Origin of the sequence: Streptomyces sp. NPDC090108 (assembly GCF_044747185.1) — a bacterium.
Classification (GTDB): domain Bacteria; phylum Actinomycetota; class Actinomycetes; order Streptomycetales; family Streptomycetaceae; genus Streptomyces.
Genome location: NZ_JBIVDQ010000001.1, coordinates 911,909 through 1,023,852, shown reverse-complemented (window position 1 = coordinate 1,023,852; position 111,944 = coordinate 911,909). Strand labels below are relative to the sequence as shown.

The following is a 111,944-nucleotide window of genomic DNA, read 5'->3' as shown; positions in this document are numbered from 1 at the left end:
CACTCTCGGGGTAATCTCTTCGGCTCGATTGGCCAGGAGGCTGCCCCATATGGCAGACTGTCCGAGTTGCTCGGCCGAGTGTTGATGCTGCGCGCCTCCCGCCGGGAGGACCGGAAGCGAGTCCCACAGTACTCGTCGTCCTAACTGCCTCACGGCAGCACTGGGGCGGACGTACGGGAATCTTCCGGGAAGTGTGAGCGCAATACCGACCAGGCGCCCGGTGGGCCTTCCGCCCCCGGCCTGCGGTTCCGGAAGGGCCGTGTGCATTCCCGCTGGGATGTCCGAACAAGGGGCATCTGTGTCAGCGAGAGCGCGACACGCCCGACCGCGTGGGTCGGACAGAAGGCATCGGAACCACCGGGTTCCGGAGCGTTGAGAGACAGGACTACTGAGTAGCCATGGCGGGACAGAAGATCCGCATCCGGCTCAAGGCCTACGACCACGAGGTCATCGACTCCTCGGCGAAGAAGATCGTCGAGACGGTGACCCGCACTGGTGCGTCGGTCGCGGGCCCGGTGCCGCTGCCCACTGAGAAGAACGTGTACTGCGTCATCAAGTCGCCGCACAAGTACAAGGACTCGCGCGAGCACTTCGAGATGCGCACGCACAAGCGCCTGATCGACATTCTCGACCCGACCCCCAAGACCGTTGACTCTCTGATGCGACTCGACCTCCCGGCCGGTGTCGACATCGAGATCAAGCTCTAAGGGCTGGTGATCTGAGAATGGCTAAGCAGATCAAGGGCATCCTGGGCGAGAAGCTCGGCATGACGCAGGTGTGGGACGAGAACAACCGCGTTGTTCCCGTCACCGTCGTCAAGGCCGGCCCCAACGTCGTGACCCAGGTTCGTACGAACGATGTCGACGGCTACGAGTCCGTCCAGATCGCGTTCGGCGAGATCGACCCGCGCAAGGTGAACAAGCCCCTCAAGGGCCACTTCGCGAAGGCCGACGTCACCCCCCGTCGCCACCTCGTCGAGATCCGTACCGCTGACGCCAGCGAGTACACCCTCGGCCAGGAGATCACCGCTGAGGTGTTCGAGGCCGGCATCAAGGTCGACGTGACCGGCAAGAGCAAGGGCAAGGGCTTCGCCGGTGTCATGAAGCGCCACAACTTCAAGGGTGGCAAGGCGTCCCACGGTGCCCACCGTGTGCACCGCATGCCCGGTTCCATCGGTGGCTGTGCCACCCCCGGCCGTGTCTTCAAGGGCATGCGCATGGCGGGTCGCATGGGCAACGAGCGGGTCACCACCCAGAACCTGACCGTCCACGCCGTTGACGCGGAGAAGGGTCTGCTGCTCATCAAGGGCGCGGTTCCCGGTCCGAACGGCGGCCTCGTCCTGGTCCGCACCGCGGCCAAGGGGGCCTGAGGTAACCGATGAGCACTGTTGACATCCTTTCGCCTGCTGGCGACAAGGCCGGTTCCGTCGAGCTCCCCGCGGAGATCTTCGACGTCGAGAAGATCAGCATCCCGCTGATCCACCAGGTCGTCGTCGCGCAGCTGGCCGCTGCCCGCCAGGGCACGCACAAGACCAAGTCCCGTGGCGAGGTCCGTGGTGGTGGCCGCAAGCCTTACCGCCAGAAGGGCACCGGTCGCGCCCGCCAGGGTTCGACCCGCGCGCCGCAGTTCGCCGGTGGTGGCGTCGTGCACGGTCCCGTGCCGCGTGACTACTCGCAGCGGACCCCGAAGAAGATGAAGGCCGCGGCCCTGCGCCACGCCCTCACCGACCGGGCCCGCCACAACCGCATCCACGTCGTCTCCGGCGTGGTCGAGGGCGCGAACCCGTCCACGAAGGCCGCCAAGACGCTGTTCGGCAAGATCTCGGAGCGCAAGAACCTGCTCCTGGTCGTCGAGCGCGCCGAAGAGGCCGCGTGGCTGTCCGCCCGCAACCTGCCCCAGGTCCACATCCTGGAGCCGGGCCAGCTGAACACGTACGACGTTCTCGTCTCGGACGACGTGGTCTTCACCCAGGCCGCGCTCGAGTCCTTCGTGTCCGGCCCGAAGGCCAATGACACCGAAGGGAGCGAGGTCTGATGGCTATCCGTCACCCCGCTATCGCCTCGAAGGCCGCCAAGGCCGCCAAGGCCGCGCGCGTCGCCAAGGCGAAGCGTCACGCCACCGAGGGCAAGAACACGGTCGAGACCCCGCTGAGCAAGTCCTTCACGGACCCCCGTGACGTGCTGCTGAAGCCGGTCGTCTCGGAGAAGAGCTACGCGCTCCTCGACGAGGGCAAGTACACGTTCATCGTCGCCCCGGGCGCCAACAAGACCCAGATCAAGCAGGCCGTCCAGGCGGTCTTCTCGGTCAAGGTCACCGGGGTCAACACGATCAACCGCCAGGGCAAGCGCAAGCGCACGAAGACCGGTTTCGGTCAGCGTGCCGGCAGCAAGCGCGCGATCGTGACCCTCGCCGAGGGCGACCGTATCGACATCTTCGGCGGTCCGACCGCGTAAGCGGGTCGGATCGTCCGATATCGGACGAGGACTGAGAAATGGGAATCCGCAAGTACAAGCCGACTACGCCGGGCCGTCGTGGCGCCAGCGTCGCCGACTTCGTCGAGGTCACGCGGTCCACGCCGGAGAAGTCGCTGGTCCGTCCCCTGCACAGCAAGGGCGGCCGTAACAATGCCGGTCGTGTGACCGTTCGCCACCAGGGTGGCGGACACAAGCGCGCCTACCGAGTGATCGACTTCCGTCGTCACGACAAGGACGGCGTGCCGGCGAAGGTCGCGCACATCGAGTACGACCCCAACCGCACCGCGCGCATCGCGCTGCTGCACTACGCCGACGGCGAGAAGCGCTACATCCTCGCCCCGCGCAACCTGCAGCAGGGTGACCGCGTCGAGAACGGTCCCGGGGCCGACATCAAGCCGGGCAACAACCTGGCGCTCCGCAACATCCCGGTCGGTACCACGATCCACGCGATCGAGCTCCGTCCCGGTGGCGGTGCCAAGTTCGCCCGCTCCGCCGGTGCCTCCGTGCAGCTGCTCGCGAAGGAGGGCTCGATGGCCCACCTCCGCATGCCGTCCGGTGAGATCCGCCTGGTCGACGTCCGCTGCCGCGCCACCATCGGCGAGGTCGGCAACGCCGAGCAGAGCAACATCAACTGGGGTAAGGCCGGCCGTAAGCGGTGGCTGGGCGTTCGCCCGACCGTCCGTGGTGTCGTCATGAACCCGGTTGACCACCCGCACGGTGGTGGTGAGGGCCGGACGTCCGGTGGTCGCCACCCTGTGTCCCCGTGGGGCAAGAAGGAAGGCCGTACTCGTTCGCCCAAGAAGGCGTCGAACAAGTACATCGTCCGCCGCCGCAAGACGAACAAGAAGCGCTAAGGACGGGTTGAGATGCCTCGTAGTCTGAAGAAGGGGCCCTTCGTCGACGACCACCTGATCAAGAAGGTGGACGCACAGAACGAAGCCGGCACCAAGAACGTCATCAAGACCTGGTCCCGCCGCTCGATGATCATCCCGGCGATGCTCGGACACACCCTCGCGGTGCACAACGGCAAGACCCACATCCCGGTGTTCGTCACCGAGTCGATGGTCGGCCACAAGCTCGGCGAGTTCTCGCCGACCCGCACCTTCCGGGGCCACGTCAAGGAAGACCGGAAGTCGAAGCGCCGCTAGTAGCGGATCGCATTCAGACACGTAAGTAACTGAGAGGGACAACCATGGAAGCCAGGGCCCAGGCGCGGTACATCCGCGTTACGCCCATGAAGGCCCGCCGCGTGGTGGACCTTATCCGTGGCATGGATGCCACGGAGGCTCAGGCTGTTCTGCGATTCGCTCCGCAGGCAGCCTCCGTGCCGGTCGGCAAGGTGCTCGACAGCGCCATTGCCAACGCCGCGCACAACTACGACCACACCGACGCCGACAGCCTCTTCATTTCCGAGGCGTACGTCGACGAGGGCCCGACCCTGAAGCGGTTCCGTCCGCGCGCCCAGGGCCGCGCCTACCGGATCCGCAAGCGGACCAGCCACATCACCGTGGTCGTCAGCAGCAAGGAAGGAACCCGGTAATGGGCCAGAAGGTTAACCCGCATGGGTTCCGGCTCGGCATCACCACGGACTTCAAGTCCCGTTGGTACGCCGACAAGCTGTACAAGGACTACGTCAAGGAAGACGTCGCCATCCGGCGGATGCTGACGTCCGGCATGGAGCGCGCCGGCATCTCGAAGGTTGAGATCGAGCGCACCCGTGACCGCGTCCGCGTCGACATCCACACCGCTCGTCCGGGCATTGTCATCGGTCGCCGCGGCGCCGAGGCCGACAAGATCCGTGGCCAGCTGGAGAAGCTGACCGGCAAGCAGGTCCAGCTGAACATCCTCGAGGTCAAGAACCCCGAGACGGATGCTCAGCTCGTGGCCCAGGCCGTCGCCGAGCAGCTCTCCTCCCGCGTCTCCTTCCGTCGGGCCATGCGTAAGAGCATGCAGTCCGCCATGAAGGCCGGCGCCAAGGGCATCAAGATCCAGTGCGGTGGCCGCCTCGGTGGCGCCGAGATGTCCCGCTCGGAGTTCTACCGCGAGGGCCGTGTGCCCCTGCACACGCTCCGCGCGAACGTGGACTACGGCTTCTTCGAGGCCAAGACGACCTTCGGCCGCATCGGTGTGAAGGTCTGGATCTACAAGGGCGACGTCAAGAACATCGCCGAGGTCCGCGCCGAGAACGCTGCTGCCCGTGCCGGCAACCGCCCGGCCCGTGGCGGCGCCGACCGTCCGGCCCGTGGTGGCCGCGGTGGCGAGCGTGGCGGTCGCGGTCGTAAGCCGCAGCAGGCTGCCGGCGCCGAGGCCCCCAAGGCCGAGGCTCCCGCCGCCGCCGCTCCGGCTGAGAGCACCGGAACGGAGGCCTGACCGACATGCTGATCCCCCGTAGGGTCAAGCACCGCAAGCAGCACCACCCGAAGCGCCGCGGTCAGGCCAAGGGCGGTACGACGGTCGCGTTCGGCGAGTACGGCATTCAGGCCCTCACGCCGGCGTACGTGACCAACCGCCAGATCGAGGCGGCCCGTATCGCGATGACCCGCCACATCAAGCGTGGTGGCAAGGTCTGGATCAACATCTACCCGGACCGCCCGCTGACGAAGAAGCCTGCCGAGACCCGCATGGGTTCCGGTAAGGGTTCTCCGGAGTGGTGGATCGCGAACGTGCACCCGGGTCGGGTCATGTTCGAGCTGTCTTACCCCAACGAGAAGATTGCGCGTGAGGCCCTCACTCGTGCGGCCCACAAGCTGCCGATGAAGTGCCGGATCGTCAAGCGCGAGGCAGGTGAAGCGTGATGTCGGCCGGTACCAAGGCGTCCGAGCTGCGCGAGCTGGGCAACGAGGAGCTTCTTGCGAAGCTCCGCGAGGCCAAGGAAGAGCTGTTCAATCTCCGCTTCCAGGCGGCGACTGGTCAGCTCGAGAACCACGGCCGTCTGAAGGCGGTCCGCAAGGACATCGCGCGGATCTACACCCTGATGCGCGAGCGTGAGCTGGGCATCGAAACGGTGGAGAACGCCTGATGAGCGAGAAGAACGTGACTGAGAACGCAGAGGCCCGCGGCTTCCGCAAGACCCGCGAGGGTCTCGTCGTCAGCGACAAGATGGACAAGACCGTCGTCGTCGCTGTCGAGGACCGCGTCAAGCACGCGCTGTACGGCAAGGTCATCCGCCGTACGAACAAGCTCAAGGCGCACGACGAGCAGAACGCTGCGGGCGTCGGCGACCGTGTCCTCCTCATGGAGACCCGGCCGCTGTCCGCGACGAAGCGCTGGCGCGTCGTCGAGATCCTCGAGAAGGCCAAGTAAGAAATCCCCGTAAGGGGATTCCTTAAGCAAGGTTCCTGCGGGGCACCCCTCGCAGGACAGTTCCGCCAGGCTCCGGGGGCCGCTCAGCCGAGTGGCCCCCGGGGAACCGGCAGACAATCAGGAGATAGACGTGATCCAGCAGGAGTCGCGACTGCGTGTCGCCGACAACACTGGTGCGAAGGAGATCCTTTGCATCCGTGTGCTCGGTGGCTCCGGTCGCCGCTACGCGGGCATCGGTGACGTCATCGTCGCCACCGTCAAGGACGCGATCCCCGGCGGCAACGTGAAGAAGGGTGACGTCATCAAGGCCGTCATCGTTCGCACCGTCAAGGAGCGCCGTCGTCCGGACGGCTCGTACATCCGCTTCGACGAGAACGCCGCCGTCATTCTGAAGAACGACGGCGACCCTCGCGGCACCCGTATCTTCGGCCCCGTCGGCCGTGAGCTGCGCGAGAAGAAGTTCATGAAGATCATCTCGCTCGCGCCGGAGGTGCTGTAAGCATGAAGATCAAGAAGGGCGACCTGGTCCAGGTCATCACCGGTAAGGACAAGGGCAAGCAGGGCAAGGTCATTGCCGCTTTCCCGCGCGAGGAGCGCGTCCTGGTCGAGGGTGTCAACCGGGTCAAGAAGCACACCAAGGCCGGTCCGACCGCCAGCGGTTCCCAGGCCGGCGGCATCGTGACCACCGAGGCGCCGGTCCACGTCTCCAACGTCCAGCTGGTCGTTGAGAAGGACGGCAACAAGGTCGTCACGCGTGTCGGTTACCGCTTCGACGACGAGGGCAACAAGATCCGCGTTGCCAAGCGGACGGGTGAGGACATCTGATGGCTACCACCACTCCGCGCCTGAAGCAGAAGTACCGCGAGGAGATCGCGGGCAAGCTGCGTGACGAGTTCAAGTACGAGAACGTCATGCAGATCCCCGGCCTCGTCAAGATCGTGGTCAACATGGGTGTCGGCGACGCCGCCCGTGACTCGAAGCTCATGGACGGTGCCGTCCGTGACCTGACCACCATCACCGGTCAGAAGCCGGCCATCACCAAGGCCCGCAAGTCCATCGCGCAGTTCAAGCTGCGTGAGGGTCAGCCGATCGGTGCCCACGTCACGCTCCGTGGCGACCGCATGTGGGAGTTCCTGGACCGCACCCTGTCGCTCGCGCTGCCGCGCATCCGCGACTTCCGCGGCCTGTCCCCGAAGCAGTTCGACGGCCGTGGCAACTACACCTTCGGTCTCACGGAGCAGGTCATGTTCCACGAGATCGACCAGGACAAGATCGACCGCGTCCGGGGTATGGACATCACCGTGGTCACCACGGCGACCAACGACGCTGAGGGCCGTGCCCTTCTCCGTCACCTCGGCTTCCCGTTCAAGGAGGCGTAAGCGAGATGGCGAAGAAGGCTCTGATTGCCAAGGCTGCTCGTAAGCCCAAGTTCGGTGTGCGTGGCTACACCCGCTGCCAGCGCTGCGGCCGCCCGCACTCCGTGTACCGCAAGTTCGGCCTGTGCCGCGTCTGCCTTCGTGAGATGGCTCACCGTGGCGAGCTGCCGGGCGTGACCAAGAGCTCCTGGTAATCCCCTTCATCAGGGATTCCGGAAGCTCTCGGTAAGCATCTGGGTCGACAGGGCCCTTCTCCCCATGCCGTAGGCTTGTGGAGTTGGGCGCCTGTCGCGCCCGTACGACTTACTACGCCGTAGGTCCACCGCACCGCACCCGCCTCGTCTCGGATCGAGGAGAGGGATGGCGCACCAGGAAACCCCGGCGAGAGAGGCCGAAGGCCAATTCATGACCATGACTGATCCGATCGCAGACATGCTTACGCGTCTGCGTAACGCGAACTCGGCATACCACGACTCCGTGACGATGCCGGCGTCCAAGATCAAGTCGCACATCGCGGAGATCCTCCAGCAGGAGGGCTTCATCACGGGCTGGAAGGTCGAGGACGCCGAGGTCGGCAAGAACCTCGTCCTCGAGCTGAAGTTCGGCCCGAACCGTGAGCGCTCCATCGCGGGCATCAAGCGGATCTCCAAGCCCGGTCTCCGGGTTTACGCGAAGTCCACCAACCTGCCCAAGGTGCTGGGCGGCCTCGGCGTGGCGATCATCTCCACGTCGCACGGGCTCCTCACCGACAAGCAGGCCGGCAAGAAGGGCGTAGGCGGAGAAGTTCTCGCCTACGTCTGGTAACGGAAGGGAACGGAGGAAACAGCTATGTCGCGTATTGGCAAGCTCCCCATCACGGTTCCCGCCGGCGTGGACGTCACCATCGACGGCCGTACGGTCTCGGTCAAGGGCCCCAAGGGCACGCTGACCCACACCGTCGTCGCGCCGATCGACATCGTCAAGGCTGAGGACGGCACCCTCGCGGTGACCCGCCCCAACGACGAGCGTCAGAACAAGGCCCTCCACGGCCTGTCCCGCACGCTGGTGGCGAACATGATCACCGGCGTGACCCAGGGTTACGTGAAGAAGCTCGAGATCAGCGGTGTCGGTTACCGCGTTATGGCCAAGGGTTCGAACCTCGAGTTCGCGCTCGGCTACAGCCACCCGATCGTCATCGAGGCGCCCGAGGGCATCACCTTCAAGGTGGAGTCCCCGACCCGCTTCCAGGTCGAGGGCATCGACAAGCAGAAGGTCGGCGAGGTTGCGGCCAACATCCGCAAGCTGCGCAAGCCTGACCCGTACAAGGCCAAGGGCGTCAAGTACGAGGGCGAAGTTATCCGCCGCAAGGTCGGAAAGGCGGGTAAGTAAGCCATGGCATACGGACAGAAGATCCTCAAGGGCGACGCCTACAAGCGCGCCGCGATCAAGCGCCGCCACATCCGGATTCGCAAGAACATCTCCGGTACGGCGGAGCGTCCGCGTCTGGTCGTCACCCGCTCCAACCGCCACATCGTGGCGCAGGTGATCGACGACCTCAAGGGCCACACGCTGGCTTCCGCGTCCACTCTGGACGCGTCGGTCCGCGGCGGCGAGGGCGACAAGTCCGCGCAGGCCAAGCAGGTCGGCGCCCTGGTCGCCGAGCGTGCCAAGGCCGCCGGTGTCGAGGCTGTCGTGTTCGACCGTGGTGGCAACCAGTACGCCGGGCGCATCGCTGCCCTGGCGGACGCCGCCCGCGAAGCCGGACTGAAGTTCTGATCCGGTTCCGTAGCTAGCGGAAACAGAGAGAGGTAATTCCAATGGCTGGACCCCAGCGCCGCGGTGGCGGTGCCGGTGGCGGCGAGCGGCGGGACCGGAAGGGCCGTGACGGCGGCGCTGCTGCCGCCGAGAAGACCGCGTACGTTGAGCGCGTCGTCGCGATCAACCGCGTCGCCAAGGTTGTGAAGGGTGGTCGTCGCTTCAGCTTCACCGCGCTGGTCGTGGTGGGCGATGGTGACGGCACCGTCGGTGTCGGTTACGGCAAGGCCAAGGAGGTGCCGGCCGCCATCGCCAAGGGTGTTGAGGAGGCCAAGAAGCACTTCTTCAAGGTCCCCCGTATCCAGGGCACCATCCCTCACCCCATCCAGGGTGAGAAGGCTGCCGGCGTCGTGCTGCTCAAGCCCGCGTCCCCGGGTACCGGTGTTATCGCCGGTGGTCCGGTGCGCGCCGTGCTCGAGTGCGCCGGTATCCACGACATCCTGTCGAAGTCGCTCGGCTCCGACAACGCGATCAACATCGTGCACGCCACCGTGGCGGCCCTCAAGGGCCTGCAGCGTCCCGAGGAGGTCGCGGCCCGCCGTGGCCTGCCGCTCGAGGACGTCGCCCCCGCGGCTCTGCTGCGTGCGCGTGCCGGGGCTGGTGCGTAATGGCGCAGCTCAAGATCACGCAGGTCAAGTCGTACATCGGCAGCAAGCAGAACCACCGTGACACTCTGCGGTCGCTTGGTCTCAAGGGGATCAACACCGTGGTCGTCAAGGAGGACCGCCCCGAGTTCCGCGGCATGGTGCACACCGTCCGCCACCTCGTGACGGTTGAGGAGGTCTGATCATGGCGGAGAACAACCCGCTGAAGATCCACAACCTCCGTCCCGCCCCGGGCGCCAAGACCGCCAAGACCCGCGTGGGTCGTGGTGAGGCGTCCAAGGGTAAGACGGCCGGTCGTGGTACCAAGGGCACCAAGGCCCGTTACCAGGTTCCGGAGCGCTTCGAGGGTGGGCAGATGCCCCTCCACATGCGCCTCCCGAAGCTCAAGGGCTTCAAGAACCCCTTCAAGGTCGAGTTCCAGGTCGTGAACCTGGACAAGCTCGCCTCGCTGTACCCGGAGGGTGGCGAGGTCACCGTTGAGGACCTGGTCGCCAAGGGTGCGGTGCGCAAGAACAGCCTCGTCAAGGTCCTGGGCCAGGGCGAGATCACCGTGGCGCTGCAGGTGACGGTCGACGCCGTCTCCGGCTCCGCCAAGGAGAAGATCACCGCCGCCGGCGGCACGGTCACCGAGCTCGTCTGAAGCTCGGCCGTGCGCGGCTGATGTGACGACAGCGGCCGGGAACCTCCCACTGGGGGGTTCCCGGCCGCTGTGTTTTCCGTTCCCTTGACGATCCCCCGAAGGTCCCAAGGGGATGTACGGGGACGTTCTTGCACATGTGTTCGTATGACGAGTGAGGCACGCTATCCCGCAACACCCTCCGATGTGGGTAGGCTGGGTCGCTGGCGCCCAGCGTCGGCTTGGCATGCCGTAATCTCGTCCCTCAGGCCATCAACTCTTTTCGTCTACCTCACGCGCGCACACGCGGGGGTCGCAGGAGGCACCGTGCTCACCGCGTTCGCCCGGGCGTTCAGGACGCCCGACCTGCGCAAGAAGCTGCTCTTCACGCTGGGCATCATCGTGGTCTACCGGGTCGGTACCCACGTCCCGATCCCCGGCGTCAACTACAAGGCCGTCCAGACCTGCGTGAACGAGGCGTCCGGTAATCAGGGTCTCTTCGGTCTCGTCAACATGTTCAGCGGCGGCGCGCTGCTCCAGATCACGATCTTCGCGCTCGGCATCATGCCGTACATCACGGCCAGCATCATCCTTCAGCTGCTGACCGTGGTCATCCCGCGCCTGGAAGCCCTCAAGAAGGAGGGCCAGGCCGGCACGGCGAAGATCACGCAGTACACGCGTTACCTGACCGTGGCGCTCGCCATCCTGCAGGGCACCGGCCTGGTGGCCACCGCCCGCAGCGGCGCGCTCTTCAGCGGCTGCTCGGTCGCCACGAGCATCGTCCCGGACCAGGCGATCTTCACCACGATCACCATGGTCATCTGCATGACCGCCGGCACCGGCGTCGTGATGTGGCTCGGCGAGCTCATCACCGACCGCGGCATCGGCAACGGCATGTCGATCCTGATGTTCATCTCGATCGCCGCGACGTTCCCGTCCGCGCTGTGGGCCATCAAGAAGCAGGGCACCCTGGCCGGCGGCTGGATCGAGTTCGGCACCGTGATCCTGGTGGGTCTGGTGATGGTCGCGCTCGTCGTCTTCGTCGAGCAGGCCCAGCGCCGTATCCCGGTGCAGTACGCGAAGCGCATGATCGGGCGCCGTTCCTACGGCGGCACGTCCACGTACATCCCGCTCAAGGTGAACCAGGCCGGTGTCATCCCGGTCATCTTCGCCTCGTCGCTGCTGTACATCCCGGCGCTGGTGGCTCAGTTCTCCGGCGGCAACTCGGGCTGGAAGACCTGGGTCACCCAGAACCTGACCAAGGGCGACCACCCGGTCTACATCACGCTGTACTTCTTGCTCATCGTGTTCTTCGCGTTCTTCTACGTGGCGATCTCCTTCAACCCCGAGGAAGTCGCCGACAACATGAAGAAGTATGGTGGCTTCATCCCGGGCATCCGGGCTGGCCGACCGACCGCTGAGTACCTGAGCTACGTACTCAACCGGATCACCTGGCCGGGTTCGCTGTATCTGGGTCTGATCGCTCTCGTACCGACAATGGCGTTGGTCGGGTTCAACGCGTCGAACAACTTCCCGTTCGGCGGGACCAGCATCCTGATCATCGTGGGTGTGGGTCTCGAGACGGTGAAGCAGATCGAGAGCCAGCTCCAGCAGCGCAATTACGAAGGGTTCCTCCGCTGATGCGTATCGTCCTCGTCGGTCCTCCTGGTGCCGGTAAGGGAACGCAAGCCGTCCGCCTCGCCGAGCAGCTGACCATCCCGCACATCTCCACGGGTGACCTGTTCCGCGCGAACATCAGCCGGCAGACGGAGCTCGGCAAGCTCGCGAAGTCCTACATGGACGCCGGCAACCTCGTTCCCGACGAGGTCACCATCGCCATGGCCAAGGACCGCATGGAGCAGGGCGACGCCGAGAACGGCTTCCTGCTCGACGGCTTCCCGCGCAACGTCTCGCAGGCCGAGGCCCTGGACGCGCTGCTGCAGGACGAGGGCATCACGCTGGACGCGGTGCTGGACCTGGAGGTCCCGGAGGACGAGGTCGTCAAGCGGATCGCCGGCCGGCGCATCTGCCGCAACGACTCCTCCCACGTCTTCCACGTGACGTACAGCCCGGCCAAGCAGGCGGGCGTCTGCGACGTCTGCGGCGGCGAGCTGTACCAGCGTGACGACGACTCCGAGGAGACGGTCCGCACGCGGCTCGAGGTCTACCACACGCAGACCGAGCCGATCATCGACTACTACAAGGCGCAGGGCCTGGTCGTGACGATCTCCTCCCTGGGTCCGGTGGACGAGATCACGCAGCGGGCGCTGGCCGCCCTCAAGGGCGAGAACGCCGAGAGCAAGTAGATCGCGGTCACCACGGCCGCGGTGCCCTCCCCCCGGACTTCCTCCGGGGGACTTCGAGGGCGCCGCGGCCGTAGTGTTGTGCAGGTAACCCAGTCGACGTGACGAGTGACGGAGAGCGCAGGCCCCCCATGGTGCAGATCAAGACCCCCGAGCAGATCGCCAAGATGCGTGAGGCGGGGCTGGTCGTCGCCGCGATCCACGCGGCCACCCGGGAGGCCGCGGTGCCCGGGGCCAGCACCAAGGACCTGGACGAGGTGGCCCGCAAGGTGCTCGCCGAGCACGGCGCCAAGTCGAACTTCCTCGGCTACGGCGGCTTCCCCGCCACGATCTGCACCTCGGTCAACGAGGTCGTCGTGCACGGCATCCCCTCGGACGACGTCGTCCTCAAGAACGGGGACATCATCTCCATCGACTGCGGCGCCGTCGTCGACGGCTGGCACGGCGACGCGGCCTACACGGCCTTCGTCGGCTCCGGCCACGCCCCCGAGCTCGTCGAGCTCTCCCGGGTGACCGAGGAGTCGATGTGGGCCGGCATCGCGGCCATGAAGCTCGGCAACCGCCTGGTCGACATCTCGCGCGCCATCGAGACCTACATCCGCCGCCAGCCCAAGCCGGGCGGCGGCAAGTACGGCATCGTCGAGGACTACGGCGGCCACGGCATCGGCACCGAGATGCACATGGACCCGCACCTGCTGAACTACGTGGAGCGCCGCCGCGGCAAGGGCCCCAAGCTGGTCCCCGGCTTCTGCCTCGCGATCGAGCCCATGGTCTCCCTCGGCACCCCGCGCACCGAGGTCCTGGAGGACGACTGGACGGTCGTCTCCACCGACGGCACCTGGTCCTCCCACTGGGAGCACTCCGTCGCCCTCACCGAGCAGGGCCCGCTGGTCCTCACGGCTCCCGACGGCGGCAGGGCGAAGCTCGCCGAGTACGGCGTGACGGCCGCGCCGGACCCGCTGGCCTGACCCCCGGGCCGGACCCGGCCCCCGCTCCACATCACCGGCCCGGCCTGCGGAGTCCGACCCATGAGGTCAGGACCGCGGGCCCGGCCGCTTTCCCGGCCGGGCCCGCGCGGCCCCGCTCCGGCCGCTTCCGTACCCCTGTGCATAGGGATCGCCCCCATGGGGCAGACTTTCTCGATTCGTCTTTCCGGGTGCGCTGACGTAGACTGACTCGTCGGCTCTCGTGCACCCGCATGTCCGCATGCGCCCGTAAGGGAAAAGCATGGGAGTCGATCAAGGTAGTCGATTCGAAGGGCGAAGCGTGGCCAAGAAGCAAGGTGCCATCGAGATCGAGGGCACTGTCGTCGAGTCTCTTCCGAACGCCATGTTCAGGGTCGAGCTCCAGAACGGCCACCAGGTTCTGGCACACATCAGCGGCAAGATGCGTATGCACTACATCCGCATCCTCCCTGACGACCGGGTCGTGGTGGAGCTGTCTCCGTACGACCTGACGCGTGGCCGGATCGTCTACCGGTACAAGTAGATCTTGCCTTTGCCCCGTCTTCGCGGGGTGGTGGCACTGACCCGGAGAACCTCACTAATGAAGGTCAAGCCGAGCGTCAAGAAGATCTGCGACAAGTGCAGGGTGATCCGCCGTCACGGTCGGGTCATGGTCATCTGCGAGAACCCGCGCCACAAGCAGCGCCAGGGCTGACGCACGACCGAACCCTCTGCACCCGCAGAGATTCGCGCGACGCAAGCTGAATATGTTCATACGCAGGACCCGAGCCATCCAGCTCGACACCCCCGGTTCGGAGGCCGGGGACTCGGTTCGTACCTTGTACGGCGACCGGGAGCCGGTTCTGCGGAAGACCTCCGAAGATTCACCAGGAGCCATTGAATGGCACGCGTTTCCGGTGTTGACATCCCGCGCGAAAAGCGCGTGGAGGTCGCCCTCACCTACGTGTTCGGCATCGGCCGGACCCTCTCGCAGGAGACGCTGGCTGCGACCGGCGTCGACCCGAACACCCGCGTTCGTGATCTGACCGAAGAGCAGCTGGTCGCGATCCGCGAGTACGTGGACGCCAACATCAAGACCGAGGGTGACCTCCGTCGCGAGATCCAGGCCGACATCCGCCGCAAGGTCGAGATCGGTTGCTACCAGGGTCTCCGTCACCGTCGTGGTCTGCCCGTCCGCGGTCAGCGCACCAGCACCAACGCCCGCACCCGCAAGGGCCCGCGTCGCGCCATCGCCGGCAAGAAGAAGCCGGGCAAGAAGTAGTCCTCAGCGGACGCTTATCAGCGGTCTTCGCTGTAGGACCGACCACCTCCCTGTAGGAGTAAGTAGATGCCCCCCAAGGGTCGTCAGGGCGCTGCCAAGAAGGTGCGCCGCAAGGAAAAGAAGAACGTCGCTCACGGCCACGCGCACATCAAGAGCACGTTCAACAACACGATCGTCTCCATCACGGACCCGTCCGGCAACGTGATCTCCTGGGCCTCCGCCGGCCACGTCGGCTTCAAGGGCTCCCGGAAGTCCACGCCGTTCGCCGCGCAGATGGCCGCCGAGTCGGCTGCCCGCCGCGCTCAGGAGCACGGCATGCGCAAGGTCGACGTGTTCGTCAAGGGCCCGGGCTCCGGTCGTGAGACCGCGATCCGCTCCCTGCAGGCCACGGGCCTCGAGGTCGGCTCCATCCAGGACGTCACCCCGACCCCGCACAACGGCTGCCGCCCGCCGAAGCGCCGCCGCGTCTGACGCACGGCTGCTTCTGCAGAGTTCTGGTTCCGGGCGGTACGGCTCCGTGAGGGCTGTGCCGCCCGTACCCTTGCAGTAGAAGTCGGGCGTCAAATAGTGGGCGCCCCTGACTGAAGGATCTCAACATGCTGATCGCTCAGCGTCCCTCGCTGACCGAAGAGGTCGTCGACGAGTTCCGCTCCCGGTTCGTGATCGAGCCGCTGGAGCCGGGCTTCGGCTACACCCTCGGCAACTCCCTCCGCCGTACCCTCCTGTCGTCGATCCCCGGCGCTGCTGTCACCAGCATCCGCATCGACGGTGTCCTGCACGAGTTCACCACCGTGCCGGGCGTCAAGGAGGACGTGACCGACCTCATCCTCAACATCAAGCAGCTGGTCGTCTCCTCGGAGCACGACGAGCCGGTCGTGATGTACCTGCGCAAGCAGGGTCCGGGTCTGGTCACCGCCGCCGACATCGCGCCCCCGGCCGGTGTCGAGGTGCACAACCCCGACCTGGTCCTCGCCACGCTGAACGGCAAGGGCAAGCTGGAGATGGAGCTGACCGTCGAGCGCGGTCGCGGCTACGTCTCCGCCGTGCAGAACAAGCAGGTGGGCCAGGAGATCGGCCGTATCCCGGTCGACTCCATCTACAGCCCCGTGCTGAAGGTCACGTACAAGGTCGAGGCCACGCGTGTCGAGCAGCGCACCGACTTCGACAAGCTGATCGTCGACGTCGAGACGAAGCAGGCCATGCGCCCGCGCGACGCCATGGCGTCCGCCGGCAAGACCCTGGTCGAGCTGTTCGGTCTCGCCCGCGAGCTGAACATCGACGCCGAGGGCATCGACATGGGCCCGTCCCCCACGGACGCCGCCCTGGCCGCCGACCTCGCGCTGCCGATCGAGGAGCTGGAGCTCACGGTCCGCTCCTACAACTGCCTCAAGCGTGAGGGCATCCACTCCGTGGGTGAGCTCGTCGCGCGTTCCGAGGCCGACCTGCTGGACATCCGCAACTTCGGTGCGAAGTCCATCGACGAGGTCAAGGCGAAGCTGGCCGGCATGGGCCTGGCCCTCAAGGACAGCCCGCCCGGATTCGACCCGACCGCCGCTGCCGACGCGTTCGGTGCCGATGACGACGCTGACGCCGGTTTCGTGGAGACCGAGCAGTACTGATTCGGCTGCCGGTCCGCCGTGGCCGGTCGCGCAGTTCCCCGCGCCCCTCTGGGGCGCGGACACTCCGGGTGCCCGAAAGGGCGCCCGGATCTCCGACGGGCGACCGCCCGCTCGGATACTGACTCCGGTACCTGACACGGCCGGGGCAGACACCTAGGAGAAACACCATGCCGAAGCCCGCCAAGGGTGCCCGTCTGGGCGGCGGCGCCGCGCACGAGAAGCTGCTCCTCGCGAACCTCGCGAAGGCGCTCTTCGAGCACGGCCGCATCACCACCACCGAGGCCAAGGCCCGTCGCCTTCGCCCGTACGCCGAGCGTCTGATCACCAAGGCGAAGAAGGGTGACCTTCACAACCGCCGTCAGGTGCTCCAGGTCATCACGGACAAGGGCATCGTCCACACGCTCTTCACCGAGATCGGCCCGCGGTACGAGAACCGCCCCGGTGGTTACACCCGCATCACCAAGATCGGTAACCGTCGTGGCGACAACGCGCCCATGGCTGTCATCGAGCTGGTCGAGGCCCTGACGGTCGCCCAGCAGGCGACCGGTGAGGCCGAGGCCGCGACCAAGCGCGCGGTCAAGGAGACCGAGACCGCCGAGGCCGCTGCCGAGTAAGGCGTCTGCGACGCCTGAGGCTCTGTCTCAGTGAAGCGGGTCCGCCCTCCGGGGCGGGCCCGCTTTCGCGTTCTTCCGGAGGGCACCGCCCTGAGAGGATCTGTCTGTGAGTGACGAAGCACAGCCCGGTTACGTCCGTGTCCGCCTCGACCTGTCCTACGACGGCACCGACTTCCACGGGTGGGCCAAGCAGGCCGGCGGCAGGCGGACCGTGCAGGGCGAGATCGAGGACGCCCTGCGCACGGTGACCCGCTCGGGCGGGACGACGTACGAGCTGACCGTGGCCGGCCGGACGGACGCCGGGGTGCACGCGCGCGGCCAGGTCGCGCACGTCGACCTGCCCGCGGAGCTGTGGGCCGAGCACCAGGAGAAGCTGCTCAAGCGGCTCGCCGGGCGGCTCCCCAAGGACGTGCGTGTCTGGAGCCTGACCGAGGCGCCGTCCGGCTTCAACGCCCGCTTCTCCGCGGTCTGGCGGCGCTACGCCTACCGCGTCACCGACAACCCCGGCGGGGTCGACCCGCTGCTCCGCAACCATGTGCTGTGGCACGACTGGCCGCTCGACGTGGACGCGATGAACGAGGCCGCGCGGGCACTGCTGGGCGAGCACGACTTCGCCGCGTACTGCAAGAAGCGCGAGGGCGCGACCACCATCCGCACGCTCCAGGAGCTGAGCCTGGTGCGGGGCGAGGACGGGATCGTCACGGCGACGGTCCGCGCGGACGCCTTCTGCCACAACATGGTGCGGTCGCTGATCGGCGCGCTGCTGTTCGTGGGGGACGGCCACCGGGACCCGAAGTGGCCGGGCCAGGTGCTGGCCGCCGGGGTCCGGGACTCCGCGGTGCACGTCGTACGGCCGCACGGGCTGACCCTGGAGGAGGTCGGCTACCCCGCCGACGAGCTGCTCGCGGCGCGCAGCAAGGAGGCGCGCAACAAGCGGTCGCTGCCGGGGGCCGCGGGGTGCCAGGGCTGCTAGCCCTGCCCACGGTCCTTCTGCCGGCCCCCATCGCGGCCCGGCTCACAGCCCCACTCGCAGTCCGGCTCACGCATCCGCTCGCAGTCCGGCTCACGGGTCCGCGCGCAGCCCGGCTCACGGCCCGGCTCGCGGCTCCGTCGTCCGGAGATTGAGCGCATTTCCGGGCTTAACGGCCATGGCTGCTCAGCCGCCGCTTACGGCCCGCTTACCTCTCGGATAGCCTTTCACCATTCGGCCACATGTTTCACTCATGGCCGTGGGTGGGGTGTTCCGGACCGGTCGGTCCGTGGCCCACGAGCTGTGCGGGGGGCCGTCCTTTCGGACGTCCGTCACCGCGCTCGGCGCGGCCTTCGAGCCCGACTCCGACGGCATCCGCGACTCGCCCGCGTCCGACGCGGACCGCCGGGCCGCGGCGGGCCGGCAGTTGCGGGCGCCGGCCGGGCCGGGGCCCCGAGGGGAGAAGTGATCATGACCTGTGCGGACATACCCGTCACCGTGGTGATGCCGACGTACAACGAGGCGGCCAACCTGCCGCGCATGGCGGAGGCGGTGCTCGCGCTGCCGCTGGACGCGCTGCATCTGAAGATCGTCGACGACTCCAGCCCGGACGGCACCGGACGGATCGCCGAGGAGCTGGCCGAGAAGTTCAACGCCGACGGCCGACGGCGGATGAGCGTCCTGCACCGCACGGAGAAGGACGGGCTCGGCCGGGCCTACACCGCCGGCATGACCGCCGCGCTGGAGGAGGGCGCCGCCTACGTCGTCCAGATGGACGCCGACGGCAGCCACCCCGTCGAGGCCGTGCCGCGGATGCTGGAGGCGGCCGTGAGTTCCGGCGCCGGGCTGGTCGTGGGCAGCCGTTACGTCAAGGGCGGTTCGCTGGACGAGGACTGGGGCGCCCATCGCGTGCTGCTGTCCCGCTTCGCCAACCGCTACGCGCGGTTCATCCTCGGCACCGAGATCAACGACATCACGGCCGGCTTCAACCTCTGGTCGGCGGCGACGCTGCGGGACGTGAACCTCGCCACTCTCGACAGCGCCGGTTACAGCTTCCAGGTGGAGCTGAAGTACAAGGCCGTGCGCTCCGGGCACACCGCCGTGGAGGTCCCCATCCGGTTCGCCGAGCGGACCGAGGGTGTGTCGAAGATGACCCTGCGCACCCAGCTGGAGTCGGCGGTGCTGCCGATCCGGCTGCGTCTGCGCAGCCGGTAGGCACCGGGTGTCCGGGAGCAGCCTCCCGGATCAGCCCCTCAGCGGCTCGCGGCGGCCGAGGCCTGGGCCTCGCCGCGGCGCCTGATCTGGCGGAACGCGAATTCCGCCAGGTCGTCGCCGGCCTTGAACACCGCGGTGTCCTTGGTGGTGACGTCCTTGCCGTTGGTGAAGCCGGCGATGGTGAAGTAGGCGTAGCGGCCGTAGGTGTTCGTCGTGGAGCGGCAGATCGCGGAGTCGCAGAAGCCCTTGACGCCCTTGCCGGGCAGCGCCTGCACGATGCTCTTCTTGTCGGCCTGGCCCTTGGCCTTGGTCGCCTCGGCCTCGGTGTCGAAGACGCCGACGCCGACCGTGACGGCCACGCCGTCCTTCACGTAGCTCACCCGCATCAGGCGGGTGCAGCCGTTGCCCGTGAGGACCTTGGCCAGGCTGCCCGCGGCGCCGGTCGCGCAGTTCGCCGCGTCCGCGGTGGCGCCCTTCTTGTACACCGTGTCGCCCACGGTCAGCTGGGTGCCCGGGAACAGCGTCTCGGGGCTCAGCGGAGCGGTGTCCTTCTTGGCACTGGATATGAAGTCCTTCGGGTCCAGCGGCGGAGGCGCGCTGGTGGGGGCGAAGGACGGTGCTCCCGTGCCGCCCGGCAGGGAGGCGGTGGCGGGCAGGTCGCTCGGGCCCGCCACGGGGCCGTTGCCGTCGGCGGACACCACACCCTTGGCCACGGCGGTGCCGATCGCGCCGACGGCGACGATGCCGGCGACGACGAGCAGCACCTTGCGCCGCTTCTTGCGCGTCTCGGAGGCCTCGGCCAGCGCGGCCCAGTCGGGGCTCTGGTCATCGCCGGCGCCGTGCTGGGTATTAGGTTTCCAGGGATCCCATTGCGACTGGGGTCCCCCCTGCCCGTAAGTCATGGGGCGCATCTTAGACGTGGTTCCGCAGGTGCATGACCGCGTCAGGCGGCATGCCGCCTTTGTCCGTCGGCATGCCTCGTTTTGACCCGTCCGGGGGCGGGCAGGTAACCTGCTTCTTCGTTGTGTATTGGCTTGCTCATTCTCACGGGACGGGCCCTTACACCGGTCCACCGAGGCCGATGACCAGCGATCAGCACGCGGTATGCGTCACCGTGGTGCGGTCAAGGCTGTCGTGATCGTTTCGGTGACCTGTTCAGGACCATTCACTCGAAGCGAAGGCTACGAACCGTGCGTACGTACAGCCCCAAGCCCGGCGATGTGACGCGCCAGTGGCACGTCATCGACGCTCAGGACGTTGTCCTGGGTCGTCTCGCCACCACCGCCGCGTCCCTCCTCCGGGGCAAGCACAAGCCGATCTATGCTCCTCACGTCGACACCGGTGACTTCGTCATCATCGTCAACGCTGACAAGGTGCACCTGTCCGGCAACAAGCGGACCCAGAAGATGGCGTACCGCCACTCCGGTTACCCGGGTGGTCTGCGCTCCGTCCGCTACGACGAGCTGATGGACAAGAACCCCGAGAAGGCCGTCGAGAAGGCCATCAAGGGCATGCTCCCCAAGAACACCCTGGGCCGTCAGATGCTCTCCAAGCTGAAGGTCTACTCGGGCGACCAGCACCCCCACGCTGCCCAGCAGCCGGTGCCGTTCGAGATCACCCAGGTCGCGCAGTAGTTCCGGCCACCCCCTAAGACTGAAGAGAATCTGAGGAGCATCGTGGCCGAGACCACTGCCGAGCAGCCGCTCGACGAGAACGTCGAGAACATCGACATCGACAGCTACACCACCGAGTCCGAGGTCGTCGTGGAGGGTGACTACACCTCCGAGTCCCTCGCCTCGCGCTTCGGTGAGCCCCAGCCGGCCGCCGGCCTGGGCCGTCGCAAGAACGCCATCGCCCGCGTCCGGATCGTTCCGGGCACCGGCAAGTGGAAGATCAACGGTCGCACCCTCGAGGACTACTTCCCGAACAAGGTGCACCAGCAGGAAGTCAACGAGCCCTTCAAGGTGCTCGAGCTCGAGGGTCGCTACGACGTCATCGCCCGCATCGCGGGTGGCGGTGTCTCCGGTCAGGCCGGTGCGCTCCGTCTCGGTGTCGCCCGTGCGCTGAACGAGGCCGACGTCGACAACAACCGTGGCGCCCTGAAGAAGGCCGGCTTCCTCAAGCGCGACGACCGTGCGGTCGAGCGCAAGAAGGCCGGTCTGAAGAAGGCCCGCAAGGCCCCGCAGTACAGCAAGCGCTAAACACCAGCTGCGAGCTCGTACTCCGAACGCCCCGGCGGCACGCCCTGTGTGCCGCCGGGGCGTTCGTTTATCCCGGCCAGGGGCGTATAACGACACAAGACGCTCAAAGGCTTGTGTGATCGAATGTCGTGGCGTCTGGCAGCATTACCGGCAGCAAAGACGCTTCCTCAGGAGGACTAGTGGGACGACTCTTCGGCACCGACGGCGTGCGTGGCGTCGCCAACGCGGACCTGACGGCCGAGATGGCGCTCGGCCTGTCCGTCGCGGCGGCTCACGTGCTGGCCGAGGCGGGCACGTTCGAGGGCCACCGGCCGAAGGCCGTGGTCGGACGGGACCCGCGCGCCTCGGGGGAGTTCCTGGAGGCGGCCGTCGTCGCGGGCCTCGCCAGCGCGGGCGTGGACGTCCTGCGCGTCGGCGTGCTGCCGACGCCGGCCGTGGCACACCTGACCGGCGTGCTCGGCGCCGACCTCGGCGTGATGCTCTCCGCCAGCCACAACGCCATGCCGGACAACGGCGTCAAGTTCTTCGCCCGCGGCGGGCACAAGCTCGCCGACGAGCTGGAGGACAGGATCGAGGCGGTCTACGACTCCCACCGCCACGGTGAGCCCTGGGAGCGCCCCACCGGTGCCGGCGTCGGGCGGATCCGCTCGTACGACGAGGGCTCCGAGACCTACGTCGCCCACCTGCTGTCCGTGCTGCCGAACCGGCTCGACGGGCTGAAGATCGTCCTGGACGAGGCGCACGGCGCGGCCGCCGCGGTCTCTCCGGAGGCGTTCGCGCGGGCCGGCGCGGAGATCGTCACGATCGGCGCCGAGCCGGACGGCCTCAACATCAACGACGGCTGCGGCTCCACCCACCTCGGCCCGCTGAAGGCCGCCGTGCTGGAGCACGGCGCGGACTTCGGCATCGCGCACGACGGTGACGCCGACCGCTGCCTGGCCGTGGACCACACCGGCGAGGAGGTCGACGGCGACCAGATCCTCGCCGTGCTCGCGCTGGCGATGCGCGAGCGCTCCGAGCTGCGTTCCGAGACCGTCGTGGCCACGGTCATGTCCAACCTGGGCTTCAAGCTGGCCATGGAGCGGGCCGGGATCCGTCTCGTCCAGGCGGCTGTCGGCGACCGCTACGTGCTGGAGGAGATGAAGAGCCACGGCTACGCCCTCGGCGGCGAGCAGTCCGGGCATGTCATCGTCCTCGACCACGCCACCACCGGCGACGGCACGCTGACCGGTCTGCTGCTCGCGGCCCGTGTCGCGGAGACCGGGCGGTCGCTGCGGGAGCTGGCCTCCGTGATGGAGCGGCTGCCGCAGATCCTGATCAACGTGCCGGACGTGGACAAGTCCCGGGTGAGGACGTCCGCGGACCTGGCCGCCGCCGTCACCGAGGCCGAGCGGGAGCTGGGCTCCACGGGCCGGGTGCTGCTGCGCCCGTCCGGCACCGAGCCGCTGGTGCGGGTCATGGTCGAGGCCGCCGACATCGACCAGGCCCGGTCGGTGGCCGGCCGCCTGGCCGACGCGGTGAAGTCGGCGCTGGGCTAGTTCCCGGCGGGCGGCGGCGGAGACGCCTGCCGTCGTACGGCGAGAGGCGGGGACGTGCGGACACGTCCCCGCCTCTTCCTGTTCCCTGCGCCTGTCCGTGCCGGGCGCGTCGCCTCAGGTCACGCGCTGCTGCCGCCTCCAGAAGAACTTCTGCGCGAGCAGGGTGAGCGTGCCGGCGAGCACGATGCCGAGCAGGTTCAGCAGGAGCTGCTCGGTGGATCCCCAGGCCTGCCCGTACTCGCTGTAGGTGAAGGCCACCGCCGCGTTGGCCGCCGCCGGGACGGTCGTGACCGAGATCGCCACGCCGACCAGGGTGCTCGACTTCGCCGAGGTCAGCGAGAGTATGCCGGCGACGCCCGCCAGGGCCGCGACGACCAGGGAGAAGGGGTCCGGCCGGTAGATGAAGTTGGTGTTGGGCCGGCCCGCCTCCAGCTGGGCCCTGGTGAACAGGCCGGCCGCGTCCATGCCCCAGCTGAAGGCGGCCGTCAGGAGCATGGCCGCCGCGAACCCCGCGAGCAGCGCGGTCAGCGAGCGCAGCGCGAGCCGCGGGGCGCGCTGGACGAGCGCCGTGCACAGACCGGCCAGCGGCCCGAACTCCGGGCCCACCGCCATCGCGCCCACGATCAGGATCGCGTTGTCGAGCACCACACCGCAGGCCGCGATCATCGTGGCGATGGTGAGGAACGCGACGTAGGTGACCGACAGCGTCGACTCCTCGTGCGTCACGTCGGTCAGGTGCTCCCACAGCACCGCGTCCGCACCCTCGCCCGGTGCCGCCTCCTCCGCCTCGTCGGCGTGCCGGGACAGCGACAGGTCGATGTTCTCGACGGCGATCGAGCCGGTCTCGTCCAGTCCCAGGCCGCGCAGCTCGGCCAGGAGCTGGTCCCCCGCCTCCCGGGCGACGTCGCACAGCACGAGATCGCCGGCCGGGCTGCGCGCGGCACCGGGCAGCACCACGAGGTGGGTGGTGCCGGTGGTCCCCTCCAGGAGCCGGACCACGGTGTCAGTCAGACCGGCCGGGGTGATCAGACGCAGATGCAGCATCCCGGCAGCGTAGTGGTCACAGCTTGCGCAGGCGCAGGCGCTGGACCTTGTGGTCCTGGCCCTTGCGCAGGATGAGGGTGGCGCGGCCCCGGGTGGGGGCGATGTTCTCGGTGAGGTTGGGCTTGTTGATCGTGCGCCACAGGGTGCGGGCGTAGTCGAGGGCCTCCTCCTCGGAGACCTGGGTGTACTTGCGGAAGTACGAGTCCTGCTTCTGGAAGGCGGTCCGGCGCAGCTTGCGGAAGCGGCTGAGGTACCAGCGCTCGATGTCCTCGGCGCTCGCGTCGACGTACACGCTGAAGTCGAAGAAGTCGGCGAGACCGACCCGGGTGCGGCCGTCCTTGCCGGGCAGCGCGGGCTGGAGGACGTTGAGGCCCTCGACGATCAGGATGTCCGGGCGGCGCACGGTGAGCTTCTCGCCGGGCACGATGTCGTAGATCAGGTGGGAGTAGACGGGGGCCGTCACCTCGTCCTTGCCGGCCTTGATGTCGGCGACGAAGCGGGTCAGGGCCCGGCGGTCGTACGACTCCGGGAAGCCCTTGCGCGACATCAGGCCGCGGGCCTCCAGCTCGCGGGTCGGCAGCAGGAAGCCGTCCGTCGTCACCAGCTCGACGCGCGGGTGCTCGGGCCAGCGGGACAGCAGTGCCTGGAGGAGACGGGCGACGGTGGACTTGCCGACGGCGACCGACCCCGCCACCCCTATGACGAACGGCGTGCCCGACTGGGAGCCCTTCTCGCCGAGGAAGGTGTTGAGCGCGCCGCGCAGTCCGTCGGTGGCGCCGACGTAGAGGTTGAGCAGGCGGGAGAGCGGGAGGTAGATGTCCCGCACCTCGTCGAGGTCGATGACGTCGCCGAGCCCGCGCAGCTTCTCCACCTCCTCGGCGGTCAGCGGCAGCGGCGTCTTGTCGCGCAGGGCGCTCCACTCGGCGCGGGTGAGGTCGACGTAGGGAGTCGCCTCCGGCTTGTGCCGGTGGGCGCTCCGGGGCATCGAGGAGACCGGTGAGATCACAGTCCATTGTTAACGGAGTTTGAACGGGGCGGTGGGGTGGGGTGTGTCACGCTCCGGTCCGCCGGCTCCACAACGTCCCGGAGCCCCGCGTATCCCCGTGGGAATTTCCGAAATCGGGCACGCGGCGGCTCTTTCGGCGGGCGTTGTGATCGTAGGCTGCGGCACATGTGCGGAATCGTGGGATACGTGGGAGCGCAGTCGGCGCTCGATGTCGTGATGGCCGGACTGAAGCGGCTGGAGTACCGGGGCTACGACTCGGCGGGTGTCGCCGTGCCGGCGGACGGCGGGCTGGCCGCGGCGAAGAAGGCCGGGAAACTGGTCAATCTGGAGAAGGAGCTGGTCGAGCGGCCCCTGCCGGCCGGTACGACGGGCATCGGGCACACCCGCTGGGCCACGCACGGCGGCCCCACGGACGGCAACGCCCACCCGCATCTGGACAATGCGGGCCGGGTGGCCGTCGTGCACAACGGCATCATCGAGAACTTCGCGGTGCTGCGCGCCGAGCTGTCCGAGCGCGGGCATGTGCTGTCCTCCGAGACCGACACCGAGGTCGTGGCGCATCTGCTGGCCGAGGAGTTCTCCGCGACCGCCGACCTCGCGGAGGCGATGCGGCTGGTGTGCCGGCGCCTGGAGGGCGCGTTCACGCTGGTCGCGGTGCACGCGGACGAACCGGACGTGGTCGTCGGCGCGCGCCGCAACTCGCCGCTGGTGGTGGGTCTCGGGGAGGGCGAGGCGTTCCTGGCCTCCGACGTCGCCGCGTTCATCGCGCACACCCGCTCCGCCGTCGAGCTGGGCCAGGACCAGGTGGTGGAGCTGCGCCGCGACGGCGTCACGGTGACCGGCTTCGACGGCACCCCGGCGGACGTCCGCCCGTACCACGTGGACTGGGACGCGTCGGCCGCCGAGAAGGGCGGCTACGACTACTTCATGCTGAAGGAGATCGCCGAGCAGCCCAGGGCGGTCGCCGACACCCTGCTCGGGCGTATCGACCCGTCCGGCTCGCTGACCCTGGACGAGGTCCGCATCGGCGCCTCCGAGCTGCGCGAGATCGACAAGGTCGTCATCGTCGCCTGCGGTACGGCCTTCCACGCCGGGATGATCGCCAAGTACGCCATCGAGCACTGGACGCGGATCCCGTGCGAGGTGGAGCTGGCCAGCGAGTTCCGCTACCGGGACCCCATCCTGGACGCGCGGTCCCTGATCATCGCCATCTCCCAGTCGGGCGAGACCATGGACACCCTGATGGCGCTGCGGCACGCCCGTGAGCAGGGCTCCAAGGTGCTGGCCATCTGCAACACCAACGGCTCGACGATCCCGCGCGAGTCGGACGCGGTGCTGTACACGCACGCCGGCCCCGAGGTCGCGGTCGCCTCCACCAAGGCCTTCCTGACCCAGCTGGTCGCCTGCTACCTGGTCGCCCTGTACCTGGGGCAGGTGCGCGGCACCAAGTGGGGCGACGAGATCCGCGCCGTCATCCGCGACCTGTCCCGGATCTCCGGCGCGGTCGAACGCGTCCTGGACACCATGGAGCCGGTACGGGCCCTCGCGCGCTCCCTGGCGGACAAGAAGACGGTGCTGTTCCTCGGCCGGCACGTGGGCTACCCGGTGGCGCTGGAGGGCGCGCTCAAGCTCAAGGAGCTCGCCTACATGCACGCCGAGGGATTCGCGGCGGGCGAGCTGAAGCACGGGCCGATCGCCCTGATCGAGGAGGACATGCCGGTGGTCGTGGTCGTGCCCTCGCCGCGCGGCCGGTCCGTCCTGCACGACAAGATCGTGTCCAACATCCAGGAGATCCGGGCCCGGGGGGCGCGGACCATCGTCATCGCGGAGGAGGGCGACGAGGCGGTCGTGCCGTACGCGGACCATCTGATCCGTATCCCGGCGACGCCGGTGCTGCTCCAGCCGATGGTGGCCACGGTGCCGCTCCAGGTGTTCGCGTGCGAGCTGGCCACCGCCCGGGGCAACGAGGTGGACCAGCCGCGCAACCTGGCGAAGTCGGTGACGGTGGAGTAGGAGGGGCGGCGGGGCGCGCCCGCGCCGCGGGCGCGTCCCCGGGCACACGGGCGGGCGCAGGAGCGGGCGGAACGCCGTGTGCCCGCCGTGTCGCCGTAGGCTGCCCGGCATGAGCATCATCGGCGTCGGGATCGACGTGGCCGAGATCGACCGGTTCGAAGCGGCGCTGGAGCGTACGCCCGGGCTGGCCGGACGGCTCTTCGTGGAGCGGGAGTTGCTGCTGCCGAGCGGGGAGCGGCGGGGCATCGCCTCGCTCGCGGCGCGGTTCGCCGCGAAGGAGGCGCTGGCCAAGGCGCTGGGGGCGCCCCCGGGGCTGCTGTGGGTCGACGCCGAGGTGTACGTCGAGGACAGCGGGCAGCCGCGGCTGCGGGTGAAGGGCACGGTCGCCGCGCGCGCGGAGGAACTCGGCGTGCGGTCCTGGCATGTGTCGCTCAGTCACGACGCGGGCGTCGCCTCGGCCGTGGTCGTCGCGGAGAGCTGAGCGGACCCGGCACGAACCGGGCGTGGGCCGGACGGGGCGCGGGGTGCCGCCGGGTGAGCGAGGCGGCCGTGCGGTTCCCCGGGGTTCCGGGGGAGACTCGGTGCCATGCGTACTGCGTACAGCGTGGAGACGATCAGGGCGGCCGAGCGGGCGCTGATGGCCCGGCTTCCGGAGGGGGCGCTCATGCAGCGGGCCGCCGCCGGACTGGCCGCCGCCTGCGCCGAGTTCCTCGGACGGGTGTACGGCAGCCGGGTGGTGCTGCTCGTGGGCAGCGGCGACAACGGCGGGGACGCGCTGTACGCGGGGGCCCGGCTGGTGCGGCGGGGGGCCGGGGTCACGGCCGTCCTGCTCACGCCCGGACGCGCGCACGCCGGCGGCCTGGCCGCACTGCGCGGCGCGGGCGGCGCCGTCGTGGACCTCGGGGCCGCTGAGGAGCTGATCGAGCGGGCCGACCTCGTCGTCGACGGCATCACCGGGATCGGCGGCAAGGGCGGGCTGCGGCCGGAGGCGGCACCGCTGGCCGGCGTCCTCGCGGGGTCCCGGGCCGGTGTGGTCGCCGTGGACCTGCCCAGCGGTGTCGACGCGGACACCGGCGAGGTGCGGGGAGCGGCGGTCCGCGCCGACCTCACGGTCACCTTCGGGGCGTACAAGCCGGGGCTGCTCATCGACCCCGGGCGGGAGTACGCCGGAGTCGTCAGGCTCATCGGGATCGGACTCGAACTGCCGCCGCCGGAGCCCGAGGTGGAGGCCCTTCAGCACGCCGACGTGGCACGGCTGCTGCCGGTGCCGGCCGCCGAGAGCGACAAGTACCGGCGGGGCGTCGTGGGCGTCGCTGCCGGGTCCGCGCGCTATCCCGGCGCGGCCGTCCTCGCCGTCGCCGGGGCGCTGCGCGGCGGCGCGGGGGCCGTACGGTACGTCGGACCCGCCGGTGACGCGGTCATCGCCCGGTTCCCGGAGGCGCTCGTCTCCGACCAGGGGCCGGCCGGGGCGGGGCGGGTGCAGGCGTGGGTGGCGGGTCCCGGCGCCGGGGACGACGCGCTGAGCGTGTCTCAGGTGCTGCGCTGCGACGTGCCGGTGCTGCTGGACGCCGACGGGCTGCGGCTGGCGGAGCGGGACGCGGTGCGCGGGCGCGGGGCGCCGACGCTGATGACCCCGCACGCGGGGGAGGCCGCCGCCCTGCTCGGGGTGTCCCGCGAGGAGGTCGAGGCGGGACGGCTGGCCGCCGTACGGGAACTGGCGGCCGTGTACCGGGCGACCGTGCTGCTGAAGGGGTCGACCACGCTGGTGGCAGGTCCCGGGGGCGGCCCGGTCCGGGTGAACCCCACGGGGACCGGCTGGCTGGCCACGGCGGGCAGCGGGGACGTGCTGTCGGGGCTCGCGGGCTCGCTGCTGGCGTCGGGCCTCTCCGCGCTGGACGCGGGGAGCGTCGCGGCCTATCTGCACGGCCTCGCCGGGCGGTTCGCGGCGGACGGGGCACCGACCACGTCCCTGGACGTCGCCGAACACGTCCCCGCCGCCTGGCGGGACGTGACACGGGACTGAGCCCGGCCCGGACGCCGGTGCGGCTCTGCGCGGGGTGCAGCGCGGGGTGTCAGTATTTACCGACCGCCGGGTCCCGCAGCCGCGTCGACCGCGGCCTCGCGGACGCGCGCAGGCTGTGGAACGTGCCGAGGAAGGGCGACCACGTGCACGTGTGGGGGCGGCGGCCGGGTTCGTAGCGTGCCCGGTGAGGAGTACGACCGGGGGCCGCGGAAAGCCTCTGAGAGACTGGGGGCGCCATGAGTGAGACTTCAGCTGTGCCGACCGCGCCTCTGCGCGCACGCGCCGAGATCGATCTGGGCGCCCTGCGCGCCAACGTGCGGACGTTGCGCGCCCGCGCGAAGGGCGCCGCCCTGATGGCCGTCGTCAAGTCGGACGCGTACGGCCACGGAGCCGTGCCGTGCGCCCGCGCGGCCCTCGCCGCCGGCGCGGACTGGCTGGGCACCGCCACGCCCGAGGAGGCGCTGGCGCTGCGCGCGGCCGGCCTGCCGGGCCGTCTCATGTGCTGGCTCTGGGTGCCGGGCGGTCCCTGGCGGCAGGCGATCGAGGCCGACATCGACGTGTCCGTCAGCGGCATGTGGGCGCTGCGCGAGGTCACCGCGGCCGCGCGCGAGGCCGGGCTGACCGCGCGGGTGCAGCTGAAGGCCGACACCGGGCTCGGCCGCAACGGCTGCCAGCCCGCCGACTGGCCCGAACTCGTCACCGAGGCCCTGCGCGCCGAGTCCGAGGGCCTGATCCGGGTCACCGGACTGTGGTCCCACTTCGCCTGCGCCGACGAACCCGGGCACCCCTCCATCGCCGCCCAGCTCGCCCTGTTCCGCGAGATGGTGGCCCGCGCCGAGGAGCAGGGGGTGCGCCCGGAGGTGCGGCACATCGCCAACTCCCCGGCCGTACTGACCCTTCCGGAGACCCACTTCGACCTGGTCCGTACCGGTATCGCCCTGTACGGCATCTCGCCCAGCCCGGAGCTGGGCACCCCGGCCGACTTCGGACTGCGTCCGGTGATGACGCTCAGCGCCTCGCTGGCCCTGGTCAAGCACGTGCCCGGCGGCCACGGCATCAGCTACGGCCACCACCACGTCACCCCCGGCGACACCACGCTCGGCCTGGTGCCGGTGGGGTACGCCGACGGCATCCCGCGGCACGCGTCCGGCACCGGCCCGGTGCTGATCGACGGCAAGTGGCGGACCGTCGCCGGACGGGTGGCGATGGACCAGTTCGTCGTCGACCTGGGCGGGGACGAGCCCGAGGTGGGCGCGGAGGCGGTGCTGTTCGGGCCCGGCGACCGGGGCGAGCCCACCGCCGAGGACTGGGCGCAGGCCTGCGGCACCATCGCGTACGAGATCGTCACGCGGATCGGCGCCCGGGTTCCCCGCGTCCATGTGAACGGGGAAGAAGCGGGGTAGGCCCCCGGGGACCGCGCCCGAGCCGCGGTCCCTGTCGTTGCGGCACTGTGATCCGGTACGCAACACAGGCCCCACCGGCATCATCTGTTTCGCCCGTGGCACGGGTTGCACCATCCCAGCGGACTTCAGTACGGCGAGGAGGAGCGTGACGTGAGCGAGAGCAGTGCGGAGGCCGTGGCGGACATGGTCGCCTCGGCGGCCGCCACGGCCTCCGCCGCCGGCGCGGCCGCCGGGAGCTGGCGCCGGGTGACCGGCATCGCCGGGACCGCGATAGGCGTGCTCGCCGCGGGCGCGGCCGCCGGTGTCGCCATCGAGCGCATGACGGTGGGGCGCGGAATGCGCCGCAGGGCCCGCCTCGCCCTGGACTCGACGGGCCCGTACGGCACCCTGCGCGGCACCCCCGGCAAGGCGTACGGCGACGACGGCACCGAGCTCTACTACGAGGTCGACGACGTCGAACCCGACCCCGGCCCGAACGTCTCCCCGCGCCGCCGCCGGCTCTTCGGCCGCAAGGCGCCCGGCCCGGTTACCGTCGTCTTCTGCCACGGCTACTGCCTCAGCCAGGACTCCTGGCACTTCCAGCGGGCGGCCCTGCGCGGGGTCGTCCGGACCGTGCACTGGGACCAGCGCAGCCACGGCCGCTCCGGCCGGGGCACGGCGCAGACCCGGGACGGCGAGCCCGTCACCATCGACCAGCTCGGCCGCGACCTGAAGGCGGTCCTGGACGCGGCCGCGCCGAAGGGGCCGGTCGTCCTGGTCGGCCACTCCATGGGCGGGATGACGATAATGGCGCTCGCGGCCCAGTTCCCGGAGCTGATCCGGGACCGGGTGGTCGCCACGGCCTTCGTCGGGACCTCCTCCGGGCGGCTCGGCGAGGTCAGCTTCGGCCTGCCGGTGGCCGGCGTCAACGCGGTGCGCCGGATCCTGCCCGGGGTGCTGAAGGCGCTCGGGCAGCAGGCGGAACTGGTGGAGAAGGGCCGCAGGGCGACGGCCGAGCTGTTCGCCGGGATCATCAAGCGGTACTCGTTCGCGGGACGGGACGTCGACCCGGCGGTCGCCCGCTTCGCCGAACGGATGATCGAGTCCACGCCGATCGACGTCGTCGCCGAGTTCTATCCGGCCTTCTCCGACCACGACAAGACCGGGGCGCTGGGCTGTTTCCAGGACATCCCGGTGCTCGTGCTGGCCGGGGTGCAGGACCTGGTGACGCCCAGCGAACACAGCGAGGTCATCGGCGATCTGCTGCCGGAGGCCGAGCTGGTGCTCGTGCCGGACGCCGGGCACCTGGTCATGCTGGAGCATCCGGAGGTCGTCACCGACCGCCTCGCCGACCTGCTGACCCGCGCGGGCGCCGTGCCGGCAGGGGCTACCGTAATCGGTTATGGAAGCACCAGCAGCACACGACCCCGCTGAGACCCGGCTGACCGTCACCTCGCCCGAGCAGATGCGGGAGCTGGGCCGCCGGCTGGCCAAGCTGCTGCGCGCGGGCGACCTGGTGATGCTCACCGGTGAGCTCGGCGCGGGCAAGACGACGCTGACCCGCGGCCTCGGCGAGGGGCTCGGGGTGCGGGGCGCCGTCACCTCGCCGACCTTCGTGATCGCCCGGGTGCATCCCTCCCTGGGCGACGGTCCGCCGCTCGTCCACGTCGACGCCTACCGGCTCGGCGGCGGCCTCGACGAGATGGAGGACCTCGACCTCGACGTCTCGCTGACCGACTCGGTCATCGTCGTGGAGTGGGGCGAGGGGAAGGTCGAGGAGCTGACCGACGACCGGCTGGAGGTCGTCATCCACCGGGCCGTCGGCGACACCACCGACGAGGTGCGGCACGTCACCGTGACCGGTCTCGGGCAGCGGTGGACCGGCGCGGACCTGGCGGCACTCGCGGCCTGACGGCCGTTCGCCGGGGACCGGGGCGGCATTCCCGCGGGCGCGCGACGCGTTCCGGGGGCGCCTTGCCGCTTTTCCCGACAAGCCGTCGGGAACATGTTGCGCGGGACGCACGGCGCGTGGTCACATGGAGGCAGCCCGCGGTTAGGTGTACCTAACCGAGCCCGCCCCCGCAGCTCAGGAGGCGCTCATGTCCGCTTCTCGCCCCACGGAACACCCCGCGCCCGCGCGGCCCGTGCTCAGCGGAGGTTCCATGCGCGACCTGCTGGCCTCGTGCGCGGCGGCCGAGGCCGTGTCCCGGCCCCCGCGCGACCCGGACCCGGTGACGCCCCGGCCGGCGGCGCGGGCGACGGAGGAGACGGCGCGGGCGCACCGCGACGCGGCCTGACACCCCGGTCCCACCGGGCGTCCGTGCCGGGCGTCCGGCTAGCGGATCACCACGACCGGCACGCCGATCGTCGCGAAGTTCCACATCGCCTCGCCGTCCGCGCGTGTCTCGCGGATGCCGCCCGTCCGCGGCGAGTCGGCGGACGCCCCGCCGGTCGCGCCCACGGCCGCGCTGAAGCCGATCGTCACGCCGTCCACGCTGGTGAAACGCACGACGTGCTCGACGGGGGTGCCGTCGCTTCCGGTGACCGCGTGCGAGCGGGAGGTGACCCCGTACGAGCCCGGTCCGGGGTCGACGGTGCCGGGGCGCACGGTGAAGGTGCGCCGCACCCGGTTGTGCTCGTCGACCAGCCAGACCCGGTCGTCGTCCACCGAGTACACGACCCGTTCACCCTTGCCGGAACCGCCCGGCAGGGCGGTGGGGTGCCGGCGGTCGCGCGGCGCCTTGACGGCGGCCTCCGACGGGGCGGAGTGCACGGAGGCCGTACGGCCGAGGCCCGCAGGAACGGTCGCCTGCGCCTGGTAGGCGAGGATGCCGACGGTCGCGACGGCCGCCGTGACGAGGCCGGCCACGATTCCCGAGCTGGTCCCTGCCACGTGCGTCCACCTCTGCTTCGCGCCATATGTCGTACTTCGTACAGACCGTAGCAGCCGGTGACCGGACCACCGGGGCGGCCGTGCGCGAGGCGCGGGCGCCGTAGGCTGTTCGCGTGCTCTTGCTCGCTCTGGATACCGCCACCCCCGCCGTCACCGTCGCTCTGCACGACGGCACGGACGTCATCGCCTCGTCGAGCCAGGTGGACGCGCGCCGGCACGGAGAGCTGCTGCTGCCGGCCGTCGACCGGGTCCTCGCCGAGGCCGGACTCAAGCTGGACGCCGTCACCGGCATCGTCGTCGGCACCGGCCCCGGCCCCTACACGGGCCTGCGCGTCGGCCTGATGACCGCCGACACCTTCGGCCTCGCGCTCGGCGTCCCCGTGCACGGCGTGTGCACGCTCGACGGCCTCGCCTACGCCGCCGACATCGAGAAGGGCCCCTTCGTCGTGGCGACGGACGCCCGGCGCAAGGAGGTCTACTGGGCGACCTACGCCGACTCCCGCACCCGGCTCACCGGACCGGCCGTCGACCGCCCGGCCGACATCGCCGAGCGCGTCGCGGGGCTCCCCGCGGTCGGCGCCGGCGCGCTGCTCTACCCGGACGCCTTCCCCCGCGCGCACGAGCCCGAGCACGTGTCCGCCGCCGCGCTCGCCTCGCTGGCCGCCGAACGGCTGGCCGCGGGCGAGGAGCTGGAGGAGCCCAGGCCGATGTACCTGCGCCGGCCGGACGCGCAGGTCCCCAAGAACTACAAGGTGGTCACCCCCAAGTGACCGAGACTCTGCGCGAGATGCGCTGGTGGGACATCGACCAGGTCCTGGAGCTGGAGAAGGACCTCTTCCCCGAGGACGCCTGGTCCCGGGGCATGTTCTGGTCCGAACTGGCCCACGCCCGCGGCCCCGGCGCGAACCGGCGCTATGTCGTCGCCGAGCTGGACGGCCGGATCGTCGGCTACGCCGGGCTCGCCTCCTCCGGAGACCTGGGCGACATCCAGACCATCGCCGTGGCCCGCACCCGGCAGGGCACCGGCCTCGGCGCCCGGCTGCTGACCGAGCTGCTGCGGGCGGCGACCTCGTTCGAGTGCGCCGAGGTCATGCTGGAGTGCCGGGTCGACAACGTCCGCGCCCAGAAGCTCTACGAGCGCTTCGGCTTCGCCCCCATCGGCTTCCGGCGCGGCTACTACCAGCCGGGCAACGTGGACGCCCTGGTGATGCGCCTGTCCACAGAATCCGACAGCGGCTCCGCCGCTGGTTCCGCCTCCGTACAAGAAACCGAGACCAATGGCTGACGAACCTCTCGTCCTCGGCATCGAGACCTCCTGCGACGAGACCGGCGTCGGCATCGTCCGCGGCACCACCCTGCTGGCCGACGCCATCGCCTCCAGCGTCGACGAGCACGCCCGCTTCGGCGGTGTCGTGCCGGAGGTGGCGTCCCGCGCGCACCTGGAGGCGATGGTCCCGACCATCGACCGCGCGCTGAAGGAGGCGGGCGTCTCGGCGAAGGACCTCGACGGCATCGCGGTCACCGCGGGCCCCGGCCTCGCCGGCGCCCTGCTCGTCGGCGTCTCGGCGGCCAAGGCGTACGCCTACGCCCTCGGCAAGCCCCTGTACGGCGTCAACCACCTGGCCTCCCACATCTGCGTCGACCAGCTGGAGCACGGGCCGCTGCCCGAGCCGACGATGGCGCTGCTGGTCTCCGGCGGCCACTCCTCGCTCCTGCTGTCCTCGGACATCACCGCCGACGTGCGGCCGATGGGCGCGACCATCGACGACGCCGCCGGCGAGGCCTTCGACAAGATCGCCCGCGTGCTGAACCTGGGCTTCCCGGGCGGCCCGGTCATCGACCGGTACGCGAAGGAGGGCGACCCGACGGCGATCGCCTTCCCGCGCGGTCTGACCGGCCCGCGCGACCCCGCCTACGACTTCTCGTTCTCCGGCCTGAAGACGGCCGTGGCCCGCTGGATCGAGGCCCGGCGCGCGGCGGGCGAGGACGTCCCGGTCCGTGACGTGGCCGCCTCCTTCCAGGAGGCCGTGGTCGACGTCCTGACCCGCAAGGCCGTGCGCGCCTGCAAGGACGAGGGCGTCGACCACCTGATGATCGGCGGCGGTGTCGCGGCCAACACGCGGCTGCGCGCCCTCGCCCAGGAGCGCTGCGAGGCCGCCGGTATCCGGCTGCGCGTCCCGCGCCCCAAGCTGTGCACCGACAACGGCGCGATGGTCGCCGCCCTCGGCGCCGAGATGGTCGCCCGCAACCGGGCCGCCTCCGACTGGGACCTGTCCGCGGACTCCTCGCTGCCGGTCACGGACCCGCACGTCCCCGGCCGGCACCACGACCACGACCACGTGCACGAGGTCAGCAAGGACAACCTCTACTCATGAGCGTCGCGCTGATGTGGGAGGCCCGGGCGGCGGAGGGCCGCGGCGGGGAACTCCTCGCCTGGGTCCGCGCCCAGACCCTCGCCGGGGAACCGGTCCGCCGGGAGATCTTCCGCGCTCCCCAGGACCGGGTGCTGGTCATCACCTGGTGGGACGCGCCGTACGACGCCGAACTGCCCGAACTTCCCGAACCGGACGGCGGTCTGGTCACCCGGGCGGTGCACCGCTGGCGGTTCGAACCGGTGGACGACCGGCCGGCCGGCTGAGGTGGCGCGCGGGGCCGTTTCTTCGCTATGATCATCACACAGCGAACGGCCGGAACTCCGGTACGGATGCAGTGCGTTGGTGGTCCAAGGAAAGACGCCCCGCTTCCTGCGGGGAAATGCAGGTGCAAGGCCTGCCCGGCGCTCCACTTCACCCCGTCCCGGGTCACCGGGGCGGGGTGTTCGCGTTCCGGCGGCCCCGCGGACCGGGCGGCCCGGCGCCCCGGAAGGGGCGGCCCGGGGCGGCCGCCCGGTCACACCGGGACCGCCGCCGTCGCGCACCGCAGCATCCGGTCCGGCCCGAGCACCCGCACCGGACCCGTCAGCGTCAGCCGAGCCCGGTGCCGTACGTCCGTGCTGGACGCGGCCAGCCGCAGTTCCAGCTCACCCGGCTCCACCACCCGGTCACCGGTGCGCCCGGTGAAGGACGACAGGTCGGCGTGGAAGCGGAAGGTCACCCGGCGCGCCTCTCCCGGGGCCAGCTCCACCCGCCGGTAGCCGACCAGCCGGATGTCGGGCCGGGTCACCGAGGCCACCGGGTCGTGCAGATAGAGCTGGACGACCTCGGCGCCCGCGCGGTCACCGGTGTTGCGGACGGTCACCGAGAGGTCGAGACCGCCGTCCGTGCCGGTCCGGGCGGGCCCGGTGCCCGTGAAGTCCGTCCAGGCGAACTCCGTGTACGAGCGGCCGTGCCCGAACGGGTACAGCGGGGTCGGGTCCAGGTTGCTGACCTCGCCGGCCAGCCCCAGCGGCGGCTGCAGATAGGTCCAGGGCTGCCCGCCCGGGGTGCGCGGGAAGCTCACCGGGAGCCGCCCGGAGGGGTTCACCCGGCCGGACAGCACCCCGGCCAGCGCCGGGCCGCCCTCCTCGCCGGGGAAGAAGGCCTGCACCACCGCGCCCAGCCGGCCCGCCCAGCGGCCCAGCGCGTACGGCCGCCCGGTGAGCAGCACCAGGACGACCGGCACCCCGGTGGCCACCAGCGCGTCCAGCAGCTCCGCCTGGACGCCGGGCAGCCGTAGGTCCTCGGCGTCGCAGCCCTCGCCCGAGGTGCCGCGGCCGAACAGCCCGGCCCGGTCGCCGAGGACCGCCACGCACACGTCCGCGCCGGACGCCCGCGCCACCGCCTCCGTGAACCCCGAGGTGTCCGTGCCGTCCACCCCGCAGCCCGGGGCGAACGTGACGCCGCAGTCCGGGAGTTCGTCCCGCAGCGCGTCCAGCACCGTCGGGACGGCGATGCCGTCCGGCACCCCCGGGTGGTGGGTGAGCACATGGGACGGGAACGAGTAGCAGCCCAGCATCGCCAGCGCGTCCGCCGCGCGCGGACCGACGACCGCGACGCGGGTGTCCGGGGCCAGCGGCAGCACCCCGCCGGGGTTGTCCAGCAGCACCACCGACTCCTCCGCGAGCCGCCGGGCCAGCGCCCGGTTGCCCGCCGGGTCGAGGTCGATCTCGGTGCCGGTCTCCGCGTCCGCCCCGGGCCGCCAGTCCGGGTCCAGCAGGCCCAGTCCGCACTTCTGCAGCAGCACCCGGCGGGCGGCCCGGTCCACCAGGGCCTCGGGGACCGCACCCGCACGGACGGCGGTCACCAGCGGCTCGCCATAGCACCTCGGGCTCGGCAGCTCGACGTCGACGCCCGCCTCCAGCGCCGCGTGCGCCGCCTCGGCCTCGCTGCCCGCCACGCGGTGCAGCGACCGGAGGAAGCCGATGCCGAAGTAGTCGGCGACGACCGTTCCGGTGAACCCCCACTCCTCGCGCAGCAGCCCGGTCAGCAGCCGCGGGTCGGCCGAGGCCGGGACGCCGTCCGTCTCGGTGTACGCCGCCATCACCGAGCGCGCGCCGCCCTCGCGCAGCGCCATCTCGAACGGCGGCAGGACGACGTCCGCGAACTCCCGCGTCCCCGCCCGCACCGGCGCCAGGTTCCGGGCGCCCGCCGAGGCCGCGTACCCGGCGAAGTGCTTCAGCGTGGCCACGATCCCGGCCGACTCCAGCCCCCGCACGTACGCCGTGCCGACCGTGCCGACCAGGTACGGGTCCTCGCCGATCGTCTCCTCCACCCGGCCCCAGCGCAGGTCCCGCACCACGTCCAGGACCGGCGCGAGACCCTGGTGGACGCCGACCGAGCGCAGATCGCGCCCGATGCGCGCGCCCACCTCCTCGACCAGGTCCGGGTCGAAGGATGCGCCCCAGGCCAGCGGCACCGGATAGGCGGTCGCCCGCCACGCCGTGAAGCCCGCCAGGCACTCCTCGTGGGCCACGGCCGGGATGCCGAACCGGCCCGCGTCCGCGATCCGGCGCTGCGCCGCGGCCAGTGCCCGCGCGCCGGCCGCCGGGTCCACCGGGGCGGTGCCGAAGGAGCGGGTCAGCTGGCCGAGGCCCAGCGTGATCAGCTTGTCCCAGTCCGTGCCGGCGGCCATCTCGTGCTGGAGCGGCGCGACCCCCTCGCCGTCGGTGGCGGCGCCCACCCAGACGCCGTACAGCTGGGCGGTCTTCTCCTCCAGGGTCATCCGGGACAGCAGGTCGTCGACGCGCACGGCGGCGGGCAGGGCGGGGTCGCGCCAGGGGGCGGTGGTCATGGAGCTCCTGTCGGGGAACGGTGCGGGGGGTCATCTGCCGCCGACGCCCATCAGGCCGCCGACCAGGGCGCGGCGGGCCATCAGGTACACGGCGAAGACCGGGATGCCGGAGAGGACGACCGAGGCGAGCAGGGCGGGGATGTCCACGCCGAACTGGCTCACGTAGGTGAACAGCCCGAGGGTGAGCACGCGCGGCCCTTCGGACTGGGTGAAGATCAGCGGGAAGAGGAAGCCGTTCCACGCCTGGAGGGCCGCGTAGACGACGACGGTCCCGATGCCGCCCCTGGCCATCGGGACGACCAGCTGGAACAGCATCCGGGTGGGCGACGCCCCGTCCAGGGCCATCGCCTCGTACACCTCCTCGGAGATGTCCCGCAGGGTCCCGGTGAGGATCAGGACGGACACCGGCATCGCGAACGCGGCCGTCGGCAGGACGATCGCGAGCAGGCTGTCGTACAGGTTCAGCTTCGCGATCATCAGATACAGCGGGACGACGACCGCCTGCGCCGGGATGGCCACCCCCAGCAGGAACAGCCGGAAGGCCGCCCCGGACCAGAAGCCCCGGGTCCGTACGGCGACGTAGGCGAGCGGCACGCACAGCACCAGCACGATTCCCACGACGGCCGCGGCGACCAGCGCGGTGTTCCCCAGGTAGGCGAGGAATCCGCTGTGCAGCACGGTGTCGTAGTTGGCCAGCGTCGGATGGTCCGGCGGTGTCAGGGCGTTGTGGCCGAGGGACCGGTCGCCGCGGGTGAGCGAGGCCGAGATCATCGCGTAGACCGGGACCACGACGACGGCCAGCCAGATCACCGAGCCGAGGCCGGCGAGCGGATTGGCCCGCCGCAGCCGCAGCCGCAGCCGCAGCCGCAGCCGCAGCCGCAGCCGCAGCCGGTGCGGGCGGCGGGGGCCGGCGGACCGGGACGGGGGCGCGGGCGCGGCGGCGGTCACGGGGCGCTGCCGCGTGTCGGGGGACACCTCGTCACATCCCTTCCCGGGTGCTGCGCATCGCGCCGAAGCCGGACAGCCGCACCAGCAGCAGCGACAGCGCGGTCGCGGCCACCACCAGGAAGGAGGCGACGGCACTGGCGTAGCCGAAGTCGTAGGACTTGAACCCGGCCTCGTACATCAGGTACGGCAGGATCGCCGTGTCGGTGCCGGGGCCGCCCTGGGTGAGGATCAGGACGGTCTCGAAGTAGGTCAGCGAGCCGACGGCCATCAGCACGCCGGAGGTGGTCGCGGTGTTGCGCAGCTGGGGCAGCGTGATGGAGCGGAACTGCCGGACGCGGCCGGCGCCGTCGATCGCCGCCGCCTGGTACAGCACCTCGGGGATCTGCCGTGCCCCGCCCTGGTAGATCAGGGTGTGGAAGGGGATGAACTGCCAGCCGCCGACGAACACCAGGGCCAGGAAGGCGCCGTCGGTGGAGCCCAGCGTGTCCCCGCGCACGATGCCGAAGTTCGGGTCGAGCAGGGCGTAGAACAGCAGCGAGATCGCCGTCGAGGACAGCAGGAACGGCACGAAGAAGACCGCCGACAGGATCGCCCGGTTGCGCTGCCGGCCCGCCGCCCAGACCCCGAGCAGCAGCGCGGCGGCCGTCTGGAACGCCCAGCTGGCCAGCGTGAGCCAGACGGTGACCGTGAGGGACTGGGTGAGCCGGTCGTCGGTCAGCAGCCGGCGCCAGTTGGCGAGGCCGACGGGCTCGGGATCGCCGAGGCCGTCCCAGCGGGTGAAGGACAGGGCGCAGGCCAGCAGCATCGGGGTGACGGCGAAGAACCCGAAGAACAGCACGCCGGGCAGCGCCCATGCGGTGTGCGGGCGGCCCGCGCCCCTGTTCCGCGCCGTCGCGCTCACTTCAGCCCCTGGAGCGCCGACACGAACTGCTCCGGCGAGGACTTGCCGACGAACAGCTTGTTGACCTCGGTGAGCATCGGCGTCGAGACGTCCGGGTCGACGGCCTGGTCCCAGCTCAGCGTGAACGCCGGGGCCCGCTGGACCATCCGGTACTGGAACCGGGCGAAGTCCGGGTCGGGCGAGGCGTCCAGCAGCTTCTCGGCGTTCGCCGTGGCCGGGACGTCCCCGTTGGCGATCAGGTCCTTCGCGTACCGCCCGGAGGCGCAGTCGCGCAGGAAGGCGAGCGCGGCGTCCTTGCCGGACGTACGGGCGTTCACCGACCAGTAGTTGGTGGGGTTGCCGACGACGTTGCGGATGTCGCCCGCGCCGCCCTCCACGGTCGGGAACGCGGTCCAGCCCAGGTGCTTCCGCGCGAAGTCCGGGAACTTGCCGAGCTGCGTGGAGTACTCCCAGGAGCCCATCAGATGCATCGCCGCCCGGCCCTTGGCGAACATGGCCGGCGCGCCGCCGTTGGTGTAGGCGACGGAGCTGTAGCCCTTGCCGAAGGCGCCGGATCCGATGAGCTCCCTGACCGTCCGGGCGGCCTTGAGGACGGCCGGGTCGCCCCAGCCGGCGGCGTCGCCGTTCTTGACGCGGTCGAAGACCTGGGGGCCGCCGATCCGGTCGACCAGGTACTCCAGCCACATCAGCTCCGGCCAGATGTCGGCGCCGCCCAGCGCGAACGGGGTGATCCCCGCCTTCCTGAGCCGGGAGTTGACGTCGAGCAGCTGGTCCCAGGTGGTGGGCGGCGTGAGCCTGTGCTCGGCGAAGAGGGACTTGTTGTAGAAGAGGATCACCGGCTGCATGCCGCGCATCGGGATGCCGTACTCGCGGCCGCCCAGCCCGCCGGCCGTGAGGACCGAGGGCAGGAAGCCGTTCTTGAGGACCGGGTCGGAGGCGATGACGCCGGTGAGGTCGAGGAGCCGGCCCGCGTCGCGGTACGCCTTGATCGAGCCGCCGCCCCAGTTGAAGAAGATGTCCGGCGCCGCGGGGGAGCCCATCGCCGTGCGCAGCTTCGCCGGGTACTCGGCGCCGGGCACCTTCTCCAGCCTGACCCGGCCCTTGGCCTTCCTCGCGGCGGCCGACGCGTTGAACCGGCTCACCGCCGAGGCCTGGACCTTGGCCGCGTCGTCGCCGTACACGAACGCGGTGAGCGTGCCGGAGCCTCCGGAGCCGCCGGAGGAGCCGCAGGCGGAGAGCCCGGCGGTGACGAGTGCGGTGGCGCCGGCGCCGAGCATCCAGCGCCTGCTGAAGGTGCGCCCGCCGGTGGCGGTGGTGGACTCCATGACCCTGGCTCCTCGCAATGTTTCGAATTGCGCTCCGAATGTTCCGGGAAGGTATGGCGGTCTCCGGGCCCCGTCAAGGGGTCGCGCAGGGATACGATCGCGGCCATGAATCCTGGTAGGTCGGTGGAGAAGTCGGTGGAGAAGCAGACGGCGACGCTTGCCGAGATCGCCCGTGAGGCCGGGGTGTCGGCTCCGACTGTTTCGAAGGTGCTCAACGGCCGCGCCGACGTCGCCGCCGCGACCCGCACCCGTGTCGAGGAGCTGCTGCGCGTCCACGGCTACCGGCGGCGGCGCGCCGAGGCGTCCCGCTCGCCGCTGATCGACCTGGTCTTCCACGAGCTGGAGAGCGCCTGGGCGCTGGAGGTCATCCGGGGCGTGGAGAGCGTGGCGCAGTCGGCGGGCCTGAGCGTGGTGCTCTCCGAGTCCGCCGGGCGGCTCACCCCCGGCCGGAGCTGGGCCGACCAGGTCGCCGCGCGCCGCCCGCACGGAGTGGTGCTCGTGCTGTCCGGGCTCGACGCGTCCCAGCGGGCGCTGCTGATCAGCCGTTCCATCCCGTTCGTGGTGATGGACCCGGCCGGCGACCCCGGCGCGGACGTGCCGTCCGTCGGCGCCACCAACTGGCAGGGCGGCCTCGCCGCCACCCGTCACCTGGTCGACCTCGGCCACACCCGGATCGGCGCGATCAGCGGCCCGTCCCGGATGATGTGCAGCCGGGCCCGGGTGGACGGCTACCGGGCCGCCCTGGAGACGGCCGGGCTGCCGGTCGACCCCTCCCTGGTCGTCACCGGCGACTTCCACCACGACACCGGCTACCGGCTGGGCCTGGAGCTGCTGCGCCGGCCCGACCGTCCCACGGCCGTCTTCACGGGCAACGACCTCCAGGCCCTCGGTCTGTACGAGGCGGCCCGCGAGCTGGGCCTGCGCATCCCGGAGGACGTCAGCGTGGTCGGCTTCGACGATCTGCCGGTGGCCCGCTGGGTGGGACCGCCGCTGACGACCGTGCGGCAGCCGCTGACCGAGATGGCCGAGGCCGCCGCCCGGCTGGTGCTGGAGCTGGGCAGCGGACGGCAGGAGGGAGCGGCGACGCGGGTGGAACTGGCGACGAGCCTGGTGGTGCGCTCCAGTACGGCGCCGCCGCCGGCGGGCTGACCGAAACTTTCGAAGCCTCCGGTGCCGACGGGGTCCGGGGCCCGGCACGGTGGGCGAAAAGTTTTTTCCGGCGCGTGTCGATACCGGCGTCTCCCGTTCGACGCATGGGTGAGTGGCGGGGACAGGACCCGCCGCCGGACACACCTGAGGAGCCACCATGCCCCGTTACCTCTCGCTCGTACGCATCGACGAGGCCGCCGCCCCCGCCGAGGGCCCCAGCGAGGAGCTGATGCGCCGGATGGGCGAGCTGATCGAGCAGATGACCAAGGCCGGCGTCCTGCTCGACACCGCCGGGCTGACCCCCACCGCCCAGGGCACCCGGGTGCGCTGGGAGGACGGGAAGACCTCCGTCACCGACGGGCCGTTCACCGAGACCAAGGAGGTCGTCGGCGGCTACGCGCTCATGCAGTGCAAGGACATGGCCGAGGCCGTGGAGTGGACCAAGCGCTTCCTGAAGGTCCACGAGGACCACTGGACGGTGACCTGCGAGGTGCGCGAGATCGCCGAGGGCTGAGCCCCGTCCGCGCCCCGCAACCGTCCGGCCCTGCTGGCCCGGGCGGCGCCGGGGGTGTTGCATGGTGGGCTGTGGAACCACAGCCCACCGGGCCCGCCGCGGCCCACGCGATCGAGACCGTCTTCCGCCTGGAGTCCCCGCGGGTGGTCGCCGGCGTCGCCCGGATCGTCCGGGACGTCGGCATCGCCGAGGAACTGACGCAGGACGCCCTGGTCGCCGCGCTGGAGCGCTGGCCCCGGGACGGGGTGCCCGACAACCCCGGGGCCTGGCTCATGGCCACCGCCCGGCACCGCGCCGTCGACCTGATCCGGCGCCGCGAGACCTACGCCCGCAAGCTCGCCGAGGTCGGCCGGGACCTGGACACCACCCTCCCGCCGCACGAGAGCGCCGACCCCGACGACATCGACGACGACCTGCTCCGCCTGGTCTTCACCACCTGCCACCCGGTGCTGTCCGGGGACGCCCGCACCGCGCTGACCCTGCGGCTGCTCGGCGGTCTGACCACGGCCGAGATCGCCCGCGCCCAGCTCGTCCCGGAGCCGACGATCGCCCAGCGGATCGTCCGGGCGAAACGGACGCTCGCCACCCGGAACGTCCCCTTCGAGGTGCCGTACGGGCCCGACCGCGAGGCACGCCTCGGCTCGGTCCTCGACGTCATCTACCTGATCTTCAACGAGGGGTACGCCGCCACCGCCGGAGACGACCTGCTGCGCCCCGGCCTGTGCGAGGACGCCCTGCGCCTGGCCCGCCTGCTGTCCGCGCTGATGCCGAAGGAACCCGAGGTGCACGCCCTGACCGCGCTCCTGGAGTTCCAGGCCTCCCGGACCGCCGCCCGCACCGCGCCCGACGGCACCCCGGTGCTGCTGAGGGACCAGAACCGCCGCCGCTGGAACCGCATGCTCATCGCGCGCGGCGTCCACGCCCTCGGCCGCGCCGACGCCACGGCCACGGGCGCCCCCGGCCGGTACGCCCTCCAGGCCACCATCGCCGCCTGCCACGCCCACGCGTACACCTACGAGGAGACCGACTGGGCCGCCATCGCCACCCTGTACGGCCTGCTCGCGGCCCGGGCGCCGTCCCCGGTCGTCGAGCTGAACCGCGCGGTGGCCGTGTCGATGGTCCAGGGACCGGCCGCAGCGCTGGAGATCGTCGACCGCCTCGCCGCCGAACCCACCCTGCGCGGCTACCACCTGCTCCCCGCAGTCCGCGCCGACCTCCTGTCCCGCCTGGACCGCATGCCCGAGGCCCAGGCGGAGTTCGAGCGTGCGGCGGCGCTGGCGCGCAACGCGCGTGAGCGGGAGCTGCTTCTGCGGCGCGCGACGGCGGAGCACATCTGACCGATCCGGGTCCGCCGCGGCGAGGCCGGTGGCAGAATCCGGGAAGCGATCAGCGGATCGGGAAGCCGGAGTCCAGGGGGGACCCCGGAAGAACCTCGGGGGGCCGCACCGTGCCGTTTCGTACCGTGCTCGCACAGAATCTGGCGCTGGACGCGGCGTCGGTCGTCACGGCGGCCGGGGGAGTGGCGGTCGCGCTGGTCGGCGCCGCGGTTGCGCTCTGGCAGACCCGCCGTACCCGGGTCCTGGAGCGCGAGAAGATCCAGCTGCAGCTCACTGCCGACCTACGGCGCCGGGAGCAGGAGTGGGACCACGAGCGCCGGGCTGCCGAGCGGGCGGAACGGCAGGGTGTCGAGACGGCGGAACGTGAGCGCGAGCGCGCCGCCGAGCGACAGGTGGCGCACCGCAGCGGCCTTACCGCCGGCGCCGCGGCCTACCGCGCGCGGCTCGTTCAGGAACTGTCGACGCTGCGGATCCTCGACATGTCCCGCCCACTGCGCCTGGACCGGCTGTACGTGCAGGTCCGGGTCCAGGAGCAGCAGCCATTGCGGTTCGCCCGCGAGGAGGAGTTCGCCCAGAACCGTACCGGGGACGCCGTGCGACGGGAGGCGCAGGCCGTGGCCGGGGCCTCCGGTGCCGCCCATACGTACGCTCCGGTCGACGCGCTCCAGCGCTACCAGCGCATCGTGGTCGTCGGCGATCCGGGCGCGGGCAAGACGACCATGCTCCGGCACCTCGCCCTGCGTATGGCGCGCCGGGAACAGGACGAGGCGCTGCCCGGACTCCCGGCTTACATCGAGCTGTTCCGGTTCGTGCGGAGCGGCCATGAATCGATCCTCGACTACCTGGCCGAACACTGGGCGGACCAGTACGGCTTCGCGGACGCCCGGGAGTACGTCGTGGAGCGGCTCACCGACGGTACGGCGGCGCTGCTGTTCGACGGGCTGGACGAAGTGCTGGGCGGCGAGAGCGCGGAGGCGGCGGCCGACACCTACAACCGCGTCACCGAGGAGATCACCCGCCTGGCCACCCGCTACCCGAGGGCGCTGATCGCCACCACCTGCCGGCGGCACGGCTGGCGGGGCGGGCTGCCGCAGTTCCAGGTCCTGGAGGCGCTGGACTTCGAATGGCCACAGATCGAGATCTTCATCGCCAACTGGTTCGGTGACCGCGACCACCGCCGAGGCGGCCTGGTCCGCGCGCTGTCGGGCAACGCCCGCCTCCGGACCCTGGCCGCCAACCCGCTCCTGCTCAGCCTCATCGCCATCGTCTACGAGCGGGACCTGGAGCTTCCGGAGCGTCGGACTGCGCTGTACCGGCGATGCGTCGAGGTGCTGCTGCGCGAGTGGGACGCCCACCGCAAGATCAGCCGGTACAGCCGTTTCACCACGGACCGCAAACAGGATCTGCTCAAGCAGATCGCCTGGCAGTACCACCAGCGTGGGCTGCGCTACTTCCGTGAGGAGGAACTCCTCGCCCTGATCGCCGACTTCCTGCCGACCATCGATCTGCCCCGCACGGACAGCCGCGCGATCCTGGAGGAGATCGCCGCGCAGTACGGCCTGCTGAAAGCGCAGGCCCACGGGTGGTACGGATTCCTCCACCTGACCCTTCAGGAACATTTCGCCGCCGCCGCGCTGCTCGAACTCGGCCCGGCCGGGGTCGAGATGGCCGTACGGGCCCGACACGACCCATGGTGGGAAGAGGTGATCCTGCTGTTGGCCGGCTCTCTGGCGGACGCGACGGGGTTGCTGCTCGGCATCCTGCAGGTGGAGCCGGGGACCCCGCGGACCCGGGAGGGCTCCGAGGAACTGCTGAGTCTCCCGGACGACGACTTCTTCCACACGGACCTGCTCTTGGCGGCCCGCTGTCTTACGGGAAGCCCACGAGTCGCCGACGTGACGTTGCGGCGGCAGATCATACGGACGGCCTGGGAACTTCTGGACACCTCGCCGTACGCGGCGGAGCAGCGGCGTGCTGCCGATGCCCTCGTGGGTGTGCTGGGGTCGGAAGCACAGATGAGCGAGGCTCTCGCCTATGTCGCCGATGCGAACCGGGACGCGTCGGCGCGTACCGCGCTGGTGGAGGCGCTGACCGTCCACGGCGGACGGAACGTGGGCGAACGGCTGCTGGGCGTGCTGTCCTTGCGGCCGGAACTGCCTGATCCTTTGCGCGACGCCATCATCACGGCTCTGGGCACCCTGCACGTGAAGGCGGCCGTTCCCTTCCTGCTCGGCAGGCTGGACGAGACGGCGGGCACGTCCAGCTCCTGGACTCACCCGGCCGAAGTGGTCGTCAAGGCCCTCGGCGGTGCCGGAGGACCGCTGGACGCGATTTTGCGCGTCATGGACACAGAGGAAACGACGCCGTTGGCCAACAACATCACCCGGGCGGCGTGCGAGGCGTTGACCCAGCTTCGGGACCCGCGGGCGAGAGAACCTCTGCTGGGACTGCTGCTGCGCGACAACGGATGGTTCTTCGAACGAGCCAGGCTGGCCGATGCCTACCTGAATCTGGCCGGTGACCAGGGATGCGGGGTGTTGCTCGATCTCGTCAGATCGGACCGGGCGACCGACTTCCAGAAAGTACCCGTCATGTCCGCCCTGGCGAACTTCTGCGGCGAGGGGCACGGGTGGGCGCACCGGGAGCCTCTGCTCGCCGTCGCCGCCGACGGCACGGCCGCGTGGCAGCTTCGCTGGCTCGCGCTCGAAGGCCTCGACCACTGTCCCGGTGACGTCGCGGACCTGGAAGCGGTCCTGGGCGGTGACGACGTGCGGGTCGCCGTCGCCGCGGCCGCCACGTCTGCGGCCTGGGGCACCCCGCAGCGGCTCGACGCCATCCGCTCCGCGATCGTGGACGCCACCCTCGCCTCGGACCTGCTGTACGCGCGGGGCTCCTCGTCGTGGAGCTGGACGGGCAGGATCGCGAGGCGACTTGGCAAGGTGCTGTCCCCGTACGGCGGGATCGACGTCACGGGGACCTTCTTCGGCAGCGGGAGCATGACCGGCCACGCCGGCACGCAGCCCCGAAGCACGGGCGAGCAGGCGCGTCAGTGGCTCTACGCGTTCGATCTCGAGGCGGGGGTGGATGCGTACGTGAGAGCCACGGAGGTCCTGCGCGCGGGGTTCGTGGACCAGGTTCCGCCGGGTGTACCGGCATCGCGGGTCCACGAAGTGCTCAGTCACCTTGTGGAGCACCTGGACGACTACCACCCCGGAAGTCACGATTACCAGGCACTGCTGCGACAGGCGGCGCTGGTGGCGGACGACGACCGGGCCGTGGTCACGTTCCTCGAACTCGCCGCCCGGGGAACGCACCCGGACACCCGGTCCACGGCCCATGACGCCGCTTACGCCGTGAGCCGCCGAGCCCGGGTCCGGGTCCTCTCCGGCGGGGCGGTCGTGCCGTTCAGGTGACCGGCGCCGGCCGGCCGATCAGCATCGTCGGCGCCCCCGCCACCCTCGTCATGAACACCGTCGCCGCGTTCGGGCCCTGCGGCTTGACCTTCTTGCGGAGTTCCTCCGGCTCGACCGCCGAGCCGCGCTTCTTCACGGTCAGGTTGCCGACCCCGCGCTCCCGCAGCAGCGCCTTCAGCTTCTTGACGTTGAAGGGCATCCGGTCGGTGATCTCGTAGGCGGTGGCGTACGGCGTCGGGCGCAGTTCGTCGGCCGTGATGTACGCGATGGTCGCGTCGAGGAGGCCGCCGCCGACCTCCTCGGCCACCTCGGCGACCAGATGGGCCCGGATGACCGCGCCGTCGGGCTCGTACAGGTACCGCCCCACGGGCCGCACCTCCGGGTCGGGCAGGCCGCGGCCGACCAGGGTGCGCGGACCCGGCAGCAGGGTGGCGCGGACCAGGCCCGGCGCGGTGCCGAACCACAGCACCGCCTCCTTCACGTCGCCGCCGTCCGAGATCCACTCGGCCTCGGCCTCGGCGGGCACCGCCTCGTGCGGGATGCCGGGGGCGATCTTCAGGGCGGCGCGGGGGGCGCCGAGCGCCGCGGAGACCGCCCAGGACAGGGGCGGCGAGTACGCCTCGGGGTCGAAGACGCGGCCCCGTCCGCCGCGCCGCGCGGGGTCCACGAAGACGGCGTCGTACCCGTCGGTCGCGACCTCGGTGACATCGGCCTCGCGGACCTCGATCAGCTCCGTCAGTCCGAGGGCCTCGGCGTTCGCGCGGGCCACGGCCGCCGTGAGCGGGTCCCGGTCCACCGCGAGCACCCGGATCCCGGCCCGCGCCAGCTCGATCGCGTCACCGCCGATCCCGCAGCACAGGTCCGCCACCGAGGTCACCCCCGCGTCCCGCATCCGCTCCGCCCGGTAGGCGGCCACGGCGGCGCGCGTCGACTGCTCGACCCCGTTGGGCGTGAAGAACATCCGCTCCGCGTCCGCGGCCGCGAACTTGGCGGCCGCCCGCTGCCGCAGCCGGGCCTGGCCGAGAGCGGCCGACACCAGCTCCGGCGGGTGCGTGCGGCGCAGCCGGGTGGCGACGGCGAGTTCGTCCGCGGGGGCCGTACCGCGCACCTCGTCGAGGAGGGCCCGGCCCTCGGGGGTGAGCAGCGCCCGGAAGGAGAGAAGCAGGTCGTTCACCGGGTCATTGTGGGCCAGTCGGTGGACCGTGCGCCTCCGGCGGCGGTGTCGGACCGGGTTCGGGGCCGCGGCCTGCGAGGATCCGGCACCATGCGACCTGTCGTACAAAATGACAAAATTCGGTCACAGCTCGCGCGGCGGGTGGCGCTCCCGGGGCGGCCGCGCCGTCCGGGGCGGGCCCGCCTGGCGAAGGCGGCGCTCCGCTGCGGAGCCGCCGCGCTGGCCGCCACCGCCGTCCTCTCCGCCTGCTCCGCGCCCGGCACCGGCACCGGCGCCGGCGGGTCCGGCCCCGGCCGCGAGTCCGGGCAGGGCGGACCCGCCCGGAACCAGGACCCCGCCGCCCGGCTCGCCGCCGAGCACGCGCGCCTGGCCGCCGCCGCCCAGCACTGGAACCTGGACCAGGTCCCCCTGACCCCGCCGGCCCCGCCGGTCCACAAGCCGAAGATCACCGCGCGCGCCGGGTTCGAGGTGGACGGCCAGGAGGAGGAGCACCTCCCGCCGGTCTTCACCACCGTGCCCACCGACAAGAAGATCGTCTTCCTCACCATCGACGACGGCGCCGAGAAGGACCCGGCGTTCCTGCGCATGATGAGCGACCTGAAGATCCCGTACAGCGCGTTCCTCAGCAACTACCTGGTCGAGAACGACTACGGCTACTTCCGCAAGATGCAGGCCGAGGGCCACACCCTCAACAACCACACCCTGACGCACCCCTACCTGCCGGGTCTGGAGTACGAGGAGCAGCGGGCCGAGATCTGCGGCATGCAGGACACCATGAAGAAGGAGTTCGGCAAGGCGCCCACCGTCTTCCGTCCTCCTTACGGCAACTACAACGGCGACACCCTGCGCGCCGCCAAGTCCTGCGGCATCAAGTACGCGCCGATCTGGGACGAGGAGGTGTACGTCGACCACTGGGAGTACCGCGAGGACGACGAGCAGCTGCACCCCGGCGACATCGTCCTCACCCACTTCCGCGGCCGCGACGACTGGGACGGCACGATGGTCGACGACATGCGCCGGTTCCTGAACAAGGTCACGCGCGAGGGCTACGCCGTGGCCCGCCTGGAGGACTACCTGTGAGGCGCCCGGGGCGGCAGCGGTCCGGCCGGAGGCGCACAGCCCGCCCGGCCGCGGCCGTCGTCCTCGCCGCCTCGGTCCTTCTCCTCGCGGGCTGCGCGCAGTCCGTGGACCCGATCGAACGCCTCGGCAGGAAGGCGGCCCAGGGCGTACGGCCCTCCGGCCGCGTCCGCGACGAGGCGTACCGGCGCTGGGGCCTCGCCGTCCCGCTGGCCGCCCCGCCCAGCCGGCCGGTGCGCCCGCCGTCCCCGCCCACCGGGGACGTCACGCGCCCCCGGGTCGTGGACCGGGTCGCCACCACCGACCCGGTCGTCTTCCTCACCTACGACGACGCCGCCGGACGCGACCCTGCGTTCGCCGGCATGGTCCGCGAACTGCGGCTCCCGGTCAGCCTCTTCCTCACCGGCTCGGAGACGGGCGGCGGCGCCGGGACCCTGGCCGGGACGGCGGCCGGGGCCAGAGGCGCCGCCGGGGCCGCGGTCGAGAACCGCGCCCCCGACCGCCACGCGCTGCGCGGGCTGTCCTACGCCGGGCAGCGCGCCGAGATCTGCGCCCGGCAGGACCGGCTCGGCACCCGCTTCGGCCACCGCCCCCGTCTCCTCCACCCGCCGCAGGGCAGATACGACCGCACCACCCTGCGCGCCGCCGCCGACTGCGGCATCTCCGCGGTCGTCCTGTGGCGCGCCACCGAGACCTCCCGCGGCCTCGCCTATACACGCGGCGACGAGCACCTCCACCCGGGCGACATCGTCCTGGTCCGCTCCGACGGCCCCACCCCCCACCCCCTCAAGGACCGCACCACCCGCCTCCTCCGCCACATCCAGGAACGAGGCCTGACGGTGGGACACCTGGAGGACTACCTGTAGGAGCCGGCTGCTACCGCTCCCCTGCACTCGGCCGCCCCGCGCAACTTCAGCCCGTGCGGTGTTCGGGGCCCTGGCACTCGGCGGAGCTGCGCACCCCCCAGTCCCGTGCGGCGTTCGAGGCCCTGGCACTCGGCTGAGCCGCGCACCCCTCAGCCCGTGCGGTGTTCGGGGCCCTGGCACTCGGCTGAGCCGCACACCCCCCAGTTCGGTGCGGTGTTCGGGGCCCCGGCACTCGGCCGACCCGCACACCCTCAGCCCGTGCAGCGTTCGAGGACCTGCACTCGGCCGACCCGCACACCCTCAGCCCGTCCGGCGTTTGAGGACGAGGCCCTTTCGGGGCCGACAGCGGGGGCCCGGGGCGGCAGCCCCCTATGACGACGGGGCGCCGCACACCCCGAGCCCCCAACTCCAGCACCCCACCCCGCCGACGCGCCGCGAGGCCGACGCGCCGCACGGCAATTGGCACTCCGCTTGACCGAGTGCTAATCGCGGTCATAGTCTCGGCTCTGGCACTCGGCAGATGAGAGTGCCAACAACGCGACGGGCAGGTCCGGCACCCGCGACGACGGATCCACCTGGTCGCCACCTCAGACAGATAACCCCGTGAGATCTCCGAAGGGGGAGGTCGGATCGTGACGACCACCAGCTCCAAGGTTGCCATCAAGCCGCTCGAGGACCGCATCGTGGTCCAGCCGCTCGACGCCGAGCAGACCACGGCCTCTGGCCTGGTCATTCCGGACACCGCGAAGGAGAAGCCCCAGGAGGGCGCCGTCCTCGCCGTGGGTCCGGGCCGCTTCGAGAACGGCGAGCGCCTGCCGCTCGACGTCAAGGTCGGCGACATCGTGCTGTACAGCAAGTACGGCGGCACCGAGGTGAAGTACAACGGCGACGAGTACCTCGTCCTCTCGGCTCGCGACGTGCTCGCGATCATCGAGAAGTAGTTCACCCCGAGCAACTCTGCTCATGACTGCGCCCCTGGCCCCCCGCAACCCCTAAGTAGCCGGGCGCCCGGGGCGCAGTGCCATATCACCCAGATTTTTCGAGAGGGCTCCCGCTGTCATGGCGAAGACTCTGAAGTTCGACGAGGACGCCCGTCGCGCCCTCGAGCGCGGCGTCAACAAGCTGGCCGACACGGTGAAGGTGACGATCGGCCCCAAGGGCCGCAACGTCGTCATCGACAAGAAGTTCGGCGCTCCCACCATCACCAACGACGGTGTCACGATCGCCCGTGAGGTCGAGATCGAGGACCCGTTCGAGAACCTCGGCGCCCAGCTGGTGAAGGAGGTGGCGACCAAGACCAACGACATCGCGGGTGACGGCACCACCACCGCCACCGTGCTCGCCCAGGCCCTGGTGCGCGAGGGTCTGAAGAACGTCGCCGCCGGTGCCTCCCCGGCCGCCCTGAAGAAGGGCATCGACGCCGCGGTCAAGGCCATCTCCGAGGATCTGCTCGCCACGGCGCGCCCGATCGACGAGAAGTCCGACATCGCCGCCGTCGCCGCGCTGTCCGCCCAGGACCAGCAGGTCGGCGAGCTCATCGCCGAGGCCATGGACAAGGTCGGCAAGGACGGTGTCATCACCGTCGAGGAGTCCAACACCTTCGGTCTGGAGCTGGACTTCACCGAGGGCATGGCCTTCGACAAGGGCTACCTGTCCCCGTACTTCGTCACCGACCAGGAGCGTATGGAGGCCGTCCTCGACGACCCGTACATCCTGATCAACCAGGGCAAGATCACGTCCATCCAGGACCTGCTGCCGCTGCTCGAGAAGATCATCCAGGGCGGCGCCTCCAAGCCCCTGCTGATCATCGCCGAGGACGTCGAGGGCGAGGCCCTGTCGACCCTGGTCGTCAACAAGATCCGCGGCACCTTCAACGCCGTCGCGGTGAAGGCCCCCGGCTTCGGCGACCGCCGCAAGGCGATGCTGCAGGACATGGCCGTCCTCACCGGCGCCACGGTCATCTCCGAGGAGGTCGGCCTCAAGCTCGACCAGGCCGGTCTGGACGTGCTGGGCTCCGCCCGCCGCGTGACCGTCACCAAGGACGACACCACGATCGTCGACGGTGGCGGCAGCGGCCAGGAGATCGAGGGCCGCGTCAACCAGATCAAGGCCGAGATCGAGAACACGGACTCCGACTGGGACCGCGAGAAGCTCCAGGAGCGCCTCGCGAAGCTGGCCGGCGGCGTGTGCGTGATCAAGGTCGGCGCCGCCACCGAGGTGGAGCTGAAGGAGAAGAAGCACCGTCTGGAGGACGCCATCTCCGCGACCCGCGCCGCGGTCGAGGAGGGCATCGTCTCCGGTGGTGGCTCCGCGCTCGTCCACGCCGCCAAGGTCCTCGAGGGCAACCTCGGCAAGACCGGCGACGAGGCCACCGGTGTCACGGTCGTCCGCAACGCCGTCGTCGAGCCGCTGCGCTGGATCGCGGAGAACGCGGGCCTCGAGGGCTACGTGATCGTCTCCAAGGTCAAGGACATGGAGAAGGGCCAGGGCTACAACGCCGCCACGGCCGAGTACGGCGACCTGGTCAAGGCCGGCGTCATCGACCCGGTCAAGGTCACCCGCTCCGCCCTGGAGAACGCCGCCTCCATCGCCTCCCTGCTCCTCACGACCGAGACCCTGGTCGTCGAGAAGAAGGAAGAGGAAGAGGCCGCCGCGGGCCACGGCCACGGCCACGGCCACTCGCACTGACGTAGTCCGCGACGCTTCCTGAAGAGCGCCTGAGCCTCCTCGGGAAGCCCGCGGCCGAAGTCGGCCCCGCCTTCGCCCCGTCGCCACGCGACGGGGCGAAGTGCTGTCCGGAGCCCCACTCCTCGTCCGGAGCCGCTACGAGGAAGCGCCCCTGACCACCGTCCCCGCGGCTACCGGCATCACGCGCCAGGGGCAGCCGCCGGCGCCGGGTGCCGCACCGGCGTCCGCGGATCCACTCGGGGTCGAGATCGGTGGGTTCCTGGATCTGGAGCGGCCGGACAGGGGGCTGCGTGCGGTGACACGACTGCTCGGGCTTGAGGAGCCGCTACCGGCCGGTGTGTCTCCACGTCAGTTTCTCTCGGGTGTAAGGGGTGTGTTGTGGAGTTGATACTCGATCCGCCGCGCGGAGTGGCTCCGCTGCGGCTGGGCATGACGCTGGACGAGGCGATCGCCGCCGCCACGCCGGAGTGGGGCGAGGCGCGTGTGGTGCCTGGCAGGGGTCTGGCCGTGTGGAAGCTGGACCACGTCGCCGTCCAGGCGCTGGCCGAGGGGGACCGGTCCGCCGTGACCGCGATCGAGCTGTGGTGGCCCGGCGAGGGCCGCACCTCCACCACGCGGGTCCTCTACGAGGGCGACGAGGTGTTCACCACGCCCGCCAAGCGCCTGTTCGCCCGTGCCGCCGGGCGCGGACTGCGCGTCGACACCTCGGATCCCGAGTACCCGTTCATCCCCGGCCTGTCCCTCGGTTTCACCCGGGTGACCTCCCAGAGGGTCCCGCGCGACTCCGGCGGATTCCCCCGCTGCGTCACCTCGGTCCTGGTCGGCGGCGAGAACTACTACGACCGCCCCTGCGCGTAGCCACGCGGCCGGGTCGCCGCCCAGCCGCCCAGCCGCTCCGCCGCCCAGCCGCCCCGCCGGTGCTTGCGCCCGCGCCTCACTGCGGCCCGTACTTGCGCCCCGTCTTCGAGCTGATGCCGCCCAGCAGCGCGCGCGGGGTCACCTTCACCAGGCCCATCAGGGCCTTGTAGCGGGGGTCCGGGATGGAGACCGTCCGGCCGCGGGAGAGGTCGGCCAGCGCCGCCTCCACCAGCTTGTCGGCGTCCAGCCACATCCAGCCCGGGATGTTGTCCGTGCCCATGCCCGCCCGCTCGTGGAACTCCGTGCGCACGAAGCCCGGGCACAGGGCCATCAGGCGCACTCCGCTGCCCGCGAGGTCCTTCGCCGCGCCCTGGGTGAACTGCACGACCCAGGACTTCGAGGCGCCGTACGTGCCGCGGGGCACGAACGCGGCGACCGAGGCCACGTTGACCACACCGCCCCGGCCGCGCTCGCGCATCGCCTCCGCGGCCGCCGACGTCAGCCGCAGCACCGCCTCGCAGTGCACCTTGAGCATCCGCAGCTCGTCGTCCATGGAGACGTCGAGATAACGGCCCTTGTTGCCGAAACCGGCGTTGTTGACCAGTAGGTCGACCGGGTTCTTCCGGTCGCGCAGCCGCTCGGCCACCGCCTCGATGCCCGCGTCCTCGGCGAGGTCGGCGGTCAGCACCTCCGCCTCGATGCCGTGCCGGTCGTGCAGCTCGGTCGCCTGTTCGTGCAGTCGTCCGGTGTCCCGCGCGACCAGGACGAGGTCGTGCCCCTCGGCCGCCAGCCGCCGCGCGAACGCGGCGCCGATCCCCGCGGTCGATCCCGTAATCAGAGCCGTTGTCATGGCCCAAGGGTAGTGACCCGGAGCGAGGGCATCCGCTCACCGGTGACGGATCCTCAGCCGACCTGGCCGGCCAGGTACTTGCGGGCCTTGTCCAGCGCCTCGGGGTGCAGCGCGTCAGCGGCGTCGAGCAGCCGGGGCAGCAGCTCCCGCTCGGTGGTGACCGCACGGAACTGCAGCGCCGCCGTCACCCCGTGGTCCGGCCGGTGCACGATCTCGACGGCGTCGCCCGCCCGGATCGCGCCCGGTTCGACCACCCGCAGGTAGGCCCCCGTGGCGGCCTTACGGGTGAATCTCCTGACCCAGCCCGACTCGCCCAGATGGCCCTGGAACGTGCGGCACGGGATGCGTCCCGACGTCACCTCCAGGACCACCCCGGATCCGATCCGCCAGCGCTCGCCGATCAGCGCTCCGGAGACGTCCAGGCCCTCCGTCGTGAGGTTCTCGCCGAAGACGCCGTCGGCCAGGGGCCGGCCGAGTTCGCGCTCCCAGTCGTCGAGGTCCTCGCGCGCGAAGGCGTACACCGCCTGGTGCTCGCCGCCGTGATGGCGCAGGTCGCACACGGCGTCCCCGGCCAGCCCGCTGCCGCCGACCCCCTTGGGGCCCGGAGCCGTCACCTGTACCGGCCCGTCGGCCGGCCTTTTGTCGATGCCGGTCACGCCCTGCGCCTGGTCGGTGTACGGCACCTGCTGCGGGCGGCCCAGATTGACCGAGAGAAGCTTCATGAGCGCACGCTACGGCAGGCGGCCTCAAAGCGACGGGACATTATCGGACACCTCACCCAAGGCAGGCTTATGATTGACGGGTGATCGAGGCCCGTCATCTCCGTGTCCTGCGCGCCGTGGCCGCCACCGGCTCCTTCTCGGCGGCCGGCCGCGAGCTGGGCTGCACCCAGCCCGCCGTGAGCCAGCAGATGAAGGCGCTGGAGTCCTCGGTCGGCACCCCGCTGCTGGTCCGCGGCGGCCGCGAGATGCGCCTCACCCAGGCCGGCGAGGCCCTCGTCCGGCACGCCTCCGGGATCCTCGCCGGGCTGACCGCGGCCGAGGAGGAGGTCGCCGCCATCGCGGGCCTGAGGGCCGGCCGGGTCCGGCTGGTCTCCTTCCCCAGCGGCAGCTCCACCCTGGTCCCCACCGCGCTGGCCGCCCTGCGCGCCGCCCACCCCGGCACCCGCGTCTCCCTGGAGGAGGCCGAGCCCCCGAAGTCCGTCGAGCTCCTGCGCGAGGGCGACTGCGACCTGGCGCTGGCCTTCCGCTACGAGGGCACGGCGGCCGCGGAGGAGTGGGAGGACCTGGTCGTACGACCCCTGCTGACGGACCGTCTCGTCGCGCTGGTGCCCGAGCGGCACCGGCTCGCGGGCGCCGAGTCCGTGGGCATAGGTGAGCTGGCCGAGGAGTCCTGGATCGCCGGGTGCCCCCGCTGCCGCGGCCAGCTCGTGCAGGCGTGCGAGAGCGCCGGATTCACGCCCCGTATCGACTTCGCCACCGACGACTACCCGGCGGTGGCCGGCCTGGTCGGCGCGGGCCTGGGCGTGGCGGTCCTGCCGCAGCTCGCGGCGGACTCGGTGCGGCCCAGGGGCGTGCGCGTGGTCAGGCTGGAGCCCGCGGTGCGGCGGGAGGTCGTCGCGCTCACGCTGCCCGACCTGGCCCGGGTGCCCGCCGTTGCGGCGACGCTGGAACAGCTGGCCAGAGCCGCCGGGCGCGCCTAGGGGGCGTCTCCCCGGGCTTCGTGGGTCCGCGACGCCCGGCACGGCACCTCGCGGTACGGCCTGACCGCCCACGTACGCCCAGTACGAGGGCGATGCGGCCGCACGCCGAGGCACCACCGGACGCCGCGGCCTGATCCACGAAGGCCGAATAGGCGCCCCCAGGGGCTCGCCGGAGCGTGCGGGCGCGAGCGCGCTCCCGCCGGGCGAGTGAATGCGGAAACGTTCCTTCAGGCGTCGGTGCCCGCACCCCCGCCGGAGGCCGATGCCGACACCAGGCGGTTGCGCGCCCGCCCCATCAGCTCCTCGCGCTCGTCCTCGGTCAGCCCGCCCCACACGCCGTACGGCTCGCGCACCGCCAGGGCGTGCGCCGCGCACTGGGCGCGCACCGGGCACCTCATGCAGACCTCCTTGGCCGAGTTCTCGCGAGCGCTCCGTGCCGCCCCGCGCTCGCCCTCCGGGTGGAAGAAGAGCGAGCTGTCCACTCCGCGGCAGGCGGCCAGGAGCTGCCAGTCCCACAGGTCCGCGTTCGGTCCGGGAAGGCGGGAGAAATCTGCCATTACGTGACCCCTTGTAGCCGTTCTGGGCGGATACGCGTGCCATCGACCGTACATGTCCGGTCTAAGGAGATGAAAATATGACTCATTGCGAATCTAGCTCCAGACACTGAGAAACGGGAGCAAAAGCGTCTAAATGGGGCATGGCTTGTGATGAAAACTTGAGAGTCCGTTGGGCATGTCTGCACCGTGTCGAGACCCTCACGTAGAGTGCCGAAGACGGCATGCGGCCCCGTAACTCTTTCGAGTGACCGTCGTTGAGAGTGCGGAGGCGGTTGAAAACACAAGTGCTCGGGCAGGCGTCCGAGACGGTCGACCGCACAGGTGACGATTCCGTACCAGCCTGGAGGCTCAAGGTGACGCGCATCAGCTGCGGAGGGCGGTCATGACTTCCGTCCTCGTCTGCGACGACTCCCCGCTTGCCCGAGAGGCGCTCCGCCGCGCGGTAGCGACCGTGCCCGGCGTCGAGCGCGTGACGACGGCGGCCAACGGCGAGGAAGTCCTCCGCCGCTGGGGCGCCGACCGCTCCGACCTCATCCTGATGGATGTACGCATGCCCGGCCTGGGCGGCGTCGAGACCGTGCGCCGGCTGCTGTCCGCCGACCCGGGCGCCCGGATCATCATGCTCACCGTCGCCGAGGACCTCGACGGTGTGGCCCTCGCGGTCGCCGCCGGCGCCCGCGGCTACCTGCACAAGGACGCCTCGCGCGCCGAACTGCGGGCCACGGTGACGCAGGCCCTCGCCGACCCCACCTGGCGGCTGGCCCCGCGCCGGCTCCGCTCGGCCGAGATGGGCGCCGCGCCCACGCTCACCGCGCGTGAGATCCAGGTCCTCGAAGGCATGAGCCACGGCCGCTCCAACGCGGAGATCGGGCGCGAGCTGTTCCTCTCCGAGGACACCGTCAAGACGCACGCCCGTCGCCTGTTCAAGAAGCTCGGCGCCTCCGACCGCGCCCACGCGGTGGCGCTCGGCTTCCGCTGGGGACTGGTCCGGTAGACCGTGCGCCGCGGCGGTACGACGCGCCGCCACCCGCGGCTCCCCGCCCGCCACCGGGCGGGCGGGGGCGAGGGGTGCCGGCGCAGGTGGCGGGGGCCGGACGTGTGCGCCGCGGACGTCCGGGGACCCGTCCGTGCGCGCCCGCGGTACACGCGTCCGGCCGTCGCGCGAAGCGGCCCGCCGCACGCGCGCTGCTCGTTTCGCCGCGGATGCCGCATCCTTGAGGTGTGGAGTCTCTCGGGGACGAGTCGGTCGAGCGGAAGGGGAGGGCGCAGGGGATGAGTGCCGGCGCACCTGCTCATAACGCTTCGGTGCACAACCACGAGCGTGATGCGACGGACCGCAGGGCCGCAAGGCACCATGGACCGATGCGCGACGACGAAGCGGGCACGGCCCACGGGATTGGTGCGCTCGTGCATCTCGCCGTCGACGGCGACGAGCAGGCGACGCACGACCTGCTCGCGCACGTCCACCCCCTCGCGCTGCGTTACTGCCGTACCCGCCTGTCCAGGCTGCCCGGCGACGCCCGGCATTTCGTCGAGGACCTGGCGCAGGAGGTCTGCGTCGCGGTCCTGCTCGCCCTGCCGCGCTACCGCGACACCGGACGCCCCTTCGAGGCGTTCGTCTTCGCCATCGCCTCGCACAAGGTCGCCGACCTCCAGCGGGCCGCGATGCGTCACCCCGGTTCCACCGCCGTCCCCTCGGACGAGATGCCGGAGCGGCCCGACGACTCCCTCGGCCCCGAGGAGCGCGCCCTGCTCAGCAGCGACGCCGAATGGGCGAAGAAGCTGCTGGCCAACCTCCCCGACAACCAGCGCGAGCTGCTCCTGCTGCGCATCGCCGTGGGCTTGACCGCGGAGGAGACGGGGCAGATGTTGGGAATGTCACCCGGTGCGGTCCGGGTGGCCCAGCACCGCGCGCTGAGCCGGCTGCGCGCCCTCGCCGAGCAGTGACCGGAAACCTCCCGTCGCACCGGCGATCCGCCGCGTAGGCGCAGCCAGACGGCGTCGCACCCCCTGTCCGCCCGTGCCGGCGCGCGCCGCGCGAGGGCGAGCGACCCGGCCGGACGGACCCCCGCCTCTGTACGAACGTACGAAGCCGGCGGCCCCCGTACCGTGGAAGTTGCTGGCGAGGTTCCCGTTAGCATGGACATCCGCACCGATCAAGGCTTTGGGGAAGGTGTCATGACTGCCAACGTCGACGGAGTGCCCGGTAAATTCGCGACACTCGGGCTGACCTACGACGACGTGCTGCTGCTGCCGGGTGCATCCGAGGTGCTCCCCAACGCGGTCGACACCTCGTCCCGTATCTCCCGCAACGTCCGGGTCAACATCCCGCTGCTGTCCGCGGCGATGGACAAGGTGACCGAGTCCCGCATGGCCATCGCCATGGCCCGCCTCGGCGGCGTGGGCGTGCTGCACCGCAACCTGTCGGTCGAGGACCAGGTCAACCAGGTCGACCTGGTGAAGCGGTCCGAGTCCGGCATGGTCACCGACCCGATCACGGTGCACCCGGAGGCCACGCTCGCCGAGGCCGACGCCCTGTGCGCCAAGTTCCGCATCAGCGGTGTCCCGGTCACCGACCCGGCGGGCAAGCTGCTCGGCATCGTCACCAACCGTGACATGGCCTTCGAGAGCGACCGCACGCGCCAGGTGCACGAGGTCATGACCCCGATGCCGCTGGTCACCGGCCGGGTCGGCACCTCCGGGCCCGAGGCCATGGAGCTGCTGCGCAAGCACAAGATCGAGAAGCTGCCGCTGGTCGACGCCGACGGCGTCCTCAAGGGCCTGATCACGGTCAAGGACTTCGTCAAGGCCGAGCAGTACCCGAACGCCGCCAAGGACGCCGAAGGCCGCCTGCTCGTCGGTGCCGCCGTCGGCGCCAGCCCCGAGGCGCTGGAGCGCGCCCAGGCGCTCGCCGAGGCCGGCGTGGACTTCCTGGTCGTCGACACCTCGCACGGTCACAACAGCAACGCCCTCAGCTGGATGGCGAAGATCAAGTCCAGCGTCGGCGTCGACGTGATCGGCGGCAACGTCGCCACCCGTGACGGCGCCCAGGCGCTCATCGACGCCGGTGTCGACGGCATCAAGGTGGGTGTCGGACCGGGCTCGATCTGCACCACGCGTGTGGTCGCCGGTATCGGTGTCCCGCAGGTCACGGCCATCTACGAGGCCTCCCTCGCGGCCCGTCCGGCGGGCGTCCCGCTGATCGGCGACGGCGGCCTGCAGTACTCCGGCGACATCGGCAAGGCGCTGGCCGCCGGTGCCGACACCGTGATGCTGGGCAGCCTCCTGGCCGGCTGCGAGGAGTCCCCGGGTGAGCTGATGTTCATCAACGGCAAGCAGTTCAAGTCGTACCGCGGCATGGGCTCGCTGGGCGCCATGCAGTCCCGCGGCCAGGGCCGGTCCTACTCCAAGGACCGCTACTTCCAGGCCGAGGTCGCCTCCGACGACAAGCTCGTGCCCGAGGGCGTCGAGGGCCAGGTGCCCTACCGCGGCCCCCTCTCCAACGTGCTGCACCAGCTCGTCGGCGGCCTGCGCCAGACCATGGGCTACGTGGGCGCCGCCACCATCGAGGAGATGGAGTCCAAGGGCCGGTTCGTCCGGATCACCTCGGCGGGTCTCAAGGAGAGCCACCCGCACGACATCCAGATGACGGTCGAGGCGCCGAACTACAGCAACAAGAAGTGAGCCACGCGCGCGAGCGCGGGCTGTGACAGGCGGTCCCGGGGCGTCCCGGGACCGCCTTCGCCGTCCCAGGAGGGTCGCCGCCGCACCCGTCGGGGATACTGGAAGACGCTGAAACGCATCAGGGAAAGGCCAAGACGTGACTGAGATCGAGATCGGGCGCGGCAAGCGCGGCCGGCGGGCGTACGCCTTCGACGACATCGCCGTCGTACCCAGCCGCCGTACGCGGGACCCGAAGGAGGTCTCGATCGCCTGGCAGATCGACGCCTACCGCTTCGAGCTGCCGTTCCTGGCCGCCCCGATGGACTCGGTCGTCTCCCCGGCCACCGCGATCCGCATCGGCGAGCTGGGCGGCCTCGGCGTCCTCAACCTCGAGGGCCTGTGGACGCGCCACGAGGACCCGCAGCCGCTGCTGGACGAGATCGCCGGGCTGCCCGCCGAGCGCGCCACCCGCCGCCTCCAGGAGATCTACTCGGCTCCCATCAAGGAGGAGCTGATCGGCGCCCGCATCAAGGAGGTGCGCGACGCCGGTGTGGTCACCGCCGCCGCCCTCTCCCCGCAGCGCACCGCGCAGTTCTCCAAGGCCGTCGTCGACGCGGGCGTGGACATCTTCGTCATCCGCGGTACGACCGTGTCGGCGGAGCACGTCTCCTCGGCGCACGAGCCGCTGAACCTGAAGCAGTTCATCTACGAGCTGGACGTCCCGGTGATCGTCGGCGGCTGCGCCACGTACACCGCCGCCCTGCACCTGATGCGGACCGGCGCGGCCGGCGTGCTCGTCGGCTTCGGCGGCGGCGCCGCGCACACCACGCGCAACGTGCTCGGCATCCAGGTCCCGATGGCCACGGCCGTCGCGGACGTGGCCGCGGCCCGCCGCGACTACATGGACGAGTCCGGCGGCCGGTACGTGCACGTGATCGCCGACGGCGGCGTGGGCTGGTCCGGCGACCTCGCCAAGGCGATCGCCTGCGGCGCCGACGCCGTGATGATGGGCTCCCCGCTGGCCCGCGGCACGGACGTGCCCGGCCAGGGCCACCACTGGGGCATGGAGGCGGTCAACGAGGAGCTGCCCCGCGGCAAGAAGGTCGACCTGGGCACGGTCGGCACCCTGGAGGAGATCCTCACCGGCCCGTCGCACACCCCCGACGGCTCGATGAACTTCTTCGGCGCCCTGCGCCGCGCCATGGCCACCACCGGCTACAGCGAGCTCAAGGAGTTCCAGCGCGTCGAGGTCACGGTGGCGGACAGCCAGCACAGCCGCTGACCTCCATGGACACGGGCGAGGGCCCGGACACCGCGACCGGTGTCCGGGCCCTCGTCGTCCCTCACAGCCGGTGCGCCGCCCCCGTGGGCGTGACGCCGCGGGTGTCCAGCAGCAGCTGGGCCTTCACCGACAGCCCCTGGAGGTCGTAGGTGCGGTGCGGCTGGAGCAGGACCGTGAGGTCGGCGTCGGCGGCCGCCTCGTAGAGGGAGTCCGCGCGCGGGACCGGGCGGTCCAGGACGTTCCAGGAGGCCACCAGCGGGTCGTGGTAGCTGACCTGGGCGCCCAGCTCCAGCAGCCGGTGCGCGATCTCCCGCGCGGGCGTGCCCTGCTGGTCGGCGAGGTCCGGCTTGTAGGTGACGCCCAGCAGCAGCACGCGCGCGCCCCGGGCGGACTTGCCGTGCTCGTTGAGCAGGGCGGCGGCGCGCTGGACGACGTACCGGGGCATGCGGTGGTTGACCTGCTGGGCGAGTTCCACCATGCGCAGGCCGCGGCTCGCGTGGCCGGTGAGGTCGTGCGGGACGCCGTGCCCGCCGACGCCGGGCCCCGGCCGGAACGCCTGGAAACCGTACGGCTTGGTCTCCGCGCAGCGGATGACGTCCCACAGGTCGACGCCCAGGTCGTGGCAGAGCACGGCCATCTCGTTGACCAGCGCGATGTTCACGTGCCGGTAGTTGGTCTCCAGCAGCTGCACGGTCTCCGCCTCGCGCAGGCCGCGCGCCCGGACCACCTTGTCGGTGAGCCGGCCGTAGAAGGCGGCCGCCGACTCGGTGCAGGCCGGAGTGAGGCCGCCGATGACCTTCGGGGTGCCGGCCGGGGTGCGGTCGCGGCTGCCGGGATCGACCCGGCTCGGCGAGTACGCCAGGTGGAAGTCGCGGCCGGCGCGCAGTCCGGAGCCCTCCTCCAGCAGGGGGCGCAGGAAGTCCCCGGTGGTCCCGGGGAGCACCGGGGACTCCAGGATGACCGTGGTGTGCGGGCGCAGCCGTCCGGCCAGGGCGCGGGCCGCCGCCTCGACCTGGGAGAGGTCGACCCCGCCGTCGGCCCCGCGCGGGGTGGGCGCGCAGATCACCGCCGTGCGCACCCGGCCGAGCTGGGCCGGGTCGGTGCCCGGGCGGAAGCCCTCGGCGCGCATCCGGCGCAGCTCGGCGGCGCTGAGCGAGCCCGCCTCGGGGCCGGTGGCGAATCCGATGGTCGGGATGCCGGCGGCGACGGCTGCCTGGGCGAGCGGCAGGCCGTACGGCCCGAGTCCGATGATGGCGAGGTCTGCGGGCATGGAGGGGGCAGTCCTTCCCAGTAGCCGTAGCGGTACGGGTGCGCAAGCCCTGTGGACCGGAAGAGCGAGCGCACTGTCAGACTAGGTACAAATATGACCGTTCTGTGTGATTGTGTTCGTGTGTCTTCCGTCGGTCGCACGCGGGGTGTCCCGCGCGGACGGACCAGGTCCGCCGGGCCGGGGCGGCGCGCTCGCCCGGGCGCCCGGCCGCTCCGGGAGGGCGGCGCGGGGCCGCTGCCGCCGCCGGCCGCCGCCCGGTCCCCGTACTTCACCCGACCGGGCGAACGCGGCGCCGCGGGCCCCCGCGCCCGCCCCCGCCCGGCCGAGGGCGCGCCCGCCCGGCCGTACGCCGGGGGCCGGTGGCACCGCCGTACGCCGTGCCGGCCCGGGGCGGGCGGGCGTGCGGCCGGTGTGCCGGCCGCGGTGGCCGCCCGCGAGAAGCTGCCGAGGCCACGGGACACGGTCAGAATTTGGGCATGAGGAGGGAGTGAACCGGGCTTCGCCCACCGGGTGCGGCCGATGCGAGCGGGTTGTGCGACAGCGGGAGGCAGCGGTGAGGACAGCGACTCTGGATCCGGCGCAGCGCGCCGAGGACCTGGCGGCGATGGCGGAGCACGAACTGGACGTGCTGGTGGTCGGCGCCGGGATCGTGGGGGCCGGCACCGCGCTGGACGCCGCCACCCGCGGACTGTCCACCGGCCTGGTCGAGGCCCGGGACTGGGCGTCCGGCACCTCCAGCAGGTCCAGCAAGCTCATCCACGGCGGCCTGCGCTACCTGGAGATGCTCGACTTCGCCCTGGTCCGCGAGGCACTGAAGGAACGCGGCCTGCTCCTGGAGCGGCTCGCCCCGCACCTGGTCAAGCCGGTGCCCTTCCTCTACCCGCTCAAGCACCGGGGCTGGGAGCGGCTCTACGCGGGCTCCGGCGTCGCGCTCTACGACGCCATGTCCATGGCCCGCGGACACGGCCGCGGGCTGCCCGTGCACCGCCACCTGAGCCGCCGTCACGCCCTGCGCGTCGCCCCCGCCCTCAAGAAGGACGCCCTGGTCGGCGCCCTCCAGTACTACGACGCCGAGGTGGACGACGCCCGCTTCGTCACGGCCCTGGTGCGCACGGCGGCCTCGTACGGCGCCAAGGTGGCCAACCGCGCGCGCGTGACCGGGTTCCTGCGCGAGGGCGAGCGGGTCGTCGGGGTCCGGGTGGAGGACGTCGAGGGCGGCGGGGAGTACGAGATCCGGGCCCGGCAGGTCGTCAACGCCACCGGCGTGTGGACCGACGACACCCAGGCCATGGTGGGGGAGCGGGGCCAGTTCCATGTGCGCGCCTCCAAGGGCATCCACCTGGTCGTGCCGAAGGACCGCATCCACTCCAGCACCGGCCTGATCCTGCGCACCGAGAAGTCCGTGCTGTTCGTCATCCCCTGGGGCCGGCACTGGATCGTCGGCACCACCGACACCGACTGGGACCTCGACAAGGCCCACCCGGCCGCGTCCAGCGCCGACATCGACTACCTCCTGGAGCGCGTCAACTCGGTGCTCGCGGTGCCCCTGACCCGGGACGACGTCGAGGGCGTGTACGCGGGCCTCAGGCCCCTGCTGGCCGGTGAGTCCGACGCCACCAGCAAGCTGTCGCGCGAGCACACCGTCGCGCACCCGGTGCCGGGGCTCGTGGTCGTCGCGGGCGGCAAGTACACGACGTACCGGGTGATGGCGAAGGACGCCGTCGACGAGGCGGTGCACGGCCTCGACCGGCGCGTCGCCGAGTCCGTGACGGAGGAGATCCCGCTGCTCGGCGCCGAGGGCTACCCGGCGATGTGGAACGCCCGCGCCCGCATCGCCGAGCGGTACGGACTGCACGTGGTCCGCGTGGAGCACCTGCTGAACCGCTTCGGCTCGGCGGCCGAACAGGTCCTGGAGCTGATCGCCGCCGACCCCACGCTCGGCGAACCGCTCCGGCACGCCGACGACTACCTGCGCGCCGAGATCGTCTACGCCGCCTCGCACGAGGGCGCCCGCCACCTGGACGACGTGCTCACCCGGCGCACCCGCATCTCCATCGAGACCTTCGACCGCGGCACCCGCAGCGCCCGTGAGGCCGCCGAGCTGATGGCGCCGGTGCTCGGCTGGGACGCGGACCAGATCGAGCGCGAGATCGCGCACTACGAGAAGCGGGTGGAGGCCGAACGGGAGTCCCAGCTCCAGCCCGACGACCTGACGGCGGACGCGGCACGGCTGGGCGCGCCGGACATCGTGCCGCTGTAGGCGATCGGCCGCTGCAGGCGACGGCCGCTTCGGCCGACGGCCGCGGCGGCGGCCGGGGTGGCGGCGGCTGCGGTGTCGGCGGTGTCGGCGGTGGCGGCGGTGTCGGCGGTGTCGGCGGAACTCGGCCGGGTGCAGGGCCGGTTCGGGGGCGGCCGCCGTGAGTCCGGGCGGGTTCGTCGCCGGGGCGCGCTGCCATGGACCGGGCCCCGGCGCGAGCCGGAGCGCGGCCTGCGGCGGCGGTATGGGCGACGGTGTCCGAAGGGTCGGCAACGGGGGTTCCCTCCGTGTCGGCACCCCTCGTCCCGGTAAGCGGAAGACGCCGATCCGGGCGTGTTCCGGGACGTGGACGGCCGGGGTGCCGACAGGGCCCCCCTGGGCGTCGGCCGCCGACCGCGTGAGAGACAATGGAGGCTCTGTCAGGGCGGGTTGCATGAGGGGACGCATGTCTGAGGCGGAGCGGGCGGGGACATCTCGTCAGGACACTCGTCGCGACAAGAGCGAGCGTCGTCTCCTCGCCGGGCGGTACCGGCTGGGAGACGTACTGGGTCGCGGCGGCATGGGCACGGTCTGGCGCGCCGAGGACGAGACCCTGGGGCGGACGGTCGCCGTCAAGGAGCTGCGGTTCCCGTCGAACATCGACGAGGAGGAGAAGCGGCGCCTGATCACGCGCACCCTGCGCGAGGCCAAGGCGATCGCCCGGATCCGCAACAACAGCGCGGTGACGGTCTTCGACGTGGTCGACGAGGACGACCGCCCCTGGATCGTCATGGAGTTGGTCGAGGGCAAGTCCCTGGCCGAGGCCATCCGCGAGGACGGTCTGCTGACGCCCCGGCGCGCGGCCGAGGTCGGCCTCGCCATCCTCGACGTGCTGCGCTCCGCGCACCGTGAGGGCATCCTGCACCGGGACGTGAAGCCGTCCAACGTGCTCATCGCCGAGGACGGCCGGGTCGTGCTCACCGACTTCGGCATCGCCCAGGTCGAGGGCGACCCGTCCATCACCTCCACCGGCATGCTCGTCGGCGCCCCCTCCTACATCTCCCCGGAGCGCGCCCGCGGCCACAAGCCCGGCCCCGCCGCCGACCTCTGGTCGCTGGGCGGCCTGCTGTACGCGGCGGTCGAGGGCGTCCCGCCGTACGACAAGGGGTCGGCGATCGCCACCCTCACCGCGGTGATGACCGAGCCCCTGGAGGAGCCCAAGAACGCGGGCCCCCTCAGGGACGTCATCCACGGCCTGCTCACCAAGGACCCCGCTCAGCGCCTCGACGACGCCGGTGCCCGGGCCATGCTCGACGCCGTGCTCAAGAAGCCCGAGCCCGAGCCGCTGGAGGCCACGCGGGTCGTTCCGCTGCCGCCGCAGCCCGACGGCCCCGGACGCGACGGCAAGGGCGACGACAAGGTGCGCGGCGCGCTGCGCTCGGTCCGCAAGGCGGCCGGCGCGGCCGGTACGGCCGCGGCCGCGCGGCCCAAGGACGCCCCGGAATCGAAGGGCACCTCCTCCGGCGCGGCCGGGACCTCCGGCAGGGCCGCGGGCGGGGCCGGCGTGCCCGGCCAGGGCTCCGCGGGGGCGGCGGACCGCCCGGGAGCGAACGCCTCCAGCGCGCCCGACTCCGCGGCGGGCAAGCCCGGTTCGGGCTGGCCGGTGATGCCGACCCCGGACCTCGACCTCGAACTCGCGCCGCGCCCCGTGCAGCGGGCCCCGCTCACCGACGTGGTGCCCCGGCGCACGCTGGTGATCATCGCGGTGGTGGTCGTCCTCGCGGTGATCGGCACCATCCTCGCCGTCACCCTCGGCGGCGACGACGAGGGCGGCAAGGACGGCGGTGCCAAGGCCGCGTCGAGCGCCTCGGCCTCCGCCGGGCAGAACGGCGGCAAGGGCAAGGACGGCAGGACGGGCGCCGGCGGCGGCGAGCGCACGGACAGCGGCTCCACGAAGGGCACCACGGCCGGCTCCACGGCGTCCGGCAAGCCGGGCACCGCGACCGCGGCCGGCGACGGCGCCACCGGCTCGTCCGGGTCGAAGGACACCGGGGGCGCCTCCGCCGCCTCGACGCACAAGAGCGCCCAGGGCTACTCGATCGGGCTGCCCAAGGGCTGGGCGTACAAGTCCAGCGACGGCGCCGGGGACCGCTACACCGGCCCCGACGGACAGCGCCTGCTCGTCGGCTGGACCAGCACGCCCAAGAACGACCCGGTGGCGGACTGGACCAACCAGGAGCGCGGCATGGTGCGCCCCCAGTACAAGAGGGTCAGCATCGCGAAGGCGGACTACCGCGGCTGGAACACGGCCGACTGGGAGTTCACCTACGTCGACGGCGGCACCAAGTGGCGTTCCATAGACCGCGGTTTCGTGGTCGACGACCACCTCGGGTACGGCCTGATGTACACCGCGAAGGCCGCCGACTGGGACAGCGCCCTGCGCCAGGACACGTGGAAGACGCTCACGGCCTCCTTCGAGCCCAGGTCCTGACCTGGACGCGTCCGGGTCGTGGCGGCAGAATCGCCCATCCCTCAATACGAGTTGCCTCCGGCACGTATCGTGAATGGTTGAGGACCGTACGCAGCCGCGTGTGGACGCGTGACGGGCCGTACGGCGAACGAATGTGACCGACCGGGCGGCCGGGGGAGGCAACGTGGACGAGTATGCGGGACGGGTGCTCGCCGATCGCTACCGTCTGCCGCTGCCTCCCGCCGACGAGTACGAACTCACCGAGTCCCTGGCCTTCGACACCTACAGCGGCCAGGAGGTGCTGGTCCGCCAGGTGCCGCTGCCCGAGGTCGTCGAGGCCGAGGTGCTCGACGCCGACGGACTGCCCGAGGGCTTCACCGCGCGCGAGCGCGGGACCCGCCGGAGCCCCGCGGCCCGTGCCGCCACCCGGCAGCCCACGGACCCGGCGGTGCGGCGCGCGCTGGAGGCGGCGCAGGCCGCCGCCCGCATACCCGACCATCCGCGCCTGGACCAGGTCTTCGACGTGTTCGCCGAGGGCGGTTCGCTGTGGATCGTCAGCGAGGCGGTCTCCGCGCGCCCGCTGTCCGCGCTCCTCGCCGAGCAGTCCCTGACGCCGTACCGCGCGGCCGAGGTCGCCTCCGACGTCCTCATGGCCCTGCGCGTTTTGCACGCCCACGGCTGGGTGCACCGCAACGTCACCGCCCGCACGGTCCTCGTCTGCGACGACGGACGGGTGATGCTCACCGGTCTCGCGGTCGGCGCGGCCGAGGAGGCGCTGTGCGGGTACGACCCGGTGCCGGCCCAGGACGAACCCGCCGGGGGGCCGGTCGGTGCCGGGACGGTCGGAGCGGTGCCCACGGGCGCCGTCCGTGGTCCCGCGGCCGGCGGTACGGGCGGGGCGAGCCCTGGAGGGGCCCGCTCCGTCTCCGCTTCCGGCACCGGACCCGGCCCGTACGGGGCCCTCGCACCGGGTGCGTCCCCGGCGCAGGGGCACCCGGGTCCCCTCGCCGGACCGGGTGGCGCGGCAGCCCACGCGGCCGACACCGACCCCGAGGCCGCGCGCCGGGCCGCGATACAGGCACGGGCCGCCGGGGGCCTTCCGGCGCCGGGACCGCACGAGACCGACGGCACGGGCGGCGCCGGACCCGCGGGGCGGCCCGCGGCGGACAGCGGGGACGACATCCGCGCCGCCCGGGCGGGCGCCATCGCCGCGTACCGCGCCGGAGCCCGGGCCGCCGCCCGCGTGCAGGAGGACGGGCGCGGCGCGCGCGTGCAGGGGGACGGCCGCGCCGCCCTGCCCGCCGCCCGGCCGCCCGCCGAGGCGGGCGGCGCGCCCCGGCCGGCGTACCCCGTCGAACCGGGCGGCACCGCCCCCGGGCGGACGGCCGACCCGTACGCAGTGGCCGACCCGTACGGGGTGCAGGGCCGCCCCTGGCACGGCGCCTCGCCCCGCACCGGCCCCGGTGGCATGCCCGCCCCCGCGGACGGCGCCCCGCCGCGCCCCGGTCCGCCCGCGCCCGCTCCCGGCACGGGCTCCGCGCCGGCTCCGGGCCACCCGTACTCCCCGGCCCCCGCGGCCCGCACCGCGCCTCCCGCGCTGCCCGCCCAGAGCGCCGGGCCCTCCCGGTGGGACGCCCCCGCGGCGGGCGGTGTCCCGCCGCGCGGCCCCGGCACCGCCATCGCCGCGGAGCGGGCGCGGCAGCTGCGGATGACCGTGGTGGGGCCCGTCACCGAGCGGTGGGCGCCCGAACAGGCCGGCCCCGTGCACGAGAACTGGCAGCTGGCGGCGCCGATCGGCCCCGCCACCGACCTGTGGGCCCTCGGCGCGCTGCTCTTCCGGACCGTGCAGGGGCACGCCCCCTATCCCGAGGAGTCGACCGCCGAACTGGTGCAGCTGGTGTGCGCCGAGCCGCCGGCCTTCGCCGAGGAGTGCGGACCCCTGCGGCCCGTAGTGGAGTCCCTGCTCCGTCAGGACCCCACTGACCGGCCCGACTTCGAGGAACTGAGCGGCTGGCTGCGCTCGCTGGTCAGGTCCGCGCCGGAACCCGACGCGGGGATCAACGTCGTACCGGTGCCGCCCGCCGACCCGCGCCGGCTGCCGATCGTGCGGCGGCGCGGCGAACTGGTGCGGCGGCGCCGCCGCAACCGGATGCCCGCGGCGCACCCGCACGCCCGGCACAAGAGGGCCCGGGAGGAGGAGGGTTCGCCGCGCCGGCTGGGCCGGCTGCTGCTCGTGCTGATCCTGCTCCTGCTGGCCGGGGCGGTCGCCTACGCGATGCTGTTCCTGCCCGGACGGGGGGAGAGCGGCTCCGCGGGCGGTCCGCACACCGGCACCGCGCAGCAGGTGAGCCCCACGCCCTCCCGGGAGAACCGGCCCCCCTCGGGGCGGAGCACCCCGGACGACCCGGCCTCCTCCGCGCCCGCCACCGGGGCCCAGACCGACGGAGGAGCCTCCGCCGGTGACGGCTTCACCCTGCGCCAGGACCCGGACGGGTTCACGGTCGCCGTCGCCAAGGGCTGGAGCCGCACGCCCCGCAACGACAACGGGCAAGTCCTGTACGCGCACGGCGACTTCACGCTGCTGGTCGTACCGGGACGGGACTCCGCCGGGGCCGAGGGCAGCGACCCGATGGTCTACCAGCGGGACAAGGAGCGGGAGCTCCAGCCGTACCGCGACTCCAGCTGGGCCACGGCCTCCGGACTGCGGACCATCGAGGTCGGCGGACGGACCATGGCCGAGGGGCAGTTCACCTGGACCGACGCCCAGGGGCGCGACCTGTACGTGCGCAACATGGCCATGCTGATCGACGGCCGCTACCACATCGTGCAGCTCCGGGGCCCGGAGGCGGAGCGGGACGAGGTGACGCGGCTGTACGAACAGGCCACCTCCACCTACCGTTTCACCGGCCGGTGATCCCCGACTCCGACGGGCCGTACCCGGTCCGGTTCCCGGCCGTGGGAAGAAGCGACAACCGTCACAGTGGGGCTTCCGTGCCACCCCGCCGGTTCCCTGCGGACGGACCGGTCCTTAGTCTGGCCCCTGACAAGAGCATTGCGGGGCAACGTGAATCAGATGCAGGGGCTGCTCGTAGCCGGCCGCTACCGGCTCGTCGACGCCATCGGCAGCGGCGGCATGGGCCGGGTGTGGCGCGCCCATGACGAGGTGCTGCACCGGCAGGTGGCCGTCAAGGAACTGACCGCCGCGCTCTACGTCTCCGGGGGCGACCAGGCCGTGCTGCTCGCCCGCACCCGGGCCGAGGCGCGCGCCGCCGCGCGCATCAACCACTCCGCCGTCGTCACCGTGCACGACGTCCTCGAACACGACGGCCGCCCCTGGATCGTGATGGAGCTGGTCGAGGGCAACTCGCTGGCCGACGAGATCAAGGAGCGCGTCCGCATCGAGCCGCGCGAGGCCGCGCGGATCGGCCTGTGGGTGCTGCGGGCGCTGCGCGCCGCGCACAAGGCGGGCGTGCTGCACCGGGACATCAAGCCGGGCAACGTGCTGCTCGGCCGCGACAGCAGGGTGCTGCTCACCGACTTCGGCATAGCCCAGATCGAGGGCGACAGCACCATCACCCGTACCGGTGAGGTCGTCGGCTCGGTCGACTACCTCGCGCCCGAGCGCGTGCGCGGCCACGACCCCGGCCCCGCCTCCGACCTGTGGGCGCTGGGCGCCACGCTGTACACGGCCGTCGAGGGCCGTTCGCCGTTCCGCCGCACCTCGCCGCTGAGCACCATGCAGGCGGTCGTCGAGGAGGAGGCGGAGGAACTCCGCCACGCCGGCCCGCTCGCCCCCGTCATCACCGCCCTCCTGCGCAAGGAGCCGTCCCAGCGGCCCGGCGCCGAGGAGGCCGAGCAGATGCTCGCCGAGGCGGCGGAAGGCCGCCGCCCCCGCACCGCGGAGGCCTTCGTCCGGACGCAGGGCCTGGGCGTGGACCTTCGGAACCACGGTGAGGGGGAGGCGACTTCGAGGAACCGCTCCGGGACCGCGGCTTCGGCTTACGCGCCGGTGACCGGAACCGGAACCGAGGGCAGAGACCGTTCTGCAACCCCCCTCCCCGCGACGGGACCAGCCACTGCGGTGCCCCTCTCCAGGGCGTACTCGGGACCGCCTCGCCACCGGCGCCGACTGCGGACGCTCGTGCTGGTCGTCGCCGTCGCGGCGATGGTCGGCGGTGGTGCGGCGGTCGGGTACCAGCAGTGGGAGGCGAAGCGGCCGGCCGCCGGCTCGGGCGGCACCGTCCCCAGCCCCGGAAGCACCGAACCCGGCAGAACGGCCTCCGGCTCGGCCGGCGTCGTCCCCAGCGGCTGGGAACGGCGCGAGGACCCGCTGGGCTTCAGTATCTCCCTGCCCAAGGGATGGAGGCGGTCCGTCTCCATCGACCAGGACGGCCTCCGGCAGGTCGACTACTCCCCCGACAAGGGCAAGCACCTTGTGCGGGTCGCCGTCGACACCGCGCCGGACTTCCGCACCTCGTACGAGCACATGAGCTATCTGCAGACGCGGGTCTCACGGCGGCTGGTGGACTACCGGAATCTGAGCCTCAAGGAGGAGCTTTTCCGTGACCTTCCGGGCGTCCGCTGGGAGTACACGTGGGACGCGCTGGCCAAGGACGCGCCGCACTACTTCCCCGGGCCCTACCATGCGATCGACGTCGGGTACATGGAAAGCAACGGCACCGAGTACGCCATCTACTCGGCTTCACCGGCCGACGACTGGGACACCACCAGAAAACAGTTCGACTGGATCCTTCGGGGATTCGAAGAGAGCTGATCCGCATCGCCTGATCCCACTGCGGATCAGGCGGTGCGAGCCGGCCCGTGGATCAGGCGTTGCACGTCCGGACTATCTTGCTCCCGTTCATGACCGCCACCTCTGCGCCGATGTAGTCGAGAGTGTCGACGGTGGGTGACGCGTACGTGGAGAAGGAGACCGTCGTTCCGTTTCCGCTGTAGTTGGAATGCCAGGGCCACTCCGTCACCCATCCCGAGGAATCATCGACGGAAATGAAGCGAATGGCCACGTGGTAGCCGTCAGCGGAGGTGTCCTTGACCCAGCCGCTGATGTCCACATGGCGGCTCGACCAGTTGGTGAACGAGAGGCTTCCCGAGGCGCCGGTCACCGAGCATCCGGCGCTGGTCGCCGCGCTCGCATCGGCCACTGTGGTCGTGGCGAATATCGCCGCCGCGGCGACGCCCGTGACGGAAAGACGCTTCAGCATGTTTGTCATCAGGAAAAGGTAAGACTTCCGCGATTTGCGTGACAGTGTGATTCCGGCCGCCCGTATTGCCTTGGTATGGAGAATATCCCCTGACATTTCCCCACGTTTTGCATCTTTTTGAAACACATTGTGGCCGAAAGTGATCGCGTACCGCCGGGGTGAAGCCGCCGACCGTCCTTGCGGGCGGCGCACTTGGCCGATCACCGCCCCGGAAGGTGTCCGTCCGGTGCGGCATGATGGACGTATGGCATCCGATGGGGGCGATTCCCGCGTCATCGCGGGCCGTTACCGCCTGGAGGCGCGGATCGGACGTGGCGGCATGGGCGTCGTGTGGCGGGCGAGCGACGAGGTGCTGGGGCGCCGGGTGGCCGTCAAGGAACTCACCCCGGACGACGACGAACTCGGCGCCGACGACGTCCGCCGCCGCCATGACCGCACCTTCCGTGAGGCCCGCGCGGTCGCCCAGCTGCGGCACCCGCACATCATCGTCGTCCACGACGTCGTCGAGCAGGACGAACGCCCTTACATCGTCATGGAGTTGATCGACGGCGGTTCGCTCGCCGCCCGGGTCGCCGAGAACGGGCCGGTCGGCGCCGCCGAGGCCGCCCGCATCGGCATCGCCCTGCTGAGCGCACTGAGCACCGCGCACGAGGCCGGGGTGCTGCACCGGGACATCAAGCCCGCGAACGTGCTGATCGAGTCCGGCACCGGCCGGGTGGTCCTCACCGACTTCGGCATCGCGCAGGTCTCCGGCGCCACCACACTCACCGAGACCGGCTCGTTCGTCGGCTCGCCCGAGTACACCGCGCCCGAGCGGATGTCCGGGCTGCGCACTGGCCCCGAGTCCGACCTGTGGTCGCTGGGCGCGCTGCTGTGCACGGCGCTCAGCGGCGAGTCCCCGTTCCGGCGCGACTCGCTCGGCGGCATCCTGCACGCCGTCGTCGCCGCCGAGATCCGGCCACCCGTCCAGGCCGGACCGCTGCTGCCCGTCGTACGCGGCCTGCTGGAGCGCGATCCCGCCCGGCGGCTGGGCGCGGCGGACGCCGAGCGGATGCTGCGGACGTTCCTGGAGACCGGGCACACGCCCGCGGCGCCGGGCGTCCCGGAGCCGCCGGGCGCCGGGCGCACGCAGCGGCTCGGCGGCGGGCGTGCCGCGCGTGCGGGCGGCTCCGGGGGGTCGGGCGGCTCCGGGGGCTCTGGTGGGTCCAGGGGGTCCGGGGGGTCCGCCCGGCGTGCCGCGGACGCGCCGCCCTCGTCGCGCGCGTCCGGCGGACCGTCCGCGTCCGCCATGTCCTCCGCGTCCGCCCGGCCGTCCGCGTCCGCCGTGAACTCCGGTTTCTCCGTGAACTCCGGTTTCTCCGTGGACTCCGGTTTCTCCGTGGAGTCCGGTTCCTCCGGGGAGTCCGCGTCGGCCTCCTCGTACGCGCCGACCGAGCACGACGTGCCGCGTGGAGGCGCCGGCGGACCGGCCCCGTCTCCGGGGGAGCGGGCGCCCGCCGCCCGGTGGTCCGGGCGCGGGCGCGGGACGCTGGTCGCGGCGCTGCTCGTCGCGGCCGTCGCCGGGGCGGGCGTGTCGGCGGCCGTCCTGTTGCTGCACCAGCGCGGCGACGGAGGCGGCGGCACACCCGGCGGCACGGCGAGCAGCTCCGCGACCCGTACGGGCGCCGGCACCACACCGCCCGTCACCGCGATCCCCGGCACGTTCCCCACCACCGGCCGCGACGCCTCCCCGAAGGCCCCCTCCGGCGACGCGCCCTCCTCCTCCGCGCGGGGGCACACGGCACCCTCCGGCTACCGCACCGCCCACGACCCGGCCGGCTTCTCCCTCGCCGTGCCCGAGGACTTCACCCGCGAGCGGCAGGGCGAGCGCGTCTTCTACTTCTCACCCGGGCAGACCTTCCGCCTCGGCGTCAAGGTGGCCGAGCCCGGCCCCGGCGGTCCCGTCGGCGTCATGAACCGGGAGGCGGCCGCCGGGCCGGACAGCAACCCCGGCTATCACGACGGCCGCGTCACGCGGACCACGCACGCCGGACACTCCGCCGCGCTCTGGGAGTTCACCTGGAACGGCTTCAGCGCCGACGAGGGCGCACGGCACACCTACGACCTGTGCTGGGAGGAGGGCGGCCGGCTGTACGACGTGTGGGTGTCGGCTCCGGTGGGGAAGGTGCGCGAGGCGCAGGAGTACTTCGACGTGGCGGTGGACACGTTCACGCCTGCCGTCCGCTGACGCCTCCTCGGATTCGGCTTCTGGTGGTCTCAACGGGGTTGTATTCAGGGTGAGTTGATGACTCTCGTGCGCTCGACATGCGTCGGGTGGGAGGGGTCGGAGTGCGCCGCCGGGCCCCTGACCGCCCGCTTCGACAAGGGCGGGGTGCGCACGGTACTCATGGGGCATGAGTGAAGACGGTGAACACCCGTCCGACGCACCTCTGATCGGCGGGCGCTACCGGCTCGTCGCGCGTGTGGGCTCCGGTCCGACCGGCACCGTCTGGCGCGCCCGGGACGAGCGGAAGCACGTGGACGTCGCCGTCAAGAAGCCCCTGCTGCCCGCGGATCCGGCCGTGGACGAGGACAGTGCCCGGATCGCGCACCGGATCTGGCACGAGGCCCGCGCCGCCACCCGGGTGCGGCACCCCTCGGCGGCCACGCCGCGTGACGTCGTCACCGAGGACGGGCTGCCGTGGATCGTCACGGAACTCGTCGACGGAGAGTCCCTCGGGGAGCGCGTACGACGGGGACCGCTGCCGCCCGCCGAGGCCGCCCGCGTGGGACTCGCCGTCCTCGGGGCGCTGCGCGCGGCCCACGCCGTCGGGATCGTGCACCGGGACATCAAGCCCGCCAACGTCCTGATCGAGACCGGCACCGGACGGGTCGTCGTCACCGACTTCGGGATCGGCGACGGCCACACCGGGCACGTGGGCCACACCAGGCAAGTGGGCCACACCCGGCACGGTGGCGGTATCGGCGACGGACGCGGTGACGGCGGCGACGGACACGGTGGCGGCCGCGGTGGCGGCCATGGCGGCGGGCCGGGGCGTGGCGCACCGGCCGGTTTCGTCGCGCCGGAGCGGAGCGGCGGGATCGGCGCGGGGCCCGCCTCCGACCTGTGGGCCCTCGGGGCGCTGATCGCGGACGCCGTCGAGGGCGGCGGCCGCACCGGCCCGCTCGCACCGCTGCTGGCCGCCCTGCGCGCACCCGACCCCGAGGCGCGGCCCGGTGCGGAGGAGGTCGCGGAGGTGCTGCGGACGTACCTCGGTGCCGATGTCGGTGCTGCTGCCGGTGCCGGTGCCGGCACCGGCACCGGTGTCCGTGCCGCGGCCGGTGCCGAGGAGGCCGAGGTGTCCGCACCCTCCGTCCCGCCGGCCGGGACCGCCCCCGCGGCGGCCGCTTCCGCCTCACCCGCCACTCCCGCGGCCCGCCGCCGCACTCCGCTTGCCGCGCTCGGCCTGCTGCTGGCGAAAAAACCCGGAGTCGAGTGATCGACACCCGACAACGCCCTGATCAGCGCATTCTCTGCCAGTGATCACTGGCGGAAAGTGTGTACCCGGTGAAACCCCATTACCGACGGGTACACAAAGTTCCCGGTGCGTCATACCCTGCGCCTCATGACGGACTCGCAGGCTGCTCTGGACCGCGCCGGTACCAACCCGCTCGCCCCCGCCCCGGAAGGCGTCCGCACCGCCGCGGACGTGGTCACGCCCGAGCTGGTGGCCCAGTTGACCAAGGGTGTCGTCGGCTCCGGCCGTACCGCCAACCACTCCCCGTTCACCGGAGAGAAGCTGGCCGACCTGCCCGAGTCCACGCCCGAGGACGTCCTGCGGGCCTTCGAGGCCGCCCGGGCCGCGCAGGCGGTGTGGGAGCAGGTCCCGGTGCGGCAGCGCGCCGCCGTCCTGCTCCGCTTCCACGACCTGGTGCTGGAGCGCCAGGCCGAGGTTCTCGACCTGATCCAGCTGGAGACCGGCAAGGCCCGTCTGCACGCGCACGAGGAGGTGCAGGCCGTCGTCGTGGCCGCCCGTCACTACGGCCGCAAGGCGCCGGGCTACCTGCGGCCCAAGCGGCACACCGGGGCCGTGCCCGTCCTGACGAAGGTCACCGAACTCCGGCACCCGCGGGGGGTCGTGGGCCAGATCGCCCCCTGGAACTACCCCCTGGAACTGTCCGTCGGCGACGCGCTGCCCGCCTTCGTCACCGGCAACGCGGTCGTGATGAAGCCGGACACCGAGACCTGCCTCACCGCCCTGTGGGCCCGTGACCTGCTCATCGAGGCCGGACTGCCCGAGGGTGTCTTCCAGGTCGTGCTCGGCGAGGGCCCGGTCGTCGGCCCCGAGGTCGTCCGGCACGCCGACTACGTCTCGTTCACCGGCTCCACCCGCACCGGCCGCGAGGTCGCGCAGAGCGCCGCAGGCCGCCTGGTGGGCGTCTCCCTCGAACTCGGCGGCAAGAACGCCATGCTGGTGCTCGACGACGCCGACATCGAGAAGGCCGCCGCGGGCGCCGTCCGCGCCTGCTTCTCCTCCGCCGGGCAGCTCTGCATCTCCATCGAGCGGCTGTTCGTCCACGAGTCCGTCGCCGACGCCTTCCTGGAGCGCTTCGCCGCCCGCACCCGGGCGATGCGGCTCGGCAGCTCCCTGGCCTACGGCGCCGACATGGGCTCGCTGGCCGGCGAGCGGCAGCTGAAGGCCGTCGAACGGCACGTGGAGGAGGCCGTCGCCAAGGGCGCCAAGGTCCTCGCGGGCGGTGTGGCCCGCCCGGACATCGGCCCCTACTTCTTCGAGCCCACCGTCCTCGACGGCGTCGAGGACTCCATGGCCGTCTGCGAGGAGGAGACCTTCGGGCCCGTCGTCTCCGTCTACCGCTTCGCGACCGACGACGAGGCGGTCGCGCGCGCCAACGCCACGCCGTACGGCCTGAACGCCTCCGTCTGGACGACCAGCCCGCGCCGCGCCCGGGACATCGCCGCCCGGATCCGCACCGGCACGGTCAACGTCAACGAGGGCTACGCGCCCGCCTACGGCAGCGCCCAGTCCCCGATGGGCGGCATGAAGGACTCCGGTCTCGGCCGCCGCCACGGCTCGGAGGGCATCCTCAAGTACACCGAGGCCCAGACCGTCGCCCAGCAGCGGCTGCTGCCGATGGCGCCGTCGCTGGGCATGGACGACGAGGCGTACGCCCGGTTCATGAGCCGCAGCCTGCGCGTGATGAAGGCCTTCCGCTTCCGCTAGCCACCAGTTGTCCGCAGCCCGAGCCGTTCTCGACGAGGAGAGCACGTGTCGCAGGAGAAGTCCGTCCAGACCCGGGACGAGGACGGTACCGGGTACGACTACGACGTCATCGTCATCGGATCGGGGTTCGGCGGTTCCGTGTCCGCCCTGCGCCTGACCGAGAAGGGCTACAAGGTGGGCGTCCTGGAAGCGGGCCGCCGTTTCACCCGGGACAGCCTGCCGAAGAACTCCTGGGACCTGAAGAACTACCTGTGGGCCCCCAGGCTCGGCATGTACGGCATCCAGCGCATCCATCTGCTGGGCAACGTCATGGTGCTGGCGGGCGCCGGCGTCGGCGGCGGTTCGTTGAACTACGCCAACACCCTCTACGTGCCGCCGAAGCCGTTCTTCGACGACCCGCAGTGGCGGGACATCACCGACTGGCAGGAGGAGCTGAAGCCGTACTACGACCAGGCCCAGCGCATGCTCGGCGTACGGCTCAACCCGACGACCACCCCCTCGGACGTGCACCTGAAGGCGGCGGCCGAGCGCATGGGCTGCGGCGACACCTTCCACATGGCGCCGGTCGGCGTGTTCTTCGGCGACGGCGAGGACGCCGGCGGCGAGGCGAAGGCGAGCCCGGGGCAGGAGGTCGCCGACCCCTACTTCGGCGGCGCGGGTCCGGCCCGCAGGGCCTGCACCGAGTGCGGCGAGTGCATGACCGGCTGCCGGCACGGCGCGAAGAACACCCTCAACGAGAACTACCTGTACCTCGCCGAGAAGGCGGGCGCGGTCGTCCACCCGCTGACGACGGTCGTCTCCGTCACGGACGACTCGCGCGGCGGCTACGCGGTGGCCACGCTCCCCACGGACCGGAAGAAGACCGGCGCGGGACGGCTCTTCACCGCCCGCAAGGTCGTCCTCGCGGCCGGCACCTACGGCACCCAGACCCTGCTGCACCGCATGAAGGCCGTCGGCCTGCTGCCCCTGCTCTCCGCCCGGCTCGGCGACCTGACCCGCACCAACTCCGAGGCGCTGGTCGGCGCCCAGACCGACGACCGCCGCTACCGCAGCGCGCACGGCGCGAAGAAGGTCGACTTCACACGGGGCGTGGCCATCACCTCCTCCGTGCACCCGGACGCCAGCACCCACATCGAGCCGGTCCGGTACGGCAAGGGCTCCAACTCGATGGGCGGCCTGACCGTCCTGCAGGTGCCGTACACGGAGGGCTCCTCACGGGCGCTGGCCTGGCTGGCGAACGCGGCCCGGCACCCCGTGCAGGTCGCCCGTTCCCTGTCCAACCGGCGCTGGTCGGAGCGCACCATCATCGGGCTGGTGATGCAGTCGCTGGACAACTCGCTGACGACCTACCTGAAGCCCGGCGGCATCGGCAAGGGCCTGCTGACCGCCCGGCAGGGCCACGGCGCCCCGAACCCCATGCAGATCAAGGCCGCCACCGAGGCCGCCTCGGCGCTCGCCGCCGAGATCAACGGCTTCCCGGGCAGCAACGTCGGCGAGCTGATGGGGACCCCGCTGACCGCGCACTTCCTCGGCGGCTGCCCCATCGGCGACTCGGCGGAGACGGGCGTGATCGACCCCTACCACCGGCTGTACGGCCACCCCGGGATCTCGGTGGTCGACGGCGCCGCCGTCTCCGCGAACCTCGGCGTCAACCCGTCCCTGACGATCACCGCGCAGGCCGAGCGGGCCATGTCGTACTGGCCGAACAAGGGTGAGGAGGACCCGCGCCCCCAGTCGGGGGCGGCGTACGAGCGGCTGAAGCCGGTGGAACCGCTCGCTCCCGCGGTCCCGGCGGAGGCGTTCGGCGCGCTGAGGCTGCCGTTCCTCGGGATGCCGGCGATGCCGCCGAAGCGGTAGGCGGCCGGAGCCGTAGCCGGCCGAGGCGTTCCGGAGAGCGGCCCGGTCCGGGGAAAGGGGCCGGAGAAAGCAGCCGGGAAGGGGCGGAAAAAGGGACGGGGACCTGCATCCCCCTCCGAACGCAGGTCCCGCGCCTCTCACCGTCTGTTCGATCCGGCTGCGTGTTTGATCATCGGGGGAGGCGAAGGGTTGCGGCGCCCGGACGCGATTTCCCTGTGATGTGGGTCACGTCCCGGAGGGTGGGCGTGACGACCGGAGGGTGGGCGTGACGAAGGGCCCCGCGGGAGTCGAGCCGCGGGGCCCTTCTGTCATCGGCACCGGCGTCAGGGCGGCGCCGGTGCCCGGAGCGGCGCCGGGGGGTTGCGCCGCTTGCTCTGTGGTCCCGACCCCGGCGGACGCCGGTCGCGGGACGATGCCGTTGTCTGCGCGGGGACTTGGGGGCTTCTACGCATCGCGCGGGATGCTCCGGGGCATCCGCGACGGTCGAGCACGGCACTGGTGCTGGTGTGCAGTTTTCCGCCGGTCGGCCCCGGGCGTCCCCGGAGCCGACCGTTTCTCTTGGATGACCGGGCTGCTGTCCCCTGCCGTCCGGTCACTTCCTGGAGCGAGGTCCCACGGCGCACGGCACGACCCGTACGCCTCATCGCTCCAGCGAGCCACGCGTGGTTCTGTCGGGCCCGCCCCTGGGTGGCACGGACACCGGGCTCAACGAAGGGGTCCGCGAGCCGGTCACGCGCCGTACGGGTGAGGGCGGATTCGAACTCAGATGCGACCCCGGCACAGCTCCAGCAAGGTCATCGCCAGCGGGGTGCCCGGCTTGCCCAGGGCGTCCCGGTAGCGGCCCAGGATCTCCATCTCGCGGGAGAGGTGCACCCGCCGTCCCCCGGAGGTGATGCGGGCCTGCTGCACGACGGCGGAGACGGCCATCCGCTCCTGGATGAGGCCGATGATCCGGTCGTCGAGCGCGTCGATGCGCTCGCGGGCGTCGGCGATGGTCTGGTCCGCGGTCAGGGTGGTCATGTTCGGGGCTCCTCGGAGAAGGTCGTGAGTGCCCCGGACCGGCAGAACCCGGAAAACGACAGGCGCCCCGGGCCTTGTCGGCCCGGGGCGCCTGGGAAGTCGCTCGGCGTTGCGCTCAAGCAGGACGACCATGGCAGCCGGCGGGCCGGTTGCCATAGGTAAAGGTGAAGGTCGTCTGCGTGCGCATGCGGCCAGTATGCCACGCGGGCCCGGCCGCCGGGGGCGGAGCCCGCCGGTACGCAGCGAAGTGTCCCCCTCCACCCCGTTAGACTCGGTGGCACAGACCCCCGCCCAACCGCCGGAAGGCACCCCGTGTCATCAGCGACCCAGCCTGCCGCCGCCCCCGACACCGTCCTGGTCGTCGACTTCGGCGCGCAGTACGCCCAGCTCATCGCCCGTCGCGTCCGCGAGGCGCGGGTCTACAGCGAGATCGTGCCCAGCACCATGCCGGTCGCGGAGATGCTCGCCAAGAACCCCGCGGCGATCATCCTCTCCGGCGGCCCCTCGTCCGTGTACGAGGAGGGCGCCCCCCGTCTGGACCGCGCGCTCTTCGAGGCCGGCGTCCCCGTCTTCGGCATGTGCTACGGCTTCCAGCTGATGGCGCAGTCCCTCGGCGGCACCGTCGACAACACCGGCTCCCGCGAGTACGGCCGTACCGACCTGCACGTCTCCAGGTCGGGCTCCACCCTCTTCGAGGGCACCCCGGACGAGCAGCACGTGTGGATGTCGCACGGTGACGCCTGCTCCGCCGCCCCCGAGGGCTTCGCCGTCACCGCGTCCACCGACGTCGTGCCCGTGGCCGCCTTCGAGAACGACGAGAAGAAGCTCTACGGCGTCCAGTACCACCCCGAGGTCATGCACTCCACGCACGGCCAGCAGGTCCTGGAGCACTTCCTCTACCGCGGCGCGGGCCTCGAGCCCAGCTGGACGACCGGCAACGTCATCGACGAGCAGGTCGCCGCGATCCGCGAGCAGGTCGGCGACAAGCGCGCCATCTGCGGCCTGTCCGGCGGCGTGGACTCCGCCGTCGCCGCCGCCCTCGTGGCGAAGGCCATCGGCGACCAGCTGACCTGCGTCTACGTCGACCACGGTCTGATGCGCAAGGGCGAGACCGAGCAGGTCGAGAAGGACTTCGTGGCCGCGACCGGCGTCAAGCTGGTCGTCGTGGACGCCGAGGAGCGCTTCCTCTCCGCGCTCAAGGGCGTCACCGACCCCGAGGAGAAGCGGAAGATCATCGGGCGCGAGTTCATCCGCGTCTTCGAGCAGGCCCAGGCCGACATCATCGCCGACGCGGGTCCGGCCGTGGAGTTCCTGGTCCAGGGCACCCTGTACCCGGACGTCGTCGAGTCCGGCGGCGGCACCGGCACCGCCAACATCAAGTCGCACCACAACGTCGGCGGTCTGCCCGAGGACCTCGAGTTCCAGCTCGTCGAGCCGCTGCGCAAGCTGTTCAAGGACGAGGTCCGCATGGTCGGCCAGGAGCTCGGCCTGCCCGAGGAGATCGTCCAGCGCCAGCCCTTCCCGGGCCCCGGCCTCGGCATCCGCATCGTCGGCGAGGTCACCAAGGAGCGCCTGGACCTGCTGCGTGACGCCGACGCCATCGCCCGCGAGGAGCTGACCGCGGCCGGCCTCGACCGCGAGATCTGGCAGTGCCCGGTGGTCCTGCTCGCGGACGTCCGTTCCGTCGGCGTCCAGGGCGACGGCCGCACCTACGGCCACCCGATCGTGCTGCGCCCGGTCTCCTCCGAGGACGCCATGACCGCCGACTGGTCGCGTCTGCCGTACGACGTCCTCGCCCGTATCTCCACCCGGATCACCAACGAGGTCCGTGACGTCAACCGCGTCGTCGTCGACGTGACCTCGAAGCCCCCGGGCACCATCGAGTGGGAGTAGTACCGGCGCGGGGCCAGGGGGCGTCCCTCCGGGCCCGGCCTGGGGTCCCGCTGCCGTGAAGGTCAGGTCCGCCTGAGAGTCCGCACCGGCTCTCCGGGCCGCCAGACCTGGACGACCAGGTACTTGTCGTCCTCGACGCAGGTCCTCACGACCTCCGTCAGCTCGGTGCGGAAGAGGTGGAACGGCTCCGGCGGTTCCACCTCTTCCGCGTACCCGGCCCTGACGGCGCCGTCCGTGACCCCGTGCGCCCGCCCGCTGATCCGCACGTCCCCGCCGCCCATCGCGGTCCCCTCGCCCGGGTTCGCCTGGAGCGTGAAGCGCGGATCGCGCAGCAGGTCCCGGCCCTTGAGGGAGTCCGGCATCATGCCGAGCCACAGCTCGCCGCCGGTGAAGCGGACCTCCAGGCCGGAGGTGCGCGGGGAACCGTCCGCGCGGAGCGTGGCGAGGACGTGGTGCCGGTAGGCGCCGAAGCGTTCCTCGGCCGTCCTGGCGAGGTCCGGTTCGGCGAGGGTGAAAGCTGCCCAGTTCATGCGCGCCAGTCTCTTCGGCAAACCCGACATCTTCTGTCCTGTTTACGCGGCGGATGTCATCTTCACGGAACATGCCTGCCCTTTCGCGCCGACCGGGGGTACCTTCGCGCCCGTACGTCCCGCACGTCCGCCCCGACGCCGGAGGACCTGACCTATGCACGGGCCCACCCCGCCCCTGCCGCTGCCCACCGAACGGCTGCGGTTCGCGATGCCGCCGATGCACGACACGGCCGAGGACGAGCGGCGGCACCGCAAGGAGAGGCTCGCGGGCGCGCTGCGGATCTTCGGGCGTGGCGGCCTGGAGGACGGGGTGTCGGGGCACATCACCGCGCGGGATCCGGAGTTCACGGACTGCTTCTGGGTCAATCCCTTCGGCATGCCCTTCCGGCACGTCACCGTCGCCGACCTCGTCCTCGTCAACCAGGACGGGCAGGTGGTCGAGGGCCGCTACCACGTGAACCAGGCCGCGTTCACCGTGCACGCCCAGGTCCACGCTGCCCGCCCGGACGTCGTCGCCGTGGCGCACTGCCACTCCGTGCACGGCCGCGCCCTCGCCGCGCTCGGCGAACTCATCGACCCCATCACCCAGGAGAGCTGCGCCTTCTACGAGGACATCGCCCTGTACGACGCGTACAGCGGCGTCGCCGTCGACGCGGAGGAGGGCCGCCGCATCGCGGGCGTGCTCGGCTCGCGCAAGGCGCTGGTGCTGCGCAACCACGGACTGCTCACCGTCGGCGACTCGGTGGACGCGGCGGCCTGGTGGTTCCTGTCGCTGGAACGGTCGTGCCAGGTGCAGCTGCTCGCCAGGGCCGCCGGGCGGCCGGTCCTCATCGACCACAAGCTCGCCGCCGCCACCCGTGAACAGCTCGGCGGCGACCTGGTGGCCTGGATCAACTACCAGCCGCTCTGGCAGGACATCAGCCGCAGCGAACCGGACCTCCTCAGCGGAACGCCCTGAACCGTCCGCCCCGCGGCCCGGTCCGGCCGGTCCGGCCGGACCGGTCGATCCGGTCGATCCGGTCGATCCGGTCGATCCGGTGGATGCGGTGGCCGGGAACGTGCGACCGGGCGCCCGGGAAGGGCGATCCGGCGGCCCGGTCAACACGCCGCTCCGGGCTTCACCCGCCACGACCCGGACCGGCGAACGGAGGCCCCCCGGCGTAGGGCACAATTCGCTGACAGTGCTGGGGAGTTGCGGGGCCGACGCGTGCGACAAGGGCGCATTCGGCCGTGTCACGGTTCGCGGGGAAGGCAGGACATCGGTCGTGGCGGTGCAGGAGGCGAGACAGAGCGCGGCGATGGACGCCGGATCCGTCCACGGGGGCGGCTGCGTGTGCGAGGACTGCCCGCGCGGGGCACGCGAGGGACACCGGCGCGCCGTCGCCGCGTTCCTGCGCCGGCGCGACGAGTTCGCCGCGGGCGAGGGACTGCCCGCCGCCGTGGCGCACTCGGCATCGGCCTCCCGGCAGTGGGTCTCGGCCGAGCTGGCGCAGCGGGCCGGCGAGGTCGCCGAACGCGGCCGCACCGAGGGCGACGCCTGGCTCTCCGGACTCTGGCTGCGCACGGTGTGCGCCGTCTGGGGCGCGGTCGTCGTCCTGCTGCTCGCCGAGGCGCTCACCGCGGTCGGCGCGGGCTGGAGCGACGCCCGCACCGCCGCACTGCTCGCCGCGCTCGTCGTGGCGGGCGCGCTGACCACCGCCGCCCGGTTCCACCGGGCCCGCGGCGGAGCGCTCGCGCCGGTGATCGGCGAGGACAACCGCATGACCACCTCCCGTACCGTCGCCGCCTGCTGGGTCCTGTTCGTCGTCTACGCCGTTCTGCTGCTGGCCGGCCGGCTGGCCGCCGCCTCCGACCACGCCGAGCGGGACGCGCTGATCTCCGGCCTCGACCTCGCGCGCGGGGCCGGCACGGTGACCGTCCTCGCCGTGGTGTGCGGCATCGCCGTCCTGGTCCGCCGGGTGGTCGGACTGCGCGTCGCCGGGCAGCGGCTGCAGAAGGTCCCGGCCCACCGGCCGCGCGCCGCCGACCTGCTGACCGACGACTCCGGCCGCGGCGCCTTCGCCGACATCCAGTACGTCGCCGTCAGCGCCGTCGCCCTGGTGTTCGCCGCCGTACGGCTCGCCCGCCGCCCCGACCAGCTTCCCGACCTCCCCTGGGGGCTGGCGCTCGTCGTCCTCATCTCGGCCGCGACCTACCTGGCCGGCAAGTACGCCGAGGGCGGCCGGCCCGTCATCCTCTCCGTGGTCCGCGCCCGCGAGCCCGGCGACCTGGACGGCCCGATCCGCACCGGCGACGACATCGAGATCCGCGGCACCTGCTTCGTCCCGCCCGGCGCGCAGAGCGCCGACCGGCTCGCCCGCATGGTCGTCCGCATCGGCGCGGTCGACGTCCACGTCCCGCTGGTCCCCGTCACCGGCGGCTTCCGCAACCCCACCGACACCGTTCTGACCGTCCCCGTCCCGGCCGAGGTGGAACCGGGCGCGGTGGAGGTCCAGGTGATCACGGCCGCCGGAGTCCCCACCAACCGGTACCCGGTCGAGATCACGGACTGAGCCCGCGAGCTTCGGCCCCGGGCTTCGGCCTCCAGCCCTGAGCCTCGGTCCAGGCCCCTGGAATCCCTGCGTTCCGCAGCCCCGGAGCGGTCCCGTCGGCCGATGGACCCCGGCGCCCGTCCCGCCGAATGCGGCTCATACGGTGAACCGAAATCCGGAAAATCATCCGGAGAGGATTGAACTGGCCGACTTCGTCATACGTATCGTCGAATGAGGGTGTCGGCGCGGCGGGCGAGAGGCGGCTCAGGGTGATGACTCACGGTATGCGGACGGACACGAACACCGCCCATCTCGGTTCCCGGCGCGACTGGCGGGACACCGCGTCCCAGTACGCCCTCCTTCCTCTGCGCCTCTTCCTCGGCGCCACCTTCGTCTATGCCGGCCTCGACAAGCTGACCGACAGCGCCTTCCTGAAGGCGACCGGAGGCGGCTCGATCGGCGAGACCATGCGCGCGGCCCGTGACTCCGCCGCCATCCCGGGCCTGATCGACATGGCGCTGAAGGCTCCGGTCGGCTTCGGCTGCGCCATCGCCGTCGGTGAACTGGCCGTCGGCCTCGGCATCCTGCTCGGCGTCTTCGGCCGCCTGGCCGCCCTCGGCGGTGCGCTGATCTCCCTCAGCCTGTGGCTGACCGTCAGCTGGGCCGTCACGCCCTACTACTACGGGAACGACCTGGCCTATCTGATCGCCTGGCTCCCCCTCGTCCTCGCCGGCACCCCCTATCTCTCCGTGGACGCGGCCTGGCGCGCCCGGGGCCGCCGTCGCTCGGGCGGCTACCTCTAGGAGCGACCTCCGGGGGCGTCCGCCCGGTCTTCACGGGCCCGCGACGACCGACAAGACACCCCCTGGTCCCACCCGGCGGCAGCCAGGTCCCGTGGCCTCCGGAGCGCGTGGCCTCCAGCAGCCCGCTCCTACGGCCGCTCCTGCCAGGGTCCGTCGGGTGACCCGGCGGCCCGTGGCCGGTCCGGTCCAGGAGACAGGCCCTCGGCGGTCTTCGCGCCACGGCGTCCCCTTCCCCGCAGGGAGCGGGCGCCGGCCGCCGCTACACCGGCCAGGCACAAGCCGCCCACGACGAGGGGGATCACCGCGAACCAGGGTGTCTCCCACCAGCCGCTCGCGTCCCCGGCGAAGATCACGCCCGTGGCCGCCAGGAACAGACCGCCGACCAGCCTTCCCGGCTGGACCTCATGACGCAGCACGGCTCACCTCCACCTGTCCGACGCCCACCTGGAGCTCGATCTTCCACGTGCCCGCGTCCTTGTCGCCGATGACCGGAGCCAGGGTCAGGTCCTTGTGCCTGCCGGGCTCCACGTCCACGTCCTTGCCGTTCTCCCCGGGCAGCCGGACATCGCCCAGGCCCACATCGATGCTGATCCGCGCCGTCGCGTCGGCCGGCAGAACCACCTTCAGGCGGCCCGCCCCCACCTCGGCCCGGGTGGTCAGGGTCTGTCCCTTGGCCGGTCGCACGTGTCTGAGGTCGAGGGTGCCGACACCGGCGCCCAGGTCGTAGCCGGAGCGGACGTCCGCCGCCGCGGCCGGTGTCCAGGACGTCTCCGTCCATCTGGTCGTGGTGTCCCTGGGCAGTGTGGAGATCCCGGCGAGCAGGGCGGCTGTCACCAGCGCGAGGAAGAAGGTGCCGGCTCCCGTGCGTCCGAGGCACGAGCTGACCGCGATGCCCAGGCCCAGCACCGCGAGGGAGCACGCCAGACCGGTCTGGAGGCCGGCGACCGGCTGACCCGTTCGCTGGGTCAGCCCGCCGGCGAGGCCGCCCGCCAGCAGGGCCAGCAGGAACACCCAGCCGCCGATCCAGCGCGGACCACGCGCGCCACGCGGAGCGCGCTGTCCCGGAGCCGCGGGCCGCGGTATGCGGAGCGAACCGTGGTGGAGCCAGGGGAGGGGGATGCCGACGTCCACGGCCGGGGCGGCTTCGCGGTCCCGGGCGTCGCCGGGGCCCCACAGGTATCCGGTACCCCCGGCATGGGAGCCCGCCTTGACGACCGGGTCCCGCCACCACGACGGGTAGGCCGTGGAGACCGGCGGCGCCTGCGCCTCCGGCGGCGCGTCCGCGGCCGCCTGCGCGGCTATGGGGTGTCCCCGGGTCGGGTGCGGACCGGCACTGGGGGACGGGTCGGGGGTGTCCCGGTGCCGCGACCAGTAACCGGCACCGGCCAGAAGCAGCGAGAGCACGACGGCGAAGGTCAGGACCGCGCCGTTCCTGAGCGTGGTCAGCACCACCCCGCAGCCCACCAGGGCGAACAGCACACCGGCCAGGGCCTGGCCGTCGACCCGGCCCGTGAGGAGCTTGCGGATCTCGTTCTCCTCCTCGTCCTCGTACGGCACGAGGAGCCAGGCGAAGCCGTAGAAGATCAGGCCGATGCCGCCGGTCGCGGCCAGCACGGCCAGGGTGATCCGGAAGATCACCGGGTCCATGTCGGTGTGCCGTCCGAGCCCGGAGCACACGCCCGCGATCATCTTGTGCCGGCGGTCGCGCCGGAATCCATGAGTGTCCGCGGGGTGGTCCCGATCGGAGCCACCCTCCTCTTTGCCCGCGCCCGCGCCCATGTCTGCGCCTGCGCCTGCGCCTGTGCCCGTGCCCGTGCCTGCGCCCGTGTCTGCGCCCGCACCCGCATCGGTGCCTGCACCCGCGCCCGCGTTCGCGCCGGGAGCGGCGCTGTCGTTCTCCGCCCGTCCCGGCTCTTCCGGCCGGCCGGACCGCTCCGTCCGTCCCGTCGCGGCGGGCGCGGCATCCGTCGGTCCGGTACCCGAGGCCGGGCGCGGGCCGGAGCCGGGTCCCGGACCCGTCGCGGCGTGCTCGTGATCCGTCATGCGTCCATGGTGACGGCCCGTTCGCCGCGACGGCAGTCGGGACAACCCTGGCCGAACCCTGAAATCGGCCCTGAGACAGGGCGGGGACATGTTCGATCCCGGTCGGCCCGCCTCTTCCGGACGGTCCGGCCGGGTATCGGGGGAACCCCCATGAAGATCAGGGGACTCTAGGGGGCCGACCCTGATGCTCCGCCCCCGCCGTCGTGTGACCATCGATGGCATGCCGGAAGCCGCAAGCCTGCCACTCGACGACCCGCGGCCGCCGCGCAAGCTCTACCGCAGCGGTGACGGCCGCTGGCTCGGAGGAGTGGCGCGGGGCCTCGCCGGGCACCTCGGGCTGCCCGTGGTGTGGGTGCGGCTCGCCTTCGTCGGCCTGTTCATGGCCAACGGGCTCGGCGCGCTGCTGTACGCCGCGTTCTGGTTCTTCGTCCCGCTCGGTGTCGGCGGCGTCGCCGGTCACAAGCCGCCCTCGCTGGTGGGCACCGAGGCCTCGCCGGACGGGCGCCGGCGACTGGTGGCCCGCAAGCCGGACAAGGGGCAGATGGTCGCCCTGCTCCTCATGGTCATCGTGTCCATGGTCTTCGTGAGCAGCGTCAACCTGACCAAGGGCGCCAAGGCCTATCTGCTGCCCGCCGTGCTCGTCGCGGCGGGTGTCGCCCTCGTCTGGCGGCAGGCGGACAACGCCCGGCGGGCCCGCTGGGTCGAGGTCGGCAGCCGCCGGCGCACCCTCACGCTGCTGCGGGCGGGCGTGGGCGTCCTGCTCGTGACGGCCGGTGTCTCCGCCATGTTCGTCATGCAGGGCTCGGCGGCCCACCTCGGCGCGGTCCTCCAGGCCGCGCTCGCCGTCCTCGTCGGGATCACCCTGCTCGCCGGCCCCTATCTCGTCCGCGTGACACAGGACCTGTCCCAGGAACGCCTCATGCGCATCCGCGCCCAGGAACGCGCCGAGGTCGCCGCGCACGTCCACGACTCCGTGCTGCACACGCTCACCCTGATCCAGCGCAACGCCGACAACGCGAACGAGGTCCGGCGCCTGGCCCGCGCCCAGGAACGCGACCTGCGCACCTGGCTGTACAAACCCGAGGGCACCGGCAAGGACGAGGCCGACGAGCCGGACACCGTCGCCGAGGCGGTGCGGCGCAACGCCGCCGAGGTCGAGGACAAGCACGGTGTGCCCATCGAGGTCGTCGTGGTCGGCGACTGCCCCCTCGACGAGAGGACCACCGCGCAGATGCAGGCCGCGCGTGAGGCGATGGTGAACGCCGCCAAGTACGGTGGCGAGGGCGGCGCCGTGCAGGTGTACGCCGAAGTCGAGGGCAGGACGGTCTTCGTGTCCGTCCGCGATCGCGGACCGGGCTTCGACCCGGAGTCGATACCCGCGGACCGTATGGGCGTCAGAGAATCGATCATCGGCCGGATGGAACGCAACGGCGGCACGGCCCGGCTCAGGCCGGTGCCGGGCGGCGGCACCGAGGTCGAGCTGGAGATGGAGAGGGCGGAGAGGACGGCATGAGCGACGCGACCGAGACGAACGGCACGGCGGGGGCGGCGGAGGTGTCCGAGTCCGGGCGTGGCGCCGGCGGCGGCCCGGACGGGCGCCATGTCCGTGTGGTGCTCGTCGACGACCACCGCATGTTCCGCACCGGTGTCCAGGCCGAGATCGGCCGGACCGAGCAGACCGGTGTGGAGGTGGTCGGCGAGGCCCCCGACGTCGATCAGGCGGTCACGGTCATCACCGAGACCCGGCCCGAGGTGGTCCTGCTCGACGTCCACCTGCCCGGCGGCGGCGGAGTCGAAGTGCTGCGCCGGTGCGCTGCGTTGATGGCGGATCCCGAGCGGCCCGTGCGCTTCCTCGCGCTGTCCGTGTCCGACGCGGCGGAGGACGTGATCGGCGTGATCCGGGGCGGCGCCCGCGGCTATGTCACCAAGACCATCACCGGTGCCGATCTCGTCGCTTCCGTCTTCCGGGTCCAGGAGGGCGACGCCGTGTTCTCCCCGCGTCTGGCCGGGTTCGTCCTGGACGCCTTCGCCTCCACCGACGCCCCGCCGGTCGACGAGGACCTCGACCGCCTCACCCAGCGCGAACGCGAGGTGCTCCGCCTGATCGCCCGCGGCTACGCGTACAAGGAGATCGCCAAGCAGCTGTACATCTCCGTCAAGACGGTCGAGTCCCATGTCTCCGCGGTGCTCAGGAAGCTCCAGCTGTCCAACCGGCACGAGCTGACCCGCTGGGCGACGGCACGGCGCCTGGTCTGAGCCGCCCGACTTGAGCGGCCGGACTTGAGCGGCCGGACCTGAGCGGTCGGCCCTGAGCCGCGGAGCCTGGGGTCGCAGGGCCTGGCGTCGCAGGGCCTGGGTAGTCGTCCCCGAGGGGTCCGGCCGGACGGGACTCAGGGGGGAGGCGCCTCACGCCACCCGCGTGGCTCCCGCGAACGGCATCTGGTCGATCGGGGCGACACGGACCGGGGCCGAGGGGTTCGGGGCGTGGATCATCTTCCCGTTGCCGACGTAGATACCCACGTGGCTGATGCCGGAGTAGAAGAACACCAGGTCGCCCGGCTGGAGTTGGGCGCGGGAGACGCGCCGGCCGGCGTTGATCTGGGCGTAGGTGGTGCGGGGCAGGGAGACCCCGGCCGAGCGGTAGGCGGCCTGGATCAGGCCGGAGCAGTCGAAGGCGCTGGGGCCGGTCGCACCCCAGACATAAGGGCTGCCGAGCTTCGTGTAGGCGTAGGCCACGGCTGCCGCCGCTCTGGAGTTGGTGCCCGCCGGCGCGCCGTGCGCCGTGGCGTTCACCGCGGCGGACCCGCTCGCCTTCAGGGGGACCCGGACGTCCACGGCCGAGCGGGAGACGTGGTCCGCCACCGGGGCGTCGGCCGTGACCTCGGTGCGCTGCACCGGGGTGAGCCGGGCGAGCAGCCTGCGCGCCTCGTCCAGCTTCGTGGTGACGGTCGTCTTCTGCCGTCGCAGCTCGTTCTGGCGTGACCGCAGCGACGACAGGTCGATGCGCGCGGCGCCGCGCAGCTGCTCGATCTCGCGCAGCTGCCGGCGGACCAGGCTGACCGTGCTTGCCTGCCGCGCGCCGGCCCGTTCGGCGAACGCGGCGCCGTCCAGGTAGCGGTCGGGGTCGCGGGAGAGCGCGAGCTGCCAGGCGGGGGAGAAGCCGCCGTCGCGGTACTGGGCCGCCGCGTACGAGCCCAGGGCCTCCCGGGCCGCGTTGAGCTTCGCCTGCTTGCGGGCGGTCTGGTCGTGCAGCGTGTTCAGGCGCCGCTGGGTGGCGTTCGCCTTCTCCTTCGCCCCGTCGTACTTCTGGGTGGCCGTCTCCGCCTCCTGGTAGAGCTTGTCGACCTTGGCCTTCACCTGTGCCGGGGTCAGCTGCGGCGCGGCGTGGGCCGTGCCGTCGAAGGCCGTCGCGGTGGCCGCGCCCGCGAGGGCGAGGGTGGCGGCCGTTCGCGCCGTGTTGCCGCTGAGCGAGCGCTGTCGGGACTTGCGGTGCGCTGCCACCTGGACAGTCACGTCCTTCCGTAGGGCTCGTCCGGCCGAGGCCCGGACGACCTGGGGGTCTGCGCGTCCGGCGGCCGCCCGCACAGGGGGTCGGGCCGCCGCCGGACCTCCTCGGCGGTGGTGGCCGACGGCCGCCCTGGTCGGGGCGGCGGTGGGGAGCCGGTCACCTGGGGGAGGACGCTAGGCCCGTTGGTGACAGGTCGGTAACGCGGTGTACGGAACTGGTTCCGACGGACCGAGGTGTGACCGTATGTGAGCGGATTGCCGGAGAGGAGTCGTCGTCTTCACACAGCGTGGTGATCGATGCGCCGAATGCGGGGACGAGTGAGGCGTGGGGTGCTATGCGGCGCATATATGCACGGTCCACCGGTGTGGTGTCGGGGGGCCGATGACGGGCGGAGCGCACATATCTGACTAGGCTCCGGAGTCATGGACGTACTCATCCATCTCTTCGTCGGCCTGCACATCATCGGCATCGCCGCGCTGCTCGGCGGCTTCCTCACCCAGATGAAGGCGATGGGCCGGGGCACGGCCCGCTTCGTCCCGGGAATGCTGCACGGCGCGTTCACCATGCTGGTCACGGGCGTGATCCTGGTCGGCCTCAACGAGGCCCAGGGGCACCACGTCAACTCCATCAAGATCGGCGTGAAGCTCGCCCTGCTGATCGTGATCCTCGGGCTGGTCTACGTGAAGCGCGACGACGAACAGGTCGACAAGCGCCTCTTCGGGCTGGTCGGCGCGCTGACCGTGGCCAACATCTTCATCGCCGTGCTGTGGACGTGACGTAGCGCGGGCCCGTGCCGGCCCGGCCGTGCAGGCCGGTGCCGGCACGGCCGACGGCCACGCCGGTCAGGCCGGTCAGGCCGGGCGTACGACGCTGTGGACGACCGTGCCGGGGTCGTACCGGACCGGGGCCTCCTGGACGTACTCGCCCGGACGCGGGGCGTGGATCATCATCCCGTCCCCCAGGCAGAGCCCCACGTGGCTGCCGTCGTCGTGGAGGAAGACCAGATCGCCCGCGCGGGCGTCGGCGACGGGGACCGGAGTGCCCGCGGCGGCCTGTTCGTGCAGGCCGCGCGGGATGGTGACGCCCGCGGCCTTCCAGGCGGCCTGGGTGAGACCGGAGCAGTCGTACGAGCCGGGCCCGCTCGCACCCCAGACGTACGGCTTGCCGATCTGGGCGCGCGCGAACGCGACCGCCTTCTCCGCCTTGGTCCACGCGGACGCGGGCGCGACGGCGGGGGGTACGGCTGCGGCGACGGCGGCGGGTTGAGCGGCGGGCTCCTGGGCGCTGTCCTGCCATGCGGTGGGGGGCGCCTGCTCCGGGCCGGCGGCCGTGAACCCGCTGAGCAGCCCGCGCGCGGAGAGGAGCTTGCGCTGGACGGCGTTCTTGGCGGCGCTCGGGTCGTACGCGGACGGGGCCGCCGTCTCCACGACGGGAGCGGCCGCCGGAGCCGCCGCCGGAGGCGCCATCGGCGCGTTCACCTGTGCGGTCGCCGCCGCTGCGGCCGGGCCGGCGTGCGGCTCCTGGACGGCCGGCGTGCCGGGAGCAGGATGCGGTGCGTACAGAGCCTGGGACACCTGAGGCGCCTGAGACATCTGAGGCACCTGCGATGCCTGAGGCACCTGTGATGCCTGCGGCGCCGGCGTGTTCCGCGCGTTCTCCTGCCGCTTGCGCACGGTGGAGGCCAGCCGGTCCATGAGGCGGCTCTGGTGGAAGTAGTCCTGGGGGTGGTCCTGCGGGCTCTCCTGCGCCGCGGGGCTCTCCTGCTGCGGGGAGTCGGTCCGGGCGCGCTGCCTGGCGCCCCACTCCCGTCCGCCGCGCTCCCGGGCGGGCCGGTCCTTGCCGTCCTCCTGGCGTTCGGACGCCGACTCCGCCCTGCGGTAGAAGTCGTCGATCTTCCTCTCGATCTCCTCCGCGCTCGGCCTGCCGTCGGCGGCGGCCGCGGCGGGCTCGGCCGTCTGGGACAGGACGGCCACGGAGGTGAGTGCCGCGGTGGCGAGGGCGGGGGCACGGAGACCGGTTCCGTTCGTGCCCGCGGGGTGCGGCTTGCGGTGCGACGCCAAGGGAGGCGACTCCTTCCAACGTGCCGCCTACCGGGTTAGCTGTCGGGTTCGGGCGGGTGGTTCGGAAGGGTTGCCCTACGGCCTTCTCCCAGCGGGATGTGGGCCGATTCACCCCAGATCGGTGTGGGTCCCCGGCTCCGGCTGCCCTGCGGGGCGTACGGGACTCGGCGGAGGCCGCGCGGCCCGGCGACGTTCGCCGGAAGGGGTCGTGCGGCCTGCTCGCAACTTAGCCAACTCGTGTGTCTCGTGTGAAGGTTGCTGTGCCATATGTCCGATACATTTTCGTGACCTGAGGGCGAGATCACATGCTCGTGACGGGATGATTCCGCAGGGTGAGGGGTACGCGGGCCCGCGCGGCGGGTTGATCAACTCTGCGCGGAACCGGCCATGTTCCCGGGGTGGCGGCCGGTTGTCGGTGCGGCGCCCTAGACTCGTAGAGCGATGAGCAGCCTCTTTGACGACAGCTTCCTGGCGGACCTCCAGGCCCCTCGCGGCCGCGACGAGGAACTCCCGCCGCCGCCCGAGGACGATCACGCTCCGGAGCCGCTTCCGGACGATCTGTTCGGCGGGAAGTTCGACCTGCCGCCGGACCGGGACGCCCACTACCGCGACGGCGCCCCGCGCCCCGCGCTCGACGCGGCGGCCCTCCTCGACGGGCTGAACGAGAACCAGCGTGCGGCGGTCGTCCACGCCGGCTCGCCCCTGCTCATCGTCGCCGGCGCCGGCTCGGGCAAGACCCGTGTGCTCACCCACCGCATCGCCCACCTGCTGGGCGAGCGGCATGTGCACCCGGGGCAGATCCTCGCGATCACCTTCACCAACAAGGCCGCGGGCGAGATGAAGGAGCGCGTCGAGCAGCTCGTCGGGCCGCGCGCGAACGCCATGTGGGTCATGACCTTCCACAGCGCGTGCGTGCGCATCCTGCGGCGCGAGTCGAAGCGGCTCGGCTTCACCTCGTCGTTCTCGATCTACGACGCCGCCGACAGCAAGCGCCTGATGGCCCTGGTCTGCCGCGACCTGGACCTCGACCCCAAGCGCTTCCCTCCGAAGGCCTTCAGCGCCAAGATCAGCAACCTGAAGAACGAGCTGATCGACGAGGAGGACTTCGCCACCCAGGCCGCCGACGGCTTCGAGAAGACCCTCGCCCAGGCCTACGCGCTCTACCAGTCGCGCCTGCGCGAGGCCAACGCGCTCGACTTCGACGACCTGATCATGACCACGGTCAACCTGCTGCGCGCCTTCCCGGACGTCGCCGAGCACTACCGCCGCCGCTTCCGCCACGTCCTGGTCGACGAGTACCAGGACACCAACCACGCCCAGTACGCCCTCGTGCGCGAACTGGTCGGCTCCGGCGTGCCCGCCGCCGGGGACAACGGGATGCCGCACGCCGAGGCGGACCTCCCGCCCGCCGAGCTGTGCGTCGTGGGTGACGCGGACCAGTCGATCTACGCCTTCCGCGGCGCGACCATCCGCAACATCCTTCAGTTCGAGGAGGACTACCCGAACGCGACGACGATCCTGCTGGAGCAGAACTACCGCTCCACGCAGACCATCCTCACCGCCGCCAACGCGGTCATCGAGCGCAACGAGTCCCGCCGCCCCAAGAACCTGTGGACCAACGCCGGACAGGGCGCGGGCATCACCGGCTACGTCGCCGACACCGAGCACGACGAGGCCCAGTTCGTGGCCGACGAGATAGACCGCCTCACGGACGCGGGCGACGCGAAGGCCGGGGACGTCGCCGTCTTCTACCGCACCAACGCCCAGTCCCGTGTCTTCGAAGAGGTCTTCATCCGCGTCGGCCTGCCCTACAAGGTCGTCGGCGGTGTCCGCTTCTATGAGCGCAAGGAGGTCCGGGACGTCCTGGCCTACCTGCGTGTCCTCGCCAACCCCGAGGACTCGGTCCCGCTGCGCCGCATCCTCAACGTCCCCAAGCGGGGCATCGGCGAGCGCGCCGAGGCGATGATCGACGCCCTCTCCCAGCGCGAGAGGATCAGCTTCCCGCAGGCGCTGAAGCGCGTCGACGAGGCGTACGGCATGGCCGCGCGCTCCACCAACGCGGTCAAGCGGTTCAACACGCTGATGGAGGACCTGCGCACGATCGTGGAGTCCGGCGCCGGACCCGCCACCGTCCTCGAAGCCGTCCTCGAACGCACCGGCTACCTGGCCGAGTTGCAGGCGTCCACCGACCCGCAGGACGAGACCCGCATCGAGAACCTCCAGGAACTCGCCGCCGTCGCGCTGGAGTTCGAGCAGGAGCGCGAGGAGAGCGAGGAACAGGGCACGCTCTCGGACTTCCTGGAGAAGGTGGCCCTGGTCGCCGACTCCGACCAGATCCCCGACGATGAGGACGGCGACGGCGTCATCACCCTGATGACCCTGCACACCGCCAAGGGCCTGGAGTTCCCGGTCGTCTTCCTGACCGGCATGGAGGACGGCGTCTTCCCGCACATGCGCTCCCTCAACCAGACCAAGGAGCTGGAGGAGGAGCGCCGCCTGGCCTACGTCGGCATCACCCGCGCGCGCGAGCGGCTCTACCTCACGCGGGCCGCGCTGCGCAGCGCGTGGGGCCAGCCGTCGTACAACCCGCCCTCCCGGTTCCTGGAGGAGATCCCGGCCACCCATCTGGAGTGGAAGCGGACGGGAGCGGTCGCGCCCAAGTCCTCCGGGTCCGTGTCCGGCATCGCGGCCTCGCTCTCCTCGTCCCGCTCCCGCTCCCGCTCGTCGGCGTCCGGGGCGTCCGGCTTCGCCACGCGGCGGACCTCGGAGAAGCCGGTGGCCTCCCTGGCCGTCGGTGACCGCGTCACCCACGACCAGTTCGGGCTCGGTACGGTCGTCGCGGTCGCGGGTGCGGAGGACAAGGCGCAGGCGACGATCGACTTCGGGGACGGCAAGCCGAAGCGTCTGCTGCTGCGCTACGCGCCGGTGCAGAAGCTGTAGCCAAAGCGCCCGGCCGGCACGGTTGCCCCCACCGGAGCGGTGGGGGCACGTCCCGTCGGGGGGATCAGGTCGGGTCGAGTCCGTGGCTGCGCAGCCACGGCAGCGGGTCCACCGCCGCGCCGCCCGCGGGACGCACCTCGAAGTGCAGGTGCGGGCCGGTGGAGTTGCCCGACTTCCCGGAGAAGGCGATCGGCTGGCCGGCCTTGACCGACGTGCCGGAGGAGACGCGGTAGCTCGAGAGGTGGCAGTACCAGGTCTCGGTGCCGTCCTTGGCCGTCAGGATCAGCATGTTGCCGTAGGCGTTGTTCCACTTCGTGGTGACGACGCCGTCGGTGGCCGCCATCACGGTGGTGCCGTAGGAGACGGGGAAGTCGATGCCCGTGTGCACGGACATCCAGTTCACACCCGCCTGGCCGAAGTAGGCGCTGAGCCCGTGCTGCGTCACCGGGAGCACGAACTTGGGGCGCAGCCGCTCCTTGAGCGCGGCCTCCGCGGCCGCCTTCCTCTTCTCCAGCGCCGCCTGCGTCCTGAGGTCGATGCGCTCCTGGGTGCGGCTCGCCCGGTCGGCGAAGTCGTCGGCGCCGGCGGAGAGGGTCTTGAGCTGGGTGTCCAGTTCGCTGTTGGCGACGGACGGCTCGACCGCGTGGGCGTCCGAGGCGGAGGCCGTGGTCTCCTTGTCGTCGCCGGACAGACCGCCGACGGAGGCGGCCGCGATCCCGGCGACCCCCATCACGCAGACCGAGGGCACCGCGACGGTCAGCAGCGCGGAGCGCTTGGCGGGCGTACGGCGCCGGGAGCGCGAGCGGGGCTCCGGGACGAATTCCTCCTGGTCGTCCAGCAGGTCGGGTACGACGGGCAGTTCACCCGTGGCTCCCCACTCGCCGTCCTCGCCCGGTACGTCGTTCGCCTCGGGCGACGGATCCGTGCCGTGCGCGTCGGCCCCGTCGGGTGCGAGGTCCGCGCCGTGTATGCCCGCGGCACCGTGCTCGTCGTACTCCGCGTAGGAGTTGCCGTCCTCGTACGGCACGCCGGTCGCGGGGTCGGCGAGCTGCTCCTGCCCGGTGCCGGTGCCGCCGGAGTTCCAGTGCGTGGCGTCGTACGCGCCGGTGTCGAAGGTCTGCGTGCCCCAGTCCCACTGCTGGGCCGGATCGGCGACGGGGGCCTGCCCGGCCTGGAGCCAGGCGCCGCTGTCCCACTGCCCGCTGACGTCGTCGCCCGCGGCCTGCGGGGGGACGGTCCAGCCGGTGGTGTCGTAGGCGGCCGGGGCGTACGCGGTCTGGTCGTAGGCGGTCTGGTGCGGGGCCGCGTAGGGGTCGTAGCCCGCGACATGACCGGTGCCGGTCTGCCACTGCGTGGAGTCGTAGCCGCCGGCGGTCTGCTCGCCGCCCGGGAGTCCGCCGTAGTGCGCGTCGGTGCCGTAGGCGCCGGCCGCGAAACCGGTGGTGTCGTAACCGGTGGTGTCGTAACCGCCGTACGAGGTGAGGTCGCCGTAGTCGGCTTCCTGTGCAGCGTAAGGGGCGTAGTGCGTGGAGGCGTCGGAAGCCGGAGCCGGGGTGGTCAGGGTCCCCGACGGGTGACGGTCGTTCACCAACTTCTCTTTCGCCTCGACAACAGGGGCTGCCAGAGCAGTGCGGCGACTGTACCCGGCGGTATGCGGGCACGACAATCTTCTGCCGGTTTCGCGTGCGCGGGAAACGGGCATTCGGCTGTGTTTCGGGGGAGGGCGGGCGCGAGCTTGGCCCTGTGTTCGATGAGCGTTCGAGATCGGGTGACGCTGCGTCACCGTCGAGCGGGCCCCGCGGCACGGCCTGCCACGTCCTCCGGGTGTCCCGCCGTGCCTCCCGGGTCCGCTTCAGGGTCTCCCTCAGGCCACCGTGAGACCGCCGACGAGCCGCTCCCCGGGGTGCGGCTCGTCCAGCGCCTCCCGTATCCCGGCCGCCACCGCGGGGTGCACGGGCAGCGCGAGGTGGCCGATCCCGCTGACCCGCACGTTGCGCGCGTCCAGGTCGGGGTGGTCGACGCACGCCGCTTCCAGCGGGTCCATCACGGAGTCCAGGTCGCTCCAGAAGCTGACGAAACGCGTCCGGCAGCCCGGCGCGGGCCGGGTCAGTTCCTCCAGCAGTGGCGAGCCGGGCCGCATCTGCCGGACGATCGGGTGGGCGTTGGCCAGCGGGACCGCCCGGGTCCCCGCGTGCGGGGTGCCCAGCGTGACGAGGGTGCGTACCCGCAGGTCGCCGCCGAGGCACTGGGCGTAGTAGCGGGCGATCAGACCGCCGAGGCTGTGTCCCACGATGTCCACCCGGTCGCTGCCGGTGCGCGCGCAGATCTCCTCCACGTGCCGGCCCAGCAGTTCGGCCGCGGTGCGTATGTCGCAGGTCAACGGAGAGTAGTTGAGCGACACGACGCGATCGCGGCCGTGCTGCGCGAGGCTGCGGCGCAGCAGGACGAACACCGAGCGGTTGTCGATGAAGCCGTGCAGCAGGACCACGGGCGGGCCGGGTGGCACGGGAAGCCGGGCGGTGCCCTCCTCGTCCGGGCGCGCGGACGGGCGGCGCTCCTGGGTGAGGCCGGTCGGGTACAGCAGCAGGTGTCCGGCCAGGATCGCGGCCTCCAGCGCGGTGGCCTTCACCAGCGTCACGGACAGAGAGGCGAGACTGCCGGGCCACAGGCGCCGGCAGATCGGGAGGAAGAGTGGCAGTACCCCGGTGACCTTCATTGGCCGACCTCCTGTCGGCGCGCGGGAGGCGGCTCTGTCTCCCGCGTGCCCTCATGTCCCACCGTGTGATTTCCCCCTCGCCGCGCACCGTAAAACTGCCGGTTGCGGGATGCTGGAGATAACGTTCGTTCACTTCGCGACAGGTGGCGGAACGTGCCAGGTGTGCGGTACTTGTCGGTACGGACGAAAAGCAGTCGCTTTCCGTGCTCGCTTGATGGAGGCAGTGATGGGTGTGGCAGCCGGTCCGATCCGCGTGGTGGTGGCCAAGCCGGGGCTCGACGGTCACGATCGCGGGGCCAAGGTCATCGCGCGGGCGCTGCGCGACGCCGGTATGGAGGTCATCTACACCGGGCTGCACCAGACGCCCGAGCAGATCGTCGACACCGCGATCCAGGAGGACGCCGACGCGATCGGTCTCTCGATCCTCTCGGGCGCCCACAACACCCTCTTCGCGGCTGTCATCGAGCTCCTCAAGGAGCGGGAGGCCGAGGACATCCTCGTCTTCGGCGGTGGCATCATCCCGGAGGAGGACATCGCGCCGCTGAAGGAGAAGGGCGTCGCCGAGATCTTCACGCCGGGTGCGACCACCACGTCCATCGTGGAATGGGTCCGCGAGAACGTGCGTCAGCCGGCCTCTTCCGGCAGCTGAGCGGAGACCTCCGGCCGCCGGGCGGGGCGGGCCCCGGGCGGCGGCCGGCCGGGCTCACCCCTTCCCGGGGGAGCCGCCGGTGTCCGGAGGTATCAGTTCCCGGGCCATCGTGGCCCGGAGCCGCAGTGTGGTGACGAGCCGCTGGAAGGCCTCGGCCCAGTAGCCGCCCGCCCCCGGCGAGGCGCCCTCCCGCTCGTCGGGCACCGCCAGCAGGGCGTTCAGGCGAGTGGCCTCCGCCGGGTCCAGGCAGCGTTCGGCCAGCCCCATCACCCCGCTGAAGCTCCACGGGTAACTGCCCGCGTCCCGCGCGATGTTGAGCGCGTCGACGACCGCCCGCCCCAGCTCCGGCGGCCACGGCAGCGCGCACACGCCGAGCAGCTGGAACGCCTCGGACAGTCCGTGCGTGGCGATGAACCCCGCGACCCATGCGGCGCGTTCCTCCGGTGCCAGCGTGGCCAGCAGCTTCGCCCGCTCCGCGAGGGAGACCGAGCCGGGACCGCCGGCCTCCGGTGCGGACGGCGCGCCGAGCAGGGCCCGCGACCACTCGGCGTCCCACTGCCGCACCGCGGCCCGGCACCAGGCGGCGTGCAGCTCGTCCTGCCAGCCGTCCGCGACGGGCAGTTCCACGATCTGCCGCGGTGTCCGCCCGCCCAGCCGCTCCGGCCATGTGCCGAGGGGCGTCGCCTCCACCAGCCGGCCGAGCCACCAGGACCGCTCACCCCTGCCCGCCGGCGGCCTCGCCGGCACGCCGTCCCGCTCCATTCCGGCGTCGCATTCGAGGGGCGGCTCCACGGCGATCGTGGCGGTGGCGCCCGTGTGGTCCACGGCCACGCAGGAGGCCGCCCGCACCGCCATCCGCGCGCCGAGCGCCGATCCGGGGAGCGCGGACAGCAACTCGGCCGCCGCGGCACGGACGTTACGGCTGCGGTCGGCCAGCGCCGCCTCCAGGAAAGGCTCGTCCCGCGCGGAGAGGCCGGTGCGGAGCGAGTCGACGAACATCAGCCGGTCCTCGGCCCGCTCGGTCGCCCAGGTGGACGTCAGCAACTCCAGGGCGAGCGCGGCCGTACGGGAGCGGCGCAGCCGAGACAGCAGCGCGACCCGTTCGGCGAACAGGCCTTCCTGCCACAGCTGCCGGACCGCCTCGGCGTCCTCGGGGTCGGGCAGCGCCGTGCCACCGCCCGGCGCCGTCCGCCGGGCGAACCTCCAGTCCGGGTTCAGCCGCGCCAGCCACAGCCCGCGCGGTCCCGCGAACGCCAGCGCCGCGGGCCGCAGGTCCGTACGGCCCCGGGCCGCGTCCAGCAGCGCGGGCAGGCTCTGCGGAGGTGCCGCGTACCCATGAGCGTCGGCGGCGGCCAGCCACTGCGGCAGTAGTTCCATGAGATCGGGTGCGTTGCCCCGGCGCCCGCCGCCCGGACCGCCGGTGCGGTCGGCCAGCAGCAGGGTGAGCCTGCGCGCCGCCGCGGGGGGCAGCGCCGGACGCGGATCCGCCGGTGCGGGCTCCGGGCGCCGCACCGCCGGCCCGGCCCGCAGTCCGGCCCGGCGCCGTACGGTCGCCATGGCGGCGGTGTCCAGCAGGTGCGCGGGAGCCTCACGGCCGGGTGCCGTGGCCGGCGGGGGGCGCCGGTCGGTGCCCAGGAGCGCGGTGGTGACCAGGTCCTCCCAGGAGGGGAGTGCCCCGACGGCTCCGTGTCCGGCGCCGCCACCTGGACCGGTACCTGTGCCGGCGTCCGTACCGGTACCGGTTGCGGCGGTGGCGGCGACGGGCGGGGTTGAGGTGTCAGGCATCGAGGTCGCGCTCCCGTCCATGAGGTTCCCTTCCGTCCACGTGTCCCCGGTGTCCGCTCCGCCCCTGTGCCCCTGGTGTCCGCCCGCCGTTCCTCCCGGTGTTCCGCGGGCGGCCGCCGAGGTCAGCACAGCGTCACCGGGTCGCCCGCGGCCGCCGGCCACGCCGTCAGCGGGGTGAAGCCCCGGTGACCGCACTCGCCGAAGACCCGGACCGGGGCGCCGCCCGCGAGGGCGACCAGACGCCACAGGCCCGGGCGGGCGCCGGCGGCGGCGGTGAGGGGAAGGGCGGAGCCGGCCGCCGCGTCGGCCAGGTGCCAGGAGCCCGGGGCGTCGCCGGGCACGGGGACGACCGCCTCCAGGGTGACCGGCACCGACTCCAGCCACGGGTCCTCGCGCAGGGCCTCGCCGTACCGGGCGGCCGCCTGGACGGCCGTCAGGCCCGGCGGACGGTCCTGGACGGGGGCGGGCGGGGCGTACTGCTCGCCCAGGGCGGCCCGCAGGCCCGCGGTGCCCGGGAGCAGGGCGAGATCCGCGTCCAGGGCGAGGCCGACCGGGAGCGACAGATCGGGTGCGCGGCCCGCGGCGCCGTAGGAGAGAAGCAGGCGGGTGTGGCCCGACTCGACGCCGTGCAGCCAGATGCGACGGGTCGTCAGTCTCGGGTCGGCCGTGTCGTACTGGGCGAGGACCAGCCAGCGGTCGCGCACCGGCGGGCCGTCCGCCGGGGCGGGCAGGCCGAGCCGGGAGCGGACGGTGGCGGCGAGCGGACCGGGCAGCCGGTCGCGGTGCAGCCAGCCCTGGTCGAGGAGGTGCAGCAACGCGCACTCCTCCAGCAGGCGGGCCGGCCAGCCCGGCCCGGACGCCGGGATCGCCCCCAGTTCCCTGACCCGGGCGGCCAGACCGGGAGCCTGGGCGTCGACCATGCGGGCCGCCGTCTCCTCCCACAGCGCGTACCCCGTCTGTTCGGCCGAGGCCAGTCCGCCGCGCAGCAGGTCGCTCAGGCGCTGCTCCAGCTCGGTCGCGCCCGCGGTGACCCGACCCGCGCGCCGCTCCGCACGCCGTCGCGCGGCCTCCGGATCGGCGGGCGCGGCGGAACCCCCCGCGGCCGCCGCCTTCTTCGCCGCGGCGCCGCGTCTGCCCGCGAGCCACCGGCCGGCCCAGTCCGGCGGATCGGCCGCCACGGGCACCACGTCGTCCCCGGCCGCCCACAGCAGCAGCAGTCCGAGCGCGTGCTTGCACGGGAACTTACGGCTCGGACAACTGCACTTGTAGGCGGGCGCGGTGGCGTCCGCGAGGTCCACCACCGTCTGGTACGGCCTGCTTCCACTGCCCTTGCACAGCCCCCATACCGCCCCCTCCTCACCACTGCCCGCCCCGGACCACGGCCCGGCCGCCCCCAGTTTGCTTCCCGCTTTGCGCGACGCGGCGTCAGGCGCCAGTGCCAGCACCTGATCAGCGGACGGGCGCACCCCCTGCTGAGTCATGCGAACGACGGTAGACCTCCCCACTGACAATCGGCCGTGCGCCAACATCCGTGCAGGTCAGAGCGATTGTCAGTGGGGTGGTGCACCGTGGAGCCAGATGACCGCCGGCCGAGCTGGAGGGGGCCTCAGCCATGACTGTGTCCGTGGAACCGACGACCGCCGAACCGAACCCGAACCACCCGCCGCAGGCGTTGCGTCCGCACGCCGAACACGCCTTCGCGGACGAACTCGCCGCGCTGGCCGCCCAGGACGACCGCCCGCGCCCGGCCCGCTGGCGGCTGTCGCCGTGGGCGGTGGCGACGTATCTGCTCGGCGGGACCCTGCCGGACGGCACGGTGATCACACCCAAGTACGTCGGCCCGCGCCGTATCGTCGAGGTCGCCGTCACCACCCTCGCCACCGACCGCGCCCTGCTCCTGCTCGGCGTGCCGGGCACGGCCAAGACCTGGGTGTCGGAGCATCTCGCGGCCGCCGTGAGCGGTGACTCGACCCTGCTGGTGCAGGGCACCGCGGGGACCCCGGAGGAGGCCGTCCGCTACGGCTGGAACTACGCGCAACTCCTCGCGCACGGCCCCAGCCGCGACGCCCTCGTGCCCAGCCCCGTCATGCGTGCCATGGCCGAGGGGATGACCGCGCGCGTCGAGGAACTGACCCGTATCCCGGCCGACGTCCAGGACACACTGATCACGATCCTGTCCGAGAAGACCCTGCCGATACCGGAACTGGGCGAGGAGACGCAGGCCGTGCGCGGCTTCAACCTCATCGCCACCGCCAACGACCGCGACCGGGGGGTCAACGACCTCTCCAGCGCGCTGCGCCGCCGCTTCAACACCGTGGTGCTGCCGCTGCCCGCGAGCGCCGAGGCGGAGGTCGACATCGTCACGCGCCGCGTCGAGCAGCTCGGCCGCTCCCTGGACCTGCCGGCCGCGCCCGACGGCCTGGACGAGATCCGCCGGGTCGTCACCGTCTTCCGCGAGCTGCGCGACGGACTCACGGCGGACGGCCGGACGAAGCTCAAGTCGCCGAGCGGCACCCTGTCCACCGCCGAGGCGATCTCCGTCGTCACCAACGGGCTCGCTCTCGCCGCCCACTTCGGTGACGGCGTGCTGCGCGCCGGGGACGTCGCGGCCGGCCTCCTCGGCGCCGTCGTCCGGGACCCGGCGGCCGACCGGGTGATCTGGCAGGAGTACCTGGAGACCGTCGTCCGCGAGCGCGACGGCTGGACGGACTTCTACCGGGCCTGCCGGGAGGTGAGCGTGTGAGCGACGACTCCCCGCGGGCGTCGGCTCCCGGCTCCGGCCCCCTCCTGCTCGGCGTCCGGCACCACGGGCCCGGCTCCGCGCGGGCGGTGCGGGCCGCCCTGGAGGCCGCCCGGCCCGCTGCCGTCCTGATCGAGGGCCCGCCGGAGGCCGACCCGCTGGTCGCCCTGGCCGCCGACCCTGAGATGCGGCCCCCGGTCGCCCTGCTCGCGCACGCCGTCGACGAGCCCGGCCGCTGCGCGTTCTGGCCGTTCGCCGACTTCAGCCCCGAGTGGGTGGCGATCCGCTGGGCCCTCGACCACGAGGTCCCGGTCCGCTTCATCGACCTGCCCGCCGCGCACACGCTGGCGTGGGAGGGCGAAGAGGGCGCAGGGGGAGAAGAGGGAGACGCGGGGCAGGAGCGGCAGGGGGACGAGGAGGGGGCTGCCGGCGTAACCGGTACCGGACAGGGCGACGCGCCTGACGGCGGGTCCGGGGCCGCGGGGAGCCCGGGCGCCGGGGACGCCCTGCGCGTCGACCCGCTCGCCGTGCTCGCGCAGGCCGCCGGACACGACGACCCCGAGCGCTGGTGGGAGGACGTCGTGGAGCACCGGGGCGCGGGGGAGCGGGACCCCTTCGCTCCGTTCGCCGCGCTGGAGGAGGCGATGGGGGCCCTGCGCGAGCGGTACGGGGCCGGCGGCCGGCCACGCGACCTGGTGCGCGAGGCCCACATGCGGCTCCGGGTGCGCGCCGCGCGGCGGGAGTTCGGTGACGCCGTGGTCGTGGTCTGCGGGGCGTGGCACGTGCCCGCGCTGCGCGAGAAGGCCACCGTGACCGCGGACCGGGCGCTCCTCAAGGGGCTCCCCAAGGTCAAGGCCGAGCTGACCTGGGTGCCCTGGACGCACCGCAGACTCGCCCGGTCGAGTGGCTACGGCGCGGGGATCGACTCACCGGGCTGGTACGGCCATCTGTTCCGGGCGGCGGACCGGCCGGTCGAGCGGTGGCTGACCGAGGTGGCGCGGCTGCTGCGCGAGGAGGACCGGGTGGTCTCCTCCGCGCACGTCATCGAGGCGGTGCGGCTCGCGGAGACCCTGGCGGCCATGCGCGGACGGCCGCTGCCGGGCCTGACGGAGACCACCGACGCCGTGCGCGCGGTGATGTGCGACGGCTCCGACGTCCCGCTCTCCCTGGTGTACGACCGGCTGGTGGTCGGCGACGCGCTCGGGGAGGTGCCCGAGGCCGCGCCGGCGGTGCCGTTGCAGCGCGACCTGGCCCGGGAGCAGCGCAGGCTGCGGCTCAAGCCCGAGGCGCTGGAGCGGGAGCTGGACCTGGATCTGCGCAAGGACACCGACGCCGCCCGCGGCAGGCTGCTGCACCGGCTGCGGCTGCTGGGTGTCGGCTGGGGCGAACCCACGCGGTCACGGGCGGGTACGGGCACCTTCCGGGAGACGTGGCGGCTGTGCTGGGAGCCGGAGCTGTCGGTGCGGGTGGCCGAGGCGGGCGTGTGGGGGACGACCGTGCTCGCCGCTGCGACGGCCAGGGCCGAGGCGGAGGCGACCGGCGCGGCGGCCCTCGCCGACGTCACCGCGCTCGCCGAGCGGTGCCTGCTCGCCGGGCTGCCGGACGCGCTGCCCGCGGTGATGCGGGCGCTCGCCGACCGGGCCGCCCTGGACACGGACGTGGGGCACCTCGCCCAGGCGCTGCCCGCCCTGGTCCGCTCGCTGCGCTACGGCGACGTGCGCGGTACCGGCACCGAAGCGCTGGCCGGCGTCGCGGCGGGCCTCGCCGAGCGGATCTTCGTCGGACTGCCGCCCGCCTGCGCCCTGCTGGACGCGGACGCGGCGGCGCAGATGCGGGGTCATGTGGACGCCGTGCACACCGCCGTGAGCCTCCTGGCGGAGACCGTGCCCGGCCCGGCGTCCGGGAACGGGGGGCCGCTGGACGCGCCGGGCGCCGCGGACCTCGCTCCGTCGCCGGATGCGCAGGGCGCCGGGACCGGGGCGGGCGTGCCGGGGCGTGGGCATGACGGGCTGCGGGGGCGCTGGCGGTCGGTTCTGCGTGCGCTGTCGCTGCGGGACACCGTGCCCGGGGTCCTCAGGGGTCGGGCTGTACGGCTGCTGCTGGACGAGGGTGCGCTGGGTGCCGAGGAGGCGGCCCGGCTGATGGGGCTGGTGCTGTCGCCGGGGACCCCGCCCGCCGATGCCGCCGCCTGGATCGAGGGCTTCGCGGGGGACGGCGGCGGGATGCTGCTGGTGCACGACGAACGGCTGCTCGGCCTGGTCGACGCCTGGCTCACCGCGGTGCCCGCGACGGCCTTCACCGACGTCCTGCCGCTGCTCCGGCGCACCTTCGCCGACTACGAACCCGGGGTGCGCAGGACGCTCGGCGAGCTGGTGCGGCGGGGCCCGGGAGCCGGGACCGGCAGCGCGGCGGGCGACACCGGGCTGCCGGGCTTCGCGGCGGAACCGGACCATGAGCGCGCGGACGCGGTGCTGCCCGTCCTGCGGCTGCTGCTCGGCCTGGACGACGGGCCGGGAGAGCGGGAACCGATGGACGGCAACGGCCTGGTGGGAGTGGGAGCATGACGACGACGCCGAGGGCCGGGGACACCGGCACCACTGCTGACACCACTGCCGGCACCCTTGCCGGCGCCGCGGGCGGGAGCACGGGCGGGGACGGTGTCGGCACAACCGCCGACACCACCGCCGGTGACCCCGCGCACGAGCGCCTGCGGCGCTGGCGGCTGGTGCTCGGCGGGGACCAGGCGGACGGCACCGGATGCGTGCTGTCGGGCCGGGACGCGGCGATGGACGGAGCACTGGCCGCGCTGTACGGCCGGCGGGACAGGGGGGACGGCGGGGACAGGGGGCGTACGGGGAGGGAGCGTTCGGCGGGGCTCGGCGCGTCCGCGCCGTCCGTGGCCCGCTGGCTCGGGGACATCCGCGCCTACTTCCCCTCCTCCGTCGTCCAGGTCATGCAGCGTGACGCCATCGACCGGCTCGGGCTCGCCGCGCTGCTGCTGGAACCGGAGATGCTGGAGGCGGTGGAGGCCGACGTGCACCTGGTCGGCACGCTGCTCTCGCTCAGCAAGGCGATGCCGGAGACGGCGAAGGAGTCGGCGCGGGCGGTCGTACGCAAGGTGGTGGAGGACCTGGAGAAGCGGCTCGCCACGCGCACGCGGGCCACGCTCACCGGCGCGCTCGACCGCAGTGCCCGGATCAGCCGGCCGCGCCACCACGACATCGACTGGAACCGCACCGTCGCGGCCAACCTCAAGCACTACCTGCCCGAGTACGGCACGGTCGTACCGGAGCGGCTCGTCGGATACGGGCGGGCCGCGCGGTCGGTGAAGAAGGAGGTCGTCCTCTGCGTCGACCAGTCCGGTTCGATGGCGGCGTCCGTGGTCTACGCGTCCGTGTTCGGGGCGGTGCTCGCCTCCATGCGCTCGATCAGCACCCGTCTGGTCGTCTTCGACACGGCGGTCGTCGATCTCACCGACCAGCTGGACGACCCGGTCGACGTCCTCTTCGGCACCCAGCTGGGCGGCGGCACGGACATCAACCGGGCGCTGGCCTACTGCCAGTCGAGGATCACCCGGCCCGCCGAGACGGTCGTGGTGCTGATCAGCGACCTGTACGAGGGCGGTATACGCCACGAGATGCTCAAGCGGGTCGCGGCGATGAAGGCGTCCGGGGTGCAGTTCGTGACACTGCTCGCGCTGTCGGACGAGGGTGCGCCCGCGTACGACCGGGAGCACGCGGCCGCGCTCGCCGCGCTCGGGGCACCGGCGTTCGCCTGCACGCCGGACCTGTTCCCCGAGGTGATGGCGGCGGCGATCGAGAAGCGGCCGCTGCCGGTGCCGGACACGGTGTGACACCGAACGGAACCGCCAGGAAAGGGGCATGACGGTCCTTCGGGGCCTCGGGGGCTTGCGTGGACTCCGGCAGGGCGTGCGAGGATCATCGCCGCCCGCGCTGTGCCGCGGGCACCGTTCCGTCGTACGGGAGGATCCGTCCCCTCTTGGCCCTGTCAGCCGCCTTCCCCGGTACCGTCGTGCGCCTGCCGCGTACGGCGGCGGTGAGGCGTGCGCTGCACCTGGTCCTGCTGGTCGGCGGACTGTTCCTGCTCGCCGTGCTCGGCGGGGAGCGGGCGCACGCGGCCGAGGGCGCGCCCCCGGTCTCCGTCGCCTCCGCCGCCTCCGTGGTGCCGGTGACGTCCGGGGCGCCTGTGACCGCGCCGCGGCCGGTGACCGGCCATCCCGGTTCCGGGCACGCCGCCGCCTCCGGGCGGTCCGTCGTCGGTGGTGTGCTCGCGCCCGTCCGGCCGGTGACCGGACGGGTCGTGCAGTCCGTCCGGCCGGCTGCCGAGCGGGTCCTGGCTCCCGTACGGACCCTGCGGGACACCGCGTCGCGGGTGCTCGACGCGACCGGGGTGAAGGTGCGGCCGCCGTCACCTCTTCCCGGACCGGCGCTGCCGGGACTTCCCCGGGGGCCGGAGCCGTCGCGGCCGCCCGTACGGCCGCTGCCCGCGCCGGTCGTTCCCGGACCCGCGCGGGGGCACCAGGATCCGGCGACTCACGCCCAGCACCCCGCCCCGGCCCCGGCCGGCGGTCTCGGTACCGAGCGGCGTGACGCGGCGCGTGCCGGGGACGGTACGGCGGCGGCCGGTTCCGCGCCGGTACCCGCTCCGGCCCCCTACGGGCCGTTCCGGGCGCGGGCGTCGCACCGTCCGCTCGTCGCGGAGGCACTTGCCCACCCCCTCGTCCGCCGCGCCCACCGCACCGGTGCGTCCGCAGGCCTGCCCGGATGTCCCGGTTCCGGCGGGGACCCGGCCGGTGTGCCCGGCAAGCAGGCGGCCGACGGCGGCAGTTCCCGGCACGGTGACGCGCAGGCGCTGTCCCCGGCCGCGCGGGCGTCCGTTCGGCTCGTGTCCGCCGGCGCCGCGCGCGCCGACGCGACCCGCACCCGGGAACGGCACCGGGACATCCCCGTCTTCCCCGGCTGACCTCCTCCTCCGCACGCCTGCCCCGGCACCGGCACGCCTTCCGGCACCGGCGCGACACCGTGCGGCGCACCACGGCACCTGCGGCGAAGGCCGCGCTTCCACGCCGTGCACGCCGTCGCTCCGTGTACGCCGTGACGCTGTCACAGCTGTGACGCTGTGACGCTGCAATGCCGTGACGCCGTGCGCGCCGAGGCTCCGCATGCGCCGTGACGCCGTGGACGTCGTAGCCGCCGGGTACGCCGTGACGCCGCAGCCGCCGTGCGCGTCGTGGGAGTTCGCCCCAGGCCCCGATCGCCTCCACCGCTCTCCTCATGCCGTGGCACGAACGGCCCGTACCGCCCGTACCGCCCGAGCGCCCAGCCCTGACGCCCTCTCCGCCGCCCGGTCCACCGGACCACCCGTACGGCGTGGGGGACCCGCGGCAGGGCATCTGTCGGCAGAGCGCGGCCACGGCGCCCGATCAGTCGCGGCTCGAAGCCCGCGACACCCGGGCCCGCGGCACGACCCCGAGGCGCCGGGGGCGGGGCGCCCGGGCCGCGCGTGCCTGCGAAGAGCTCCGCGGGGAAGCCGGACCACGACGGCCGAACGCCGTCGGACCGTCCGGTCCGGCCCCCGCGGCGGGGGGGGGGGGCGCCCGGGGGGGGGGGGGGGCCGCCCCCCCCCCCCCGGCCGGGGGGGGGCCGGGGGGCGGCCCCCCGGGGCCCCCCCCCCCGGGTGGGCCCCCCCCACCATACGGTCG

At 72.2% G+C, this 111,944-nt stretch carries 105 protein-coding genes and 1 riboswitch; of the genes, 81 read left to right on the top strand and 24 right to left on the bottom strand.

The window, feature by feature from the left end:
• The first annotated feature begins 398 nt into the window (after positions 1-398).
• The 32 genes from rpsJ (at position 399) to ACIPRD_RS04370 (ending at position 19,115) form a co-directional block, all read left to right on the top strand.
• Positions 399-707 (top strand): 30S ribosomal protein S10, encoded by a 309-nt coding sequence (gene rpsJ / locus ACIPRD_RS04525; protein WP_003948644.1) that lies wholly within the window; start codon positions 399-401, stop codon positions 705-707.
• A gap of 17 nt (positions 708-724) precedes the next feature.
• The gene (rplC, locus tag ACIPRD_RS04520; RefSeq protein ID WP_356400904.1) at positions 725-1,369 is read left to right on the top strand and encodes a 50S ribosomal protein L3; all 645 of its coding nucleotides are present in this window, start codon (positions 725-727) and stop codon (positions 1,367-1,369) included.
• A gap of 8 nt (positions 1,370-1,377) precedes the next feature.
• On the top strand, positions 1,378-2,034 hold the full coding sequence (gene rplD, locus ACIPRD_RS04515) for a 50S ribosomal protein L4 (RefSeq protein ID WP_356400902.1): 657 nt from the start codon (positions 1,378-1,380) through the stop codon (positions 2,032-2,034).
• On the top strand, positions 2,034-2,453 hold the full coding sequence (gene rplW / locus ACIPRD_RS04510) for a 50S ribosomal protein L23 (protein WP_330459292.1): 420 nt from the start codon (positions 2,034-2,036) through the stop codon (positions 2,451-2,453). The genes rplD and rplW overlap by 1 nt, the downstream gene beginning before the upstream one ends.
• A gap of 38 nt (positions 2,454-2,491) precedes the next feature.
• Positions 2,492-3,328, top strand: coding sequence for a 50S ribosomal protein L2 (gene rplB / locus ACIPRD_RS04505; protein ID WP_031167077.1), 837 nt, complete (start codon positions 2,492-2,494; stop codon positions 3,326-3,328).
• Between the two features lie 12 nt (positions 3,329-3,340).
• The gene (gene rpsS / locus ACIPRD_RS04500) at positions 3,341-3,622 is read left to right on the top strand and encodes a 30S ribosomal protein S19 (RefSeq protein WP_356400899.1); all 282 of its coding nucleotides are present in this window, start codon (positions 3,341-3,343) and stop codon (positions 3,620-3,622) included.
• 44 nt (positions 3,623-3,666) lie between these two features.
• On the top strand, positions 3,667-4,014 hold the full coding sequence (gene rplV, locus ACIPRD_RS04495) for a 50S ribosomal protein L22 (RefSeq protein ID WP_003974262.1): 348 nt from the start codon (positions 3,667-3,669) through the stop codon (positions 4,012-4,014).
• Positions 4,014-4,844, top strand: a complete 831-nt coding sequence (gene rpsC, locus ACIPRD_RS04490; protein WP_356400897.1) for a 30S ribosomal protein S3 — start codon at positions 4,014-4,016, stop codon at positions 4,842-4,844. Before rplV ends, rpsC begins: the two co-directional genes overlap by 1 nt.
• Positions 4,845-4,849: 5 nt before the next feature.
• Positions 4,850-5,269, top strand: a complete 420-nt coding sequence (gene rplP, locus ACIPRD_RS04485; protein WP_004927269.1) for a 50S ribosomal protein L16 — start codon at positions 4,850-4,852, stop codon at positions 5,267-5,269.
• Positions 5,269-5,493 (top strand): 50S ribosomal protein L29, encoded by a 225-nt coding sequence (gene rpmC / locus ACIPRD_RS04480; protein WP_007494763.1) that lies wholly within the window; start codon positions 5,269-5,271, stop codon positions 5,491-5,493. Before rplP ends, rpmC begins: the two co-directional genes overlap by 1 nt.
• Positions 5,493-5,777 (top strand): 30S ribosomal protein S17, encoded by a 285-nt coding sequence (gene rpsQ / locus ACIPRD_RS04475; RefSeq protein WP_018543912.1) that lies wholly within the window; start codon positions 5,493-5,495, stop codon positions 5,775-5,777. Before rpmC ends, rpsQ begins: the two co-directional genes overlap by 1 nt.
• Positions 5,778-5,907: 130 nt before the next feature.
• The gene (gene rplN, locus ACIPRD_RS04470) at positions 5,908-6,276 is read left to right on the top strand and encodes a 50S ribosomal protein L14 (protein ID WP_003992364.1); all 369 of its coding nucleotides are present in this window, start codon (positions 5,908-5,910) and stop codon (positions 6,274-6,276) included.
• Between the two features lie 2 nt (positions 6,277-6,278).
• A complete protein-coding gene (gene rplX, locus ACIPRD_RS04465; RefSeq protein WP_223776223.1) occupies positions 6,279-6,602 on the top strand; it encodes a 50S ribosomal protein L24 in 324 nt (107 codons plus the stop codon).
• Entirely contained in the window at positions 6,599-7,156 is a 558-nt protein-coding gene (gene rplE / locus ACIPRD_RS04460) for a 50S ribosomal protein L5 (RefSeq protein ID WP_356401225.1), read from the top strand. The genes rplX and rplE overlap by 4 nt, the downstream gene beginning before the upstream one ends.
• 5 nt (positions 7,157-7,161) lie before the next feature.
• On the top strand, positions 7,162-7,347 hold the full coding sequence (locus ACIPRD_RS04455; protein WP_003948630.1) for a type Z 30S ribosomal protein S14: 186 nt from the start codon (positions 7,162-7,164) through the stop codon (positions 7,345-7,347).
• Positions 7,348-7,558: 211 nt separating this feature from the next.
• Positions 7,559-7,957 (top strand): 30S ribosomal protein S8, encoded by a 399-nt coding sequence (rpsH, locus tag ACIPRD_RS04450; RefSeq protein WP_007384075.1) that lies wholly within the window; start codon positions 7,559-7,561, stop codon positions 7,955-7,957.
• Between the two features lie 24 nt (positions 7,958-7,981).
• Entirely contained in the window at positions 7,982-8,521 is a 540-nt protein-coding gene (gene rplF / locus ACIPRD_RS04445) for a 50S ribosomal protein L6 (RefSeq protein ID WP_356400894.1), read from the top strand.
• Between the two features lie 3 nt (positions 8,522-8,524).
• Complete coding sequence (rplR, locus tag ACIPRD_RS04440; RefSeq protein WP_020941679.1) at positions 8,525-8,908, top strand: 50S ribosomal protein L18; 384 nt, start codon at positions 8,525-8,527, stop codon at positions 8,906-8,908.
• Between the two features lie 41 nt (positions 8,909-8,949).
• Entirely contained in the window at positions 8,950-9,555 is a 606-nt protein-coding gene (rpsE, locus tag ACIPRD_RS04435) for a 30S ribosomal protein S5 (RefSeq protein WP_007494753.1), read from the top strand.
• Complete coding sequence (gene rpmD / locus ACIPRD_RS04430) at positions 9,555-9,734, top strand: 50S ribosomal protein L30 (RefSeq protein ID WP_330459301.1); 180 nt, start codon at positions 9,555-9,557, stop codon at positions 9,732-9,734. The genes rpsE and rpmD overlap by 1 nt, the downstream gene beginning before the upstream one ends.
• Before the next feature lie 2 nt (positions 9,735-9,736).
• The gene (gene rplO, locus ACIPRD_RS04425; protein ID WP_356400892.1) at positions 9,737-10,192 is read left to right on the top strand and encodes a 50S ribosomal protein L15; all 456 of its coding nucleotides are present in this window, start codon (positions 9,737-9,739) and stop codon (positions 10,190-10,192) included.
• Positions 10,193-10,495: 303 nt separating this feature from the next.
• Entirely contained in the window at positions 10,496-11,809 is a 1,314-nt protein-coding gene (secY, locus tag ACIPRD_RS04420; RefSeq protein ID WP_356400890.1) for a preprotein translocase subunit SecY, read from the top strand.
• Positions 11,809-12,474 carry an adenylate kinase gene (locus ACIPRD_RS04415; protein ID WP_356400888.1) on the top strand — a complete coding sequence of 222 codons (666 nt, stop codon included), beginning with the start codon at positions 11,809-11,811 and terminating at the stop codon, positions 12,472-12,474. The genes secY and ACIPRD_RS04415 overlap by 1 nt, the downstream gene beginning before the upstream one ends.
• 128 nt (positions 12,475-12,602) lie before the next feature.
• Positions 12,603-13,439 carry a type I methionyl aminopeptidase gene (gene map, locus ACIPRD_RS04410; protein WP_356401223.1) on the top strand — a complete coding sequence of 279 codons (837 nt, stop codon included), beginning with the start codon at positions 12,603-12,605 and terminating at the stop codon, positions 13,437-13,439.
• A 298-nt stretch (positions 13,440-13,737) separates the two neighbouring features.
• Positions 13,738-13,959 (top strand): translation initiation factor IF-1, encoded by a 222-nt coding sequence (gene infA / locus ACIPRD_RS04405; RefSeq protein WP_004927214.1) that lies wholly within the window; start codon positions 13,738-13,740, stop codon positions 13,957-13,959.
• 57 nt (positions 13,960-14,016) lie between these two features.
• A complete protein-coding gene (rpmJ, locus tag ACIPRD_RS04400; RefSeq protein ID WP_003998809.1) occupies positions 14,017-14,130 on the top strand; it encodes a 50S ribosomal protein L36 in 114 nt (37 codons plus the stop codon).
• Positions 14,131-14,316: 186 nt separating this feature from the next.
• The gene (gene rpsM / locus ACIPRD_RS04395; RefSeq protein ID WP_356400886.1) at positions 14,317-14,697 is read left to right on the top strand and encodes a 30S ribosomal protein S13; all 381 of its coding nucleotides are present in this window, start codon (positions 14,317-14,319) and stop codon (positions 14,695-14,697) included.
• A 66-nt stretch (positions 14,698-14,763) separates the two neighbouring features.
• Entirely contained in the window at positions 14,764-15,168 is a 405-nt protein-coding gene (rpsK, locus tag ACIPRD_RS04390) for a 30S ribosomal protein S11 (RefSeq protein ID WP_003956432.1), read from the top strand.
• Between the two features lie 125 nt (positions 15,169-15,293).
• Positions 15,294-16,316, top strand: coding sequence for a DNA-directed RNA polymerase subunit alpha (locus ACIPRD_RS04385; protein WP_003966937.1), 1,023 nt, complete (start codon positions 15,294-15,296; stop codon positions 16,314-16,316).
• A gap of 167 nt (positions 16,317-16,483) precedes the next feature.
• Positions 16,484-16,930, top strand: coding sequence for a 50S ribosomal protein L17 (rplQ, locus tag ACIPRD_RS04380; protein WP_356400884.1), 447 nt, complete (start codon positions 16,484-16,486; stop codon positions 16,928-16,930).
• A gap of 106 nt (positions 16,931-17,036) precedes the next feature.
• Positions 17,037-17,903, top strand: coding sequence for a tRNA pseudouridine(38-40) synthase TruA (gene truA, locus ACIPRD_RS04375; RefSeq protein ID WP_356400882.1), 867 nt, complete (start codon positions 17,037-17,039; stop codon positions 17,901-17,903).
• Positions 17,904-18,371: 468 nt separating this feature from the next.
• Positions 18,372-19,115 carry a polyprenol monophosphomannose synthase gene (locus tag ACIPRD_RS04370; protein ID WP_356400880.1) on the top strand — a complete coding sequence of 248 codons (744 nt, stop codon included), beginning with the start codon at positions 18,372-18,374 and terminating at the stop codon, positions 19,113-19,115.
• Between the two features lie 38 nt (positions 19,116-19,153).
• Here ACIPRD_RS04370 and ACIPRD_RS04365 read toward each other — a convergent pair whose 3' ends face one another.
• Positions 19,154-20,017, bottom strand: a complete 864-nt coding sequence (locus ACIPRD_RS04365) for a hypothetical protein (protein ID WP_356400878.1) — start codon at positions 20,015-20,017, stop codon at positions 19,154-19,156.
• A gap of 288 nt (positions 20,018-20,305) precedes the next feature.
• Between ACIPRD_RS04365 and rplM the strand changes: the two genes are divergently transcribed.
• The 3 genes from rplM (at position 20,306) to glmM (ending at position 22,854) form a co-directional block, all read left to right on the top strand.
• Entirely contained in the window at positions 20,306-20,749 is a 444-nt protein-coding gene (gene rplM / locus ACIPRD_RS04360) for a 50S ribosomal protein L13 (RefSeq protein ID WP_330459316.1), read from the top strand.
• A 42-nt stretch (positions 20,750-20,791) separates the two neighbouring features.
• Positions 20,792-21,316, top strand: coding sequence for a 30S ribosomal protein S9 (rpsI, locus tag ACIPRD_RS04355; RefSeq protein ID WP_356400876.1), 525 nt, complete (start codon positions 20,792-20,794; stop codon positions 21,314-21,316).
• A gap of 179 nt (positions 21,317-21,495) precedes the next feature.
• A complete protein-coding gene (glmM, locus tag ACIPRD_RS04350; protein ID WP_356400874.1) occupies positions 21,496-22,854 on the top strand; it encodes a phosphoglucosamine mutase in 1,359 nt (452 codons plus the stop codon).
• Positions 22,855-22,968: 114 nt separating this feature from the next.
• Here the strand turns inward: glmM and ACIPRD_RS04345 are convergent, their stop codons facing one another.
• Positions 22,969-23,898 (bottom strand): DUF389 domain-containing protein, encoded by a 930-nt coding sequence (locus ACIPRD_RS04345; protein ID WP_401559751.1) that lies wholly within the window; start codon positions 23,896-23,898, stop codon positions 22,969-22,971.
• Positions 23,899-23,914: 16 nt separating this feature from the next.
• Positions 23,915-24,883, bottom strand: coding sequence for a type I pantothenate kinase (coaA, locus tag ACIPRD_RS04340; RefSeq protein WP_356401221.1), 969 nt, complete (start codon positions 24,881-24,883; stop codon positions 23,915-23,917).
• Between the two features lie 186 nt (positions 24,884-25,069).
• On the opposite strand from coaA, the gene glmS reads away from it, so the two are divergent.
• The 7 genes from glmS (at position 25,070) to ACIPRD_RS04305 (ending at position 32,619) form a co-directional block, all read left to right on the top strand.
• Positions 25,070-26,917, top strand: a complete 1,848-nt coding sequence (gene glmS / locus ACIPRD_RS04335; protein ID WP_401559748.1) for a glutamine--fructose-6-phosphate transaminase (isomerizing) — start codon at positions 25,070-25,072, stop codon at positions 26,915-26,917.
• 109 nt (positions 26,918-27,026) lie between these two features.
• The gene (locus tag ACIPRD_RS04330) at positions 27,027-27,398 is read left to right on the top strand and encodes a holo-ACP synthase (RefSeq protein ID WP_401559745.1); all 372 of its coding nucleotides are present in this window, start codon (positions 27,027-27,029) and stop codon (positions 27,396-27,398) included.
• A gap of 105 nt (positions 27,399-27,503) precedes the next feature.
• Positions 27,504-28,940 carry an NAD(P)H-hydrate dehydratase gene (locus tag ACIPRD_RS04325; RefSeq protein ID WP_401559743.1) on the top strand — a complete coding sequence of 479 codons (1,437 nt, stop codon included), beginning with the start codon at positions 27,504-27,506 and terminating at the stop codon, positions 28,938-28,940.
• 236 nt (positions 28,941-29,176) lie between these two features.
• Complete coding sequence (alr, locus tag ACIPRD_RS04320) at positions 29,177-30,343, top strand: alanine racemase (RefSeq protein WP_356400864.1); 1,167 nt, start codon at positions 29,177-29,179, stop codon at positions 30,341-30,343.
• A gap of 150 nt (positions 30,344-30,493) precedes the next feature.
• A complete protein-coding gene (locus tag ACIPRD_RS04315) occupies positions 30,494-31,756 on the top strand; it encodes an alpha/beta hydrolase (protein ID WP_356400862.1) in 1,263 nt (420 codons plus the stop codon).
• Positions 31,725-32,234, top strand: a complete 510-nt coding sequence (gene tsaE, locus ACIPRD_RS04310) for a tRNA (adenosine(37)-N6)-threonylcarbamoyltransferase complex ATPase subunit type 1 TsaE (protein ID WP_356400860.1) — start codon at positions 31,725-31,727, stop codon at positions 32,232-32,234. Before ACIPRD_RS04315 ends, tsaE begins: the two co-directional genes overlap by 32 nt.
• Before the next feature lie 187 nt (positions 32,235-32,421).
• Complete coding sequence (locus ACIPRD_RS04305; protein WP_356400858.1) at positions 32,422-32,619, top strand: hypothetical protein; 198 nt, start codon at positions 32,422-32,424, stop codon at positions 32,617-32,619.
• A 38-nt stretch (positions 32,620-32,657) separates the two neighbouring features.
• Here the strand turns inward: ACIPRD_RS04305 and ACIPRD_RS04300 are convergent, their stop codons facing one another.
• Positions 32,658-33,215 (bottom strand): hypothetical protein, encoded by a 558-nt coding sequence (locus ACIPRD_RS04300; protein ID WP_356400856.1) that lies wholly within the window; start codon positions 33,213-33,215, stop codon positions 32,658-32,660.
• A 113-nt stretch (positions 33,216-33,328) separates the two neighbouring features.
• Here ACIPRD_RS04300 and tsaB point away from each other — a divergent pair, with 113 nt between their 5' ends.
• Genes tsaB through ACIPRD_RS04280 form a run of 4 tightly spaced genes read left to right on the top strand, consistent with a single transcriptional unit; the run spans position 33,329 to position 35,853 of the window.
• Positions 33,329-33,985 carry a tRNA (adenosine(37)-N6)-threonylcarbamoyltransferase complex dimerization subunit type 1 TsaB gene (gene tsaB, locus ACIPRD_RS04295; RefSeq protein WP_401559738.1) on the top strand — a complete coding sequence of 219 codons (657 nt, stop codon included), beginning with the start codon at positions 33,329-33,331 and terminating at the stop codon, positions 33,983-33,985.
• Between the two features lie 17 nt (positions 33,986-34,002).
• Positions 34,003-34,500, top strand: a complete 498-nt coding sequence (rimI, locus tag ACIPRD_RS04290; protein ID WP_356401219.1) for a ribosomal protein S18-alanine N-acetyltransferase — start codon at positions 34,003-34,005, stop codon at positions 34,498-34,500.
• Positions 34,493-35,590 carry a tRNA (adenosine(37)-N6)-threonylcarbamoyltransferase complex transferase subunit TsaD gene (tsaD, locus tag ACIPRD_RS04285; RefSeq protein WP_356400852.1) on the top strand — a complete coding sequence of 366 codons (1,098 nt, stop codon included), beginning with the start codon at positions 34,493-34,495 and terminating at the stop codon, positions 35,588-35,590. The genes rimI and tsaD overlap by 8 nt, the downstream gene beginning before the upstream one ends.
• Positions 35,587-35,853 carry a hypothetical protein gene (locus ACIPRD_RS04280; RefSeq protein WP_356400850.1) on the top strand — a complete coding sequence of 89 codons (267 nt, stop codon included), beginning with the start codon at positions 35,587-35,589 and terminating at the stop codon, positions 35,851-35,853. The genes tsaD and ACIPRD_RS04280 overlap by 4 nt, the downstream gene beginning before the upstream one ends.
• A gap of 251 nt (positions 35,854-36,104) precedes the next feature.
• Here ACIPRD_RS04280 and ACIPRD_RS04275 read toward each other — a convergent pair whose 3' ends face one another.
• Genes ACIPRD_RS04275 through ACIPRD_RS04260 form a run of 4 tightly spaced genes read right to left on the bottom strand, consistent with a single transcriptional unit; the run spans position 36,105 to position 41,597 of the window.
• On the bottom strand, positions 36,105-38,423 hold the full coding sequence (locus ACIPRD_RS04275) for a glycoside hydrolase family 3 N-terminal domain-containing protein (RefSeq protein WP_401559734.1): 2,319 nt from the start codon (positions 38,421-38,423) through the stop codon (positions 36,105-36,107).
• Between the two features lie 30 nt (positions 38,424-38,453).
• Positions 38,454-39,398 carry a carbohydrate ABC transporter permease gene (locus ACIPRD_RS04270; RefSeq protein ID WP_401559731.1) on the bottom strand — a complete coding sequence of 315 codons (945 nt, stop codon included), beginning with the start codon at positions 39,396-39,398 and terminating at the stop codon, positions 38,454-38,456.
• Between the two features lie 4 nt (positions 39,399-39,402).
• Positions 39,403-40,272: a carbohydrate ABC transporter permease gene (locus ACIPRD_RS04265; RefSeq protein WP_401559729.1), complete on the bottom strand. Its 870-nt coding sequence runs from the start codon at positions 40,270-40,272 to the stop codon at positions 39,403-39,405.
• Complete coding sequence (locus ACIPRD_RS04260) at positions 40,269-41,597, bottom strand: ABC transporter substrate-binding protein (protein ID WP_401559726.1); 1,329 nt, start codon at positions 41,595-41,597, stop codon at positions 40,269-40,271. Before ACIPRD_RS04260 ends, ACIPRD_RS04265 begins: the two co-directional genes overlap by 4 nt.
• A 105-nt stretch (positions 41,598-41,702) precedes the next feature.
• On the opposite strand from ACIPRD_RS04260, the gene ACIPRD_RS04255 reads away from it, so the two are divergent.
• The 4 genes from ACIPRD_RS04255 (at position 41,703) to ACIPRD_RS04240 (ending at position 48,010) form a co-directional block, all read left to right on the top strand.
• A complete protein-coding gene (locus ACIPRD_RS04255) occupies positions 41,703-42,746 on the top strand; it encodes a LacI family DNA-binding transcriptional regulator (protein WP_356400842.1) in 1,044 nt (347 codons plus the stop codon).
• Between the two features lie 157 nt (positions 42,747-42,903).
• Positions 42,904-43,260, top strand: coding sequence for a YciI family protein (locus ACIPRD_RS04250; protein WP_401559723.1), 357 nt, complete (start codon positions 42,904-42,906; stop codon positions 43,258-43,260).
• Positions 43,261-43,331: 71 nt separating this feature from the next.
• Complete coding sequence (locus tag ACIPRD_RS04245) at positions 43,332-44,597, top strand: RNA polymerase sigma factor (protein ID WP_401559720.1); 1,266 nt, start codon at positions 43,332-43,334, stop codon at positions 44,595-44,597.
• A 125-nt stretch (positions 44,598-44,722) separates the two neighbouring features.
• The gene (locus ACIPRD_RS04240; protein WP_401559718.1) at positions 44,723-48,010 is read left to right on the top strand and encodes an NACHT domain-containing protein; all 3,288 of its coding nucleotides are present in this window, start codon (positions 44,723-44,725) and stop codon (positions 48,008-48,010) included.
• Here the strand turns inward: ACIPRD_RS04240 and ACIPRD_RS04235 are convergent.
• Positions 48,003-49,292: a methyltransferase domain-containing protein gene (locus tag ACIPRD_RS04235; protein ID WP_401559715.1), complete on the bottom strand. Its 1,290-nt coding sequence runs from the start codon at positions 49,290-49,292 to the stop codon at positions 48,003-48,005. The genes ACIPRD_RS04240 and ACIPRD_RS04235 overlap by 8 nt on opposite strands.
• On the opposite strand from ACIPRD_RS04235, the gene ACIPRD_RS04230 reads away from it, so the two are divergent.
• The 5 genes from ACIPRD_RS04230 (at position 49,275) to ACIPRD_RS04210 (ending at position 54,673) form a co-directional block, all read left to right on the top strand.
• Positions 49,275-50,264, top strand: coding sequence for a polysaccharide deacetylase family protein (locus tag ACIPRD_RS04230; RefSeq protein WP_401559713.1), 990 nt, complete (start codon positions 49,275-49,277; stop codon positions 50,262-50,264). The two genes, ACIPRD_RS04235 and ACIPRD_RS04230, sit on opposite strands and share 18 nt — an antisense overlap.
• Positions 50,261-51,127 (top strand): polysaccharide deacetylase family protein, encoded by an 867-nt coding sequence (locus tag ACIPRD_RS04225; protein ID WP_356400831.1) that lies wholly within the window; start codon positions 50,261-50,263, stop codon positions 51,125-51,127. The genes ACIPRD_RS04230 and ACIPRD_RS04225 overlap by 4 nt, the downstream gene beginning before the upstream one ends.
• 632 nt (positions 51,128-51,759) lie before the next feature.
• Positions 51,760-52,068 carry a co-chaperone GroES gene (gene groES, locus ACIPRD_RS04220; protein ID WP_330459340.1) on the top strand — a complete coding sequence of 103 codons (309 nt, stop codon included), beginning with the start codon at positions 51,760-51,762 and terminating at the stop codon, positions 52,066-52,068.
• A gap of 118 nt (positions 52,069-52,186) precedes the next feature.
• Positions 52,187-53,815 carry a chaperonin GroEL gene (groL, locus tag ACIPRD_RS04215; protein WP_356400828.1) on the top strand — a complete coding sequence of 543 codons (1,629 nt, stop codon included), beginning with the start codon at positions 52,187-52,189 and terminating at the stop codon, positions 53,813-53,815.
• A gap of 378 nt (positions 53,816-54,193) precedes the next feature.
• Positions 54,194-54,673 carry a hypothetical protein gene (locus tag ACIPRD_RS04210; RefSeq protein ID WP_401559710.1) on the top strand — a complete coding sequence of 160 codons (480 nt, stop codon included), beginning with the start codon at positions 54,194-54,196 and terminating at the stop codon, positions 54,671-54,673.
• 76 nt (positions 54,674-54,749) lie between these two features.
• On the opposite strand, the gene ACIPRD_RS04205 is transcribed toward ACIPRD_RS04210, so the two are convergent.
• Complete coding sequence (locus tag ACIPRD_RS04205) at positions 54,750-55,523, bottom strand: SDR family oxidoreductase (RefSeq protein WP_356400823.1); 774 nt, start codon at positions 55,521-55,523, stop codon at positions 54,750-54,752.
• Between the two features lie 53 nt (positions 55,524-55,576).
• On the bottom strand, positions 55,577-56,245 hold the full coding sequence (locus tag ACIPRD_RS04200) for an MOSC domain-containing protein (protein ID WP_356400821.1): 669 nt from the start codon (positions 56,243-56,245) through the stop codon (positions 55,577-55,579).
• A gap of 80 nt (positions 56,246-56,325) precedes the next feature.
• On the opposite strand from ACIPRD_RS04200, the gene ACIPRD_RS04195 reads away from it, so the two are divergent.
• Positions 56,326-57,225, top strand: coding sequence for a LysR family transcriptional regulator (locus tag ACIPRD_RS04195; RefSeq protein ID WP_356400819.1), 900 nt, complete (start codon positions 56,326-56,328; stop codon positions 57,223-57,225).
• Between the two features lie 227 nt (positions 57,226-57,452).
• Here ACIPRD_RS04195 and ACIPRD_RS04190 read toward each other — a convergent pair whose 3' ends face one another.
• Complete coding sequence (locus ACIPRD_RS04190) at positions 57,453-57,782, bottom strand: WhiB family transcriptional regulator (RefSeq protein WP_356400817.1); 330 nt, start codon at positions 57,780-57,782, stop codon at positions 57,453-57,455.
• 382 nt (positions 57,783-58,164) lie between these two features.
• On the opposite strand from ACIPRD_RS04190, the gene ACIPRD_RS04185 reads away from it, so the two are divergent.
• The 4 genes from ACIPRD_RS04185 (at position 58,165) to ACIPRD_RS04170 (ending at position 62,727) form a co-directional block, all read left to right on the top strand.
• Positions 58,165-58,776: a response regulator transcription factor gene (locus tag ACIPRD_RS04185; RefSeq protein WP_003948568.1), complete on the top strand. Its 612-nt coding sequence runs from the start codon at positions 58,165-58,167 to the stop codon at positions 58,774-58,776.
• 368 nt (positions 58,777-59,144) lie between these two features.
• Complete coding sequence (locus ACIPRD_RS04180) at positions 59,145-59,729, top strand: sigma-70 family RNA polymerase sigma factor (protein WP_356400814.1); 585 nt, start codon at positions 59,145-59,147, stop codon at positions 59,727-59,729.
• A gap of 231 nt (positions 59,730-59,960) precedes the next feature.
• Complete coding sequence (guaB, locus tag ACIPRD_RS04175) at positions 59,961-61,466, top strand: IMP dehydrogenase (RefSeq protein WP_356400812.1); 1,506 nt, start codon at positions 59,961-59,963, stop codon at positions 61,464-61,466.
• A 136-nt stretch (positions 61,467-61,602) separates the two neighbouring features.
• Entirely contained in the window at positions 61,603-62,727 is a 1,125-nt protein-coding gene (locus ACIPRD_RS04170) for a GuaB3 family IMP dehydrogenase-related protein (RefSeq protein WP_356400810.1), read from the top strand.
• 61 nt (positions 62,728-62,788) lie between these two features.
• Here ACIPRD_RS04170 and ACIPRD_RS04165 read toward each other — a convergent pair whose 3' ends face one another.
• Entirely contained in the window at positions 62,789-63,997 is a 1,209-nt protein-coding gene (locus ACIPRD_RS04165) for a nucleotide sugar dehydrogenase (protein ID WP_401559702.1), read from the bottom strand.
• A gap of 553 nt (positions 63,998-64,550) precedes the next feature.
• Here ACIPRD_RS04165 and ACIPRD_RS04160 point away from each other — a divergent pair.
• The 4 genes from ACIPRD_RS04160 (at position 64,551) to ACIPRD_RS04145 (ending at position 73,477) form a co-directional block, all read left to right on the top strand.
• The gene (locus ACIPRD_RS04160) at positions 64,551-66,257 is read left to right on the top strand and encodes an FAD-dependent oxidoreductase (protein ID WP_401559699.1); all 1,707 of its coding nucleotides are present in this window, start codon (positions 64,551-64,553) and stop codon (positions 66,255-66,257) included.
• A 442-nt stretch (positions 66,258-66,699) separates the two neighbouring features.
• Positions 66,700-68,724, top strand: coding sequence for a protein kinase (locus ACIPRD_RS04155; protein ID WP_401559696.1), 2,025 nt, complete (start codon positions 66,700-66,702; stop codon positions 68,722-68,724).
• 163 nt (positions 68,725-68,887) lie between these two features.
• Entirely contained in the window at positions 68,888-71,617 is a 2,730-nt protein-coding gene (locus ACIPRD_RS04150; RefSeq protein WP_401559693.1) for a protein kinase, read from the top strand.
• A gap of 159 nt (positions 71,618-71,776) precedes the next feature.
• Positions 71,777-73,477 (top strand): serine/threonine-protein kinase, encoded by a 1,701-nt coding sequence (locus tag ACIPRD_RS04145; RefSeq protein WP_401559690.1) that lies wholly within the window; start codon positions 71,777-71,779, stop codon positions 73,475-73,477.
• A gap of 52 nt (positions 73,478-73,529) precedes the next feature.
• Here ACIPRD_RS04145 and ACIPRD_RS04140 read toward each other — a convergent pair whose 3' ends face one another.
• Complete coding sequence (locus ACIPRD_RS04140; protein ID WP_356400798.1) at positions 73,530-73,934, bottom strand: hypothetical protein; 405 nt, start codon at positions 73,932-73,934, stop codon at positions 73,530-73,532.
• A 235-nt stretch (positions 73,935-74,169) separates the two neighbouring features.
• On the opposite strand from ACIPRD_RS04140, the gene ACIPRD_RS04135 reads away from it, so the two are divergent.
• The 4 genes from ACIPRD_RS04135 (at position 74,170) to ACIPRD_RS04120 (ending at position 81,004) form a co-directional block, all read left to right on the top strand.
• Positions 74,170-76,152, top strand: a complete 1,983-nt coding sequence (locus ACIPRD_RS04135) for a serine/threonine-protein kinase (RefSeq protein ID WP_401559687.1) — start codon at positions 74,170-74,172, stop codon at positions 76,150-76,152.
• A 166-nt stretch (positions 76,153-76,318) separates the two neighbouring features.
• Positions 76,319-77,404 carry a serine/threonine-protein kinase gene (locus ACIPRD_RS04130; RefSeq protein ID WP_401559684.1) on the top strand — a complete coding sequence of 362 codons (1,086 nt, stop codon included), beginning with the start codon at positions 76,319-76,321 and terminating at the stop codon, positions 77,402-77,404.
• 126 nt (positions 77,405-77,530) lie between these two features.
• Positions 77,531-79,147 (top strand): succinic semialdehyde dehydrogenase, encoded by a 1,617-nt coding sequence (locus ACIPRD_RS04125; RefSeq protein ID WP_401559681.1) that lies wholly within the window; start codon positions 77,531-77,533, stop codon positions 79,145-79,147.
• A 45-nt stretch (positions 79,148-79,192) separates the two neighbouring features.
• Complete coding sequence (locus ACIPRD_RS04120; RefSeq protein ID WP_401559679.1) at positions 79,193-81,004, top strand: GMC family oxidoreductase N-terminal domain-containing protein; 1,812 nt, start codon at positions 79,193-79,195, stop codon at positions 81,002-81,004.
• A gap of 762 nt (positions 81,005-81,766) precedes the next feature.
• Here ACIPRD_RS04120 and ACIPRD_RS04115 read toward each other — a convergent pair.
• Positions 81,767-82,024 (bottom strand): chorismate mutase, encoded by a 258-nt coding sequence (locus ACIPRD_RS04115; RefSeq protein WP_356400789.1) that lies wholly within the window; start codon positions 82,022-82,024, stop codon positions 81,767-81,769.
• 312 nt (positions 82,025-82,336) lie between these two features.
• On the opposite strand from ACIPRD_RS04115, the gene guaA reads away from it, so the two are divergent.
• Positions 82,337-83,917 carry a glutamine-hydrolyzing GMP synthase gene (gene guaA / locus ACIPRD_RS04110; protein ID WP_356400787.1) on the top strand — a complete coding sequence of 527 codons (1,581 nt, stop codon included), beginning with the start codon at positions 82,337-82,339 and terminating at the stop codon, positions 83,915-83,917.
• Between the two features lie 62 nt (positions 83,918-83,979).
• Here guaA and ACIPRD_RS04105 read toward each other — a convergent pair whose 3' ends face one another.
• The gene (locus tag ACIPRD_RS04105; RefSeq protein ID WP_356400785.1) at positions 83,980-84,447 is read right to left on the bottom strand and encodes a pyridoxamine 5'-phosphate oxidase family protein; all 468 of its coding nucleotides are present in this window, start codon (positions 84,445-84,447) and stop codon (positions 83,980-83,982) included.
• 154 nt (positions 84,448-84,601) lie between these two features.
• On the opposite strand from ACIPRD_RS04105, the gene ACIPRD_RS04100 reads away from it, so the two are divergent.
• The 3 genes from ACIPRD_RS04100 to ACIPRD_RS04090 all read left to right on the top strand — a co-directional run bounded on the left by ACIPRD_RS04100 (position 84,602) and on the right by ACIPRD_RS04090 (position 87,781).
• Complete coding sequence (locus ACIPRD_RS04100) at positions 84,602-85,405, top strand: class II aldolase/adducin family protein (RefSeq protein WP_356400783.1); 804 nt, start codon at positions 84,602-84,604, stop codon at positions 85,403-85,405.
• Positions 85,406-85,712: 307 nt separating this feature from the next.
• Positions 85,713-86,999 carry a hypothetical protein gene (locus tag ACIPRD_RS04095; protein WP_356400781.1) on the top strand — a complete coding sequence of 429 codons (1,287 nt, stop codon included), beginning with the start codon at positions 85,713-85,715 and terminating at the stop codon, positions 86,997-86,999.
• Positions 87,000-87,250: 251 nt separating this feature from the next.
• On the top strand, positions 87,251-87,781 hold the full coding sequence (locus ACIPRD_RS04090; RefSeq protein ID WP_401559673.1) for a DoxX family protein: 531 nt from the start codon (positions 87,251-87,253) through the stop codon (positions 87,779-87,781).
• 128 nt (positions 87,782-87,909) lie between these two features.
• Here ACIPRD_RS04090 and ACIPRD_RS04085 read toward each other — a convergent pair whose 3' ends face one another.
• Entirely contained in the window at positions 87,910-88,197 is a 288-nt protein-coding gene (locus ACIPRD_RS04085) for a hypothetical protein (protein WP_356400777.1), read from the bottom strand.
• Positions 88,184-89,824, bottom strand: coding sequence for a PspC domain-containing protein (locus ACIPRD_RS04080; RefSeq protein ID WP_401559670.1), 1,641 nt, complete (start codon positions 89,822-89,824; stop codon positions 88,184-88,186). Before ACIPRD_RS04080 ends, ACIPRD_RS04085 begins: the two co-directional genes overlap by 14 nt.
• A 220-nt stretch (positions 89,825-90,044) precedes the next feature.
• Between ACIPRD_RS04080 and ACIPRD_RS04075 the strand changes: the two genes are divergently transcribed.
• Both ACIPRD_RS04075 and ACIPRD_RS04070 read left to right on the top strand, forming a co-directional pair.
• Positions 90,045-91,337 carry a PspC domain-containing protein gene (locus ACIPRD_RS04075; protein ID WP_356400772.1) on the top strand — a complete coding sequence of 431 codons (1,293 nt, stop codon included), beginning with the start codon at positions 90,045-90,047 and terminating at the stop codon, positions 91,335-91,337.
• Complete coding sequence (locus ACIPRD_RS04070) at positions 91,334-92,080, top strand: response regulator transcription factor (RefSeq protein WP_356400770.1); 747 nt, start codon at positions 91,334-91,336, stop codon at positions 92,078-92,080. Before ACIPRD_RS04075 ends, ACIPRD_RS04070 begins: the two co-directional genes overlap by 4 nt.
• A gap of 150 nt (positions 92,081-92,230) precedes the next feature.
• Here ACIPRD_RS04070 and ACIPRD_RS04065 read toward each other — a convergent pair whose 3' ends face one another.
• Positions 92,231-93,325, bottom strand: a complete 1,095-nt coding sequence (locus ACIPRD_RS04065; protein ID WP_401560052.1) for an NlpC/P60 family protein — start codon at positions 93,323-93,325, stop codon at positions 92,231-92,233.
• Positions 93,326-93,754: 429 nt separating this feature from the next.
• Between ACIPRD_RS04065 and ACIPRD_RS04060 the strand changes: the two genes are divergently transcribed.
• Positions 93,755-94,108: a hypothetical protein gene (locus ACIPRD_RS04060; protein WP_356400768.1), complete on the top strand. Its 354-nt coding sequence runs from the start codon at positions 93,755-93,757 to the stop codon at positions 94,106-94,108.
• A 75-nt stretch (positions 94,109-94,183) separates the two neighbouring features.
• Here ACIPRD_RS04060 and ACIPRD_RS04055 read toward each other — a convergent pair whose 3' ends face one another.
• Positions 94,184-95,392: a C40 family peptidase gene (locus ACIPRD_RS04055; RefSeq protein ID WP_401559666.1), complete on the bottom strand. Its 1,209-nt coding sequence runs from the start codon at positions 95,390-95,392 to the stop codon at positions 94,184-94,186.
• 7 nt (positions 95,393-95,399) lie between these two features.
• Positions 95,400-95,572: riboswitch (cyclic di-AMP (ydaO/yuaA leader) on the bottom strand.
• A 261-nt stretch (positions 95,573-95,833) separates the two neighbouring features.
• On the opposite strand from ACIPRD_RS04055, the gene pcrA reads away from it, so the two are divergent.
• Entirely contained in the window at positions 95,834-98,332 is a 2,499-nt protein-coding gene (gene pcrA, locus ACIPRD_RS04050) for a DNA helicase PcrA (protein WP_401559663.1), read from the top strand.
• Positions 98,333-98,396: 64 nt separating this feature from the next.
• Here the strand turns inward: pcrA and ACIPRD_RS04045 are convergent, their stop codons facing one another.
• Complete coding sequence (locus ACIPRD_RS04045) at positions 98,397-100,034, bottom strand: M23 family metallopeptidase (RefSeq protein ID WP_401559661.1); 1,638 nt, start codon at positions 100,032-100,034, stop codon at positions 98,397-98,399.
• Between the two features lie 162 nt (positions 100,035-100,196).
• On the bottom strand, positions 100,197-101,048 hold the full coding sequence (locus tag ACIPRD_RS04040) for an esterase/lipase family protein (RefSeq protein WP_401559659.1): 852 nt from the start codon (positions 101,046-101,048) through the stop codon (positions 100,197-100,199).
• A gap of 226 nt (positions 101,049-101,274) precedes the next feature.
• Here ACIPRD_RS04040 and ACIPRD_RS04035 point away from each other — a divergent pair, with 226 nt between their 5' ends.
• The gene (locus ACIPRD_RS04035) at positions 101,275-101,697 is read left to right on the top strand and encodes a cobalamin B12-binding domain-containing protein (RefSeq protein ID WP_356400758.1); all 423 of its coding nucleotides are present in this window, start codon (positions 101,275-101,277) and stop codon (positions 101,695-101,697) included.
• Positions 101,698-101,751: 54 nt separating this feature from the next.
• Here the strand turns inward: ACIPRD_RS04035 and ACIPRD_RS04030 are convergent, their stop codons facing one another.
• A complete protein-coding gene (locus ACIPRD_RS04030) occupies positions 101,752-103,482 on the bottom strand; it encodes a DUF5691 domain-containing protein (RefSeq protein WP_401559656.1) in 1,731 nt (576 codons plus the stop codon).
• A 122-nt stretch (positions 103,483-103,604) separates the two neighbouring features.
• Positions 103,605-104,963, bottom strand: a complete 1,359-nt coding sequence (locus ACIPRD_RS04025; protein ID WP_401559654.1) for an SWIM zinc finger family protein — start codon at positions 104,961-104,963, stop codon at positions 103,605-103,607.
• Positions 104,964-105,094: 131 nt separating this feature from the next.
• On the opposite strand from ACIPRD_RS04025, the gene ACIPRD_RS04020 reads away from it, so the two are divergent.
• The 4 genes from ACIPRD_RS04020 to ACIPRD_RS04005 all read left to right on the top strand — a co-directional run bounded on the left by ACIPRD_RS04020 (position 105,095) and on the right by ACIPRD_RS04005 (position 111,205).
• A complete protein-coding gene (locus ACIPRD_RS04020) occupies positions 105,095-106,225 on the top strand; it encodes an AAA family ATPase (protein WP_401559651.1) in 1,131 nt (376 codons plus the stop codon).
• Positions 106,222-108,786 (top strand): DUF5682 family protein, encoded by a 2,565-nt coding sequence (locus ACIPRD_RS04015; RefSeq protein ID WP_401559648.1) that lies wholly within the window; start codon positions 106,222-106,224, stop codon positions 108,784-108,786. The genes ACIPRD_RS04020 and ACIPRD_RS04015 overlap by 4 nt, the downstream gene beginning before the upstream one ends.
• Entirely contained in the window at positions 108,783-110,075 is a 1,293-nt protein-coding gene (locus ACIPRD_RS04010) for a VWA domain-containing protein (protein WP_401559645.1), read from the top strand. Before ACIPRD_RS04015 ends, ACIPRD_RS04010 begins: the two co-directional genes overlap by 4 nt.
• A 146-nt stretch (positions 110,076-110,221) precedes the next feature.
• Positions 110,222-111,205 (top strand): hypothetical protein, encoded by a 984-nt coding sequence (locus ACIPRD_RS04005; protein ID WP_401559642.1) that lies wholly within the window; start codon positions 110,222-110,224, stop codon positions 111,203-111,205.
• Positions 111,206-111,944: the final 739 nt, after the last annotated feature.

Excerpts from the sequence above, each read along its gene's own strand:
- rpsJ (WP_003948644.1), top strand. The coding sequence starts at position 399 with ATGGCGGGACAGAAGATCCGCATCCGGCTCAAGGCCTACGACCACGAG.
- rplC (WP_356400904.1), top strand. The coding sequence starts at position 725 with ATGGCTAAGCAGATCAAGGGCATCCTGGGCGAGAAGCTCGGCATGACG.
- rplD (WP_356400902.1), top strand. The coding sequence starts at position 1,378 with ATGAGCACTGTTGACATCCTTTCGCCTGCTGGCGACAAGGCCGGTTCC.
- rplW (WP_330459292.1), top strand. The coding sequence starts at position 2,034 with ATGGCTATCCGTCACCCCGCTATCGCCTCGAAGGCCGCCAAGGCCGCC.
- rplB (WP_031167077.1), top strand. The coding sequence starts at position 2,492 with ATGGGAATCCGCAAGTACAAGCCGACTACGCCGGGCCGTCGTGGCGCC.
- rpsS (WP_356400899.1), top strand. The coding sequence starts at position 3,341 with ATGCCTCGTAGTCTGAAGAAGGGGCCCTTCGTCGACGACCACCTGATC.
- rplV (WP_003974262.1), top strand. The coding sequence starts at position 3,667 with ATGGAAGCCAGGGCCCAGGCGCGGTACATCCGCGTTACGCCCATGAAG.
- rpsC (WP_356400897.1), top strand. The coding sequence starts at position 4,014 with ATGGGCCAGAAGGTTAACCCGCATGGGTTCCGGCTCGGCATCACCACG.
- rplP (WP_004927269.1), top strand. The coding sequence starts at position 4,850 with ATGCTGATCCCCCGTAGGGTCAAGCACCGCAAGCAGCACCACCCGAAG.
- rpmC (WP_007494763.1), top strand. The coding sequence starts at position 5,269 with ATGTCGGCCGGTACCAAGGCGTCCGAGCTGCGCGAGCTGGGCAACGAG.
- rpsQ (WP_018543912.1), top strand. The coding sequence starts at position 5,493 with ATGAGCGAGAAGAACGTGACTGAGAACGCAGAGGCCCGCGGCTTCCGC.
- rplX (WP_223776223.1), top strand. The coding sequence starts at position 6,279 with ATGAAGATCAAGAAGGGCGACCTGGTCCAGGTCATCACCGGTAAGGAC.
- ACIPRD_RS04455 (WP_003948630.1), top strand. The coding sequence starts at position 7,162 with ATGGCGAAGAAGGCTCTGATTGCCAAGGCTGCTCGTAAGCCCAAGTTC.
- rpsH (WP_007384075.1), top strand. The coding sequence starts at position 7,559 with ATGACCATGACTGATCCGATCGCAGACATGCTTACGCGTCTGCGTAAC.
- rplF (WP_356400894.1), top strand. The coding sequence starts at position 7,982 with ATGTCGCGTATTGGCAAGCTCCCCATCACGGTTCCCGCCGGCGTGGAC.
- rplR (WP_020941679.1), top strand. The coding sequence starts at position 8,525 with ATGGCATACGGACAGAAGATCCTCAAGGGCGACGCCTACAAGCGCGCC.
- rpsE (WP_007494753.1), top strand. The coding sequence starts at position 8,950 with ATGGCTGGACCCCAGCGCCGCGGTGGCGGTGCCGGTGGCGGCGAGCGG.
- rpmD (WP_330459301.1), top strand. The coding sequence starts at position 9,555 with ATGGCGCAGCTCAAGATCACGCAGGTCAAGTCGTACATCGGCAGCAAG.
- rplO (WP_356400892.1), top strand. The coding sequence starts at position 9,737 with ATGGCGGAGAACAACCCGCTGAAGATCCACAACCTCCGTCCCGCCCCG.
- ACIPRD_RS04415 (WP_356400888.1), top strand. The coding sequence starts at position 11,809 with ATGCGTATCGTCCTCGTCGGTCCTCCTGGTGCCGGTAAGGGAACGCAA.
- map (WP_356401223.1), top strand. The coding sequence starts at position 12,603 with ATGGTGCAGATCAAGACCCCCGAGCAGATCGCCAAGATGCGTGAGGCG.
- rpmJ (WP_003998809.1), top strand. The coding sequence starts at position 14,017 with ATGAAGGTCAAGCCGAGCGTCAAGAAGATCTGCGACAAGTGCAGGGTG.
- rpsM (WP_356400886.1), top strand. The coding sequence starts at position 14,317 with ATGGCACGCGTTTCCGGTGTTGACATCCCGCGCGAAAAGCGCGTGGAG.
- rpsK (WP_003956432.1), top strand. The coding sequence starts at position 14,764 with ATGCCCCCCAAGGGTCGTCAGGGCGCTGCCAAGAAGGTGCGCCGCAAG.
- ACIPRD_RS04385 (WP_003966937.1), top strand. The coding sequence starts at position 15,294 with ATGCTGATCGCTCAGCGTCCCTCGCTGACCGAAGAGGTCGTCGACGAG.
- rplQ (WP_356400884.1), top strand. The coding sequence starts at position 16,484 with ATGCCGAAGCCCGCCAAGGGTGCCCGTCTGGGCGGCGGCGCCGCGCAC.
- ACIPRD_RS04370 (WP_356400880.1), top strand. The coding sequence starts at position 18,372 with ATGACCTGTGCGGACATACCCGTCACCGTGGTGATGCCGACGTACAAC.
- ACIPRD_RS04365 (WP_356400878.1), bottom strand. The coding sequence starts at position 20,017 with ATGACTTACGGGCAGGGGGGACCCCAGTCGCAATGGGATCCCTGGAAA.
- ACIPRD_RS04345 (WP_401559751.1), bottom strand. The coding sequence starts at position 23,898 with ATGCTGCATCTGCGTCTGATCACCCCGGCCGGTCTGACTGACACCGTG.
- coaA (WP_356401221.1), bottom strand. The coding sequence starts at position 24,883 with ATGCCCCGGAGCGCCCACCGGCACAAGCCGGAGGCGACTCCCTACGTC.
- glmS (WP_401559748.1), top strand. The coding sequence starts at position 25,070 with ATGTGCGGAATCGTGGGATACGTGGGAGCGCAGTCGGCGCTCGATGTC.
- ACIPRD_RS04330 (WP_401559745.1), top strand. The coding sequence starts at position 27,027 with ATGAGCATCATCGGCGTCGGGATCGACGTGGCCGAGATCGACCGGTTC.
- ACIPRD_RS04325 (WP_401559743.1), top strand. The coding sequence starts at position 27,504 with ATGCGTACTGCGTACAGCGTGGAGACGATCAGGGCGGCCGAGCGGGCG.
- alr (WP_356400864.1), top strand. The coding sequence starts at position 29,177 with ATGAGTGAGACTTCAGCTGTGCCGACCGCGCCTCTGCGCGCACGCGCC.
- tsaE (WP_356400860.1), top strand. The coding sequence starts at position 31,725 with ATGGAAGCACCAGCAGCACACGACCCCGCTGAGACCCGGCTGACCGTC.
- ACIPRD_RS04305 (WP_356400858.1), top strand. The coding sequence starts at position 32,422 with ATGTCCGCTTCTCGCCCCACGGAACACCCCGCGCCCGCGCGGCCCGTG.
- rimI (WP_356401219.1), top strand. The coding sequence starts at position 34,003 with ATGCGCTGGTGGGACATCGACCAGGTCCTGGAGCTGGAGAAGGACCTC.
- tsaD (WP_356400852.1), top strand. The coding sequence starts at position 34,493 with ATGGCTGACGAACCTCTCGTCCTCGGCATCGAGACCTCCTGCGACGAG.
- ACIPRD_RS04280 (WP_356400850.1), top strand. The coding sequence starts at position 35,587 with ATGAGCGTCGCGCTGATGTGGGAGGCCCGGGCGGCGGAGGGCCGCGGC.
- ACIPRD_RS04275 (WP_401559734.1), bottom strand. The coding sequence starts at position 38,423 with ATGACCACCGCCCCCTGGCGCGACCCCGCCCTGCCCGCCGCCGTGCGC.
- ACIPRD_RS04260 (WP_401559726.1), bottom strand. The coding sequence starts at position 41,597 with ATGGAGTCCACCACCGCCACCGGCGGGCGCACCTTCAGCAGGCGCTGG.
- ACIPRD_RS04255 (WP_356400842.1), top strand. The coding sequence starts at position 41,703 with ATGAATCCTGGTAGGTCGGTGGAGAAGTCGGTGGAGAAGCAGACGGCG.
- ACIPRD_RS04250 (WP_401559723.1), top strand. The coding sequence starts at position 42,904 with ATGCCCCGTTACCTCTCGCTCGTACGCATCGACGAGGCCGCCGCCCCC.
- ACIPRD_RS04230 (WP_401559713.1), top strand. The coding sequence starts at position 49,275 with ATGCGACCTGTCGTACAAAATGACAAAATTCGGTCACAGCTCGCGCGG.
- groL (WP_356400828.1), top strand. The coding sequence starts at position 52,187 with ATGGCGAAGACTCTGAAGTTCGACGAGGACGCCCGTCGCGCCCTCGAG.
- ACIPRD_RS04205 (WP_356400823.1), bottom strand. The coding sequence starts at position 55,523 with ATGACAACGGCTCTGATTACGGGATCGACCGCGGGGATCGGCGCCGCG.
- ACIPRD_RS04200 (WP_356400821.1), bottom strand. The coding sequence starts at position 56,245 with ATGAAGCTTCTCTCGGTCAATCTGGGCCGCCCGCAGCAGGTGCCGTAC.
- ACIPRD_RS04190 (WP_356400817.1), bottom strand. The coding sequence starts at position 57,782 with ATGGCAGATTTCTCCCGCCTTCCCGGACCGAACGCGGACCTGTGGGAC.
- ACIPRD_RS04185 (WP_003948568.1), top strand. The coding sequence starts at position 58,165 with ATGACTTCCGTCCTCGTCTGCGACGACTCCCCGCTTGCCCGAGAGGCG.
- ACIPRD_RS04180 (WP_356400814.1), top strand. The coding sequence starts at position 59,145 with ATGCGCGACGACGAAGCGGGCACGGCCCACGGGATTGGTGCGCTCGTG.
- guaB (WP_356400812.1), top strand. The coding sequence starts at position 59,961 with ATGACTGCCAACGTCGACGGAGTGCCCGGTAAATTCGCGACACTCGGG.
- ACIPRD_RS04165 (WP_401559702.1), bottom strand. The coding sequence starts at position 63,997 with ATGCCCGCAGACCTCGCCATCATCGGACTCGGGCCGTACGGCCTGCCG.
- ACIPRD_RS04155 (WP_401559696.1), top strand. The coding sequence starts at position 66,700 with ATGTCTGAGGCGGAGCGGGCGGGGACATCTCGTCAGGACACTCGTCGC.
- ACIPRD_RS04145 (WP_401559690.1), top strand. The coding sequence starts at position 71,777 with ATGCAGGGGCTGCTCGTAGCCGGCCGCTACCGGCTCGTCGACGCCATC.
- ACIPRD_RS04140 (WP_356400798.1), bottom strand. The coding sequence starts at position 73,934 with ATGACAAACATGCTGAAGCGTCTTTCCGTCACGGGCGTCGCCGCGGCG.
- ACIPRD_RS04135 (WP_401559687.1), top strand. The coding sequence starts at position 74,170 with ATGGCATCCGATGGGGGCGATTCCCGCGTCATCGCGGGCCGTTACCGC.
- ACIPRD_RS04130 (WP_401559684.1), top strand. The coding sequence starts at position 76,319 with ATGAGTGAAGACGGTGAACACCCGTCCGACGCACCTCTGATCGGCGGG.
- ACIPRD_RS04125 (WP_401559681.1), top strand. The coding sequence starts at position 77,531 with ATGACGGACTCGCAGGCTGCTCTGGACCGCGCCGGTACCAACCCGCTC.
- ACIPRD_RS04115 (WP_356400789.1), bottom strand. The coding sequence starts at position 82,024 with ATGACCACCCTGACCGCGGACCAGACCATCGCCGACGCCCGCGAGCGC.
- ACIPRD_RS04105 (WP_356400785.1), bottom strand. The coding sequence starts at position 84,447 with ATGAACTGGGCAGCTTTCACCCTCGCCGAACCGGACCTCGCCAGGACG.
- ACIPRD_RS04100 (WP_356400783.1), top strand. The coding sequence starts at position 84,602 with ATGCACGGGCCCACCCCGCCCCTGCCGCTGCCCACCGAACGGCTGCGG.
- ACIPRD_RS04090 (WP_401559673.1), top strand. The coding sequence starts at position 87,251 with ATGACTCACGGTATGCGGACGGACACGAACACCGCCCATCTCGGTTCC.
- ACIPRD_RS04080 (WP_401559670.1), bottom strand. The coding sequence starts at position 89,824 with ATGACGGATCACGAGCACGCCGCGACGGGTCCGGGACCCGGCTCCGGC.
- ACIPRD_RS04075 (WP_356400772.1), top strand. The coding sequence starts at position 90,045 with ATGCCGGAAGCCGCAAGCCTGCCACTCGACGACCCGCGGCCGCCGCGC.
- ACIPRD_RS04070 (WP_356400770.1), top strand. The coding sequence starts at position 91,334 with ATGAGCGACGCGACCGAGACGAACGGCACGGCGGGGGCGGCGGAGGTG.
- ACIPRD_RS04060 (WP_356400768.1), top strand. The coding sequence starts at position 93,755 with ATGGACGTACTCATCCATCTCTTCGTCGGCCTGCACATCATCGGCATC.
- pcrA (WP_401559663.1), top strand. The coding sequence starts at position 95,834 with ATGAGCAGCCTCTTTGACGACAGCTTCCTGGCGGACCTCCAGGCCCCT.
- ACIPRD_RS04045 (WP_401559661.1), bottom strand. The coding sequence starts at position 100,034 with ATGCCCGTTTCCCGCGCACGCGAAACCGGCAGAAGATTGTCGTGCCCG.
- ACIPRD_RS04040 (WP_401559659.1), bottom strand. The coding sequence starts at position 101,048 with ATGAAGGTCACCGGGGTACTGCCACTCTTCCTCCCGATCTGCCGGCGC.
- ACIPRD_RS04035 (WP_356400758.1), top strand. The coding sequence starts at position 101,275 with ATGGGTGTGGCAGCCGGTCCGATCCGCGTGGTGGTGGCCAAGCCGGGG.
- ACIPRD_RS04030 (WP_401559656.1), bottom strand. The coding sequence starts at position 103,482 with ATGCCTGACACCTCAACCCCGCCCGTCGCCGCCACCGCCGCAACCGGT.
- ACIPRD_RS04025 (WP_401559654.1), bottom strand. The coding sequence starts at position 104,963 with ATGACTCAGCAGGGGGTGCGCCCGTCCGCTGATCAGGTGCTGGCACTG.
- ACIPRD_RS04020 (WP_401559651.1), top strand. The coding sequence starts at position 105,095 with ATGACTGTGTCCGTGGAACCGACGACCGCCGAACCGAACCCGAACCAC.
- ACIPRD_RS04010 (WP_401559645.1), top strand. The coding sequence starts at position 108,783 with ATGACGACGACGCCGAGGGCCGGGGACACCGGCACCACTGCTGACACC.